General features: G+C 53.5%; 101 protein-coding genes and 1 tRNA gene (1 of these 102 running past the window's edge). 77 read left to right on the top strand and 25 right to left on the bottom strand.

The features are described from left to right. From HRQ63_RS20340 to HRQ63_RS20315, 6 genes are all read left to right on the top strand, one after another. A protein-coding gene (locus HRQ63_RS20340; protein ID WP_172247013.1) for an ABC transporter permease crosses the window boundary here: on the top strand, positions 1 to 360 show its final stretch. It extends 603 nt beyond the left edge of the window; only the last 360 of its 963 coding nucleotides appear in the window; its start codon lies beyond the left edge, outside the window; its stop codon occupies positions 358 to 360. Continuing rightward, entirely contained in the window at positions 353 to 1,183 is an 831-nt protein-coding gene (locus HRQ63_RS20335; RefSeq protein WP_172247012.1) for an ABC transporter permease, read from the top strand. The genes HRQ63_RS20340 and HRQ63_RS20335 overlap by 8 nt, the downstream gene beginning before the upstream one ends. A gap of 34 nt (positions 1,184 to 1,217) precedes the next feature. Beyond that, complete coding sequence (gene nikE / locus HRQ63_RS20330; RefSeq protein ID WP_216674017.1) at positions 1,218 to 2,816, top strand: nickel ABC transporter ATP-binding protein NikE; 1,599 nt, start codon at positions 1,218 to 1,220, stop codon at positions 2,814 to 2,816. Between the two features lie 18 nt (positions 2,817 to 2,834). Beyond that, a complete protein-coding gene (locus HRQ63_RS20325; protein ID WP_308809908.1) occupies positions 2,835 to 3,989 on the top strand; it encodes a PLP-dependent cysteine synthase family protein in 1,155 nt (384 codons plus the stop codon). Positions 3,990 to 4,010: 21 nt separating this feature from the next. Then, a complete protein-coding gene (gene cntE / locus HRQ63_RS20320; RefSeq protein ID WP_172247011.1) occupies positions 4,011 to 5,198 on the top strand; it encodes a staphylopine family metallophore export MFS transporter CntE in 1,188 nt (395 codons plus the stop codon). Positions 5,199 to 5,353: 155 nt separating this feature from the next. Further along, the gene (locus HRQ63_RS20315; RefSeq protein ID WP_172247010.1) at positions 5,354 to 7,663 is read left to right on the top strand and encodes a putative bifunctional diguanylate cyclase/phosphodiesterase; all 2,310 of its coding nucleotides are present in this window, start codon (positions 5,354 to 5,356) and stop codon (positions 7,661 to 7,663) included. A 91-nt stretch (positions 7,664 to 7,754) separates the two neighbouring features. Here HRQ63_RS20315 and HRQ63_RS20310 read toward each other — a convergent pair whose 3' ends face one another. Beyond that, positions 7,755 to 8,861, bottom strand: a complete 1,107-nt coding sequence (locus HRQ63_RS20310; RefSeq protein WP_172247009.1) for a glycerol dehydrogenase — start codon at positions 8,859 to 8,861, stop codon at positions 7,755 to 7,757. A 188-nt stretch (positions 8,862 to 9,049) separates the two neighbouring features. Here HRQ63_RS20310 and HRQ63_RS20305 point away from each other — a divergent pair, with 188 nt between their 5' ends. Further along, positions 9,050 to 10,219: a stalk domain-containing protein gene (locus HRQ63_RS20305; RefSeq protein ID WP_172247008.1), complete on the top strand. Its 1,170-nt coding sequence runs from the start codon at positions 9,050 to 9,052 to the stop codon at positions 10,217 to 10,219. Positions 10,220 to 10,380: 161 nt separating this feature from the next. Here the strand turns inward: HRQ63_RS20305 and HRQ63_RS20300 are convergent, their stop codons facing one another. From HRQ63_RS20300 to HRQ63_RS26050, 3 genes are read right to left on the bottom strand one after another with little or no spacing between them, the layout of a single operon-like run. Continuing rightward, positions 10,381 to 12,075, bottom strand: a complete 1,695-nt coding sequence (locus HRQ63_RS20300) for a DUF4179 domain-containing protein (RefSeq protein ID WP_172247007.1) — start codon at positions 12,073 to 12,075, stop codon at positions 10,381 to 10,383. Continuing rightward, positions 12,050 to 12,271: an RNA polymerase sigma factor gene (locus HRQ63_RS26055; RefSeq protein WP_308809907.1), complete on the bottom strand. Its 222-nt coding sequence runs from the start codon at positions 12,269 to 12,271 to the stop codon at positions 12,050 to 12,052. Before HRQ63_RS26055 ends, HRQ63_RS20300 begins: the two co-directional genes overlap by 26 nt. 9 nt (positions 12,272 to 12,280) lie before the next feature. Continuing rightward, entirely contained in the window at positions 12,281 to 12,592 is a 312-nt protein-coding gene (locus tag HRQ63_RS26050) for an RNA polymerase sigma factor (RefSeq protein WP_229714075.1), read from the bottom strand. Positions 12,593 to 12,778: 186 nt separating this feature from the next. Between HRQ63_RS26050 and HRQ63_RS20290 the strand changes: the two genes are divergently transcribed. Together HRQ63_RS20290 and HRQ63_RS20285 are read left to right on the top strand one after the other, a co-directional pair. Beyond that, complete coding sequence (locus tag HRQ63_RS20290) at positions 12,779 to 13,810, top strand: ROK family protein (RefSeq protein ID WP_216674015.1); 1,032 nt, start codon at positions 12,779 to 12,781, stop codon at positions 13,808 to 13,810. Positions 13,811 to 13,828: 18 nt separating this feature from the next. Beyond that, positions 13,829 to 14,422 (top strand): sugar O-acetyltransferase, encoded by a 594-nt coding sequence (locus tag HRQ63_RS20285; protein WP_172247006.1) that lies wholly within the window; start codon positions 13,829 to 13,831, stop codon positions 14,420 to 14,422. A gap of 133 nt (positions 14,423 to 14,555) precedes the next feature. Here HRQ63_RS20285 and HRQ63_RS20280 read toward each other — a convergent pair whose 3' ends face one another. Beyond that, a complete protein-coding gene (locus tag HRQ63_RS20280; protein ID WP_172247005.1) occupies positions 14,556 to 16,130 on the bottom strand; it encodes a glycoside hydrolase family 32 protein in 1,575 nt (524 codons plus the stop codon). Positions 16,131 to 16,174: 44 nt separating this feature from the next. Then, positions 16,175 to 16,495 carry a hypothetical protein gene (locus HRQ63_RS20275; RefSeq protein ID WP_172247004.1) on the bottom strand — a complete coding sequence of 107 codons (321 nt, stop codon included), beginning with the start codon at positions 16,493 to 16,495 and terminating at the stop codon, positions 16,175 to 16,177. Positions 16,496 to 16,794: 299 nt separating this feature from the next. On the opposite strand from HRQ63_RS20275, the gene HRQ63_RS25765 reads away from it, so the two are divergent. Both HRQ63_RS25765 and HRQ63_RS20265 read left to right on the top strand, forming a co-directional pair. Further along, positions 16,795 to 17,799 carry an excalibur calcium-binding domain-containing protein gene (locus HRQ63_RS25765; RefSeq protein ID WP_216674014.1) on the top strand — a complete coding sequence of 335 codons (1,005 nt, stop codon included), beginning with the start codon at positions 16,795 to 16,797 and terminating at the stop codon, positions 17,797 to 17,799. Positions 17,800 to 17,871: 72 nt separating this feature from the next. Then, positions 17,872 to 18,087: a hypothetical protein gene (locus tag HRQ63_RS20265; RefSeq protein WP_172247003.1), complete on the top strand. Its 216-nt coding sequence runs from the start codon at positions 17,872 to 17,874 to the stop codon at positions 18,085 to 18,087. 132 nt (positions 18,088 to 18,219) lie between these two features. Here the strand turns inward: HRQ63_RS20265 and HRQ63_RS20260 are convergent, their stop codons facing one another. The 3 genes from HRQ63_RS20260 to HRQ63_RS20250 form a co-directional block, all read right to left on the bottom strand. Continuing rightward, positions 18,220 to 18,642: a hypothetical protein gene (locus tag HRQ63_RS20260; RefSeq protein ID WP_216674013.1), complete on the bottom strand. Its 423-nt coding sequence runs from the start codon at positions 18,640 to 18,642 to the stop codon at positions 18,220 to 18,222. Between the two features lie 191 nt (positions 18,643 to 18,833). Continuing rightward, positions 18,834 to 18,905: transfer RNA gene (locus tag HRQ63_RS20255), tRNA-Val, on the bottom strand. Positions 18,906 to 18,997: 92 nt separating this feature from the next. After that, on the bottom strand, positions 18,998 to 19,813 hold the full coding sequence (locus tag HRQ63_RS20250; protein ID WP_172247002.1) for a helix-turn-helix domain-containing protein: 816 nt from the start codon (positions 19,811 to 19,813) through the stop codon (positions 18,998 to 19,000). A gap of 220 nt (positions 19,814 to 20,033) precedes the next feature. Between HRQ63_RS20250 and HRQ63_RS20245 the strand changes: the two genes are divergently transcribed. The 3 genes from HRQ63_RS20245 to HRQ63_RS20235 all read left to right on the top strand — a co-directional run bounded on the left by HRQ63_RS20245 (position 20,034) and on the right by HRQ63_RS20235 (position 23,302). Further along, positions 20,034 to 22,367 (top strand): beta-glucosidase family protein, encoded by a 2,334-nt coding sequence (locus tag HRQ63_RS20245; RefSeq protein ID WP_172247001.1) that lies wholly within the window; start codon positions 20,034 to 20,036, stop codon positions 22,365 to 22,367. Further along, positions 22,360 to 22,947 (top strand): hypothetical protein, encoded by a 588-nt coding sequence (locus HRQ63_RS20240; protein WP_172247000.1) that lies wholly within the window; start codon positions 22,360 to 22,362, stop codon positions 22,945 to 22,947. The genes HRQ63_RS20245 and HRQ63_RS20240 overlap by 8 nt, the downstream gene beginning before the upstream one ends. A gap of 88 nt (positions 22,948 to 23,035) precedes the next feature. Further along, positions 23,036 to 23,302 (top strand): hypothetical protein, encoded by a 267-nt coding sequence (locus HRQ63_RS20235; protein ID WP_037289708.1) that lies wholly within the window; start codon positions 23,036 to 23,038, stop codon positions 23,300 to 23,302. A 91-nt stretch (positions 23,303 to 23,393) separates the two neighbouring features. Here the strand turns inward: HRQ63_RS20235 and HRQ63_RS20230 are convergent, their stop codons facing one another. From HRQ63_RS20230 to hxlA, 4 genes are all read right to left on the bottom strand, one after another. After that, positions 23,394 to 24,089, bottom strand: coding sequence for a Na-translocating system protein MpsC family protein (locus HRQ63_RS20230; protein ID WP_172246999.1), 696 nt, complete (start codon positions 24,087 to 24,089; stop codon positions 23,394 to 23,396). Between the two features lie 45 nt (positions 24,090 to 24,134). Further along, positions 24,135 to 24,842 (bottom strand): Na-translocating system protein MpsC family protein, encoded by a 708-nt coding sequence (locus HRQ63_RS20225; protein ID WP_172246998.1) that lies wholly within the window; start codon positions 24,840 to 24,842, stop codon positions 24,135 to 24,137. Between the two features lie 220 nt (positions 24,843 to 25,062). After that, positions 25,063 to 25,644, bottom strand: coding sequence for a 6-phospho-3-hexuloisomerase (gene hxlB, locus HRQ63_RS20220; protein ID WP_172246997.1), 582 nt, complete (start codon positions 25,642 to 25,644; stop codon positions 25,063 to 25,065). Between the two features lie 4 nt (positions 25,645 to 25,648). Next, positions 25,649 to 26,299, bottom strand: a complete 651-nt coding sequence (hxlA, locus tag HRQ63_RS20215) for a 3-hexulose-6-phosphate synthase (RefSeq protein WP_172246996.1) — start codon at positions 26,297 to 26,299, stop codon at positions 25,649 to 25,651. 306 nt (positions 26,300 to 26,605) lie between these two features. On the opposite strand from hxlA, the gene HRQ63_RS20210 reads away from it, so the two are divergent. Together HRQ63_RS20210 and HRQ63_RS20205 are read left to right on the top strand one after the other, a co-directional pair. After that, positions 26,606 to 26,980, top strand: coding sequence for a winged helix-turn-helix transcriptional regulator (locus tag HRQ63_RS20210; protein WP_172246995.1), 375 nt, complete (start codon positions 26,606 to 26,608; stop codon positions 26,978 to 26,980). Positions 26,981 to 27,316: 336 nt separating this feature from the next. After that, positions 27,317 to 30,538, top strand: a complete 3,222-nt coding sequence (locus tag HRQ63_RS20205; protein ID WP_172246994.1) for a bifunctional cytochrome P450/NADPH--P450 reductase — start codon at positions 27,317 to 27,319, stop codon at positions 30,536 to 30,538. A 450-nt stretch (positions 30,539 to 30,988) separates the two neighbouring features. Here the strand turns inward: HRQ63_RS20205 and HRQ63_RS20200 are convergent, their stop codons facing one another. Continuing rightward, positions 30,989 to 31,717 carry an MBL fold metallo-hydrolase gene (locus HRQ63_RS20200; RefSeq protein ID WP_172246993.1) on the bottom strand — a complete coding sequence of 243 codons (729 nt, stop codon included), beginning with the start codon at positions 31,715 to 31,717 and terminating at the stop codon, positions 30,989 to 30,991. 238 nt (positions 31,718 to 31,955) lie between these two features. Between HRQ63_RS20200 and HRQ63_RS20195 the strand changes: the two genes are divergently transcribed. Beyond that, on the top strand, positions 31,956 to 32,504 hold the full coding sequence (locus tag HRQ63_RS20195) for a stalk domain-containing protein (RefSeq protein WP_172246992.1): 549 nt from the start codon (positions 31,956 to 31,958) through the stop codon (positions 32,502 to 32,504). 225 nt (positions 32,505 to 32,729) lie between these two features. Continuing rightward, entirely contained in the window at positions 32,730 to 33,056 is a 327-nt protein-coding gene (locus tag HRQ63_RS20190) for a DUF1292 domain-containing protein (RefSeq protein WP_172246991.1), read from the top strand. A 192-nt stretch (positions 33,057 to 33,248) separates the two neighbouring features. Here the strand turns inward: HRQ63_RS20190 and HRQ63_RS20185 are convergent, their stop codons facing one another. Beyond that, positions 33,249 to 34,727 carry an aminotransferase class I/II-fold pyridoxal phosphate-dependent enzyme gene (locus HRQ63_RS20185; protein ID WP_172246990.1) on the bottom strand — a complete coding sequence of 493 codons (1,479 nt, stop codon included), beginning with the start codon at positions 34,725 to 34,727 and terminating at the stop codon, positions 33,249 to 33,251. Between the two features lie 462 nt (positions 34,728 to 35,189). Between HRQ63_RS20185 and HRQ63_RS20180 the strand changes: the two genes are divergently transcribed. After that, positions 35,190 to 36,473, top strand: coding sequence for an MFS transporter (locus HRQ63_RS20180; protein ID WP_172246989.1), 1,284 nt, complete (start codon positions 35,190 to 35,192; stop codon positions 36,471 to 36,473). 198 nt (positions 36,474 to 36,671) lie between these two features. Next, the gene (locus tag HRQ63_RS20175; protein ID WP_172246988.1) at positions 36,672 to 37,466 is read left to right on the top strand and encodes an SDR family NAD(P)-dependent oxidoreductase; all 795 of its coding nucleotides are present in this window, start codon (positions 36,672 to 36,674) and stop codon (positions 37,464 to 37,466) included. A gap of 62 nt (positions 37,467 to 37,528) precedes the next feature. Here the strand turns inward: HRQ63_RS20175 and HRQ63_RS20170 are convergent, their stop codons facing one another. Next, positions 37,529 to 38,164 (bottom strand): YktB family protein, encoded by a 636-nt coding sequence (locus HRQ63_RS20170; RefSeq protein WP_172246987.1) that lies wholly within the window; start codon positions 38,162 to 38,164, stop codon positions 37,529 to 37,531. 338 nt (positions 38,165 to 38,502) lie between these two features. Here HRQ63_RS20170 and gndA point away from each other — a divergent pair, with 338 nt between their 5' ends. Continuing rightward, complete coding sequence (gene gndA / locus HRQ63_RS20165) at positions 38,503 to 39,921, top strand: NADP-dependent phosphogluconate dehydrogenase (RefSeq protein WP_037289678.1); 1,419 nt, start codon at positions 38,503 to 38,505, stop codon at positions 39,919 to 39,921. 795 nt (positions 39,922 to 40,716) lie between these two features. Here the strand turns inward: gndA and HRQ63_RS20160 are convergent. Continuing rightward, a complete protein-coding gene (locus tag HRQ63_RS20160; protein WP_037289677.1) occupies positions 40,717 to 41,025 on the bottom strand; it encodes a rhodanese-like domain-containing protein in 309 nt (102 codons plus the stop codon). A gap of 107 nt (positions 41,026 to 41,132) precedes the next feature. On the opposite strand from HRQ63_RS20160, the gene aroA reads away from it, so the two are divergent. The 4 genes from aroA (at position 41,133) to ptsP (ending at position 46,689) form a co-directional block, all read left to right on the top strand. Continuing rightward, the gene (aroA, locus tag HRQ63_RS20155) at positions 41,133 to 42,425 is read left to right on the top strand and encodes a 3-phosphoshikimate 1-carboxyvinyltransferase (RefSeq protein ID WP_172246986.1); all 1,293 of its coding nucleotides are present in this window, start codon (positions 41,133 to 41,135) and stop codon (positions 42,423 to 42,425) included. A 17-nt stretch (positions 42,426 to 42,442) separates the two neighbouring features. After that, positions 42,443 to 42,877, top strand: coding sequence for a CoA-binding protein (locus HRQ63_RS20150; RefSeq protein ID WP_172246985.1), 435 nt, complete (start codon positions 42,443 to 42,445; stop codon positions 42,875 to 42,877). Positions 42,878 to 43,030: 153 nt separating this feature from the next. Beyond that, positions 43,031 to 44,908, top strand: a complete 1,878-nt coding sequence (locus HRQ63_RS20145) for a glucose PTS transporter subunit IIA (RefSeq protein ID WP_172246984.1) — start codon at positions 43,031 to 43,033, stop codon at positions 44,906 to 44,908. A 53-nt stretch (positions 44,909 to 44,961) separates the two neighbouring features. Continuing rightward, positions 44,962 to 46,689, top strand: coding sequence for a phosphoenolpyruvate--protein phosphotransferase (gene ptsP / locus HRQ63_RS20140; RefSeq protein ID WP_172246983.1), 1,728 nt, complete (start codon positions 44,962 to 44,964; stop codon positions 46,687 to 46,689). 394 nt (positions 46,690 to 47,083) lie between these two features. Here ptsP and HRQ63_RS20135 read toward each other — a convergent pair whose 3' ends face one another. Next, positions 47,084 to 47,608 (bottom strand): type 1 glutamine amidotransferase domain-containing protein, encoded by a 525-nt coding sequence (locus HRQ63_RS20135; RefSeq protein ID WP_172246982.1) that lies wholly within the window; start codon positions 47,606 to 47,608, stop codon positions 47,084 to 47,086. 276 nt (positions 47,609 to 47,884) lie between these two features. Here HRQ63_RS20135 and HRQ63_RS20130 point away from each other — a divergent pair, with 276 nt between their 5' ends. The 4 genes from HRQ63_RS20130 to HRQ63_RS20115 all read left to right on the top strand — a co-directional run bounded on the left by HRQ63_RS20130 (position 47,885) and on the right by HRQ63_RS20115 (position 50,672). Beyond that, on the top strand, positions 47,885 to 48,337 hold the full coding sequence (locus HRQ63_RS20130; protein WP_172246981.1) for a hypothetical protein: 453 nt from the start codon (positions 47,885 to 47,887) through the stop codon (positions 48,335 to 48,337). Positions 48,338 to 48,437: 100 nt separating this feature from the next. Continuing rightward, positions 48,438 to 48,779 (top strand): bacillithiol system redox-active protein YtxJ, encoded by a 342-nt coding sequence (gene ytxJ / locus HRQ63_RS20125; RefSeq protein ID WP_172246980.1) that lies wholly within the window; start codon positions 48,438 to 48,440, stop codon positions 48,777 to 48,779. Positions 48,780 to 48,919: 140 nt separating this feature from the next. Then, on the top strand, positions 48,920 to 49,930 hold the full coding sequence (gene ccpA / locus HRQ63_RS20120; protein ID WP_172246979.1) for a catabolite control protein A: 1,011 nt from the start codon (positions 48,920 to 48,922) through the stop codon (positions 49,928 to 49,930). A gap of 19 nt (positions 49,931 to 49,949) precedes the next feature. Further along, positions 49,950 to 50,672, top strand: coding sequence for a 5'-methylthioadenosine/adenosylhomocysteine nucleosidase (locus HRQ63_RS20115; RefSeq protein WP_172246978.1), 723 nt, complete (start codon positions 49,950 to 49,952; stop codon positions 50,670 to 50,672). A gap of 159 nt (positions 50,673 to 50,831) precedes the next feature. On the opposite strand, the gene HRQ63_RS20110 is transcribed toward HRQ63_RS20115, so the two are convergent. Next, the gene (locus HRQ63_RS20110) at positions 50,832 to 54,020 is read right to left on the bottom strand and encodes a penicillin-binding protein 1A (protein ID WP_172246977.1); all 3,189 of its coding nucleotides are present in this window, start codon (positions 54,018 to 54,020) and stop codon (positions 50,832 to 50,834) included. Between the two features lie 220 nt (positions 54,021 to 54,240). Continuing rightward, positions 54,241 to 54,840, bottom strand: coding sequence for a 30S ribosomal protein S4 (gene rpsD, locus HRQ63_RS20105; RefSeq protein WP_172246976.1), 600 nt, complete (start codon positions 54,838 to 54,840; stop codon positions 54,241 to 54,243). Between the two features lie 583 nt (positions 54,841 to 55,423). On the opposite strand from rpsD, the gene HRQ63_RS20100 reads away from it, so the two are divergent. The 4 genes from HRQ63_RS20100 (at position 55,424) to HRQ63_RS20085 (ending at position 59,707) form a co-directional block, all read left to right on the top strand. After that, positions 55,424 to 57,409 carry a sensor domain-containing diguanylate cyclase gene (locus HRQ63_RS20100; RefSeq protein WP_172246975.1) on the top strand — a complete coding sequence of 662 codons (1,986 nt, stop codon included), beginning with the start codon at positions 55,424 to 55,426 and terminating at the stop codon, positions 57,407 to 57,409. Positions 57,410 to 57,653: 244 nt separating this feature from the next. Continuing rightward, complete coding sequence (locus HRQ63_RS20095) at positions 57,654 to 58,769, top strand: aminopeptidase (protein ID WP_037289649.1); 1,116 nt, start codon at positions 57,654 to 57,656, stop codon at positions 58,767 to 58,769. A gap of 121 nt (positions 58,770 to 58,890) precedes the next feature. Then, positions 58,891 to 59,136, top strand: a complete 246-nt coding sequence (locus tag HRQ63_RS20090) for an HPr family phosphocarrier protein (RefSeq protein WP_037289647.1) — start codon at positions 58,891 to 58,893, stop codon at positions 59,134 to 59,136. Between the two features lie 283 nt (positions 59,137 to 59,419). Continuing rightward, positions 59,420 to 59,707: an Fpa/YlaN family protein gene (locus tag HRQ63_RS20085; protein WP_037289645.1), complete on the top strand. Its 288-nt coding sequence runs from the start codon at positions 59,420 to 59,422 to the stop codon at positions 59,705 to 59,707. 102 nt (positions 59,708 to 59,809) lie between these two features. On the opposite strand, the gene cax is transcribed toward HRQ63_RS20085, so the two are convergent. After that, positions 59,810 to 60,970, bottom strand: coding sequence for a calcium/proton exchanger (cax, locus tag HRQ63_RS20080; protein WP_172246974.1), 1,161 nt, complete (start codon positions 60,968 to 60,970; stop codon positions 59,810 to 59,812). A 192-nt stretch (positions 60,971 to 61,162) separates the two neighbouring features. Between cax and HRQ63_RS20075 the strand changes: the two genes are divergently transcribed. Continuing rightward, entirely contained in the window at positions 61,163 to 61,549 is a 387-nt protein-coding gene (locus tag HRQ63_RS20075; RefSeq protein WP_037289642.1) for an Asp23/Gls24 family envelope stress response protein, read from the top strand. A gap of 144 nt (positions 61,550 to 61,693) precedes the next feature. Here HRQ63_RS20075 and ftsW read toward each other — a convergent pair whose 3' ends face one another. Then, positions 61,694 to 62,977 carry a putative lipid II flippase FtsW gene (ftsW, locus tag HRQ63_RS20070; protein WP_172246973.1) on the bottom strand — a complete coding sequence of 428 codons (1,284 nt, stop codon included), beginning with the start codon at positions 62,975 to 62,977 and terminating at the stop codon, positions 61,694 to 61,696. A gap of 236 nt (positions 62,978 to 63,213) precedes the next feature. On the opposite strand from ftsW, the gene HRQ63_RS20065 reads away from it, so the two are divergent. The 6 genes from HRQ63_RS20065 to HRQ63_RS20040 all read left to right on the top strand — a co-directional run bounded on the left by HRQ63_RS20065 (position 63,214) and on the right by HRQ63_RS20040 (position 68,050). Next, a complete protein-coding gene (locus HRQ63_RS20065; RefSeq protein ID WP_172246972.1) occupies positions 63,214 to 64,383 on the top strand; it encodes a M20 family metallopeptidase in 1,170 nt (389 codons plus the stop codon). A 158-nt stretch (positions 64,384 to 64,541) separates the two neighbouring features. Further along, positions 64,542 to 64,979: a YlbF/YmcA family competence regulator gene (locus HRQ63_RS20060; RefSeq protein WP_172246971.1), complete on the top strand. Its 438-nt coding sequence runs from the start codon at positions 64,542 to 64,544 to the stop codon at positions 64,977 to 64,979. Between the two features lie 40 nt (positions 64,980 to 65,019). Next, complete coding sequence (locus HRQ63_RS20055) at positions 65,020 to 65,304, top strand: YlbG family protein (RefSeq protein WP_172246970.1); 285 nt, start codon at positions 65,020 to 65,022, stop codon at positions 65,302 to 65,304. Between the two features lie 373 nt (positions 65,305 to 65,677). Further along, on the top strand, positions 65,678 to 66,115 hold the full coding sequence (locus HRQ63_RS20050; RefSeq protein ID WP_172246969.1) for a hypothetical protein: 438 nt from the start codon (positions 65,678 to 65,680) through the stop codon (positions 66,113 to 66,115). Positions 66,116 to 66,260: 145 nt separating this feature from the next. After that, positions 66,261 to 67,187, top strand: a complete 927-nt coding sequence (locus HRQ63_RS20045) for a selenium metabolism-associated LysR family transcriptional regulator (protein ID WP_172246968.1) — start codon at positions 66,261 to 66,263, stop codon at positions 67,185 to 67,187. Positions 67,188 to 67,189: 2 nt separating this feature from the next. After that, entirely contained in the window at positions 67,190 to 68,050 is an 861-nt protein-coding gene (locus HRQ63_RS20040; protein WP_172246967.1) for a PHP domain-containing protein, read from the top strand. Positions 68,051 to 68,342: 292 nt separating this feature from the next. Here the strand turns inward: HRQ63_RS20040 and HRQ63_RS20035 are convergent, their stop codons facing one another. After that, positions 68,343 to 70,100, bottom strand: a complete 1,758-nt coding sequence (locus HRQ63_RS20035) for an Rqc2 family fibronectin-binding protein (protein ID WP_172246966.1) — start codon at positions 70,098 to 70,100, stop codon at positions 68,343 to 68,345. A 277-nt stretch (positions 70,101 to 70,377) separates the two neighbouring features. Between HRQ63_RS20035 and dapF the strand changes: the two genes are divergently transcribed. Beyond that, positions 70,378 to 71,214, top strand: coding sequence for a diaminopimelate epimerase (gene dapF / locus HRQ63_RS20030; protein ID WP_172247267.1), 837 nt, complete (start codon positions 70,378 to 70,380; stop codon positions 71,212 to 71,214). A 469-nt stretch (positions 71,215 to 71,683) separates the two neighbouring features. Here dapF and HRQ63_RS20025 read toward each other — a convergent pair whose 3' ends face one another. Continuing rightward, positions 71,684 to 72,649: a ring-cleaving dioxygenase gene (locus HRQ63_RS20025; protein WP_172246965.1), complete on the bottom strand. Its 966-nt coding sequence runs from the start codon at positions 72,647 to 72,649 to the stop codon at positions 71,684 to 71,686. Positions 72,650 to 72,856: 207 nt separating this feature from the next. Between HRQ63_RS20025 and HRQ63_RS20020 the strand changes: the two genes are divergently transcribed. The 15 genes from HRQ63_RS20020 (at position 72,857) to HRQ63_RS19950 (ending at position 88,799) form a co-directional block, all read left to right on the top strand. After that, on the top strand, positions 72,857 to 73,744 hold the full coding sequence (locus tag HRQ63_RS20020; protein ID WP_172246964.1) for a YicC/YloC family endoribonuclease: 888 nt from the start codon (positions 72,857 to 72,859) through the stop codon (positions 73,742 to 73,744). Positions 73,745 to 73,805: 61 nt separating this feature from the next. Beyond that, positions 73,806 to 74,066 carry an extracellular matrix/biofilm regulator RemA gene (remA, locus tag HRQ63_RS20015; protein WP_005548256.1) on the top strand — a complete coding sequence of 87 codons (261 nt, stop codon included), beginning with the start codon at positions 73,806 to 73,808 and terminating at the stop codon, positions 74,064 to 74,066. Between the two features lie 11 nt (positions 74,067 to 74,077). Next, a complete protein-coding gene (gene gmk, locus HRQ63_RS20010) occupies positions 74,078 to 74,650 on the top strand; it encodes a guanylate kinase (protein WP_037289618.1) in 573 nt (190 codons plus the stop codon). A 100-nt stretch (positions 74,651 to 74,750) separates the two neighbouring features. Further along, positions 74,751 to 74,990 carry a DNA-directed RNA polymerase subunit omega gene (rpoZ, locus tag HRQ63_RS20005; RefSeq protein ID WP_172246963.1) on the top strand — a complete coding sequence of 80 codons (240 nt, stop codon included), beginning with the start codon at positions 74,751 to 74,753 and terminating at the stop codon, positions 74,988 to 74,990. A gap of 118 nt (positions 74,991 to 75,108) precedes the next feature. After that, positions 75,109 to 76,545: a bifunctional phosphopantothenoylcysteine decarboxylase/phosphopantothenate--cysteine ligase CoaBC gene (coaBC, locus tag HRQ63_RS20000; protein WP_172246962.1), complete on the top strand. Its 1,437-nt coding sequence runs from the start codon at positions 75,109 to 75,111 to the stop codon at positions 76,543 to 76,545. Beyond that, positions 76,542 to 79,115 (top strand): primosomal protein N', encoded by a 2,574-nt coding sequence (priA, locus tag HRQ63_RS19995; protein WP_172246961.1) that lies wholly within the window; start codon positions 76,542 to 76,544, stop codon positions 79,113 to 79,115. Before coaBC ends, priA begins: the two co-directional genes overlap by 4 nt. Positions 79,116 to 79,255: 140 nt before the next feature. Further along, positions 79,256 to 79,738 carry a peptide deformylase gene (gene def, locus HRQ63_RS19990; RefSeq protein ID WP_172246960.1) on the top strand — a complete coding sequence of 161 codons (483 nt, stop codon included), beginning with the start codon at positions 79,256 to 79,258 and terminating at the stop codon, positions 79,736 to 79,738. A 5-nt stretch (positions 79,739 to 79,743) separates the two neighbouring features. Continuing rightward, positions 79,744 to 80,685 (top strand): methionyl-tRNA formyltransferase, encoded by a 942-nt coding sequence (fmt, locus tag HRQ63_RS19985; protein WP_172246959.1) that lies wholly within the window; start codon positions 79,744 to 79,746, stop codon positions 80,683 to 80,685. 272 nt (positions 80,686 to 80,957) lie between these two features. After that, positions 80,958 to 82,580 (top strand): 16S rRNA (cytosine(967)-C(5))-methyltransferase RsmB, encoded by a 1,623-nt coding sequence (gene rsmB, locus HRQ63_RS19980; protein WP_172247266.1) that lies wholly within the window; start codon positions 80,958 to 80,960, stop codon positions 82,578 to 82,580. Positions 82,581 to 82,777: 197 nt separating this feature from the next. Continuing rightward, the gene (rlmN, locus tag HRQ63_RS19975) at positions 82,778 to 83,836 is read left to right on the top strand and encodes a dual-specificity RNA methyltransferase RlmN (protein ID WP_172246958.1); all 1,059 of its coding nucleotides are present in this window, start codon (positions 82,778 to 82,780) and stop codon (positions 83,834 to 83,836) included. A 6-nt stretch (positions 83,837 to 83,842) separates the two neighbouring features. Beyond that, positions 83,843 to 84,622, top strand: coding sequence for a Stp1/IreP family PP2C-type Ser/Thr phosphatase (locus HRQ63_RS19970; protein ID WP_172246957.1), 780 nt, complete (start codon positions 83,843 to 83,845; stop codon positions 84,620 to 84,622). Next, positions 84,619 to 86,889, top strand: a complete 2,271-nt coding sequence (gene pknB / locus HRQ63_RS19965; protein ID WP_172246956.1) for a Stk1 family PASTA domain-containing Ser/Thr kinase — start codon at positions 84,619 to 84,621, stop codon at positions 86,887 to 86,889. The genes HRQ63_RS19970 and pknB overlap by 4 nt, the downstream gene beginning before the upstream one ends. 82 nt (positions 86,890 to 86,971) lie before the next feature. Then, positions 86,972 to 87,880, top strand: coding sequence for a ribosome small subunit-dependent GTPase A (rsgA, locus tag HRQ63_RS19960; protein WP_172246955.1), 909 nt, complete (start codon positions 86,972 to 86,974; stop codon positions 87,878 to 87,880). Positions 87,881 to 87,882: 2 nt separating this feature from the next. Then, on the top strand, positions 87,883 to 88,548 hold the full coding sequence (gene rpe, locus HRQ63_RS19955) for a ribulose-phosphate 3-epimerase (RefSeq protein WP_172246954.1): 666 nt from the start codon (positions 87,883 to 87,885) through the stop codon (positions 88,546 to 88,548). Next, the gene (locus HRQ63_RS19950) at positions 88,545 to 88,799 is read left to right on the top strand and encodes a hypothetical protein (RefSeq protein WP_037289597.1); all 255 of its coding nucleotides are present in this window, start codon (positions 88,545 to 88,547) and stop codon (positions 88,797 to 88,799) included. Before rpe ends, HRQ63_RS19950 begins: the two co-directional genes overlap by 4 nt. A 201-nt stretch (positions 88,800 to 89,000) precedes the next feature. Here the strand turns inward: HRQ63_RS19950 and rpmB are convergent, their stop codons facing one another. Next, on the bottom strand, positions 89,001 to 89,189 hold the full coding sequence (rpmB, locus tag HRQ63_RS19945) for a 50S ribosomal protein L28 (protein ID WP_084778233.1): 189 nt from the start codon (positions 89,187 to 89,189) through the stop codon (positions 89,001 to 89,003). A 419-nt stretch (positions 89,190 to 89,608) separates the two neighbouring features. On the opposite strand from rpmB, the gene HRQ63_RS19940 reads away from it, so the two are divergent. From HRQ63_RS19940 to HRQ63_RS19840, 21 genes are all read left to right on the top strand, one after another. Next, the gene (locus HRQ63_RS19940; protein ID WP_172246953.1) at positions 89,609 to 91,387 is read left to right on the top strand and encodes a DAK2 domain-containing protein; all 1,779 of its coding nucleotides are present in this window, start codon (positions 89,609 to 89,611) and stop codon (positions 91,385 to 91,387) included. Between the two features lie 386 nt (positions 91,388 to 91,773). Next, positions 91,774 to 92,637, top strand: coding sequence for a DegV family protein (locus tag HRQ63_RS19935; RefSeq protein ID WP_172246952.1), 864 nt, complete (start codon positions 91,774 to 91,776; stop codon positions 92,635 to 92,637). A gap of 11 nt (positions 92,638 to 92,648) precedes the next feature. Continuing rightward, positions 92,649 to 94,700 (top strand): ATP-dependent DNA helicase RecG, encoded by a 2,052-nt coding sequence (gene recG / locus HRQ63_RS19930; RefSeq protein WP_172246951.1) that lies wholly within the window; start codon positions 92,649 to 92,651, stop codon positions 94,698 to 94,700. 97 nt (positions 94,701 to 94,797) lie between these two features. Beyond that, positions 94,798 to 96,471, top strand: a complete 1,674-nt coding sequence (locus tag HRQ63_RS19925) for a sensor histidine kinase (RefSeq protein ID WP_172246950.1) — start codon at positions 94,798 to 94,800, stop codon at positions 96,469 to 96,471. Between the two features lie 2 nt (positions 96,472 to 96,473). Continuing rightward, entirely contained in the window at positions 96,474 to 97,274 is an 801-nt protein-coding gene (locus HRQ63_RS19920; RefSeq protein WP_172247265.1) for a LytR/AlgR family response regulator transcription factor, read from the top strand. Positions 97,275 to 97,428: 154 nt separating this feature from the next. Further along, positions 97,429 to 98,766: an L-lactate MFS transporter gene (locus tag HRQ63_RS19915; protein ID WP_229714074.1), complete on the top strand. Its 1,338-nt coding sequence runs from the start codon at positions 97,429 to 97,431 to the stop codon at positions 98,764 to 98,766. 460 nt (positions 98,767 to 99,226) lie between these two features. After that, the gene (locus HRQ63_RS19910; RefSeq protein WP_172246949.1) at positions 99,227 to 99,874 is read left to right on the top strand and encodes an RNA polymerase sigma factor; all 648 of its coding nucleotides are present in this window, start codon (positions 99,227 to 99,229) and stop codon (positions 99,872 to 99,874) included. Next, the gene (locus HRQ63_RS19905; RefSeq protein WP_172246948.1) at positions 99,822 to 100,607 is read left to right on the top strand and encodes a hypothetical protein; all 786 of its coding nucleotides are present in this window, start codon (positions 99,822 to 99,824) and stop codon (positions 100,605 to 100,607) included. The genes HRQ63_RS19910 and HRQ63_RS19905 overlap by 53 nt, the downstream gene beginning before the upstream one ends. 30 nt (positions 100,608 to 100,637) lie before the next feature. Continuing rightward, positions 100,638 to 101,573, top strand: coding sequence for an ATP-binding cassette domain-containing protein (locus HRQ63_RS19900; protein WP_172246947.1), 936 nt, complete (start codon positions 100,638 to 100,640; stop codon positions 101,571 to 101,573). Next, positions 101,570 to 102,763 (top strand): hypothetical protein, encoded by a 1,194-nt coding sequence (locus HRQ63_RS19895; protein WP_172246946.1) that lies wholly within the window; start codon positions 101,570 to 101,572, stop codon positions 102,761 to 102,763. The genes HRQ63_RS19900 and HRQ63_RS19895 overlap by 4 nt, the downstream gene beginning before the upstream one ends. Next, a complete protein-coding gene (locus HRQ63_RS19890) occupies positions 102,757 to 103,578 on the top strand; it encodes a hypothetical protein (protein ID WP_172246945.1) in 822 nt (273 codons plus the stop codon). The genes HRQ63_RS19895 and HRQ63_RS19890 overlap by 7 nt, the downstream gene beginning before the upstream one ends. Continuing rightward, positions 103,575 to 104,393, top strand: a complete 819-nt coding sequence (locus HRQ63_RS19885; RefSeq protein ID WP_172246944.1) for a hypothetical protein — start codon at positions 103,575 to 103,577, stop codon at positions 104,391 to 104,393. The genes HRQ63_RS19890 and HRQ63_RS19885 overlap by 4 nt, the downstream gene beginning before the upstream one ends. Beyond that, a complete protein-coding gene (locus HRQ63_RS19880) occupies positions 104,390 to 105,049 on the top strand; it encodes an ATP-binding cassette domain-containing protein (RefSeq protein WP_172246943.1) in 660 nt (219 codons plus the stop codon). Before HRQ63_RS19885 ends, HRQ63_RS19880 begins: the two co-directional genes overlap by 4 nt. Positions 105,050 to 105,120: 71 nt before the next feature. Next, on the top strand, positions 105,121 to 105,885 hold the full coding sequence (locus tag HRQ63_RS19875; protein ID WP_229714110.1) for a DUF4253 domain-containing protein: 765 nt from the start codon (positions 105,121 to 105,123) through the stop codon (positions 105,883 to 105,885). A 1,147-nt stretch (positions 105,886 to 107,032) separates the two neighbouring features. Then, complete coding sequence (locus tag HRQ63_RS19870; RefSeq protein ID WP_229714109.1) at positions 107,033 to 108,208, top strand: slipin family protein; 1,176 nt, start codon at positions 107,033 to 107,035, stop codon at positions 108,206 to 108,208. 118 nt (positions 108,209 to 108,326) lie between these two features. Further along, positions 108,327 to 108,794, top strand: coding sequence for a hypothetical protein (locus tag HRQ63_RS19865; protein ID WP_172246940.1), 468 nt, complete (start codon positions 108,327 to 108,329; stop codon positions 108,792 to 108,794). Positions 108,795 to 108,921: 127 nt separating this feature from the next. Beyond that, on the top strand, positions 108,922 to 110,937 hold the full coding sequence (locus tag HRQ63_RS19860; RefSeq protein ID WP_172246939.1) for a serine hydrolase domain-containing protein: 2,016 nt from the start codon (positions 108,922 to 108,924) through the stop codon (positions 110,935 to 110,937). A gap of 391 nt (positions 110,938 to 111,328) precedes the next feature. Continuing rightward, the gene (locus tag HRQ63_RS19855; protein ID WP_172246938.1) at positions 111,329 to 111,706 is read left to right on the top strand and encodes a GntR family transcriptional regulator; all 378 of its coding nucleotides are present in this window, start codon (positions 111,329 to 111,331) and stop codon (positions 111,704 to 111,706) included. Further along, the gene (locus tag HRQ63_RS19850; protein ID WP_172246937.1) at positions 111,703 to 112,581 is read left to right on the top strand and encodes an ATP-binding cassette domain-containing protein; all 879 of its coding nucleotides are present in this window, start codon (positions 111,703 to 111,705) and stop codon (positions 112,579 to 112,581) included. The genes HRQ63_RS19855 and HRQ63_RS19850 overlap by 4 nt, the downstream gene beginning before the upstream one ends. Next, entirely contained in the window at positions 112,574 to 113,353 is a 780-nt protein-coding gene (locus tag HRQ63_RS19845) for a hypothetical protein (RefSeq protein WP_172246936.1), read from the top strand. The genes HRQ63_RS19850 and HRQ63_RS19845 overlap by 8 nt, the downstream gene beginning before the upstream one ends. A gap of 284 nt (positions 113,354 to 113,637) precedes the next feature. After that, a partial coding sequence (locus HRQ63_RS19840; RefSeq protein WP_172246935.1) for a methyl-accepting chemotaxis protein occupies positions 113,638 to 115,343 on the top strand: 1,706 nt, incomplete at its 3' end.

Genomic DNA, 115,343 nt, shown 5'->3' with positions numbered 1-115,343 from the left:
GCCAATCTGCTTGGCGAACTGGGGCAGGTATATATCCAGTCCGCTTTATCGCGAGGGCTGAGTTCGACCCGGGTGGTATGGCATGCGATGCGCAATGTGCTGCTGCCGACGATTACGCTGACGGGGCTTTCGTTCACGTCGTATATCAGCGGTGCCGTTGTCATTGAAAGTATCTTTGCCTGGCCCGGCTTGGGCGAGTACGCGTTGAACGGCATTTTACACAAAGACTACCCGGCTCTTCAAGGGTATGCGTTGGTCATGGTGTTGTCGGTCGTCGTTATCCATCTGATGGTCGAAGCGCTCTACGTCTGGCTTGATCCAAGGATGACACGCAGAAAAAAGGAGGCTGTCCATGAATAGTCGCCGAGCCTCTTGCGCGTTAGGATTCGGGGTCGCCCTGTTAGCCTTGTTGGCAGGATCGGTGTTCACCGCTTCGTGGTTGTCACCGGATGATCCATTGGCGATGAATGTCGGCGCCCGATTACAGCAGCCCGGCATGGAGCATTGGCTCGGCACGGACCGATTCGGGCGCGATATTTTGACGCGTACTTTGCATGGCGGTCAAACGACGCTGATTTCCTGCGGTCTTGCATTGTTGTCTGCCGTTCTGATCGGCATGCTGCTGGGTGCTTTAGCCGGGATGTTTCACGGTTCCGTGTTCGATATCGTGTTGATGCGAATCATCGATGTACTGCTGGCTTTTCCTTTTATGGTGTTTGCCATGGTGATTGCGGCTTTGTTCGGCACCAGTCTTTTTCATTTATTGTTTGCCGTCGTTGTCGTCTGGTGGGTGAGCTTTGCGCGGCTGACGCGCAGCCTTGTATTCCAAGCGAAAAACAGCACGGCAGTCGATGCCGCCCGCGTGCTCGGGACTTCGAACACCGTTATTTTGTTTCGGGAATTGCTGCCGCAGGCATTGGGGCCGGTTCTCGTATTGGCGACGTTCGAGCTGGGCAATCTGATTTTGGCGATTGCCGCCTTGTCCTTTTTGGGACTGGGTTCTCAGCCGCCTTCGCCGGAATGGGGCAGCATGCTGGCCGACGGGCGAGCCCATTTTATGACTGCGCCGCATGTTCTGCTCGGTCCGGCATTGTGGATCATCCTGACCGTGCTGGCATTTAACTGTATCGGCGAAGGGCTGCGCGATCGAATGGATCCCTACGAGAAGGCGCGAATCGGATAAAAATTTCGAGCCCGACCGGGAAGAGGAGAAAAGGATGAAGATTGTAGACGGCCAAAAGGAAAAGCTCCGAATCGAGCAACTGGAGGTGTCCTATCCGCAGGAAGGCGCGATGCAGACAGCTTTGAAATCAGTGACCTTCACGCTATACGAAGGAGAAATTTTGTCTTTGCTGGGCGAGAGCGGATCGGGTAAGTCGACCGTCGCCAAAACGCTGATCGGCCTGCTTCCTTCGTCCGCGACCGTTCGATCCGGAACATTGATCTTATCCGGACACTCGTCGATCGATCTTTCGCGGCCAAGTACAAGCTGGAGCGAGATTCGGGGGCGGGGAGTCGCCATGCTGTTTCAGGATGCGCGCCTTGCGCTTAACCCTATGATGAAGATTCGGGAGCATTTTCGGGAGACGCTGCACGCGCATCGGCTCGCTTCGAAAGAGCAGATTGCTTCGATCAGCGAACATTGGTTAACCCGTCTGGGCTTTACGGACCCGTCAACGATATTGAACGCTTATCCGCATGAGCTGAGCGGCGGGATGTGTCAACGGGTCTGTCTGGCGCTTACGCTGTGTTTGCGTCCGCAGGTCTTGATCGCCGATGAGCCGACCTCGGCTCTGGATACGGTCAATCAGCGTGAAGTGCTTCATCTGCTGCAAAGCCTGCAACGGGAGCTAGGCTTGACCGTGCTGCTCATTACGCATGATATCGCGCTTGCGGAGGCGCTTAGCCATCGCGTGATCGTATTGAACGAAGGCCGTATCGTGGAGAGCGGTCTGACTTCGCAAGTGCTGCGCGAACCTAGTCACGACTATACGCGGCAATTGCTTGCGTCCCGCGATCTGACATCGGATGCAAAAGCAATCTCGCCTCCCGATGCTTCAAGTCTGTTGACCATCCGAAATTTGTTCAAAACGTATGACGCTGAACAGCCAATCTTAAGCGGAGTGAACGTACAGCTTCATGTCGGGGAAATCATCGGTATTCTCGGTCAAAGCGGCTGCGGCAAATCAACGCTGGCACGATGCGTAGTCGGACTGGAACATGCGCAGAGCGGTACGATTCATTTTCGGAGACAAGACATCACTCATGCAAAAGGCTCGGCTCGGCGTCGATTGGCCCGACATATCCAGTTGGTGTTCCAAGATGCCAGAGCCAGCCTGAATCCCCGGTTCAGCGCGTTGGAGCTGGTGCAAACGCCTTTGCATGCTTTTCGGGTCGGGGATCGAAAAGAACGTCTTGAGCGTGCTCGATATTTGTTGGAGGAAGTAGGCATTACAGGCGCCGCCCAGCATCGCAGGCCGCCGCAGCTCAGTACCGGCCAATGCCAACGCGTGGCGATTGCCCGGGCATTGGCGTTGCAGCCGGAGGTGCTAATTTGCGATGAAGCCGTATCGGCTCTGGACATGAGCGTTCAGGCGCAGATTTTGGAACTGCTTCAACGGCTGCATCGGCAGTTCGGGTTTTCGATTTTGATGATTTCTCACGATGTTCGGGTGCTGCGCGCATTTTGCCATCGGATTGCGGTGATGCATGAAGGACGCTTTGTCGAGTTTCTGCAAGGAAATCGTTTATCGTCAGGCGAACATGCCCATACGCGCTTGCTCCTGCAGGGCGCGGACGAACCGGAAAGCGTATAACTTCATTCTAAGGAGGAGATTTCGATCAACGCTACCATTCTGCAAACCATCGGTCAGACCCCGCTGATTTCGCTCTCCAACATGAATCGATCCGACGAAGCACAAGTATTATTCAAATATGAACGGTACAATCCGGGAGGAAGCATCAAAGATCGCGCAGCGTTATATCTGGTCGAGACCGCCGAGCGAAAAGGCTGGCTGAAACCGGGCGGAACGTTGATCGAATCCTCCAGCGGCAATTTCGGCATTTCGTTGGCGATGATCGGAGCGGCCAAAGGCTATCGCGTCATCATTTTGGTAGATCCGAAAACGACCCCGGCCAATCTGGCGCTGATGAAAGGCTTCGGCGCGGAAGTCATCGTAGTCACCGAGCAGGACGACAGCGGGAGCTATCACAAGACCCGTATCGCGTTAGCCAATCGGTTGGCGAGCGAGATTCCGGATGCGTATCGGCCGGATCAATGCTTCAATCTTCTTAATCAGGAAGCGCATTACCGGGGGACGGCGCGCGAAATTTTCGAACAATGTTCGGGTAAGCTTGGCGCGTTCATCACCGCAGTGAGCACAGGCGGCCAGCTCGGCGGAATCTCGCGCTTTTTCAAAACCTATGCCCCGCAGGTACAGATCGTAGGCGTCGACGCGATCGGTTCCACGATCTTCGGCGGAGAAGCCGACGCTTACCGCACGCCGGGTGTAGGCTTAAGCTGGACGCCCGTGAATCTGACCTTATCGAATCTCGATTACGCGTATAAAGTGTCGGATGCCGCAGCTTTTGCTACGGCTCGGGCTTTTGCCCGTCATGAAGGAATCTTGATGGGACCGTCGAGCGGGGCTTGTGCGTTGGTTGCGTTAAAGCTAGCTCGGCAGATCGATCCCAAGCAGAAGGTTATATGCATGATCTCCGATGGCGGGGATCGTTATATCCATACCTTGTTCGACGACGAATGGATGCGCGGTCAAGGGTTCTCGACGACAGCCGGCATTGCGGATATTCGCAACCTGGCCTATGAGCTGGAACCGTGGAGCGAATCGCCAAGCGAATGCGCCAACGAGAAAATGTCGCTGATCGAAAGTCTGCACGTGCCTCAAACGACGCTGCTGGCCAATGCCGAACTTCATATCAAACAGATGCGGCAGGAGAAAAAGGCACCGGTCAACGCTTTTCTTGATTAGAGTTGCGGAGGTTATTCTACGTTGAAACAATCGCGAGTCACTTCTTGGACGTTTATTCGCTTATACGGTTTGGCTTTTTTATTTTTCAGCGCCAATTCGATTCTGGCCGTGGTGCTGCCGCTCCGAAGCGAGTCGATCGGAGCCAGCAATGCGACGATCGGTTGGATCATGGGCACGTATATGTTGACCTGCATGTTTTTTCGTCCTTTGGCGGGCCGGTTTATCCAGCGTTACGGAGCGGCCCGCATTTTGCGGATCATTTTACTGATTAACGGATTCGCTTTGCTGCTTTATCCGTGGACAGGGTTAGCCGGTTTTTTTGCCGCTCGTTTGCTGCAAGGCATCTCGACGGCCTTTTTCTCCATGTCGCTGCAACTCGCGATCATTGATTCGTTGTCCGACGAAGAGCGATCGCAAGGCATTTCTTTATATTCTTTATTTACCTATATGCCCGGCATTATCGGACCCGTCATTGCGCTGGCTTTATGGGATTGGGGCGGCATGGATGCTTTTGTTGCCGTATTGGTCGTCATTGCGGCAAGTACGGGGATATTCGGCTTTACGACTCCGGTGGAGGCGGGCGGTCAGGCGACGAACGAATCGGACAGACAGCCGGAACAAGGCGGGATTTGGCGCTCTTTTGCACAAGCCGTAACGGTTCGCCCTCTTGCGCTGTGCACTTGGCTGATGCTGGGGGCTTCGATGGTATTCGGGGCGGTTACCGTATTTATTCCGCTGTACGCATCGCAGGTCGCCTACGGCAACGCAGGCCTGTATATGATGGTTCAGGCCGCGGTCATCGTGGTTGCGAGGTTGGTTTTACGCAAACGCATTCCTTCGGACGGAATATGGCGGCCTCGTTTTGTGCAAGGGATGATTGCGCTCGCTCTTGTGTCTGCATTGCTGCTGGCTTTTGCTTCGACGGTCGGACCGCTTGCTTTTTATGCAGCCGCCTTATTCATGGGATTCGCACAGGCTTTTTTATATCCGGCGTTGACGACCTATCTAACCTTCAGCTTGCCGAAAGCATCGCGGAACGTGCTGCTCGGTTTATTTATCGCTTCGGCGGACTTGGGTATTTCGCTCGGCGGCTTAGTGATGGGGCCGTTGGCGGATCGACTTTCGTATTCGGGGATGTACGGAGTTTGCGCGGTGCTGTTGATTTTTTTATTCGGAGTGGAAAAAATCTATCGAAATCGAGTGATTTGACTCCCTTTGAAATTAAATTATGTAATTAAAAGTAAAAACGACTAAGCGACGATAAGCAAGAAGCCGATATAGAGAATAGTACCTGGTCAACGCTAAAATTAAGATTAAAAGTTGACAAGGTCATAGCTTTTACTCTTTTATCGGAGGCCGCAGAAATGAAACACAAACCCCTATTCTATGGAATCTCTGCGGGTTATCTCGTTCTTTTCTTTATGTTGTCTAGCTTGAATCAAGGGAATGAGACCGCGCTTACGTGGATCGGCCATTTGAATATTGTGCCGATTTTAATAGGTACGCTGCTTTTGGTGCGCGTGACGCTGCGTTCGAAATCGCAAAACCGCCTTTTCTGGATGTTCGCGGCATTAAGCAGTTTCTTTTATTTGCTGTCGCTGCTGCTTTTGTTCGTCGATACGGTCTCGGACCGGATCACTTTGGTTGCTCCAAGCCTTGCCGATTTCTTTTGGGTGTCGCAAGGGGGATTATTGTTCTTCGGCCTGCTTATCGTCGTGTATCAGCGGCTGAAAAGTCTTCGGCTGATGCAGTATTTGCTGGATGCTTCCATTTTCATGTCGACGACGGCGGTATTTAGTTGGAGCCTGATTATCGCGCCGATGCTCGCCACGTCCATGGATGAAAATTGGACTCAGGCATTCATCAATCTCAGCTATCCCATTATCGATCTCGGCAATCTGTTCCTGTTGAGTTTGCTGTTGTTCGCGAATCAAACCGTTAGCAATGTTCGGGCGGATACCGGCTTGATTGCAAGCGTTCTGCTGCTGACTTTGGGCGATTCGGTCTATCTGTACATGCAATTGAACGGCACGTATTTGCTCGGCAGTCCGATCGATCTGACCTGGACGGCTTCGGTCTTGTGCATGGTTCTCGCCGGATTGGATTCTTTGGAAGGCGGGCCGAAAGAACGCAAGAAAAGAATGTCTGCCGCTTTGACGAAGCGTCTGGGCTGGCTGCGCCGGCTTTTGCCATATGTCAGCCTGATTGCTTTGTTCGCGATCATTCTGCAAGAACTGTCGGAGTTCAACGTCATGGTCGTAGGCAGCGCGTTGGCTTTGCTGTTCATTATTGCCCGCTTGATCTTGACCTTTATCGAAAACGACTACTTGCTCGGGCGGCTGACGCATACCGTCGAAGTCAAAGAGCATGAAGCCAATCACGACTTGTTGACCGGCTTGCCGAACCGTCGCAAGTTCGATGCCGAGCTGCGCGGGGCTGTACGGCGTGCGCAAGAAGATCAACGTCAGCTTGCCCTGCTCTTTTTCGATTTGGATCGTTTCAAGCATGTTAATGACAGCCTGGGACATACGATCGGCGACCAACTGCTGCAAGTGGTTGCCGATCGGCTGCGCGAATACATTCCGGCTTCACGCCTGCTCGCGCGACAGGGAGGCGATGAATTTACCGTTCTGGTCGACCCGCTCGAAGGGGAAGTGGAAGCTTACCGAACCATTGCGGCGATCGAAGAAGTGTTCAAAAAGCCGATCATGCTGGACGGCATCGTGCTTTACGGCTGCGCCAGCATCGGAGCCGCATTGTATCCGCGGGACGGCTGCACGGCGGACGAATTGATGCGAAGCGCGGATATGGCCATGCACGAGGCGAAAAAGAACCGGCATCAGAAAAGCTTGTTCTTCGAACCGAGCATGGGGCAGCGCCTGGCGTATAAAGTCGAATTGGAACACGAGATGCGCGATGCGATCGAGCGCGGAGAGATATCCTTGCATTACCAACTGCAAAAAAATATCCAGACCGGGCATATCGTCGGCGTCGAAGCACTGATTCGCTGGAATCATCCGACATTGGGCCCGATCTCGCCTGTCGAATTTATTCCGGTTGCGGAGGAGACCGGCATGATCATTCCGATCGGCGAGTGGGTGATGAAGACGGCTTGCCGGCAGCAGGTGGAATGGACGCGTCAAGGCTATGGTTCGCTTCGGATGAGCGTGAACGTATCGCCTTATCAGTTCCAGGACGAGTTGTTCGTCGAAAAGATTCTGCATACGCTGCGCGAAACCGGAGTCGATCCGGAGAACATGACCATCGAAGTGACGGAGTCGCTGGCAATCCGGGACGTGGAAAAAGTATCTGCCCAGCTTCGCTTGCTTCGCGACACAGGGATCCGGCTGGCCATCGACGATTTCGGAACCGGCTATGCTTCATTGAAATATCTGCGTACCTTCGAACCTCATCTGCTGAAGATTGACCGTTTTTTCGTGGACGGAATCGATATCGAGACGGAGCGCGGCAATATGGTTCAGGCGATCATTGCCATCGGGCGCAGCCTGAATATGGAAGTGCTCGCCGAAGGCGTGGAAACGATCGAGCAGTTGGAGTTCCTGCGTGCGGCGGGCTGCGATGAAGTGCAAGGCTATTACTTGAGTCGACCGTTGCCGGCGGATGGGGTGGAGCAGCTGCTGCGCGGGCCGTTTCAGATGATCCGTACGGTGTAAGAATCCGAAAACCGAAGCATTTTTGATTTCAACATAAAAAGCCCCTCATTCCGAATGACTCGGAATGAGGGGCTTTTTGCATATGGAGCGTTTAGGCGCCGATCTTCGCCTTATATGCCAGCGAATACTGATCCGCCGCCAGTATCGCGTCCAGCACGTCGCCGGCCGTCACCGGGAACGGCAGATTGTGCGCGGTCTCGCCCTCTTTCGTCGCGGCCTCGGCCACGCGGTACAGGTCTTCGTTCGAGACGTCTTTCAGATGCAGATCCGCAAGCGTGACCGGCAGATCCAGCTTCAGATAGAAGTCGATATAGCGCTCGATCTCATGAATCGGACGGCGCTCCAAAGCGAGCTGAACGAGCGTGCCGAAGGTTACTTTTTGCCCGTGCGTCATATGGTGGATATCGCCTTCCAGCACCGTAAAGCCGTTATGGATCGCATGCGCTCCGGCTAGCCCGCCGCTTTCGAAGCCCAACCCGCTAAGCAGCGTATTGGCTTCAATGACCGCATCCAGCGCCGGAGTCACCACCTTTCGCTTGACCGACTCGTAAGCGAGCAGCCCGTAGTCGAACAGCGTCTCTTCGCATTTGCGCGCAATGGCTTCCGCCGCGAGGGTAGTCAGGCCGCCCGCCATGGTCGTCGCGCGCGCTTCGATCACCGCACGGCATTCGACCCAGGTCGCCAGCGCGTCGGCAATACCGGAAGTCAGGAATAACGGCGGTGCCCCGGCAATGACTTTGGTATCAACCAGAATCAAATCCGGATTTTTCTTGTAAAAAGAATACGCGTCGAACGCGCCGTCGTCGGTATATAATACGGACAGGGCGCTGGTCGGCGCATCGGTCGAAGCGGTGGTCGGAATAATGACGCATGCCGCGCCCAGCACGTCATTGACGGCTTTTGCGGTATCCAGCGTTTTGCCGCCGCCTACGCCGACGACCAGATCGATGTCATTTCCCAGCTCCGCGATTCGCTTGATCTCGCCGCGGGAGGCTTCGCCTTTGAATTCGGCTTTCGTGACGGAGATTCCTGACGCTTCGAGGCTTGCGGTAACGCGATCCCCCGCAATCGGCCAAACAATCGAATCCGCGATCACCAGTGCCGACTTGCCAAGCACCTTGGCGTATTCTCCGGCTTTGTCTACAACGTCTTTGCCCTGCACGTACTTGCCCGGGCTGATAAATACTTTTTCACTCATCGGTTTTGGGCTCCTTTCGATTTGGGCGTACAGCATGTGCATTACCCGAAAAATCCCCCGACTGACTCGATTTGAAGCGAAACGGAAAAAAGACCGCCGAATTCAGAAACTAAATCCGGATGCCGAACGTCTTAATCAAAGAAGATTTGCGCCGTATGGTGCGATGCCGATAGGAGGTATTACATATCATGATTAAAAATAGATGGGTCAAATGGGCGGCGGGACTGCTTGCGGGCAGCTTGTTGATCGCGCCGCTGCCGCACCAAGAAGCGCAAGCCGCCGCGTCCAAGCCGGCAGCGTTGTCCGTCAACGGAGCTTCGGTAGAGAGCGGCGAGCTTGAAGTCCGAGCGGGACATACGTATATGCCGATCAACAGGCTCTCTGAACTGCTTGGTTTTCTCGTCGAGTACGACCGTGATTCGAAGACGCTCACTCTGCTGCGCCCGGATACTGCCGTTCGCATGAAGCTTGGAAAAGAGGCTGCCGAGATTAACGGACAGCGGGTGAAAAGCACGGCGGCGTTTGCGGAAAAGGGTCAGGTTTTCGTTCCGCTGCGCACGCTGTCGGCAGCGCTCAAAACGAAAGCAGGCTGGGATTCCGCCACGGGAACCGCTACTTTTGAAGACCCTGCGCGTTATCGAATGGATACATCCGGCGGACGCACGGCTTGGGTATCCTTTCGCTCGGGCGAGGTCTATTCCCTGGAATCGGGCATCCCGAAAAAGCTTGCGCAAGCGGACGTCTCGGACTTGGAATGGGGAACCGTCGATCTGCGGAGCTTGGGCGGGAACGCTTATGTGCTGACGGTGGAACGGCAGTACGGAGCTTATATGCAGGCCGTGCAGAACCGTTTTCAGTTTCTCGTTAAAAATGGTGCCGTGAAGCAGCAGGCGCATTTCCGATATTCCGGCATGTATCTGCCTACGGAGCTGGGTCCCCAAAAACTTCCGGCGCAGCGGGCTTATCTGACGGACGGGCAGACAGTAAAGGTAGCCGGAGCGGGAGGCAGTCTGGCCGCGGAATACGATCTGGAAGACATGACCAAGCAAAAGGGGCCGTTTATCGTGGAGTCGGTAACGGCGGATTACTTGTTGGTTCGGGCTTTCGATACTCTTCAGCCGACGGTCGTCAATCTTCGAACAGGTGAAGCGGCAAGGCTCGATCAGAAGCTGTTGGATCAAGCGGAAGCGAGCGAATGGGCCGAAGTATCGAGCGACGTCGGCGATCTGCTGCTGCTTGATTCGAGACTTCGCTTCGACCGGCAGGAAGGCGAGCGGCTGATCTTTACTTATAAGCGAATTGCGCCGGGAGCCTCATTCGGAAAAGAAGCTGAAGCGATCTACAAGCTGTCGGAATAAAGGCAGTGAACAATCGACCGTAATCGTACGAAAACGCCAATCCTCCCAAAAGGGGAAGAATGGCGTTTTTTGAGTTGCTCGGCGTTCGTTCTTGTTCCAGAGCGGCGGGCAGGAACGTCGGATCAGATCAGGTGGCTGACGCTGCTCATGTACAGCGGGTCTTATTGTGCCGGGGAATACAGAGTCGCTTTTGCTTCCTGTTCCGGTCGATGCTCGCTATAACTGAAAATATGCATCTCCGCGGAATCGCCTTCGTAATTGTTGTAGATTTCCGTAAGCGAATTCCCGATGTCTCCCCATATTCGGAAGGAACGTTCGTCGGACAGGATACGTTTGCTGCCGATATACGTTTGGCCGATCCCGCCGAAATTCGGATCTTCGCTGGAAGTCTGAACGATCAGATTGCCTTCTTGTTTATAATACGTCCAGGTGACCGGATAGCCGCCGACGTTTGTGGTTAGAGACTGTTTTTGATCGCCGATATTCGCAAGTTGCACAGGGGCAGGAAGGTCGCCTTTATGGTTCAATAGTTCATGACGCGCACGCAATTCTATCGTAGAGTCGGCTGTAAGTTGCAAGTCGGCAGGGCGATCCATGAATAGAACGGTATCTTTAAGATTTTTTTCGCTTTTCAACCGAAATCCCAAATCGATTGCTTTTCCGTTCATCAATAACTGATAGTCCTTGAATGGCGCATACCCAAGCTGTCCAAGATCCATATCGATCCGAATTTGAGCCGGAGTGATCGTCAATTCCTTGAGTTGTACGGCCGTTTCTCCGGACCCGAATTGCATATCCAGCTTTTGCTTAGTACTGGCATGAGCCATTTTGGACTTGTCCAGAACCAGCGGAAAATCCCAGGTTTCGTCAATCTGTTCACTTTGTTTACTGTATAGCAGCTTGTACGTTACGCCTTTTTGAAGCAGATCCGTTGCGGAAAAGGTATCCTGATTGAAAAAGCCGACGCTGCCGTCGGGCGTTCCGTACATGCTTCCTTTTACAGGTTGGATGAGTTTTCCCGTGCGGTCATAAGCCGCAAGGCTACCGGAAGGTGCTTGTTCTTGGCCGGATTCCGGAATCAAAGTGGTGCGAATCAGCGTTTGTCCGTCAGGTTGGGCGAAGGCGCCAAGTTCAACTTGAGCAATGCCTGATTCATGCACATCCGTGCGATAGATGCCGGTATCCGAAGCATTGAAGGCAAGCGGAGTTTCGGCATTTGTCGTAAAAGCAATTCCGTCCACGCTGAAGCTCACGGCTTCGGAAGAAGCGCTGGGCGACCAATCCGTTTCGAAGTAGCCTGTAGCAAGGCGGGAATCGTCTCTCGACTCAGCGGATTGCGCGACGTAGGCATAAGCTTCAAATGCTTTGCCGTCCGCATCCGTAATCGTGATCGCAGAGAAGCCGGAGAAGTGATCGCTGCGTTCTTCACCATCCAGACTGTACAAGATCAAAGTCCGGCCTTCGTCGATGATTGCCGTATGCAACGTCAGCGTCACGCCGTCATGGGTGATCGAACGTTCAATCTCTTGCCCCAAGCCTTGTGCCAAAGCCGTCTGAATGCCCTCGCGGCCTTGAAGCAGATCACTCCAGTCGTACTGAATAGCGGCATACGCGGGAACGGCGATCAGCGCAGCGCCGAGCGTAGTGGCCAGCGCGACCTTGCGAACGCGAGCCCGAGACGCTGCACGGCCGCCTGCCGCAGAACGATCGCCTCGCTCCAATTCCACTTCCATCCGCATCCACATCGCATCGTAATCCGGCTCGCGAACCGCAACATGCGGTCCGACCTGTTGATGCAGGGTTGTCTCCAGTGTTTCTGACGATCGGGATTTATCCTTTGTGCGGTTGGTATTCATAATGTCCTCCTTTGACGGGTTCGGTTTGTTGTCCCGCGCGTTCAAGTTGGCTTCGAAGCAGCTTCAATCCCTTGTACTGTCTGGATTTTAAGGTTCCTTGCGGAATACTGAGCAGCTCGGCAATTTCGGTTGTGCTCAGATCATGCACGAAGCGCAGCGAAATCACGGTGCGTATCTTAATCGGCAAGCGCGAGATATACTCGGCCTATTCGTTGGCTCCTTCGCGCTCTTGGAACTGCTCTTCCGGCGTACGCTCGGGACTGCTAACGAGTCGATGCGAATGTTTTGTCAGCTTGGAACGCAGATTGCTGCGGCGTCTCAGCACATTCAGGCACTGATTGACGGAAATCTTCAACAGCCAAGCTTTTACGTTCGTCATGTTGGCCCGATCGCTCCGAAAAGCTGTCATGAATACTTCCTGGCAGATGTCTTCGGCGTCGGCGGATTGTCCGAGCATGTAATAGCACATTCGATAGACGTCGGAACGGTAAGTCTCGAATAGCTCTTTTTGGGTCACGGTCAGCCTAGCCTCCTTTCCGGTAGATTCGCCTATACAACAAACGAACGATTCGAACGGTTCATTTTTCCATTTTACTTTTTATTGCTCAAGTGGACAAAAGCAAAACATACCGCTATAGTCTATGTTATGATTTTACTTTCGATAAGTATTATTTAAAGTTATCGTCGATGAAAGGGTGAGAAGATGCCATCCGTGACGCACAGCTCGATCAAGGTGAAAAAAATGAACGAAGAGCTTGTCCGTCAAGCCCTTCGCCTTGCTTCGTACGGAACGAAGTCCTCCATTGCGCAAGCAACCGGACTCAGCGTGGCGACGTGCGGCACGCTGTTGAAAGAGATGCTGGATAGCGGAGAGGCGCTGGAGGACGAGCCTGAAGCATCGAGCGGGGGACGGCGGGCAAGACGTTTTGTCTACAATGCGGATTATTCGTATATCGCTTGCATCTATGCCGTATTCGAAAAGGGACGCCCGACGCTCGCATACGCCGTTGCCGATTCGTCCGGCAACATCATGGAACGCCGCTCGCGCGAAGTTTCGGTGCTTGATGAATCTGCGATCGATACGTTGGTCGGCGTGCTGCTCGGCAAGCATGCACAGATCAAGGCGGTCGGAATCGGGATTCCCGGACTGGTACATGAGGGCGTCATTAACATTTGCGACGCGGAAAAGCTGATCGGCGTGCCGCTGGAGCAGCGAATCAGCGAGAAGCATGGAGTACGGGTCATTGTGGAAAATGATATGAATCTGACCGTTTACGGTTTGTATCAGAAGCAGGACTGGGAAGAGCCGGGAACGCTGGCCGTGATGATCTTCGTGCCGGATTGTTTTCCGGGAGCGGGCTTGATGATCGACGGACATATCCATCGGGGAACCAGTCGTTTTGCCGGAGAAGTCTCCTTTTTGCCGTTCGGGATCTCGCGTGAGGAGCAGCTGCGAAGACTCAATTCGAAGAAGACTTTTATCCCTCTTGCCGCACACGCGGTAGCCAGTCTAACGGCCATCGTCAATCCCGCATTGATTGCCCTGACAGGCGAACAGGTGCAGGAGAACGATCTGTCGCTGATCCGCGAACGCTGCTTGGATGTTATTCCGCCCGAGCATATGCCGCAGTTGCTCTGGCTGGAATCGCCGGAAGAACCGTATTTAAACGGACTGATTGCGATGACGATGGAGAGTTTGTCTTATTCGCTGGAACTTGTGGAGAAACGTTATTAAAGAAAGGATGATCGAACGATGGAACGCGAACGTACGGAAAAAGAAAAAATGTTAGCCGGGGAATTGTATAAAGCTTGGGACGAGGAGCTGCGCGCGGAGAGCCTTCATGCCAAAAAGCTGATCCGGCAGTTCAACGCGACTACCGAGGAAGAACCGGAACGGCGAACGGCCCTGTTGAAAGAACTTTTCGGATCAACGGGGGAAAACGTCTATATCGAACCGAGCTTGCGCGTCGACTACGGCTACAATATCCATGTCGGAGAAAACTTTTTTGCCAATTTCGACTGTACCATTCTGGACGTATGCGAAGTACGGATCGGGGACAATTGCATGTTGGCGCCGGGCGTGAGCATCTACACGGCGACGCATCCCATCGATCCTTACGAACGAATTGCCGGACCCGAGCTCGGCAAGCCGATTACGATCGGGCATAATGTCTGGATCGGCGGTCGGGCGATCATTAACCCGGGCGTGACCATCGGAGATAATGCAGTGATTGCGTCCGGGGCGGTTGTAACGAAAAATGTACCGGATAATACGATTGTCGGCGGAAACCCCGCTCGCGTGATCCGGACCATCGAAGTCGGGGAGAAGCCGGTAGCCGGTATATAAAAATCCGGACTTTACGATTAAAAAACACGGCGTGCGAATTATCGCACGCCGTGTTCGTAACTTTTTATGAATGCCATGCCGGCCGGTCTTAACCTGGAATACTCGGCGAACCAGGCGATGCCCGTATTGAGGCTTATCGGTCCAGCGGCCAGCAGTGCAGCGCGGTCAATACCGATTCGCCGCCTTCCGCGAAGAAACGTATCCCCGTCGAGTCGACGCCGGGATAAATTCGCGCGGACATCGCCAATTCGCCGTCCTGCGCAAAGATTTCGACGGAAGAGCGATCGATGAATATCCGCAGCCGGAGCCGATCTTCCCGCAAAGCGAGAGGGGCTTTGCGGATTCCGCCGGAACCCGCGCCGGAGCGTTCGCGATCCAGGATCAGCTTCTGCTGCTCCCGATCATACGTCAAAAGCGTTTCTTCGCCCGATGTTTCCCCTACGCGCAAGGAAAGGCCGAAGGATGCGGCGGATCCGGCATCGAATTCGACTTCCAGCTCCAAGCAATCGCCGTTCACGCCCGCGAATTCTTGCCCGCCGCGAATAACGCTGCTTGCCGAAGGCATCGCGTATTCTTCGCTTTCGGCATAGGCATTTTCCGGAGAGGCATCGGCGATCCGGATCTGTTCGTAGCTCACGCCTTCGCCGCGCAGGTTGACGAGTTCCGGCACCGGTCGGCTGAGAATCCGTCCGTTTTCGAGCGTCAACACGCGGGGAATCGTCATCGCGCCCGCCCAGCCCCGAACCTGCTCAGGCATTTTATCTTCCCACATGGTCATCCAAGCGATCATGATCCGACGCCCCTGATCGTCTTCGGTCGTTTGCGGAGCATAGAAGTCGAAGCCGTAATCGAGCAGTTGCAGTTCTCCGTGCTCGAAACGACCCGTATCATAGTCCAGCTTGCCGAGCATATAACCGGATTGGTGCAGATTGTGGTAGAGGTCGCCGACAGGCTTCATTCCTTGCGGCGAGCAGACCAGCACATCGTGACCGTTCAAAGCGAACACATCCGGGCATTCCCACATGTAGCCCAGCGTCTCGGTCGGTTCTTGACCGCCGGCCATGATGTTCACGAAACTCCAGTCCGTCAGATTGCTTGACCGATAGAGCAGAACCTGCCCGCTGCGGCGATCCGTCGTCTGCGAACCGAGTACGCAGTAATACGCATTGCCGTGTTCCCATACCTTAGGATCGCGGAAATGGAAAGGATGCACGTCGCCCTCCGGCGCCGCGGCAATGACCGGGTTGTTCGCAAGCTTTTCAAAAAGGATCCCGTCTTCGCTGCAAGCCAACGCTTGAACCTGCTTCAAATCGTGATCCCGATTCTCGCCCGTCCAGACGTTGCCCGTGTACATCAGCCAAAGCTTGCCGTCTTTTTCGATCGCGCTGCCGGAAAAACAGCCGTCGCGCTCATAGTCTTCCGTCGGCGCGAGAGCGATCGGCAGATGTTCCCAATGCGCCAGATCGCGGCTTTTGACGTGTCCCCAATACATCGGTCCCCACTCCGGCGAGTAGGGATGATGCTGATAAAACAGATGGTATTCGCCGCGGTAAAAGCTGAAGCCGTTCGGATCGTTGATCCAATAAGCGGGAGCCGCCACGTGATAGCGCAGTCTCCAACGGTCCTGCGCGACGCGTTCCCGTGCCTCGGCGATCGAAGCTTCGGCGCGTTCCAACGCTTCGAAATGTTTTTCTTGCGGCGATGTCACCTGGGTTCATCCTCCTTTGGGTTCGGTGCATAAGTCTCCGGTATTTAAAAGTCGTTCCAGTTGCGCGCGCCGCGGCTCGATTCGCTCTGCTGACGCGACTGCATGTCTTCCAGCATCTCAATCGCTTTGAGCGTTCCGATCAGCGAGTCGAACAGATGGATCGAATACTCTTCTTTATCGAGCACGAGCGATTTGAACTTGTCCTTTTCCGCGATGAACGAAGCCGTTTCTTTGAGTCCTTTATGCCGGGCTTCCAAATAAACGGCGGCGCTGGACAGCCAGAGGGTAATATTCCGAAAATCCTCGGCCTGCTCGACCTTATGACGAAGCTCTTCTCCCTGACGGGTCAGTTGATTAAGCTGCATGAACATCCTCCTTTGATTGAAGTCTCGTTCAGTTTACCAGAAGGGAAGGCAGCAACTCAAAAAGGAGACAGCTTTTATAAGTTGTAATATCGAATTATAATTTTGGATTAAATTTCCGATACAATGATTGATATGATTCTTAATCCAAATAGCAAAAGGGAAAAGAGGCGGACTTGATCAAAAAGATTAGAAACGGAGCCATTTTGAGTTTTTTGCTTTTGTTTGTTTTGAGTGCGTGCGGAACGAATGAAGAATCCTTAAAATCCGATTCGCAGCAAACGGGAACTGAACAATCAACCTTGAAAAACGTCGAAACGGATCAAAAAAAGTCGGAAAGTTCAATAACGGAATCTTCGGATCAAGTTAAATCGACGCAGCCGACGGCAAGCACGGAGAAACCGAAAACGGAAAAAGAGGCAACTTTGCAAGATAGCCATCCCGTTGACGAGACGGCTTCGGAAAGTCAGACTACTTATTGGAGAATCGATGGAGGAGATGCGAATATTCGCGAAGAAGCCGATTATGACTCACCGTCTCTTTTCATCGGTAAAGAAGGGCAGGATCTCGAATACTTACACGTCAAATATGTAGATCCTCAAGATTCAAGAATCTGGTACAACGTAAAAAGCAGAGAGGGTAAGGTCGGCTGGATCAGCAGCGCTGTCGTGGCAGAATCGGATGGCAATTATTTCGCGAATGGACCGGAATCCGAAACTAAGGATAGCGATGACTCTACTTTTGCAGCCGCTTCCCAATACTTTGTATTACAAGAAGCCAACATACGTCATTCTCCTTCCATCGATTCGGAAGTCGTCGATACCGTTTTAAAAGGAACGCAGCTTGAAAGCCTGAATGCGCAGCATTACGATTCGGGAGACGGAAGAACCTGGTATCACGTACAAACGTCTTCCGGTTTTGAAGGATGGGTCAGCAGCAAAGTCGTGCGTACGGAAGGTTCTTTCGCTTCATCGGATGATTCGAACATAGAAACGACAGGAATTTATTACGAAAATTGTGCAGCCGCTGAAGCGGCCGGAGCTGCGCCTGTATATGAAGGAGATCCGGGTTACGCGAGTTGGCTGGATCGCGATAGCGACGGTATCGGCTGCGAGATCAGTGATTGGGATTCTTATGACGGCGGATACTCCGGTTCATCAGACACATCTGCTTCGAATGCGGGGAGCGTTGTATATTTCAAAAACTGTACAGCAGCCAGAGCCGCCGGAGCTGCGCCTGTGTACGCGGGAGATCCGGGCTACTCGCGCAAACTGGATCGGGACGGGGATGGAATCGGTTGTGAATAAAAACAGGAATTTTTGCGGCGATGTCGAAATTAAGATATCGGAAGACTAACCGAATGAATAGGAGGCGTGCAGATGGAAACGGAAGAAACGACGGTAATCGCGATTCATTTCACGGACGGAGAAGTGCTGGAGATCGGAATCGGCGAAGAAGAGTTCGAACGACTGCCGGAAGAGATCACCTCGAATGCGTGGATCGAGATCGACGGCAATACCATCAACACGGCGACGATCAAGTATTTCTGGTTTTATGATATTCGGGAAGAGGATAGCGGGGAAGACGAGGCATAGAAGTTCAATAGCCATTTAACGATCGAGTATGTAAACCGTTCCTTTTTAAAGGGGCGGTTTTTTGATAAAGTTGGCGCGGAAATAAAAAAGTGAGTCCGTATAGGATCTCATAGGAATTTTCTGCTTTGAATTTTACATGCCGTCAATTGCTTTTGCTTCATTCCAAAGTTGATAAGGGGAGATCGAACCCGCGAGATACTTATTCACCGAAACATAAGCAATGGCTTGACCGTTGTAAACAAGGATCGGCGGCGAAGTCGAATATTTGTTAAAAGCACTATCTATACTGTATTTGCTGCCGTAAGTACCGTAAGGATTCCAAATACTCGTACTGGAATACTTGCTGCCGTAACTTCCGTATTTGTTAAAAATCGAATCAGAATCATAACGGTTTGTCGAAAGAGTACCTAAAAACTCTGTTCCGTCATTTGAGTATATTTCAAATTCGTATGAGTACATGGTTGCACCGGCGGCATCTGCTTTCTGCTCCATAAACGGCAACATCAATATAATGCTTATGCAGAAAATTAAAACGCCTAAAATATTCTTTTTCAATAAATCACCCTCCGTTCTTTGTATGTCTCGATAGTACCAAAAAAAGGAAGTATAGATGGATGGATGCTTGCTTGCCTTTTGTTTATAAAAACTAAAAAGCGGCACCAATTTCGGCACCACTCGATGATTTTAAAGAGTTTTAAAAAAGCATAAAAAAAGAAAACCCTTATCGCATAAGGGTTTTTCAAGTATAGGACGGATGGGGATCGAACCCATGACCCCTACCCTGTCAAGATAGTGCTCTCCCGCTGAGCTACCGTCCTTCATATGGCTTGCACAAGAGTGGAACTCTTGTCGACAAGAAAGATCATACCATAGGTCCCAGACGTATAGCAAGCACTTATCCCTAAATTCTTCAATTTTTCTTCGCAAACCGTTTCCGATACGCCCCCGGGGTCACTCCGCTCCAAGCTTTGAACACCTGCGTAAAATGACTCTGATCATTAAATCTCAGCAGCACGCAAATCTCCGATAACGTATACTCGTTCAACTCCAACAGCCTTTTCGCTTCCTCCACTTTCTCACGCCGAATATAAGCAGACAGCGATAACCCCGTTTCCTTTTTGCACAGCCGAGACAGATACGAGGGGTTAAGCCCGGTCGCGGCGCCTAGGCGGGAGAGAGGCAGTTCCTCGTACAGATGGTTGAAAATGTACTGCCGACAAGCTTCGAACGTACCGCTGCCCGAAGACTCCCGTGCCTGCCGCACCCGCTGCGCAAATTCGCGTACCGCGACGGTCGACAACCGATCCACGTCTTCCGGCGAATGCTGCTCCTCCACGCGCTGGATCAACAGGTCGCTGAGCGTAAACGCAATCTCGGCATTCAATCCGCCTTCGATCGCCGCCCGCGTGTAGAGCGTAATGCCGCAGATCGTCAGATTTTTCTTATGGCGAAGCAAGCTGCTGCGGGACAAAATGCCGAAATCTTCGCGCTGCCCCCAGTCCGTCAAAAAAGCTTCCAACTCCTCGCCGCGGCCTTCGCGTATGTATTGCAGCATTTTGCGTTCGGTAGGGAGGTCGTGATGCAGATGTTGATTTTGCCGACTTCTCGCCAGATTGCGCAGAAGTTCCCGGTCGTCGGCGAATGCGGAAAAAGACGTCGGGATTTCATCCGTTTTCTCTTGATTTTTCGTCACAGTACCGTTGATCTCGCTTCGTCTTTTTTCCATGCCTGACAATCCCTCGCCTTCACCGATCTTCTTGCTCTTATTTTAAAGCTTAGCTGCCGAAACTACAAAAAAGGTCTTTTTCTTAATAGATTCCCGTGATGAAAACGCTCTACAATAATCGTGAACGATTAAAATGCCATCAAATGGTCTAATAAACAATTTAGTTAGTCATGCAAGCATCTTCGCCGCACTCAACCCCCATACCGAGAGGAGATCGAATATGAGTCAGCAAAACCAAGCAAAAGAAACGCCGAATATTCAAGAATTGATCGCTCAAATGACGTTGGAGGAAAAAGCGGGCCTTTGCTCCGGTCAGGATTTCTGGCATACCAAAGGGATTGAGCGTCTTGGCATTCCGTCCGTGATGGTGACCGACGGTCCGCACGGATTGCGCAAACAGGCGGAAGGCGCGGATCACCTGGGGCTGAACGACAGCGTGCCCGCGACCTGTTTCCCTTCGGCGGCCGGGATCGCATCGTCGTGGGACCGCGACCTGATCCGGCAAATGGGCACGGCGCTCGGCGAAGAATGTCAGGCGGAGAACGTGGCGGTGCTGCTCGGACCGGGCGCGAACATCAAGCGCTCGCCGCTGTGCGGACGCAACTTCGAGTATTTTTCCGAAGATCCGTACCTTTCCTCGGAGATCGCGGCCAGCCATATCCAGGGCGTGCAAAGCCAGGGCGTCGGCACGTCGCTGAAGCATTTTGCCGTCAATAATCAGGAGCATCGCCGCATGTCCGTGGACGCGATCGTCGACGAGCGCACGCTGCGCGAAATCTATCTGGCTAGCTTCGAAGGCGCAGTTAAAAAAGGCCAACCGTGGACCGTCATGAGTTCCTACAACCGCGTCAACGGCACCTATGCTTCGGAAAACGACTATCTGCTGAATCAAATCCTGAAAGAAGAATGGGGATTGGAAGGCTTCGTCGTATCCGACTGGGGCGCGGTGAACGAACGGGCGGAAGGACTTGCGGCCGGACTGGAGCTGGAAATGCCGTCGAGCGGCGGAATCGGGGACGGCAAGATCGTGGAAGCGGTCAAGAACGGCACATTATCCGAGGAGAAATTGAATGCGGCCGTCGAGCGAATCCTGCGCGTCGTATTCCGTTCCGTGGCCGAGAAAGTCGAAAATGCCGCGTACGACAAAGACGAACATCATGCTCTTGCCCGCCGCGTGGCACGGGAAAGCATGGTGCTGCTCAAAAACGACGATCGTGTCCTGCCGCTGAAGCGCTCGGGCAAAATCGCGGTCATCGGCGAATTGGCGAAACGTCCCCGTTACCAAGGCGGCGGCAGCTCGCATATCAAGCCGACCAAGCTGGAAGTCGCGTACGACGAGTTTGCTCAGGAAGCGGGCGAGGCCGAGGTCAGCTACGCGAGCGGCTACAGCCTCAAAGGCGACACCGTCGACGAAGCGAAAATCGCGGAAGCCGTGAAGCTGGCAGCGCATTCCGACGTAGCCGTACTGTACGCGGGACTGCCGGACGCCTACGAGTCGGAAGGATATGACCGCACGCATCTGCGTTTGCCGGACAACCAACTCAAGCTGATCGAAGAACTGTCGAAAGCGCAGCCGAATCTGGTCGTCGTGCTCAGCAACGGCTCGCCTGTTGAAATGCCGTGGCTCGGCGGAGTCAAAGGACTTCTCGAAGCTTATCTCGGCGGTCAGGCACTGGGCGGCGCGATCGCGGATATTTTGTTCGGCAACGTCAGTCCTTCCGGCAAATTAGCCGAGACGTTTCCTGTACGCATCGAAGACACGCCGGCGTACCTCAATTTCCCCGGCGTGGGCGACCGCGTGGAGTATCGCGAAGGCATTTACGTCGGCTACCGTTATTACGACAAAAAAGCGATACAGCCGCTGTTCCCGTTCGGTTTCGGTTTGTCTTATGCCACATTCGCCTACTCCGATCTGAAACTGAGCGCTTCGCAAACTTCGGCCGATGCGGGTGTTGAAGTCAGCGTGCAGGTGAAAAATACGGGCAGCGTTGCGGCTAAGGAGATCGTGCAGCTGTATGTCCGCGACGTGGAAAGCACCGTGGACCGTCCGCGTCAAGAATTGAAGGGGTTTGAAAAAGTAGAGTTCGAGCCGGGCGAAAGCAAGACGGTATCGTTGACGCTCGACCGCAGAGCCTTCGCCTACTACGACGTTCAAACAAGCGGTTGGCGCGTGGAGAGCGGCGTGTTCGAGCTGAGCGTAGGATCGTCTTCGCGCGACATCGCGCTGACGGCCGAAGTACAGATCGAAGGCGACGAGCCTGTACGGGAACCCGTGCATCGCAACTCGCTGATCGGCGACTTGATGCAGCCGGGACGCTTAACCCCGGAGAAGAAAGCGCTGCTGGACGAGTTCCTGCAAGGCGGACTGTTCACGCCGCCTGCCGAAGATGAAAAAGAAGCGCAAAGCGGCGATGAAGACGAAGACGGGCATGATCAGGCCGGCATGATGGAAGCGGTCGGACGTTATTTGCCTCTCCGGGCCGCGGTCGGCTTCGCGGCCAAACCGGACGGCGAGCAAAAGCTGAACGAGCTGCTGGACAAGCTCAATGGCTGAACGTCCGTTTTTTCAAGACGGCGTCAAGCCTGATTTTTCCGCGAAAGAGATGGAGAAGCTGCAAGTTGCTTTAGCGGCCAAAGGTCTGGAGCGCCCGGACGAAGCGGCTCTGCTCGAACTGGCGGAAGCCAAAAAGAAACCGCAGCGGAAGCTGGCTTATCTGGCTTTGGCTAAACTGGGTACGGAAGTTGCGGTACGCCGTTTGCTGGAAGAATTGGGCTTTGCGGATGAAGACGCCGTTTGCGAAGCGTTCCGACGCTTTCGGCCCGAACGGGCGGGCAAGCCGTTGGTCACGTTCGCGGAGCAAAAGTGGAAGCAGTACGAAAGCCTGTCGCTGACGATCGGCCCGGCGTTCGAAGGCGTGCTTACGGCCTGCGCTTGCATCGATCCGGCTATGCCGGAACCTCAAGCGTTGAAGCGCCTGCTGGACATCGTGCGGCAAGCGGCGGCAGTCGAGCCGGAGCCGATCGATCCGAACAATCCGCATGCGCGCATCGAAGCGAAGTTGGAACTGGAACGCGTTCATGCCTTGGCTGCCGGGATTCTTCGAGAATCGACGGAGCGTCGAACAAGACCTTAATCGTGTAATAGGAAGTGAGGGCTTTCGTTTGAAGCCGAAGCGCGAAGCGAACGGCCCCGCGATCCACACACGAAGGAGGAGAGGTCTTTTGGAACGCATGGGACAGTTCAACCGCCGCCGGGGCCTTCGGCGCGAAGTGCTGGGCAGGCTGTACGACAGTTGGTTCGAGCTTGCGGGCGAGCCGAGCATCTTGTCCGGAGACGAGATCAACGGAGAGACGGAGCGCAAGCTCGCTTACCGCTATCTCGCCGAACGAGGTTTACTGAGGATGAGTCCCGTAGGCGACGGCAATTTCGAAGTATCGATCACGGTGCAAGGGATCGACCGTATCGAAATGACCGGCGAGAACGAATGACGCAACAAAGCAACAAGCAGCAACTGAAAAAACCGGCCTGTTCACCAGGTCGGTTTTTGTTTGCTTTTTGACCAAAACCTATCTATTTACCTTAACGGCTCGTTTCGGAATCGAAAGAGTAGACGATCATGCTGCGGTCCAGATCGAACGCCCAGTCGAGATAGACGCCGGTAGGCTGACGTCCGACGATTTCGGCCAAATTCATTTTTTGCGCGAAATAGCGCTTTTCGACTTTTCGTTTGGCGATCCGCAGAGCGGATTCGTGACCGTCTTCCAGCAGCGCCGTTTCCAATTCGATCAGCAGGCCGCCGCGGATGACCACCAGAAAATCGCCGTCTACCCAAAACGAATGGACTTTTTCGGGGACCTTTTGTACCTTTTGCGTAATATCCACGACCTTCTGATGCACTTCTTCTTTGCCCGGATAAGGATCGTCCAACGCATAATGCTCGTTTTCCCGCAAAACGACGGAAATGATGCAGCTCAGATCCGAATCGTTCCAATCGTAATAAAAATGGGCGACGTCCAAATTCAATTCGCTGCTCAAATCTTCGTCGAGCTGGGACAGCATGTAACCGACGATAAGTTCCCGGGTAGAGTTCAAAGCGCCGTGCGACTTTTCGGCAATCATCGTTTCCATGATGCTGCCCAGAAAACCTTCGATGCGGATAATCAAGCATTTTTCGTTGGCGGAGACCCTGACGGCTTCGGGTCGTTTGCCGAAGTTCGTCTCGAATAACGAAAAAACGGTTTGTTGGATAGAGTGGGTGATTTTTTCAATCGTCATGGTCAAATAGGTCTCCTTTGAATAAAGTAGCGTTTTGATTCGATCTCAGTCGTAAAATAGCTTCGGCTGGGCTTTATCGAATACGTACACCAATATGCTGCGGTCATCCGGGAAAATCCAATCGATGTAAATGCCTTTTACGCTTCGATTCGCGATGCCGCCGAACGGCGGTTCTTCGCAAAACTTCTTTTTTTCCACCCGCCGTTTGGAGATGCGCAGCACTTCGCAATGTTCGTCTTCGATCAAAGCTTTTTCGACTTCGGTCAGCGTGCCGTCCCGAACGATCACGAGCATTGTGCGTTCCATCCAAAATGAATAGATTTTTTCCGGAAATCGTTGAAAATCGTACGTCAGCGTGGCGATGTTGCGATGAACTTTGTTTTGCTCCGGGTAAGGCTCGTTTTCGCGCAAACAGGCGGGCTCGCTGAACATCATGAAAATCAGGCAGGATAGATCGTCGTCATTCCAATCGTAGGCATGCGTTTCGACCGGAAGACCGCAATCGTTGAAAATATAACGGCAAAGTTCCGGCATCAAATAGCCGACCATCAGTTCCCGGGTCGATTGAAGGGCGCCTTGCGAAGCTTCATGAATCATCGATTCCACGATCGGCTGCAAAAAGCGTTCCGCGCAGATGATGACGCAGCTGTCGTTTACCGTTACCGATACGCGCGCCGGCGAAATGCCGAAATGCTCGGCGAACAAAGAAAGCGTCTTGTAACGAATCGTGTCCGAAACGGTGTAATTGGACATAAGGGGTCCGGCTCCTTTTCTCAGATTGTGCAGGAGCATTAGTAGAAATAGAAGGAAAGCAAGGAAACGTCTAATTTAAAAATAAACCTAAATAAGCCCTCGGAACCTTTTTATCGACAGGATATGAAAAAAAGAAAGTTAATTATAGAAGGAAAAAGCTTAAAAAAGCCGACTCTTCGTAAAGAAGAATCGGCTTTCGGTTGAAATTTCGTACTGAACGTTATTCCAAATTGGCATGCTTGCCGTACATTTTGTTGCCGTCGAGTCCCCTCCGCTGCATCAAGCGCAGCACGGAGGCGTCGAAAAACAGCAGCAGCGTTTGCTCGAACAACGAACCCATCGGCTGGATGGTTGCGTAGTCGTCATTTTCGCGGGACTTGGAGGCTCCCGGAAGCTGAACGACCAGCGTCGCCAGCTTGGCGAGCGTGGAGTCGGGCTTCAACGTGACCACCGCAACATCGGCGCCCAATTCACGTGCTTTTTCAGCCATGGGAACCAGCGTCCGGGTCTCGCCCGAACCCGAAGCGATGACGAGCAGATCGCCCGGTCCGATGCCCGGTGTCGTCGTTTCCCCTACCACATGGGCCGCGGAGCCGCCGTGCATCAACCGCATCGCCAAGGCTTTGCCCATCAAGCCGGAGCGTCCCGCGCCAGCCGTAAAGACGTTTGCCGCGCTATCCAGTGCTTCAACGAATGCTTCAGCCTGCGCTTGATCGATGCCGCGGACCGCCTCGGTCAGTTCGGCAGCCACTTGCGCGGCAAAATCCGTCGTGACCGCGAGTGCCGAAGATTGGCTGCTCATGTGCTTAGACCTGAGCCGCAGCGGAACCTTCTTGGATCAGGCGGCGCATTTCAGCGGCCGTAGCTGCTTTGTCGTCTTGGCCCGCGATACCGCCGCCTACGATTACGAGGTCCGGTTGAGCCGCGATAACGCCCGGCAGCGTGTCCAGCTTGATACCGCCGGCAACAGCCGTTTTCGCGTTTTTCACGACGGCTTTGATCGTTTGCAGGTCTTCGAACGGGCTTTGGCCTTCCGCTTGCAGATCGTAGCCGGTGTGCACGCAGATGTAGTCCACGCCCAGAGCGTCGACTTGAGCGGCGCGCTCGGCCAGGTTAGGCACGTTGATCATGTCGATCAGGATTTGCGTGCCGTGTTTTTTCGCTTCTTCCACGGCGCCGCGGATGGTCGAGTCGTTGGACGCGCCCAGAACCGTCACGATGCTTGCGCCGGCTTCCGTTGCTTTCATGACTTCGTAACCGCCCGCGTCCATGACTTTCAGGTCAGCCAGAACGTCGAGCTGCGGGAAAGCTTCTTTCAATGCTTTTACCGCGTGCAGGCCTTCGTTGATAACGATCGGCGTACCGATTTCCACGATATCGATATGGGCTTCTACCTCTTTAACGACTTCGATCGCTCCAGGGATGTCGACCAGATCCAATGCCAATTGCAATTTCATATACAAACACTCCTTATCGGTTAAGTTGGGTTTAAGGCACGTTCGAATTTATTTTCAGCGATCCGGGCGAGCCGGGAAGCGTGCCGTCTGGATTTATTGTAAGCCTCAACCTGCGGAAGCGGAAGAAGGCACTTTGAAGTGGGGAAGTTACGTGGAGGATACTATTGCGCGGGGCAAGGGATTGCGCGAAGCCGGTATCCGATCTGCCCTTACTTTCTTTGCCGGAGGGTACGGTTCTGATGTATACTATTGGGACCGACCAAGTCTAATACCGACATTAATTTCATATAACGGAGGGATTCAACGATGGCAAGCGAAGTCAAAGAACGGATCGACCTGCAAGCAATCAACTGCGAAAAAGAACTCACCCTGGCTGTCATCGGAGGCAAGTGGAAGCTGATTATCCTCTGGCATCTCGGACTCGAAGGAACGAAGCGCTTCAGCGAATTGAAAAAGCTGATTCCCAACATTACGCAAAAAATGCTGACCAACCAACTGCGCGAACTGGAAGAGGATCTGCTCGTGCACCGGGAAGTCTACCGCGAAGTCCCGCCCAAAGTCGAATACTCGCTGACCGCCTACGGCGAAAGCCTGACCCCCGTGCTGCGCATGATGTACGACTGGGGCAAAAAATACGGCGAAGAAGTCATCTGGAAAACGCCGGATCAGGAAGCGAACTGAGTGCTGCCGCTGCGAGAAATAGTTATAGAAACCTCTGTGTCTGCCCGAATAAATGGTTTTTAGTCTCGAAGCGCCCTCAGGGCGCTTTTTTATAAGCTTTATTTTAGAAGATGGCACTGAGCCTCTTGTCGTGTTGCAATTGCGCGATAGGGGGCTTTTTGCTTATTTTGGCTTTAGTTTGATTCATTGCACGAGGAAAAGGACAAGGTTAGAACACAGATGCAGAACCGAATATTGAAATCGGTCATTCAGTCAAAAAGGATTGTTTTACGCAGAATAGCAGGTGGCTCGTTGATTTTTATGTCGTCAAGGTTTGACGCGAAAGGGGATCGAAACATGGCAACGAACGAAACGATCATTCCTCAACCCAAAACATTCGGCCCGCTCGGCAATTTGCCGCTCGTCGATACGAAAGCTCCTGTCCAATCGCTCATGAAGCTGGCGGAAGAGCAGGGCCCTATTTTTAAAATGGATCTTCCCGGACGTTCGGGCAATCTCTACATTTCAGGCCGAGAGCTGGTAGGCGATGCCTGCGACGAATCCCGATTCGAGAAAAATGTCTGGGCTCCGCTGCAAAATGTTCGTTCCTTTGCCGGAGACGGACTGTTTACGAGCTGGACGGAAGAACCCAACTGGCGCAAAGCGCACAATATTTTGATGCCGAGCTTCAGTCAACGCGCCATGATCGGCTATCACGATATGATGGTCGATATCGCGATGCAGCTTGTGCAGAAGTGGGCGCGGCTGAATCCCGATGAATTCGTCGACGTGCCCGAAGACATGACTCGCCTGACATTAGATACGATCGGACTGTGCGGTTTCCATTATCGCTTCAACAGCTTTTACCGGGAGTCCAATCATCCGTTCGTTGAAGCCATGACGCGTTCGCTGGACGAGGCCATGAGCCAACTTCAGCGTCTGGGCGTGCAGAACAAGCTGATGATCGGCAAAAAGGCGCAAATGCGTCATGATATCGACTACATGTTCTCGCTCGTCGACAAGATCGTGAAGGAACGCCGCGAACACGGGAACCAGGGCGAGAACGATTTATTGAATAACATGCTGAGCGGCGAAGATTCCGATACGGGCGAAGCATTGTCCGACGAAAATATCCGCTATCAGATCATTACTTTCCTCATCGCGGGACACGAGACGACCAGCGGATTGCTGTCTTTTGCCCTATACTTCCTGCTGCACAATCCGGATAAGTTGAAAAAAGCGCAGGACGAAGTGGACCGGATCCTGAGCGATTCCGCTGCGCCGACTTACAAGCAGGTGCGCGAGATGAAGTACATCCGGATGATCTTGAGCGAATCGCTGCGACTTTGGCCGACCGCCCCAGCCTTTTCCCTGCGAGCCAAAGAAGATACGCTGCTTGCCGGACGTTACCCGATGAAACAGGGCGAGGCGGTCAATGTGCTGATCCCGGTGCTGCATCGGGACAAAGACGCGTGGGGCGACGACGTCGAAGCTTTCCGGCCCGAACGGTTCGAAGATCCTTCGAAAGTGCCTGACGATGCCTATAAGCCTTTCGGCAACGGCCAGAGGGCTTGCATCGGTCAGCAGTTTGCTTTGCACGAAGCAACGCTGGTCTTGGGCGTGCTGCTGCGGCATTTCGAGCTTGCGGACGGCGCGAATTACGAGCTGAAGGTCAAGGAGACGCTAACCCTTAAGCCGGACGGCTTCACGATGCAAGTACGTCCGCGTGCCAATGCGCCGATGGCGCCGGTCGGTTCAGTATTCGGTAGCGAAGGAACCGGTCCGGCCGGAGCAGCGGTTGCCGAGTCGGAATCCCGAGAACAGTCCGTCGAAGTCGATCGACATGAGACTCCGTTAACGATTTTGTACGGCTCCAATTTGGGAACGGCGGAGGGGATTGCGCATGAGCTGGCCGAAGAGGGCGAGCGCTTCGGGTTCCGGCCGACCGTATCGAAAATGGACAACGCGACGGATAACCTCCCTAAACAAGGTCTGCTGATCGTCGTCACCGCTTCCTACAACGGACGTCCGCCTTCCAACGCAGGGGATTTCGTCGCTTGGTTGGAAAAGGCGGAAGCCAACGAGGCAAAAGGTCTGCACTATGCCGTCTTTGGCTGCGGGGACCGTAACTGGGCAAGCACCTATCAGCGGATTCCTCGCCTGGTCGATGAAGCGCTGGAACGGCTCGGCGGGCAAAAAGTGCTGGAACGCGGCGAAGGCGATGCCAACGATGACTTCGAGCAAATGCTCGATGAGTGGAAAATTCGACTGTGGCCAGCCGCGCTAAAAGCATTGGGGATTGAAGCGAAGATACCTGAAGCGGCAGAAGTACAAGCAGGCGGTATCGCGGTTGAGTTCATCCGGGCTTCCCGAACTTCTTCGCCGCTCGCGGACACGTACGGCGCGGTGCCGATGACCCTCTTGCGCAGCTTCGAGCTGCAGCAGCCGGAAGGCGGACGCAGCACTTTGCATATCGAACTGCAAGTACCATCCGGCGCTTCATACAAGGAAGGCGATCATTTGGGCGTCCTGCCGCGCAATCCGCGTACGTTAGTGGATCGGGTCTTATCCCGCTTCAGTCTTCAGGGAGATGCGAAGGTACGGCTTCAAGGCAGCGGCCGAGCGGCGGCGCATCTGCCGTTGGATCAAGCCGTAGAGCTGCGCGAACTGCTGACGAGCAGCGTGGAACTTCAGGAACCTGCCACCCGGGCACAGCTCAAGGAACTTGCGGAAAAGACCGTTTGCCCTCCGCATCGCGTCGAAATCGAAGCCCTGATGAACGACGACGAGACCTATAAGCGCGAAGTCTTGTTCAAACGCCTGACCATGCTGGACATCCTGGAAAAATATCGGGCCTGCGAAATGGAATTCCGACGCTTCCTGACGCTGCTTCCGCCGCTGAAGCCGCGTTACTACTCCATTTCCAGCTCGCCCAAGCTCGACGCGAACAAACTAAGCCTAACTGTAGCCGTCGTCCGCGGTCCTGCGCGCAGCGGCAGCGGCGAATATGCAGGCATTGCTTCCAACTACCTGGCTTCGCTCCCTGAAGGCACCGAACTATTCGCCTTTATCCGCGATCCCGGCAGCGGCTTCGCTTTGCCGGAAGACCCCATGACTCCAATGATCATGGTCGGTCCCGGAACAGGCCTGGCCCCGTTCCGCGGTTTCCTGCAAGCCCGTCATGTCCAACATGAACAAGACATCGCCCTCGGCGAAGCCCAACTCTACTTCGGCTGCCGCAACCCGGACACCGACTATCTCTACCAAGACGAATTGGAAGCCTACGCCCAAGAAGGCCTCGTGCACTTGCACACCGCTTTCTCCCGCGTCGACGGCCAACCCAAAACCTATGTGCAGCACCGCATGGCCGAAAACACAGCCGAAGTCATCCGCTTACTGGACGCAGGCGGCATCTTCTACGTCTGCGGCGACGGCACGCGCATGGCTCCCGACGTCGAAGCTACCCTTCGCCGCGCCTACGCCGACGTTCACGGCGCAAGCGAAGAAGAGTCGCAGAAGTGGCTCGACGGTCTCCAGGAATCCGGCCGTTACGTGAAAGACGTATGGACAGGGATTTAAGTTCGAATATGCTTAATAAGAGGTAAGAGGTAAGAGGTAAGAGGTAAGAGGTAAGAGGTAAGAGGTAAGAGGTAAGAGGTAAGAGGTAAGAGGTTACATCTTGAGTCCCTAGTTCTTGCCCGTCCTCCCATAGGGAGCAGGGCCTACATCACTCATGTGTATCAAAATCAAAACAGAGCAAGCAAAGCAACGATAAAAGGATCGGCGCCAAATAGCGCCGATCCTTTTATCGCTTATTTTTATATCCCTAAACGTTTATCCGAGCGTCGTAGCAGGGCGGAGGGGAGTTCAGTGTAGGAGCTAAAGCATTTCGAAGAAAAGCGCTTCGGAAGCATATGCTATAGTTCGCCTTTGCAATCGGGAAATCCCCATTTAAACCCAATTTAAATTTCCCGATGGCAACACGCGACCGAAACGAACTCCCCCGCAGCCCCGCCCCCAGCCCCGCACTTAGATCGAATAAACCTCCCCCTGCTCAAGGAAGCCCATCTTCCCCGCCCGTCCTTCAAACCGATCCTTATTATCCGCATAATGCATCAGCTTCGTCATCTCCTGAATCTCTTCCGGCAGCGACAACAACTCGTCCAGCGTCGTATGCACCTGCCCCGGTCCTTCAAGCTGTACTTCATGGAAAATTCTCCGTATCCCGCGATCGCGCACCAAAGTTTCCAGCAACTCCCGATCGAACGTCATATCCGCGCTATAGAACACATCCCGGTTCAAAATGACCGAATAGCTCTTTTTCCCTGCGATATGCCGAGTCCGCAGCAGCTCCACGCATAAATTCGGCGCAAGTTCCTGAACCTCGCCTGCCCGAAGCTGCCTCACTTCAAACGCGTCTTCGAGCTTGTCCAACCCTTCCTGCGTCATCCCGCCGGATAACGTATGGTTCCACAGCGGTTCGACCAGCGTATCGGCCAGGTACAGCACCGGCTTGCGTCCATGCTTGAACTTCATCTGAAAACCGTACTCTTCCAGGCCGCCCACATGGTCCCCGTGCGTATGCGTGATCAGCACCGCGTCCAGCTCCTCCATGCCGATGCCCAGCTCGTACAGCGCCAGAGGCGCGGTAATGCCGCAGTCGATCAACAGCTTGAATCCGTCCTGTTCGATTAATGCGTTGTTGTTGAAGTATTTCTTGGCAAAAGCATTTCCCGTTCCGATCATTTGCAGCTTCATTGCGGATGCCCCCATTTCTGTAGTCGACGAGCATCGGGACTTGTCCGACGCATGCCGTTTCTTCCGCATTATTATGGACGATTTCCCTGCCGGAATCAACAAAAGGACCGCAACTTGACAGCGGCGGCGGAGTATACATGTATAAGAAAGGCTTTATGAAAAGGCCTGCAAGCGATGCAGAGGGGAAGTGCCTCGACTTGCGAAAATTCCAACGACATAGAGAGGATGACGCCGGAAAATGAGGTGGAAAAGAATTGCGGTCTGTACGCTGGCTTTGTCGCTGCTCAGCGGTTCCGTTGCATTTGCCGATTCGGCTTTTCAGAAAATACGGGTTCTGATCAACGGCAGCGCGGTAAGTACGGGCGGTTACTTGATCGACGGAACTACATACGTGCCCGTTCGCGAGTTCGACGGTTTGGCCGAGTATAACGACAATACGAGAACCGTGAATTTTACGAAACCCAACGTCGATATTTTTCTTTTCAAAGGAGATACGCCGTTCGGTAACGTCAGCGTAGGAAAGCTGAAATTTTATATCTTCTCGCAAATCGACAACCTGAATACCGATATCGAAGCCGTAAAAGTAGCCATTCGCAACCCGTCCGGGGAAGTGAAAGACATTCAGTCGCAGGAGTTGAGTTCGCGCAAAGACAACTTCTGGTTCAAAACGTATGACTTCACCTATGACTTCAGCCGTGCAGGAAAATATTACGTCGAGTTTTATATCAAAAAGAGCGGCGGTTCCTACTCGATGGTGGCTCAAAAAACGATCAACGCCGTCGACTAGTAGCTTGACCGCATTCAATTTAAGGTTTGCGTCCATCGGAAACACGCACGGTTCAAGCGGGTTTTCGGGGGGCGTAACCTTAACATTTAACTTGGTCAAGGCACTGCGCGAACAGGTTCCGGCAAATTGACCTCTTCGAAGTGAAGTGGTAGGATAATCTGTGTCTATTAAATTCAGGGCGTATAGGCTTGTGCGTATGCGCTGTAGAAACGGGGTTTTACCACAATGAGCGAACATGAACACAACCATAACCACAATCACGAGCACGGCGAGGATTGCGGTCATGACCATAGCCACGACGAAGAAATCGTAGTCGCATTCAGCGACGAAGAAGGCAACGAGAAAGAAATGGTTCTCGTACAGACTTTCGACGTCGGCGAAGACGTTTATGCATTGCTGCTTGAGCGCAACAATCCGGAAGCCGACGGCTTCATTCTGCGCCTCGAAGAAGAAGACGGCGAGACCGTTCTCGTCAACATCGAGGAAGAAGAAGAATGGGCGAAAGTCGAAGCGGCTTACAATGAGCTGGTTGCGGCACAAGGCGAAGAATAAGAAGGAGCGGCCCGCCCGAGCGAGGCCGCTTTTTTATTGCCGAACATGATTTCCATATGGATAAGAAATATTGAAACGGATGCTCTCGATCGAGGCAGCCGTTTTTGCTTTGTAGCTGAACGGGGGGAGCCGGACGAATATCGTAAGCAAAAAGGCCGCCTAAGCGGCCTTCCCGACACCGTGCATGACCTTTTAACGGATCGCGCCCGGTTCTACAATAACTTTGACGAATTGCACGCTGCGGTCTTCCGGGCCTTTGACAGGCAGGCCGACCTCGACATGATCCGTGATGTAGTCGATATTCTCCTGCGTGATCACTTCGCCAGGCAGAAGGATCGGAATGCCCGGCGGGTACACGTAGATGAACTCGGCGATGATGCGGTCCGCGGAATCCTTGAACGGAATCGACTCGGTCTCGCCGTAGAAAGCGTCGCGCGGAAGAAGAGCCAAGTGCGGAATATCCGGAATCTTGACGGCCAGTTCTTTGATCGCTTTGCCTTGACCCCGGAATTCCTGAGCCATCTCGCGCAGCGCGTTCAGCAGGACTTTGACCGTGCTTTCGTTATCCCCGGCCGTAATGAGGCACAGCACGTTGTACATGTCGCTCATTTCGACTTCGATGTTATGATTGTCGCGCAGCCAGTTCTCGGCTTCGTATCCCGTGATGCCGAGACGTCTCACTTGAACCGTGATCTTGGTCGGATCGTAGTCGTACGTCGCTTCGCTGCCGAGGATTTCTTCGCCGAAGCAGTACAAGCCTTCGATCTGGTTGATCGCGCTTCGCGCATAGTCGGCAAAGTCGAGCGCGCGCTCGGCCATCGCATATCCGTTCAGCGCGAGCTGACGGCGGGCCGTATCGAGCGAAGCGAGCAGAATATAAGAGGTGGACGTCGTGGTCAGCATGCTGATCACCGTCTGTACCCGTTTGGGATTGATGTAGCCGTTGCGCGTATTCACGTTCAGTACCGAGCTTTGCGTCATCGAGCCGCCCAATTTGTGCACGCTCGTCGCTGCCATGTCCGCTCCGGCCTGCATCGCCGATAACGGCAATTGGTCGTGGAAATGGATCAGGACGCCGTGAGCCTCGTCGACCAGCACGGGAACGCCGTAACTGTGCGACAACGCGACGATCTGCTGCAGATCCGCGCACACGCCGTAGTAGGTCGGGTTGATAACGAGCAGAGCTTTGGCATCGCCGTGCAGCTTCAGTGCTTTTTTCACCGAGCTTACCGTGATGCCGTGATCGATCCCGAGGTTGGTATCGCGTTCCGGCGCGATGAATACCGGTTTTGCTCCTGCATAAATGATGGCGCCGAGAATCGACTTGTGCACGTTGCGCGGGACGATGATTTTGTCGCCCGGACCGCACACAGACAGGATCATCGTAATGATCGCGCTGCTTGTGCCTTGAACGGAGAAGAAGGTATGCGTAGCGCCGAATGCGTCCGCGGCAAGCTGCTGCGCTTCTTCGATCACGCCCATAGGCTGATGCAAATCGTCAAGGGGAGCGATATTTATCAGGTCTATGGAAAGGGCGTTATCCCCAATAAATTCACGAAATTCCGGATCCATCCCCATTCCTTTCTTGTGACCTGGAATGTGAAACTGTACCGGATTTTGATCCGCATGGCGCTGAAGCGCAGTGAAAAGCGGAGTACGAGCATGATCCATTAGGGTTGTCACAACCTTTCGTGTGCGTAGAGTATGTTGAAGCACTAATAAAAAAATCAAACAAACTGAGTATAGCAAAACGGGGCCGGATTGCAAGAAGGCAATTTTGCGGACCCGGGTATGCGGGGGGAGAAGGAGAGATGAACGTCAGTATGAGGAACGCCCGAATTGCCCATATTGAAGCTTTTCCGGGTTCCTACGCAAACGGTGCTTCTCTATTGAGCCGACAGGAAACGGAATTTCGATTGTTGAGCTTCGTGAAGAGTTGGACATGTATGATCTGCCTATGTTGTCCGACGCGTCGGCCGGCTTGTTAGACTTCTGATCAGGGGAGCCGATATAATAACACAAGGAACTTGTTACGCATGGATCGATAAATAGAAAACCGCGTTCAAAAGAGCGCGGGATGTGGAGAGGCCTGCTGCGAGGACCACGCAAGCGGCCCGAAAGGGGCAAGAGGTTATGAACAAACGGATTGAAGGCGCAAAGTCGATGCCGAAACTTTTTTCCGTGTTTGCTTGTTTGTGGATTATCGTTTTTTTGGTCGAGTTCGTTAAAGGTGCATTGTTGGTAGCGGTACTGCCCGTCTATATGCACGATACGTTGCGTTTGTCGGCACTGACGATCAGTTTGGCTTTTTCTTTGCAGTACGTGGGAGAAAACCTGCTGCGCAGTCCGGCAGGATGGATGGCTGAACACGTGGGCCTGCGAGGTACCATTACAGGAGGATTGCTGCTGTCTTGGGCGGCGGTCGTGGTGATCGCGTTCTCCATGACCGGACCTTCGCTCATTACCGCTTGCGCGCTGCTGGGAATCGGAACGGCGCCGATCTGGCCCGTCGTTATGAGCATCATTAGCATGGACGCTCAACAGAACGGGGGAACCGGGTCCAAAATGGCCAGTATTCAGATCGCGACCTTGGCGGGAACCGGAGCGGGTCCGGTCGTGTCCAATCTGATTATCGGCGATACGTACCGGGTCGTGTTTTGGGTGCTGCTGGGCGTTATGGCCGTCGTGACCGCCGCGGCCATACTGCTGCCCCGCCAAATGGTGGCTCCGCTGACGCCGAAGCTGATCCGTCGCCCGCATGCCGGTTTTTCTTTTTCGAAAAAGGTTCATCGTCTCGTCAAGCGCCATACGGTCCGTTCGGCGTACTCCGTACGCAAAGTGTTTCGGGCGTTGACGGCACTGAAGTTGACTCCTTTGCTTTACCCGGCGATGTTTCTTCAATCGTTTGTGATCGGTATTTTAAGTCCGGTTATTTCCGTCTATATCCGCAACGAGCTGGGGATGACGCCGGGTCAATTCAACCTGCTGCTCATCGTAGGGGGCGGAGTGGCCGTCGTCGGGATGATCCCCGTGGGGAAACTCGTCGACAAATTCGGGACGCGTTGGTTTTTGCACCTCGGCTTCCTGCTTGCGGTGGTTGCGTTATGCGGACTGGCCTCGACGCATGTCATGCTGCTGGTTTGGAGCTTCGTGCTGACCGCAGGTTTAGGCTTCGCGATGATTCTTCCGGCATGGAATACGCTTTTGGCGGAACTGGTACCTGAAAAGGAACGGGGAGCGATCTGGGGGGTATTCCTTACGCTTCAAGGACTCGGCACGGTCATCGGACCTCTGGCCGGCGGCTGGACCTGGGACCATATCGGACCCCAAGCCCCGTTCTGGGCAAGTGCGATTTCCATGGCGTTCTTGCTGCTGATCCATGCTTCGATGTCCCGGGCAACCCGGCTTTCCCAGTAACTCGGCCGTGTACGAACGGGAGGCGCTGGGGGGAAAATTCCAGCACAGGCTTCCGAAGCCGCCATACAGGGCGGCTTTTTTTGTTTCCTTTATATTCCACGAACTCTTCAAGATTGAATATTGCCGAAACGGTTAAAAAAAGAAGGTGAGTTTTGTTCAGTAAAACACTTTAAATCGAATCAACAGGAGGAATATCGCATGCAGCTGGATTTGAACGGGAAAGTCGTGATCGTCACGGGAGCGAGTTCGGGAATCGGGCTGGCCACGGCGAAAATGTTCCTGGAAGAAGGAGCGAAAGTCGTCGGGGCGAGCCGGCATCCGGAAAAGATTCGCGAGCTCGGCGGCGAGGACGTCGTATTGGCGGTAGAAGCGGATTTGAGTACGGCGGAAGGACCGAAGAAGTTAATTCAAGCCGCCGTCGAGAAGTTCGGGCGCATCGATATTTTAATCAACAACGCCGGCATTTCGCATTCGAGGCTGGACGGGTTTCTCGGAACGACCGACGAGCAGTGGGAAGAGACGTACCAAAACAACCTGATGAGCATGGTGCGCACGTCGAGAGCGGCGATCCCGCATATGCTGGAGCAGGGAAAAGGCGTGATTATCAGCGTAGCTTCGGAAGACGCGCGCCAGCCGCAGCCGATGTCGGTCGATTATTCGGCGTTCAAGGCGGGACTGCTCAGCGTGGGCAAAGCGTTGGCGATGGAGTTCGGGGAAAAAGGCGTGCGCGTCAACACCGTGTCGCCGGGACCGACGCATACGAATATTTGGGACCAGCCGGGCGGAATGATCGACGCGATCTCCGAAAAATTCGACAAGCCGAAAGACGAGGTCATCGAATTCTTCGTGGACGAGGTGCGCGAACTGCCGGTCGGACGGATCGGACAGCCCGAAGACATCGCGTCGATGATCGTGTTCCTGTCTTCGGATCGGGCGGAGTACGCGTTCGGGGCGGAGTATCCGGTCAACGGAGGTTCGTTCAAAGGGATGTAAAATGATAAAAGACCGCTGCTTAACCGTATGTCGGATACGCGCGAGCAGCGGTCTTTTTCGAATCAAAAGGACATTTTATACAGAGGCAGCAGCGTCTCGAAGGTATCTTCGATCGTTTTTACGAGCGCTTCTCCGTCTCGGAGCAATGGATCGTCCTTTTGCAGGAAACGTCCGCAGATCACTTCGGATTTTTTTACCGTGCCGAGACGTTCCGCGATCGCTTGCAAGCCGTCTTTTCCCAGTTCCGAGTGCTTCGTGCCTCCCGGTTTGGTATGGTCGATCGACCAATAAAACTGCTCGCGCAGCTCGTCAGGGACAAGATTGAGCGCTTGACGTTGGTGTTTGATCAAGGATTTGGCGAGCACGGCTTTATTTGGACTTTCGTAAATGACGGCCATCACGATAAACAAATAATCCGCAAACATTCCGACCTGAAAATGCGGCAAAGCTTTATAACCCCGTTTGCTGGCTGCCCAGGCAACCCATGTATCCGCCGGCGGATGTACCGTCCGGCGAGCGTGTTTGGCGACATGCGGGAACATTTCCTCGCCGCAGGCGGCCGACAGAAAAGGAGTCAGCGTATTGCCCAGCTCGGTCAGCTTCGGACGAACATTCGCGATCAGAGCGTCCATGCGAGGCTCCAGTCCCTCTATTTCGAATACAGCAAAGTCTTTTTCGGCGAAACCTTGGAAATCCATGTTCATGCCCCTTTCAAAAAATACCCATTCCGCTTAAACAAGCGATTCATCGGCCATTATAGCACAGGCGAAAGGGGAACCAACAAGCGGAGAAAACATGAAGAGTTTATGAAGTTGAATTTTATTTTCGGAAAAGGTTCCGGGTGAACAAAATTGCTTTTTCGGCGTGCCTGCGCGCTTTGCGGCGTTAAAGCAACTCCTTCTTTTTAAAAATCCACGGATTAAGTATATCATTTTGAATGTATTCCCAATCCCGAGGACTTCACTTTACTAAACAAAACGGGTACAATGAAAATTATTGCAACTCTATTTCATACGCAAAGGATGGAGAACCTAAAATGTCGAAACAGCAAATTGGCGTAGTCGGCCTTGCCGTCATGGGCAAAAATTTGGCGCTCAATATCGAAAGCAAAGGGTTTACCGTCTCGGTATATAACCGCTCCCCGCAGAAGACTCATGATCTGGTCGAGGAAGCAAAAGGCAAAAACCTGATCGGCACGTTCTCGGTGGAAGAATTCGTTCAATCCCTCGAAGTACCGCGCAAAATCCTGATCATGGTTCAAGCGGGTCCGGCGACGGACGCGACGATCGAACAGCTGATTCCTTTCCTGGATCAAGGCGACATCATCATCGACGGCGGCAACGCCTACTTCCCTGATACCCAACGTCGTAGCGAAGAGCTGGAAGGCAAAGGCTTCCGCTTCATCGGCACGGGCGTATCGGGCGGCGAAGAAGGCGCGCTGAAAGGCCCTTCGATCATGCCGGGCGGACCTAAGAGCGCGTATGAGTTGGTTGAACCGATTCTGACGGCGATCTCGGCTCACGTAAACGGCGATCCTTGCTGCACGTACATCGGACCGGGCGGCGCGGGCCACTACGTCAAGATGGTGCACAACGGGATCGAATACGGCGACATGCAGTTGATCGGCGAAGCTTACCACCTGCTGAAAGACGTCGTAGGTGCCGACACGGACGAACTGCACCAAATCTTCGGCGATTGGAACAAGGGCGAACTCGACAGCTACCTGATCGAGATCACGACCGACATCTTCTCGCAAAAAGACGAAGAAACAGGCAAAGCCATGGTTGACGTGATCCTGGACTCCGCCGGCCAAAAAGGCACGGGCAAATGGACAAGCCAAAGCGCGCTCGACCTGGGCGTTCCGCTGTCCATGATTACGGAATCCGTATTCGCGCGCTTCCTGTCTGCAATGAAGGAAGAGCGCGTTGCGGCAAGCAAAGTGCTGAGCGGACCTAAAACGGAAGCTTTCTCCGGCGACCGCGCAGAATTCATCGAGAACGTGCGCAAAGCGCTGTTCGCAAGTAAAATCGTATCGTACGCGCAAGGCTTCGCCCAAATGCGCGCGGCTTCCGACGAATACGGCTGGGATCTGCAGTACGGCAACATCGCCATGATCTTCCGCGGCGGTTGCATCATCCGTTCGCAGTTCCTGCAAAACATCAAGGACGCGTACGACAAAGACGGCGCGCTTGCCAACCTGCTCCTCGACGACTACTTCAAGGACGTTGTCGAGAACTACCAGGATTCGTGGCGCAAAGTCATCGCGACGGCTGTAACGAACGGTATTCCGGTTCCGGGCTTCTCCAGCGCCCTGGCTTACTACGACAGCTACCGCACGGAACGCCTGCCGGCCAACCTGCTGCAAGCGCAGCGCGACTACTTCGGCGCCCATACGTTCAAACGTATCGACAAAGAAGGCGTGTTCCACCACGAATGGCTGCAGCTGGACAACTAAGACTTAAATTTTTAAACCAACTTCGAACCGTTCACGCTTAACTAGTATCTTGTCTTGAATAAATTGCAGGTTTACGTTCGTTTGAAACGCGCATGGTTCTAGTGCGTTTCAGGCGGGCGAAACCATTCATTAATCCGAGACAAGCTACTAGTACCTTGACCGCATCAAATCTAAGGTTTGCGTTCATCGGAAACCCGCACGCTTCAAGCGGGTTTTCGAGGGGCGTAACCTAACATCTTAAGCGGTCATGGTACCCGGTTCGAATTCGCAAAAACGGCGGGGGCCGTCTTCCGGGACTGCCCTCCGCCGTTTTTTTGTTGTTCGGGATTTTTAGCGGCGATCGAGTCGCGAATATAAACTTGTTTATCAGTGGTCTTAAACATAGATATTTTAACGCTTCACAGCGTCTAATTATTGAACTAAAAAGCGAAACCATGTATAGTAGTAGAAGCGATCAAGCTTTGCAGTCTTTTTTATTTGATATACAAAAGGAGCCCTACGGCTCCTCATGGTATTGCAGTAACGCTATTTAATTAAAAAAAAATCTCTTATTCTTGGACACGCGCCGAGCGGAGGGAGAAATTCAGCGAAATACAGGATTTCGAAGAAAACCTGCGGTAACATTTAGCGCTATGTTGGCCTTTGAGCTCGGAAAACTTCCATTTAAATTTCATTCCGGTTTTCCGAGTGAGACAGCGTCTTGTGAAGCATTTCGAAGAAATGCACTTCGGAAGCCTATGCTGGCAATTTATCCCGCAGCGTCCTCACGCGTCATCCTCGAATAAGCCGCCCGGATCAGGCTTCGTCTTCGCTCCAAGCGATCATGCCGCCTTCCAGATTAATCACCTTGTCGAATCCGGACTGCTCCAAATATTCGCAAGCCCGTTCGCTGCGATAGCCGCTGCGGCAAATAAATACCGTCTCGCGATCTTGATCGAGTTCGTCCAGTCGACCGGCCAACTGGCCGAGAGGGATATGGACGGCGCCGGGGATCATGCCCTGGGCGACTTCTTCGGGTTCGCGTACGTCGATCATCAGCGGTACATTGCCTTGTTCGATGCGCTCGCGCAGCTCCGAAGGTTGGATTTGTGCAATAGAATTCATGGCAATCCTGCCTTTCTTTCGGTTGGGATAAATCCATGATAGCGAAGAGGAAAAACTTGTGTCAAATTTAAATAGAAATCAGACCGACAAATTGGAGGAATATAGTCATGGACGTGATTGTCAGACGAACGGAAAAGCTTGAAGGAACGATCGAGGCGCTGTCCTCCAAAAACTACACGACCCGTTACCTGCTTGTCGCCGCGCTTGCGGACGGAACAAGCACGGTACGTTTCCCGGCACACAGCGAAGATAGCGACGCGATGCGCCGCTGCATTGCGGAGCTGGGCGCGGAACTTGAAGAAGACGACGAGAAAATCGTGATTAAAGGCTTCGGCCGCAATCCGAAACGCGTCGCGGAACTCAATGTAGGCAATGCAGGCGCGGTGCTGCGTTTCCTGCTCGCGGTTGCGGCATTGTCCGAAGACGTACATTTCGTCAATACGTATCCCGATTCTCTGGGCAAGCGTCCGCATGACGACCTGATCGAGGCGCTGCGTCAAATGGGAGCGACGATCGACGATAACGGCGGCCGTCTGCCGATCACGGTCAAAGGGCCCGTGCAAGGCGGCAAAATCACCGTATCCGGCGAAGTCAGTTCGCAGTATTTGAGCGCGCTGCTGTTCCTGACGCCGCTGCTCGAAGCCGATAGCGAGATTACCGTAACCGGCGACCTGAAATCGAAAGTCGTCGTCGGTCAAACGCTGGAAGTATTGGAGCAAGCGGGAATCCGGGTCGAAGCCAACGAAGACTATTCGCTGTTCCGCGTGCCCGGAGGCCAAGCCTACCGTGCGGGCGAATATTCCGTTCAAGGCGACTATCCGGGTTCCGCGGCGATCCTTTCGGCGGCCGCGGTAGTTCCGTCCGACGTCACCGTCCGCCGTTTGGCGGTCAACAGCAAGCAGGGCGAACGCGCCGTGGTTGATGTCCTGCAAATGATGGAAACTCCGTTGACGCACGAGAACGATATCGCGGTCGTAAAAGGAACCGGTCGGCTGAAAGCTTTGGAATTCGACGGCGACGCCGCGACCGATGCGGTGCTTGCGATGGTAGCGGCAGCCGTCTTTGCTGAAGGAACCTCGCGTTTTTACAATGTCGAGAACCTTCGTTACAAAGAATGCGACCGGATTACCGACTATCTGAACGAACTGCGCAAAGCGGGGGCCGACGTCGAGGAAAAGCAGGCCGAAATTATTGTGCACGGGCGTCCGCAGGGCGTGGCGGGAGGCGTTCGGATCGATTCGCATTACGACCACCGCGTCATTATGGCGCTGACGATCGTGGGACTTAGAGCGGACGAGCCGGTGACGATCACCGACGCGCATCACGTTGCCAAATCATACCCGGGCTTTTTCGATGACATGATCGCGCTTGGCGCAAATGTCGAATGGGTAAAAGAATAAGAAAAGGAGGAATATCTATGCCTTTTCAAAACCCAAGCCGGGACGAGATCGGTGCATTGCTTGAAAAAGCAGGCAATATCGCCGTGGTCGGACTTTCCGATAAAAGCGACCGGACGTCCTATATGGTTTCGCAAGCGATGCAGTCGCGCGGCTATCGGATCATTCCGGTAAACCCGACTGCCGCCGGACAACGGATTCTCGGCGAGACTTGTTACGCTTCATTAGCGGAGGTGCCTGAGCCGATCGATATCGTGGACGTATTCCGCCGCAGCGAATTTTGCGCGGACGTTGCGCGCGAAGCCGTAGCGGCAGGCGCCAAGACACTGTGGCTGCAATCCGGCGTCTTCAGCGACGAAGCTGCCGAGATTGCCGGAGAAGCAGGCTTGACCGTCATCATGGATCGCTGCATCAAGGTGGAAGACGCCGTGACCGGTGCGGGAAGCCGACGCTGATCCGCGGATTATAGTCGAATGAAGAACGAAGAAGCGGCCGCGCTCGATCAGTGCGGCCGCTTCTTTTTTTCTTTGCTTTGCAGCCTCGTAATTTCTTTGACAAACGATCTTTCAAAGCTTAACATTTGTAGGGAAGAGAGGAGAGGGACGTCTTTGAATTGGTTAGGTTCGCTTCAACAGCTCGGCCGGGCCGTGATGATCCCGACGATGGTCCTGCCCGCAGCGGCTATTCTGCTCAGTGCAGGCAGTCTCCCCTGGGGAGCGTGGGGGCTTCCGGCTGTTTCCGAAGCGTTGAACGTAGCAGGATCGGGCGTGCTGCTCTACCTGCCTTATATATTTGCCGTAGGCGTTGCGCTGGGGCTTGCCAATCAGGCGGGATATGCCGGCTTGGCAGCGCTTATGGGCATGGTCATTTACGAGAGGGTTATCGATCATTTCGCAAGCGGACAGATTCAGCCGACGACGCTGATCGGTATCCTGCTCGGCGCGATTGCCGGCGCATTGTACAACCGCTTCAAAGACTTCAAACTTCCGGAGACGATCCAATTCTTTGGCGGATCACGCTTTGTCCTGTTATTCATGGGGCTATTATCGGCGTTGTTCGCTTTTGCCATGCTGGCGGTCGGACCCGTTCTTCAGGCACTGATCGATTTCCTGAATTCGGAGGTTCGTTCCACCGGCGGATTCGGATTGTTCGTATACGGAATTTTATACCGGGGGTTATCCGCTTTCGGTTTGCACCATTTGCTCAACAATGTCGTATGGTTTCAATTCGGTTCCTACGAGACGGCTTCCGGCATGATCGTGCAGGGCGACTTGCCCCGTTTCTTCGCCGGTGACCCGACTGCGGGACTTTTCATGGCGGGCTTGTTCCCGATCATGATGTTTGCGCTGCCCGCAACGGCGATGGCCGTGATCCACGAGGCACGCGAAGACTTGAAGCCGAAGGTGCGCAAAACGTTTGTACGTGCCGCGCTCGTGTGCTTATTGACGGGCGTATCCGAACAGATCGAATTTGCGTTTTTATTCGCGTCGCCGTTTCTTTTCGCGCTGCACGCCGTATTGGCCGGATTTGCGATGTGGCTGACGTATGCGCTCGATATCCATCACGGTTTTTCGTATTCGGCCGGATTGATCGACTTCGTATTGAACTTCCATTTGTCGACAAACGGCTGGCTGCTGATTCCGATCGGGATCGTCTACGGACTGGGCTATTATATTTTGTTCCGTTGGGCGATTCGCAAGTTCCAGATTCCGACGCCCGGCCGCGAGGAAGGTTCGACGCTCGAAGACTGGGCCGGCAATATTCCGTATCGGGCGCCGCTGATCTTGCAGGCGCTGGGCGGACGCGAAAATATCGTTCAAGTGCAAGCTTGCATCACGCGGCTTCGTCTGACCGTCAAAAGCGATCGCAAAGTCGACGGGCACGCGCTCAAGTCGTTGGGTTCCGCGGGCTTGATCCGCTTGGGCGGCGGCAACGTGCAGGTCGTGTTCGGTACTTACTCCGAGTTGATCCGGGAAGAAATAAACAAGCTGATCGACCGCGAGTTGGATCATGTGCTGTTCGCGTCGCCGATGCAAGGTCGGATGATGCCGCTTGACGAAGTGCCGGATCAGATTTTCGCGAAAAAACTGGTTGGCGACGGGGTCGCGTTTATTCCGGAAAAAGACGAGTTGGTATCACCGGTTGCCGGTACCGTGCTGCATATTTATCCGACGCAGCATGCGCTGGGCATTCGTACAAACGAGGAGGTCGATGTGCTGCTGCATATCGGAATCGATACCTCGCATATCGAAGGCGCATTCGAAGCATTCGTCGAAGTGGGGGACATCGTCGAACCCGGACAGCTTTTGATCCGATTCGACCTGCCGCTGCTGCGGGAAAAAGCAAAATCGCTGGCAACGCCGATGTTGATTACGAATCCGGACCGCGTGCGGTCCTGGAGCTTCGCGCCGTTCAAAGCGGTCAAAAAAGGACAAGCGTCGGTCATGTCGGTCGTGCTCTACGACAAGGAGACGGGTTCCAAATGAATAGTCTTCAGTCCAAGCACGATCAAACACAGAGAAACGGGAGGGGGAGGACGATGATAATCGGTATCGGGGCCGCACCCGGCGTAGCGATAGGGAGAGCGTTCGTTCTGCCGACATGGGAGTGGGATATACCGGATCAGAAGATGGACGTTGTCGATCTGACACGCGAATTCGAACGTCTGACCGAAGGCATTCGCACATCCCGCTGCGAGATCGAAGACATGAAAAAAGAAGTCAAAGAAATGGTGGGACCGGAAGAATCGAGCATCTTCGATGCCCATCTTGCCATTTTGGAAGATCCGGTATTCATGAGCGAAATCAGGGGGATTATCGAACGACAGTACAAAGCGGCGGAAGTGGCGGTCAAAGAAGCGATCGACCACTTCGTCACCATGTTCGACCTGCTTGATGACGAATATATGAAAGAACGGGCCGCGGATATCAAAGATGTGGGCAACCGCCTGCTGAAGCATTTGCTGGGAGCGCCGGAGATCAAGCTTCCTTCCGATACGCAGCCTTATATCCTGGTGGCCAAAGAACTTTCTCCGTCCCAGCTTGTGCATCTCAATCCGAATCATGTGTTGGGCATCGTGACGCTGATCGGCGGCAAAACGTCGCATTCGGCAATCATGGCGCGCGCGATCGGAATTCCGCTTGTCGCAGGACTTGAAGGCAAGCGCCAGGAGCCTTTCCAAACAGGTGAATTATTAGTCATCGACGGAGACGAAGGTAATCTGTTCGTAGACCCCGATCAAGAAACCCAACGCGTTTACGAAGAAAAGCGTCTGAAGCTTCAGCGGAAAAAGGAACAGCTTCAGTTGTTGGCGGAAGTCGATGCGGTAACGCGCGACGGCGAGCAGTTGACGCTGGCGGCCAACATCAGCTCGTTTAAAGAATTGGAAACGTCGATGAAACACGGGGCCAAGGGTGTGGGCTTGTTCCGCACGGAGTTTCTGTACATGGACCGCTCCGAATTTCCTACCGAAGAAGAACAATTCGAGATCTATCGCCGTATTACAGAGCGCGCATCCGGTCATCCGGTCGTGATTCGCACACTGGATATCGGCGGAGATAAACAGTTGGATTACTTTGCTTTGCCGGAAGAAGACAACCCGTTTCTGGGTTACCGTGCGATTCGTATCTGCTTGGACCGCCCGGACATTTTCCTGACCCAACTCCGGGCGATCTTGAGAGCCAGCGCGTTCGGCGACGTCCGTGTGCTGTTCCCGATGATTTCTTCGGTCGACGAAGTTCGGCAAGCCAAAGAATTATTGCGCAAAGCGATGATCCAGCTCGACGAGCGAGGCGAGAACTATGATCGCGGTCTTTCGATCGGCATCATGATCGAAGTTCCCGCCGCTGCCGCAATCGCCGACCTTCTGGCGGAAGAGGTTGATTTCTTCAGCATCGGAACCAACGACCTGGTCCAATACGTCCTTGCGGTCGACCGAATGAACGAACAAATCGCCCATATGTATCACCCTTTCCATCCTGCCGTGCTTCGCATGCTGCGCATGACCGCCAATGCAGCCCGTGACCGCGGCATCGAAGTCAGCGTCTGCGGCGAAATGGCCGGCGACGAGCGCGCGATCCCGATCTGGTTGGAGTTGGGCATCCAAAAGCTCAGCATGTCTCCCCAATCCCTTTTGCGCGTCAAACACCGTGTCCTGAACACGACCGCTTCATCGGCCCGCGAAACCGGCCGCCAAAGTTTCCGCCTCGCCCGCTCCGGGGAAATCGAACGCTTGCTGTCCGATTTCGTAACTCCGGTAAGCCCTTGAGAGCGAGCGACAAACCAATTTATACCAATCTTTTAAGCCATCATTCTTTCTAAGCAATCTTTAACTTTAAAAAAGGGACGTCGAACATTCCGGTTCGCCGCCCCTTTTTTTATTTCACTTCTTTTCCCTACCCTAAAATACCTCAACACAAAAAGCGCCCTTTGAAAGGGCACCGGCATATCGCAGGTTCTTATTCGTATGAGAAGCTCTAGCGGAAGGAGAAATTCAGTGAAAAACGCCTTTGAACTCGGAAAATTCCTTATCCCAATCCAATCCTTTTTCCGAGTGAAACAGCGTTCTGAAAGAATTTTTCCCGCAGCGTCCCAGCTTCTCCCCACGAATAGGAACTCCGGCGATATCCCAAGCGCCTTTTTCAAAAAAACGCTTTTTCTTGTTATCTTTCCGCCAATGCGTCACAAAAAGCGACGCCGTAAGGAGGGAGATCCGGCGGTCTTCGAGCCGAGATAATATGTCCGTCCACCACAACCGCTTCATCTTTCCAAATCGCGCCGGCATTTTCCATATCGTCGCGAATGCCCGGCGTAGACGTGACCGTCACACCTTCGAGAATACGGGCCGACACAAGCACCCAACCCGCGTGGCAAATTTGTCCGATCGGTTTTTTAGCCTCGTGCATTTCGCGAACCCATTCAAGGACTTTCGGATAGCGGCGAAGCTTGTCCGGTGCCCATCCGCCAGGAACCAGAATCCCGTCGTAATCCGAACTGTTCAGTTCATCGAAAGCGTAATCCGTCTTTGCCGGAACGCCGTATTTGCCGATATACGTTTTGCCTTTTTCCGCTCCCGCCAGATGAACCTCGGCTCCTTCTTCGCGTACCCGGTAGATCGGATACCACAATTCCAAATCCTCGAACTCCTCATCCACCAAAGCAATAACTTTTTTTCCGTCAAGACGCATATACACCGTTCCTTTCTCTGAGCTGCAAGTAATGTAAAAAGATCGATCGTAACCTCTACTATTGTAGCAGTCCGTTAAGGCGTCCGCAAAACGAAGGAAAAAGATAAAGAATATTTTTTGAAAGCGCTTAATTTATTTGGAAAACAAGCAGGAATTTGCGTAAGCCGTAGCGAATCCATTTCAATAGATCTTCTTAACCATGTTTCTTTCATCGTTTTGTTGGCCTTTAGGATCCCGGAACGAGGTGCAAACTATCAATGTTGGAGGGATTGTTGGATGCTGGAACATTGCAATTGCGGACAAAGGTACGATCTGGATTTTCGGCTCGTCGATTACAAAAAGCATGTCAGCATCGACAACGTGCCGGTTTTGATTTGCCCGAAATGCGAACATGAAGAGATCCTTCCGTGGCTTAGAGGAGATATGTCTGCGCTGCTGCGAAGCCTGCCGCTCGATGCAGAACCTTATGGGTTGGATTTCACCGATTTTAACGAGCTGGCTCACATCGTGTACACGATCTTTACGTGCAGCGAAGTCGATACCAAGGATGCCCTCAAAGCGGAAATCATGGCCAGCTGCGCGTTGCGGATCAATGCGCTGCTTGATTTGTACCGCTGCGCAGGGGATGTAGGCGACTCTTCATGGATGAAAGAGATCGAGGCGCGTCTGGCTCAGCTCACGGAAAAAGTGTGCGTCAATGGACAGGAAGTTCGTTTTTCCCCGGCATAAAAGCTTCAAGGAGGATCACGCATTTTTGACTTCGTTTTGCCTGGTTGTTAAACTGAAATCTATTACCTTGATTATCGCAAAATAGGAAGGAGACTGGCTCATGAGCACTTTTACACAAATTACGACCAGCGAGGAGCTGGAGGCCGCCATCCGCGAATCGGAAGAAAGACCGGTTTTGCTGTTCAAACACAGCACGCGCTGCCCGATCAGCGCGGGAGCTTATGCGGAAGCGCAGCGCTATCTGGGAGGCTCGCCGAACGAGGATGCTTCCTATGTGCTGATTCATGTCGTCGAGGACCGTCCGGTATCCCTGGAAGCGGCGGATCGTCTCGGGGTGGAACATGCTTCTCCGCAAGCGATTTTGCTGAAAGAAGGTCGTGCGGTCTGGAACACTTCACATTCGCGGATCACTTCTGCGTCATTGCAAGAGGCGCTGTCCTAGGACAGTCGCCTTTTTTGGAAAAAAGTGAAGCGTTAACATTGCGCACTAAGCAAATTTATCGTATCATGGTACTAATGAAAGCTTGAAAGTAATTCATTGAAACCTGATTGAAAAATTTACTGGCAATGGAGAGAAAAGATGTGACGGTAACTATTTATGATGTGGCGCGTGAAGCTGGAGTCTCGATGGCCACCGTTTCGCGGGTCGTAAACAACAACCCTAACGTAAAGCCGCAAACTCGCAAGAAGGTATACGAGGCTATCGAACGTCTCGGCTACCGTCCGAATGCGGTTGCACGCGGCCTGGCAAGCAAGAAGACGACAACGGTCGGCGTAGTCATTCCTGATATTTCGAACTCGATTTTCGCTGAAATTGCACGCGGCATCGAAGATATCGCCAACATGTACCATTACAATATTATTTTGTGTAATGCCGACAAAAAGAAAGACAAAGAAATTCGCGTCATCAATACGCTGCTTGAGAAGCAAGTGGACGGTCTGCTGTTCATGGGCGGAACGATCACCGAAGATCATGTTCAAGCCTTCCAGACGGCATCCGTGCCGATCGTTCTTTGCGCGACCAAAGATGAAAACGGTACGATTCCGTCGGTCGATATTGATCACGAAGCGGCTGCGTTCGATGCAGTAAGCACGCTCGTGCGTCATGGACATCGTGAAATTGCGATGATCAGCGGTACGCTGCAAGATCCCGCAAACGGTTACTCCCGTTTCCAAGGATACAAACGCGCGTTGGAAACAGCAGGCATCGAGTATCAGGAAGATCTGGTTCGGATCGGCAATTATCGTTATGAGTCCGGCGTGGAAGCAATGAAGTATTTCCTCGGATTGAAGCATAAGCCGACGGCGATCTTCGCGGCGACGGATGAAATGGCAATCGGCGCGATTCACAGCATTCAGGACGAAGGCTGCAAAGTCCCGGACGACTTCTCGATCATCAGCGTCGATAACATTCATATGGCTTCGATGGTGCGCCCTCAGCTGACGACCGTCGCTCAGCCGATGTACGATATCGGTGCGGTAGCGATGCGTCTGTTGACCAAGCTCATGAAGAAGGAGAACGTGGAAAACTCGCAGGTGATCCTGCCGCATGAAACGATTCTCCGCCTGTCCGTTGCCCGCGTAAACGACTAGACGGTTCAGGATGAATAAAATGCAGAACCCGATCGCCCTTATGGGTGCCATGGATGAAGAAGTCAAGCTGCTGCTTGACGAAATGGAGGATGCCCGCAGCCGTATGGTTGCGGGCATTACCTATACGCGGGGCCTTTTAAAAGGCCTGGATGTCGTCGTTTGCCGGAGCGGAGTCGGGAAAGTGAATGCTGCCGCAACCGCGCAAATTCTAATCAGCGAGTTTCGTGCCCGACTGTTGATCTTTACGGGAGTAGCCGGTGCGCTGCATCCTGACCTGGAGATCGGCGATATCGTGATTTCTTCAGAAAGTATGCAGCATGATATGGACGCTTCTCCGCTGGGATTCGAGCCGGGAATGATTCCTTTTCAAGCTGAATCGATCTTTCCGGCAGATGCAAGACTGGTTGCACAAGCAGAGGCTGCATGTCGAGATGAGCAGGTGCGTTTCCGTACGGGCAGAATCTTGTCGGGGGATCGATTCGTGGCGGATCGAAAAGAGGTCGAACGACTTCGAGAAGAATTCCACGGGCTTTGCACAGAGATGGAGGGAGCCGCCGTTGCGCAGGTTTGCCGGATGAACGAGCTGCCGCATGTCATTATTCGTTCAATGTCCGACAAAGCCAACGGCGAAGCTCCGGACAGCTTCGAAGCTTTTACCCAAGCGGCTTCGACGACTTCCGTCGCAATCGTAGCCGCGATGTTGACCGCTTGGACCGAAAGTTCCGATCAAGAAAAAGGATAGAAGGATTCGATTGTCGCTCAGACAGAAAAAGGCTGTCCCGTCACCGAAATTCGGTGCTGGGACAGCCTTTTTTTATCAAACCAGTTTCTGTGCAAGCCGGACCCGAAGATCGCTGATCGTTTGCCGTAATCGGCGCAGCTGGTTGCCGGCTCTTACTGCTTACTGGCTGGCCGAGTGCAGCGTCTGCGACTGCGGCGATTCACCGGCTTCGTTGGAAGCCGATATTTTGAAGAAAGCTTCAAACGGGGCTTGAGCGGTATACGTGAACGAAGCCGAAGCAGAGTTTCCGACTGCCGTAAACGGACCATCCGCTGCCGCACTGTAATAGATCGTGTAGGAAGTGGCGCCTTCCGATGCTTTCCAGCTTAATTGAACACCGGAAGCCGAAGCGCTGCCTTGAAGCTGTTCCGGAGCTACCGGAGCCGTAACGGCCGCAGGAGGCGTTTCTTCTTCGACCGGAGTCTCTTCGGGCTGTTCGGTTTGGTCGCTGCTTCCGCCGCCGAGCTCGCCGATCGGTTGTTCTTCTTCAACCGGCGTTTCGCTTTCCGGCGATTCTTCGGTAGTATCGTTCGGAACAACGGTACCTTCAATTACCGGTTGCTCCGTTGGAACCTCCGTACTTTCATTCGTGGAGGGAGGCGGGCTGTATGCTGCTCCTACCTTTTGGCTCGGCGCCGATTCATTGCCGGCTACATCGACTGCAACCACGTAGTGGATCGCGGAACTTGGAGAGATTTGGAATTGCAAGAACTCTCCTGTTCGAACGGCTCCGGCATATTGGAAGGAACCGCCGCCGTCCCATGAACTGTACAAGCGGTAGCCGACGACGTCGTTCTCCCAATTGGCCGTGAACGCGATCGCCGTACCGGAATTGTTCATCCAGACATTGACCGGGGCGGAAGGGGCTGAACCGTCGTCGCTGCGCGGATCGACTTCCTTCGGCATATCCACGCCTGCATCGGCCGGAATGTAGTAGTCCAGCGGTTGAGCGTTACGCATTTTGGATAACGCGTTTTTAAGTTCGATAATGAGTTGGTTGATCGGTTTTTCGCGATTGACGGTTACTTTTTTCAGAACCATATCGTCCGGCGTTTCCGGATGAGGCACGTAGTTAACGCCGTTATACACAATATACTTGGCGTTAACGAGCCCGTCGTCGTAATCGGTCGGCACGTATTTTTCGTTGAAAATATCCGTGACCAGCTTGCCCGATTGAACGGTCAATTCCGTCGGCAGCTTGCCGCTGAAACCGGACACCGTTTTGCTGACGATACCTTCGGGTTCCGCGAATGTCGTCGTAGGGAACAGTTCGGGACGCGAGGACGTCAATTCGTTCATGATCGTCGCCCACAGGACACGCGCTCGCCCTTTATCGTCATTCATCGTATTGACGGGCTGGTTATAACCGGACCATACGCCCAGCGTGACGTCGGGCGTGAAGCCCATGAACCAGACGTCGCCGTAATCCTGAGTCGATCCGGTTTTGCCGGCGACCGCGATATTACCGTATTGATTGAACATTTGCGGAATGCTGCTGCCGCGGGCGTTGCCCGTTCCGTCGCTGATTACGCTCTCCAACATGTCGGTCATCAGGTAAGCCGTCTGCTCGGAGAACACGCGACTCGGATTCACTTGATGCTTGTAGACAATGTTGCCTTTCGAGTCCACGATTTTTTCGATCATGTAGGTCTCGTTGAACTCGCCGCCGTTGCCGATCGCCGCGTAAGCGCCGGTCAGCTCCTTGACGGTGACGCCCTGGCTCATGCCGCCGAGCACGCCCGTTTGGGCTTTATAGTCGGTATCGGTAATCGTCGTAATGCCGAGCTTTTTTGCGAATGCCCAAGCATTGTCGATGCCGACCTTCTCGTTGAATAATTTGAGAGCCGGAATGTTCAGGGACTGATTAAGCGCGTAACGCGCCGTCACGAGTCCTTGATAACGTCCGTTGGCGTTTTTCGGGATATGGTAAGTCGATCCCGTCTGCAAAATGATCGGCGCGTCGTCGACCACGCCGGCCGGCTGAATCAATCCGGTGTCCAGCGCCGGCAGGTAAGCGGCGATCGGTTTCATCGTCGACCCCGGTTGGCGCTTCATTTGGGTGGACAAGTTCATCTCCAGCGTGCTGAAGCTGCGGCCTTCGATCATCCCGATGACGGCTCCGGTTTTTTGATCGACAAGGCTTGCGGCAAGCTGCTGCGGAAGACCTTGCGGATCGGCTGCGCCGAAGTTGGACGGGTTTTCCGCCACGCCGCGCATCGTTTTGTAAATATCCCGGTCGATCGTCGTGTACACGCGGTAACCGCCGGTCAACAGCATTTGATTGGCGGCTTCGTAAGAGGAGGTGCCCTCTGCCGAAGCATCGTCGCCGCTAGGATTTTGCAGCGTCATGATAATCTTTGTCGCTTCGCGTTCGACTTCCGCCATCAAGTACGGATAAGTCGCATACGCTTTCGGAGTTTGACCTGCCAAAGAACTTTGCAGGTCGAATTCCAAGGCTTCATCATGTTCGCTCCGCGTGATCTTGCCGTCCTCCAGCATATTTTCCAATACGCGATGCTGGCGGCTGACCGCATTTTTGAAACCTTTTTCGTTAAAATTGCCTTGGCTGTCAAAAGCGGAATACGTAGTCGGGAGCTGAGGAAGTCCCGACAAGTAAGCGGATTGGGCCAGGTTGAGCTGCGAAGGATCGCTGAGACCGAAGATTCCTTTGGCTGCTGCCTTCACGCCGAATAGATTGTATCCTGCCGAGCCTTTGCCGAACGGCATCTTGTTCAGATAGGCCGTCATGATCTCTTCCTTGGACAGGAAGCGCTCCATGCGCAGAGACAGTAGAATTTCCTTGATCTTGCGATCATTCGTCTTATCCAGACTTAAGAATACCCGGCGCGCAAGCTGTTGAGTCAGCGTACTGCCGCCGGTCTGTACCGGTTCGTTGAGCAGCTTCTGCTTGACGGCGCGAAGCGTACCTTTTGTATCAATGCCGGGATGCTCGTAAAAGCTTTTGTCTTCGATCGAAACCAGCGCATCAATAACGCTTTCCGGAATCTGGTCGTAAACGACCGGCCTGCGATCTTCGTCAGTACGAAGTTGACCGATCGGGGAGCTGTCCCGAAAATAAGCGAAGCCCGTAATCGCGTTCTCGTCGATGGCCTGTTCGATGGATGCTCTGGTGCGCACCGGCTCATCTTTGAGTATGGAGGTTACATACCCCGTTGCCGCGCCTCCTCCGAAAAGAACCGCTGCAAAACCCAGAATGACGACCCATTTAAAGAGGGTCAGCGTTTTGCGGAAAAAAGATCTTTTCTTGACGGGAGGTTTCGTTTTGGGCTTTTTGTTCTCATCAGCCATTGGCGTATCTTCCTCCTTTTGGACAGGGCTTATTATAGCACAAAAACAAGAAAAACAGCATATGAAATGGGGAGGAGGGCCTAAGAAGGAGGGATTTATGCGGACCGGGAAAAAAACACCCGAAAAAGGGGACTTGCACATTGTTCGAGCTTAAGGTAAAGGACTGTATATAAAAAATACCCGCAAGCACGAAGCTTGCGAGTATAGAGCGGACTTGCGATTAACGGTTGTAGAATTCGACGATTTGCTTCTCATCGATTTCTTGCGACAGTTCCGCACGCTCAGGCAGACGAAGGTATTTAGCTTCCAGAGCCGCTTCGTTGTACTCGATGTAACCCGGTACATGGTTGCGGTTTTCCAGAGCTTCTTTGATCGAAGACAGGCCACGGCTTCTTTCACGAAGGCCGATTACGTCGCCAAGGCTTACAGCGTAAGAAGCGATGTCGACTTTTTTGCCGTTAACAGTCACGTGACCGTGAGCAACCAACTGACGCGCGCCTGCGCGGGAGTTAGCGAAGCCCATACGGTAAACGAGGTTGTCCAAACGGCTTTCCAGCAGGAACATGAAGTTCTCGCCGGCGATACCTTGCATTTTTTGTGCTTTTGCGAACAGTGTGCGGAATTGCTTCTCGCCCAGGCCGTACATGTGGCGCAGCTTTTGCTTTTCTTGAAGCTGCATGCCGTAGTTGCTTTGTTTTCTGCGTTGGTTGGCGCCGTGTTGACCCGGAGGGAAGTTGCGCTTGAGATCTTTGCCGTTACCGCTCAGGGAAATACCGAGGCGGCGGCTGAGTTTGAATTTAGGACCTGTATAACGTGCCATATTGGAAAAACTCCTTTGTCATGTGTAATGACCGGGGAAGCGTGTGCGCCGTATTTTGTTTCGCGTACGCAGGCCGGAGACGCTTCTCTACATATAGAAGAAACGAATCAGCGTACTCATATCGGGAGAGTTCAGCCGCTGTCCCGATAGCAACAAAACGCGTGAGGGTGACGCACCGTTACACCCGGATACGTAGGTATCCGGCGTTCATACATCGTTAAATTTTATAGGATAACGAGGGAGGAGTCAAGTCTAAAAGGAAAAGAAAAAAATGAATAAGCGGATTAATAACCGTCTTGAGCCGAAAGGCCCAATAAAGGGTAGAAATAGTGAAAAATAAGATGCAAAACTGGGGCGAAAAGAGTAATATAGGAAGGAGGTATTTTTACTAATAGTCCAGCCCGGCTTTTGCAGCTTCTTTTTTTGCAAAAAACCGGGCTTTACGCCAGGGCATGTTTTCAAATTGCGAAAGGAAGCAGATTTGAAAACATGCCCTGGTACGTTGACCTTTTCAAATGCACGAATCGATCGCGGTCGACTTACTAAGCTTAGCAGGTATTGTTTTCGGCAAAGGAGAGAAGTTATGTCCGAACGCACAGGGAAGAACCCGGTGGAAGAAATTCGGCGCGATGAAATCGGCGAAGCGTTGTTTCCTGTCATTTCCCGCGAAGATCCATCTTTCTGGATTCAGTCGGTAGACATCGGTACAGCCGATTTTCCTTATATAGAAGCTTTGCTTCGAGAGAGCTTTGCGGATTGGCAGGAGCAGAATGCGGGATTTTCGCAGGATCCGCAGGTGGAATGGTTTTTGTTTAGCCATGAAGGCGAGGCGGCGGCCGGCGATCCGAACTTGATTCTCCAGTTGAAAAAGGAACCCCGGCATGCCGGATGGATGTCCCTTGCGCGCAGGGAATCGGTTATCGTTCCGCCGGAACATCATGAAAGCGAGTACTTGAGAGGCCGTGCAACATTGGCAGTTCCGATCTTCACCCGAAGCGGCGGAGACGTATTCGCTGTGCTAGGTTGCTCGGTTCCGGAAGCTGAAGCAGCCGGAATGCCGCGCCTGGTCGAAATGGGCGGCGCCCATTTTCGTACCTGCTTTTACCAGAGGCTGGAGTATTCGTTCATCCACGATACGCTGTACACCAAGCAGGCCGGCGCGACGGCGCTGAGCGGCGATTCGGCGTTGTTTCGCATGGTTCGGCGGTTGTATGACAAGTTTAACGTCGACGGCGTATTGGAAGAGCTTCTTCGCATCGTGCTTGTTCTGCATCCTTCCGCGCGCTGCCAGCTTTTGATGACGCAGGATTACCAGAGCACGAATCCCCAGTTGAAGGCCTTTTTGTTGGATCAGCGAAAAAGGGACATCTGCACCACCGCATTCATGCAGGGAAGCGTCGAGGTCGAACGCATTCCTGCGCCCGGCCATCCGGAGAGAATCGAAGCCGCGCTTCCGCTTGCCGGACACCAGGGCGTATACGGGGTGTTCCACTTCACGCTCGACCTGCCGCCTGAGCGCCTGGACACGCATTTGCTCGGCATGATCGCAGATACGGCAGGCAAAGCATTCGAGAATGCCAAATTGTACGAACAATCCAATTTGCTGATTCGCGAACTGCTGCTGATCAATGAGCTGACCAAGCGCTTGAATCAGAATTTGCAGCTCAGCGACGTCTTTTCTTTCGCGATCCAGGAATTGGTGGGCATCTTCCGTGCCGAATACTGCTGCATCGTCAAAGACAATCCGGAGGAACAGCGTTTTGAAGTGATGGCGTGCAGCTTGCCCGAGCTTGAGGGCGCATCGTTCAGCCGCGACTACGGTTTCGGAGGACAGGTGCTGCGCACGCAGGAACCGCTGATTGTTTCGGATTACCTGGAATCGTCGGTACCCTCGCGGTTTATGGAATTGGGAGAAGCTCGTTCCATGATTGCCGCCCCGCTGATTTCCAATGGCAAAACGATGGGTGCCGTGCTGCTCGCTCAGCGGGAGCATCATTACTTCTCTTACGAAAACTTTAAACTGCTGCAAATGTTATCGACGCATATCGGTCTGGCGGTGGGCAATGCGACGCTGCATGCCGAGCTTCAACGCATGGCCAATCGCGATACGCTGACCGGTCTGCATGTACGCCGTCATCTGGACGAGCGGATTCACGCCCACCAGCTCGAAGGCTCCAAGGGTGCGCTGCTGGTTATCGATATCGATCGCTTCAAGCAGGTCAACGATACGTACGGGCATCAGATCGGGGATTCGATTCTCCAGCAGATCAGCAGCATCATGAAAAGCTCGATCCGCATGACTGACGTTTCGGCGCGTTGGGGCGGCGAGGAGTTGGCGATCTATTTTCCGGAAACGACGTTGGACGAAGCGCTGCTGGTAGCCGAGCGTATTCGCAGCCTCGTGGAGCAAGAGACGGAACCTTCGGTCACCGTTTCCTGCGGAGTCGCGGAATGGTCGCAGGATAATGGGACCATTAGCGTAGAGTCGTTGTTTTACCGGGCGGATATGGCCTTGTATCAAGCAAAGCATAGCGGCCGGAATCGAATTCATACGGCATTGGCCGAGTGATTCGGATTATGAACATGAAGTGGCGTATAAGCAGTCCAACGAAAAAGACGTTCTGATGCGGCCCAGCAGCCGAACGGAACGTCTTTTCTGTTTTCCGTGACGGAAGCCGGAATGAATCATGACTTCAAGCTGGGGAAGTGCTACAATGATAAAGCCGTCGGCGGCGCTTTTTGTTGACCGTCGTTCAATTTAAGAGGGATTCCGATCCGGAGACCGGAGCCCATTCGTGGAGGGAATAGACACAATGCGCGATCCTAGAGTACAGAAGTTAGCCAAAACGCTGGCGGGTTATTCCGTTAACGTACAACCGGGCGAGAATATTCTGGTTGAAATGATTGGACCTGAGCGCGATCTGCTTCAAGCTGTCGTGGAAGAAATCGCGGCGTTGGGTGGCAATCCGTTCGTTTTGTTGACCGATAAGATGGTGCAGCGTACGATGCTGATGAATGCGACGGAGGACATGATCCGTACTTGGGCGGAAACGGATCTGAACCGAATGAAGCAAATGCAAGGCTACATCGGTATTCGTTCGGGCGAAAATGTGAACGAGCTGGCCGATGTACCGGAAGAAAAGATGAAAATGTACAATTCGCTCTACAATCATCCGGTACATAGCGAGCAGCGCGTCAAGCATACCAAATGGGTCGTCATGCGTTATCCTAGCCCGAGCATGGCGCAGCTCGCGAATATGAGTACGCAAGCCTTTGAAGACTTCTACTTCGACGTCTGCAATCTGGATTATGCCAAAATGGACCGTGCGCAGGATTCCCTGCAAGCACTGATGAACCAAACATCGAAAGTGCGTATCGTGAGCCCGGGCACGGACTTATCGTTTTCCATCGAAAACATTCCGGCAATCAAGTGCTCCGGCACGGCTAACATTCCGGACGGCGAAGTCTACACGGCACCGGTTCGCGATTCCGTCAACGGCACGATCGCCTACAACGCGGCCAGCGTTTACAACGGCATTACCTTTGAGAATGTCACGTTCCGTTTTGAAAACGGAAAGATCGTGGAAGCGACGTCGAACGATACGGAAAAGCTGAATAAAATTCTCGATTCGGACGAAGGCGCCCGCCATATCGGCGAATTCGCGATCGGGTTCAATCCGTATATCCTGACTCCGATGAAAGACACCTTGTTCGACGAAAAAATCGCGGGCAGCCTGCATTTCACGCCCGGTCAAGCTTACGAGATCGCGGATAACGGCAACCGTTCTTCGATCCACTGGGACCTCGTGCTTATTCAACGTCCGGAGTACGGCGGCGGCGAGATTTATTTCGACGACCGACTGATTCGCAAAGACGGAATCTTCGTTGTTCCTGAACTGGAATGTTTGAATCCAGAAAACTTGAAATAATTTTTAAATCGCGCAAAAGGTTTCAGAAACGCGGAAAACGGTTGATAAGAAAGCGGATACAAGTTATCATGGAACATGTGAGCACCAGCTATCATTTTGAAACTTAGACGGAGGGATAACAATGGCTAAAAACAACGCTGCGGTTGTCGAAATCGCGCAAACCGCATCCCGCTTCTCTTCTTCGATCGTTCTTCAATCCGAAAACAAGTACATCGACGTCAAGAGCATCCTCGGATTGTTCACGACGCTGGTGAGCAGCCAACAGTATGAGCTGCACGTAATCGGTCCGGACGCCGAAGCGGCAAAAGCGGCTATGGTTGAAGTATTTGAAAAACACGACCTCAACGTCGTAATCGCGCCCGAATAAGCATGAACGAGTTCCAAGCCTGTACGTTGACCGTGTACAATCGGTGAGCGGATCGGGCGAACCTTTGCCGAAAAGCGAACGGTTTGGTCCGAACGTAATCTTCTGATTAAGAGTTGACCCGATACGAAGTCGACGTATTGAGCACCGCCCGCTGTTAAACGGGACGGTGCTTTTGCTCGTGCGCGTTTACATTTTGTTAGCTGGTTCTTGTATTACCCTTCAAATTCGTCTAATATTAGATTAGAAACGCCGGCCACACTTTCGGGCATAGGGGGGAGAAAATATGACTTCATCTGACGTGCAAGAGCAGTTTCAAATCAAGGCAGCCAATCTTCTTCAGGAAGATGCAGATAAAATCGAGAAATTGATAGAAGTACAGATGGAGAATCTGGCGACCCGCTACTGTCCTCTCTATGAGGAAGTGCTGGATACGCAAATGTACGGTTTTTCCAGACAGGTCGATTTTGCGATTCGTGCAGGCCTCGTCGGCGAGTCGGAAGGCAAGCAGATCGTGAGCAAGCTGGAACGCAATTTGGCGGTTCTCTACGAAGCCCTGAACAATAAGGAATAGCGAACAGATCGTTGCTTCTTTCGGACTTCGACATAACAAAAGCGCGCAGGGAGGATTGACTCCGTACGCGCTTTTTTTTGTATGCTTTTTTGCGGATTGGATTTAATGAACCATGAAGAACGAGACGCCGAGAATGATATACACGGCGATCAACAGCAGTCCTTCGTACCAATTGGTCTCGCCGTCCTGAATGATCGATTTGGCCACGAACACGGATACGGCGATCGCGACGATCTCGATGGTTGAAAATACGATATCCATCGTTCCGCTCAGGCCGCCCATGAAGAAGCTGACGAAGATCAGCACCGGTGCGACGAACAGCGAAATTTGCAAGCTGCTGCCTACTGCAATTTCGACGGAAGCCCCGATTTTATTTTTCATGGCCAGCATAATTGCGGCACTGTGCTCGGCAGCGTTGCCGACGATCGCCACGACGAACGCTCCGACGAACAGTTCGCTGAGCCCGAATTGGGTGGTAAACGTATCAAGCGTGCCGACCAACCATTCGCTGACGAAAGCAACCATGACGGTGGCGATCACGAGATAGAGGATGGAACGGCCTTTTGACCAAGTCGGGGCGTGTTCGTCCTCTGCAGCTGCGCCGGACGCGGCTGGAGTAGGCGTTTCGGCACTGCCGGATGTCGCGCCTGCGGCCCCGCTGATTGCGGCTGCGCCTGCGCGCGAAGTTTCGACCGGATCAGCCAGATAATCTTTGTGCGTAATCATCGAGAAAACGAGCCAAGCGATATAGGCCACGATCAGAATCCCGGCGACGATCAGGCTGAGCGTATCGATCTGCAAACCTTCGATGGAGTGCGTGTTCAGGAATACGGCAGGAACGAACAAAGCAATGACTGCGACGATCATCAGCGATCCGTTCATTCCGGCAAGAGGAACGTTGAATTTTTGTACCTTGAACTTCAATCCTCCGGCAAACAAGCTGAGGCCGAGCACCAGCAGCAGATTGCCGATAATCGATCCGGTCAAGCTGGCCTTCACCATGTCGAACAACCCTTCTTTGACCAACAAGACGGCGATGATCAGCTCTGCCGCATTGCCGAACGTTGCATTCAAAAATCCGCCCAGCCTCTGTCCGGCATAGTGGGCAACGCTTTCGGTAGCGCGGCCGAGAAAGCCGGCTACAAAGATGACCGAGATCGCCGAGAGTACAAACTCCAGCGTGGGATTCCAATGGAGCAGATGCCCCGCTGCGCTCAGTGCAAAAGTCAGAATGAGCAGGATGGGAGAAAGCATTTTTTTCATAAGGTCAGGCCTCCGTCGATAAAATCTTCCTTGGTATGTAAAAATCAATATAACAGGTCCATTCCAAATATACGTCATTTTAAGCCTTATGAAACGATTTACAGAAGAGAACGCAAAAAATATCAAAAACGGCATTTGCGCTGCGAGGGGGTTAGCCCTTAAACTAGAGGTATGAAGTAAGGAGGGATGGTCATGTCCGAACAATTGCAATTGGACAATGGAAATGTACAAATCGCTAACGATGTCGTAGCTAAAATTGCGGGAATGGCTGCACTGGAAACCCCGGGAATCGCCGCGATGTCCGGAGGCTTATCGGAAGGCTGGGCGAAGCGTCTGAGCGGTAAAAACGTGCAGAAGGGCGTGACCGTCGAAGTCGGCCAGTTGGAGACGGCAATTGACCTGCGCATCATCGTCTTGTATGAAACGCCGATTCATGAAGTCTGTCGCATGCTGCAGCAGAATGTTCGCGAAGCCGTAGAAAATATGACCGGACTGAAAGTGGTCGAAGTCAATGTCAAAGTCGAAGGCGTCGCCTTCAAGGACGATATCTCGATCGAGGAGCCTTCCCGTATCCGCTAAAACAGGCAGATCAAGCGGACCTTCAAAAGATTCGTCATGTGCAGCATAAAAGAAGGTTCTCCCGATGATTCGGGAGAACCTTTTTACGTGGATCGATAGGTTGAGGACAAGCGGTCATGCACATTGTCCTCAACCGTCGCTTTATTATCGGGAACGGTACAAAGCCGGACGGCGTTCCGGTACGGTTACCGTTTCTGTCGATTCTTGCTTGATCGAAGAGTTTGCTTTTTTCGAATCGCGCGAGATGCTGAGCAGGATGCCCATACTGAACAAGGTGATGAGCAGGGATGTGCCGCCGTGACTGATGAACGGAAGCGTAACGCCGGTGAGCGGAATGGTATTGGTCACGCCGCCGATGTTGATAAAGGCTTGAATACCGATCAGGCCGACGATGCCGACGCCGGTCAACGTGCCGAAGATATCCGGACAGCGAAGAGAAACCAGCAGCCCTCTCCATAAGAAGTACAGATATAGCAGCAGGAACGCTGCCGTTCCGATGAATCCGAATTCTTCGCCGATAATGGCAAAGATAAAGTCGTTATGCGGGTTGGACAGGTACGAGAGCTTCTGGATGCTTTGTCCGTAACCCGCGCCCGTCGCGCCGCCCTCGCCGACCGCGATCAGCGAATTGAGCAGGTTTTGGGTAGAGCCTTTAGGATCGGCGAACGGATTGAGATACGCTTGGATCCGGTCCACGCGATAGCTGGAATTCGCACTGGCCTCGTCAGGGCTTTTCGGAGTGAGCAGTTCTTTGGCGCCGAGAAAAAGTCCGAGCATGACAGCCACGATCAACATCGAGCCCAGAATATGCTTCATGCTCGCTCCGCCCGCATAGATCACCAGAAGACAAGCCAGAACGAGAATCATGCAGGAACCAAAGTCGGGTTGAAGCATGACCAGTCCGGCAATTACCGAGACGATGACGAATACGGGCATAAAGCCGGAGCGAAGATCGCGGAATCGTTCGCCTTTTTTCGAAATCAAAGCGGCCAGATACAAAATCGTGCTAATTTTCGCCAGTTCAGTTGGTTGAAGGGTGAACGAGCCGATTCTGATCCAACTGTGCGCGCCGTTGACGGCAGGCATGAACAGTACGGCCACAAGCAGGATAAAGGTCAGGAAAAACATCGGAATAAACAGTTTTTTGAACTTTTTATAAGGGATATTCATCGTAATTAGCATGACGAAGATGCCGAGCAGCGCATACAGAAATTGCGACTCCGTGAAGAAAAACGGATTATAGCTGAACTTTTTGCTGATCAGCGTAAAACTCGAACTGGCGCTAAATACCATCAACAAACCGAATCCTGTCAAAATCAGCGTCAGAATCAATAATTGAAAATCGGGCGGAGCTTTGGGCGGCCTGGCTTTCGTCTTGACGCCTGAGCGGCTTGTCTGACTGTTATTGTTGGTTCTTATTGTGCTCATGTAAGTTCAATCCTTCGGCGGCCGCTGCGAAAAGCGCCGTTTATGTGTAAGATGATGTGAATGCCCGTCTAAAACTTCATCTTTCATCATAATCGCTTTGAAACCGGGGTGCAAGACCTGTCATAACGGTGGGCGATGCTTTTGTTTTTTGCTACAATGACGAAAAGGCGCATTAAGCAAGCGGTTCGCATGGAAAGGCAAGCAGGCGTGAAGTTAAACTGAAGGGACCTGAAACAATGAATGAAACAGTGGAACGCGGATTTGCGGACATGGTAGAGTGGCGCAGGCATCTGCATCAATATCCCGAATTGTCCTATAAAGAGCGGGAGACGGCGGCATTTGTCGCGGAAAAATTGGAAAGCTTCGGCATCGAAGTTCGTACCGGTCTGGGCGGGCATGGATTGATCGGCACGGTGCAAGGATCGAGGCCAGGCCGGGTTATCGCGCTGCGGGCCGATATGGACGCACTTCCGATCAATGAAGAAAGCGGAGCCGAATATGCGTCGCGGCGAGAAGGGGTCATGCACGCATGCGGACATGACGGGCACACGGCCGCGCTGCTTGCAGTGGCGCGTTATTTTGCGGATCGTCGGGATTCTTTGCAAGGAGAAATCCGATTGTTGTTCCAGGCTTCGGAAGAAGTCTGCCCGGGGGGGGCCAAGCCGATGATCGAAAATGGAGCTCTTGAGGGCGTCGATGCGGTGTACGGCGTTCACTTGTGGACTCCGATTCCTGTCGGTACGGTGGCTTCCGCAACGGGGGCCATGATGGCTTCGACGGATGAGTTTTTCATTGACATAACGGGACGCGGCGGCCACGGAGGAATGCCGCACGAGACCGTCGACAGCATCGTAGCGGCATCGGCTCTGGTTGTGCAGCTTCAGACGGTGGTCAGCCGTTCCGTTGACCCGCTGCGTCCGGCCGTTTTAAGCATCGGAACCATCAGCGGAGGGACGGCGCAAAATGTAGTGGCGGAGAAAACGCGAATTACGGGAACGGTGCGGACTTTCGACGAAAACACGCGAGCATTGATTCGTCAGCGGATCGAAGCGATCAGCAATCATGTAGCGGAAGTTTACGGAGCAACGGCCCAGGTCGAGTATCTGGTCGGATACCCCGCACTGGTCAATCACGCAAAGGAAGCTGAACGGTTCTTCCGTGTTGCGCCTTCGGCCTTGCCGGGCTTTAAGATCGAAACGGCTACGCCGCTTATGCCTGCCGAAGACTTTGCTTATTATTTGCAAGAGCGTCCGGGGTGCTTCATGCTCGTGGGAGCGGGTAATTCCGAAAAGGGATTCGTTTATCCGCATCATCATCCCCGCTTTGATTTTGACGAACGGGCGATGACGGCGTCGGCTTCATTGCTCATTGCGATGGCTGAAGCTGCACTTGAGGACAAAACTTAGAATTAGAGTGAGTATTTCTGACCTCGTTGCGGTAGTTCTTCTGCCCTGCCCTCTTCTGTTAAAGGCTTACATCCTGCTCGGTGTTGTGCTATGATAATTGTACCTGCCCTTCCCGGGTGGGAACGGGTAGAGTTTCAGCACAGAAGCGGGATGACACAATGAGCGTATCGGAGATTGAAACAGTCGACATGGCCTGTGTGCTCATGAGCGCATATGAATTGGGCGATATGATCAACGGTTCTGTCGAAGTTGCGGATTATTTATATTGGCGCGAACGGATGCAGGAGCATCCGGAAGTGCGGCGTCTCATCGGTAAGTTGAACGCCAAGAAAGAACTGTTTGAAGAAACGCAGCGTTTCGGACATTTTCACCCGAATTTCCACGCCGCGAAAGAGGAAGTCGAGCTCGTCGAACGGGAGATGGAGGAGATCGAGGCCGTATCCCGTTTTAAAGAAGCGGAGAAGGCGCTTGACGACCTGCTCTTTGAAATGTCGGAGACGATCGCCTATTCGGTTTCTTCGAGTATCAAGGTACCGGGGAATGATCCGCTGCCGAAAAAGGGTTGCGGAAGCGGCGGTTCCTGCGGCTGCGGCTAAGATGCCGGCCGGTTATTTACAGAAAGAAGGTGCGAGCATCATGGTCCCGGAACGTATCGGTTATATCGTATGGGTCAATGACCTGAAAGCGGCACGTAATTTGGAGAAATACGGAACGCTTCATTACGTATCGCGTCGGATGCACTACGCCGTCGTTTATCTTAATGCCGATCGGGCGGAGGAAACGGCGAAACATATGCGCAGGCTCTCCTACGTACGCAAAATCGAAAGGTCGCATCGGACTGAGCTGAAGACGGATTACGGCAGCAAACTTCCGGAGGATGCTCCATCGGAGCTTCCGGATTCCGAAGCGCTGTCGGGCTGAATTTCGGATCGGCGGAAAAATGTAAAAGAAGCGGCCCAACTGGGCCGCTTCTTCTGCACCGTGGGAGAATGGCAATTGGCTTTTCTTGAACAGCTTGTATAAGTTAGAAGCATGATGTAATATATTGGGTATATATACATAGATATAAAGACCTATTGTGTTGACTCTGGCCTAAAAGGATTCACTATCGTCAACATAATCGTGCATGGAACGGGTCCGATTCGATGCTTGCAGGTTCGTTAATATTAAGCATCCGCGTGATCCATGCACCAAGGCGTGCGCGCAATGTATCGGTTGTTTAAACAAAGATCGATTCGCAGTTGTGCAATCGCCGCAAGAAAGACCAAGTCGAGTCTCTGGAGAGTGATAAACGGTGCGGGATAAGGCGACGGAACGATGGAGCACTTACGAACCTTTTTTCATCGCTCTCGGTGACAAAAAGGTGGCAGACATCGTCATTACGAATCATGCCAAAAGCCGCTATGGCGATCGGATCGAAAGCGGACAAAAAAGTACGGAAGAGATTACGGCCTGGCTGTGGGAATGCTTGCAGAACAAGCAAATGCTTCCGTATTATCGCAAAGAAGAAGACGTTTATCTGATCGATGACGATATTGTCGTCGTAGCGGAATTTGGCGAGCTGGCAGGCCCATATCCGGTGGAAGGCGGCCCTCTGCACAAAATGATCGTGGTGACGTTTCTTGGCAAAATGTCGGAAACCATTGAACTGCGGGATTTGAAATCGTATTACTCTTGGTTGCGGCATTCGCGAAGAATGACGCTGATGAAAAACGGACGCAAAAAAAAGTAGCGAGCGAGACGTGGAACACGGGCGTCGGTCATAAGGGGAATGCCCCGCAATCGAATAAGCAATGGCTTGTCTAACTTTGACAAGCCGGTAAGCCCAGGCATGAAAATTTCGATTTTCATGCTTTTTTTGTGAGGAGGATGAAGGAATGGCGCTTAACTTTCACCAGCTGCATATTTTTCATACGGTTGCGGAGAAAGGTAGTTTTTCCGCGGCAGCGGCAGCGATGCATATGACGCAGCCGGCGGTTACGATGCAGGTACAGGCTTTGGAAGAGCATTTCGGGACGAAGCTGCTCAATCGGTCGACGAAAAAGATCGAGCTGACCGAGTCGGGACGCATGCTGATTCCCTTTGCCAGACGTAGTATCGAGCTTATGCAGGAAACGGATACGGAAATGGCTCGTTTTACGCATAAGTTGGAAGGACGTCTGCGGTTTGGGGCAAGCAATACGATCGGCGAGTATGTTCTGCCTCCGCTGTTGGTTCCGTTCGGCCGGCAGCATCCCGATATCGCGATCTCGCTCAAAGTGATGAATACGACGCAAATTTTGGACGAGATCGCCCGTCATACTTTGAATTTCGGGCTTGTTGAAGCGCCTGTCGTGCATCCGGATATTATCAGCGAGTCGGTGATGCAGGATGAACTGCGCCTGATCGTTCCGGCCGGACATGCGCTTGCGGGTCGAACGTCGATTACGTTGAAAGAAGCATCGGCGCACCCTTTCGTATTGCGTGAAGAAGGTTCCGGTACGCGGCAGGTCATGGAAGAAGAATGGAAAGCCAAAGGAATGGACCCGCGCTCGCTGCAAACGGTTATGGAGCTTGGCAGTACGGGAGCGGTGAAATCGGCGGTCGAAGCGGGGCTTGGCATTACGATGCTTTCGCCTTCTTCGGTGAAGCATGAGCTTGCCTTGGGGCTGCTGCATGCGGTTCCTGTTGCCGATGCGTCGTTTAAAAGACAGTTCTATTCGATTCGGTTAAAGTCGACGCTGCTTCCGATTGCGGCGGTCGCCTTTTTGAATTTCCTGCGGGAGCGCCAGATTAGCGAATCGTCCGAGGAAGGAGAGGAATAGAGATGGGCGGAGATATCAAAGGATCATACGATCTTCATATGCACAGTACAGCTTCGGACGGAATGAATACACCGAAAGAGTTGGTGCGAATCGCAGCAGAACGCGGGTTGAGAGGAATCGCTTTGACCGATCATGATACGGTTGCAGGCTTACGCGAAGCTGCGGAGGAAGCGGCGCTTGTCGGCCTGGAGTTTGTGCCGGGAATTGAAATCAGCACGCGAGCAGGCGAAAAAGATATCCATATGCTCGGGTATTTCGTGAATCCGGCGGACGAGATTTTTTTGGAAAGACTGGCGGGCTTGCGCGGAACGCGCGACCAACGTAACGATCTAATCTTGGAACGTCTGCGGCAATTGGGCGTGGAGATTACGTTGGACGAGGTGAAAGAACGCGGCGGCCGACCGTTGAAACCGGGCGAGAGCGTCGGTAGGCCGCATATGGCGGATGTCTTGGTGCGTAAAGGATACGCGGTCGACTTACGGGATGCTTTTGACAAGTATCTTGCCGAAGGCGCAGCAGCTTATGTTTCTCCTCCGCGAATTACTCCGGCAGAAGCGGCGGATTGGATTCGTGCAGCAGGCGGTGTGCCCGTAGTAGCGCATCCGGGATTGTACGGAGATGACGGGTTGGTGCGGGAAGTGATCGGGACGGCGAAAGTGGCCGGGGTTGAAGTGCGGCATCCGGATCATGATGCAGCGGGTGAAGAACGGTATCGGGAGATGGCGCGAGAGTATCAGTTGATCACCACGGCGGGGTCGGATTATCACGGAGTGCGGCAGGGCGTTGTTTTTCATGGGGAGTTGGGGGAGTACGTGGCGGGGGAGGGAGTGGTTAACGCTCTTCTTCGCATGACCTCTCGCTAACGGTTCGGTCATTGCGAAATGTCGAACGCTTTGCACGTATTCGCGCTGATTTGCGCTTTCGTTCGACTGTAGCTCCGCTCGTTTTCCTACGGAAAGCCGAAGTCGCTTAGATCGTTAACCACTCCCTCTGGCACGTCCTCTTATTTTGCGGAGAGGGGATTGGGTTCGCTGCTGTTCGCAGCATCGCTGGGTTGGGTATGCAGAAAGGTCAGTCTCCGATTGGGAGACTGACCTTTTTGTGTTGAGTTTATTTTGTGAATAGATTGTCTTTTTTCGAAAACATCAAAAGTCATTAATTATTTTTCACCGTGTTCGGCAATGATTTGATCAGATCCTCATCAGGCGTAACGAAGAGTGTTTTTTGATGATCGTAGATCACGAAACCCGGTTTGGAGCCGCTTGGTTTGCGGACATGGCGGATTTGGGTTGTATCTACGGGAACGCTGCTGGAGTGCTTGGCTTGGCTGAAGTAGGCGGCGAGTTGGGCAGCTTCGTTCAACGTGTCTTCGCCGTATTCGCTGCTGCGGATCACGACGTGCGAGCCCGGGATGTCTTTGGTGTGCAGCCAGGTGTCGCTGGAATGGGCCAAGCGGTTGGTGATGAACTCGTTTTGCAGGTTGTTTTTGCCGACATAAATTTCGATGCCTTCCGACGAGGTGTACAGATGCAGCGTCGGTTTATCGTTCTTTTTCTTCTTTTTGGAACCGCGCGGCGCGCGGCTGCGGACGTAGCCTTGTTCGGCCAGCTCGGCGCGGATTTCATCGACGTCGCGCAGGGAAGCATCGTTCAGCTGCTGAAGCAGGCTGTCCATGTAGGCGATTTCTTCGTGCGTCTTTTTGATCTGCTCGTCGATGACGGCCAAGCTGTTTTTGTATTTGTTGTACTTTTTAAAATAGCGTTGGGCGTTGTCCGACGGGTTCAGCAGAGGATCGAGCCCGATCTTGATCGTGCGCTGTTCTTCGTCGTAGAAGTTGACCAGCTCGATCTCTTTCATCCCGCGTTGTAGCTCGTGCAGCGACGCGAAGAGCAATTCGCCTTGAATCCGGTATTGCTCGGCGTCCTGGGCTTCTTCGAGGTCTTTGTCCAGGTGATCGAGCTTTTTGACGTTTTTCCCGCGCTCGTTCTGGAGGAACTTCAGCAGGTCGCTGACCTTTTGTTTGACGGTATCCCGGTCGGCTTTATCGCCGTAATAATGCTCCATGCAAGTGCCGATCGAATCGAAGGTGCGCTTTTCGCCCTGGATCAGGGTTAACGGAACGGCGGAGAAAACAAGCTTGCCGCGTGCGTTGAGACCGCTGCTCGGCGCGAAACGCGCTTCACGGACATCGTTCATCAGCGCATCGAATGCCGCCCAGACGGATGCGCCGTCCGGTGCGGAATCGTTCCCGGTATCGTCGGCTCCGCCTGCGCGATGCAGCACTTCCTGAGCGATCAGCGGGCTGAGTCCGGTGAACGCGTCCACGATTCGGTTGACCGGAGGCTCGACGATGTTTTCGTTCCATTTTTGCTTGAATTGTTCTTCGGTCGCTTCTAAAGGATTAAGTTTGTTCTGCTGCGGAGGCTCTTGGTACTTGAACCCCGGCATCACGATCCGATAACTGCTGATCGCCGGCGTGACATGATGGATGCCGTCGAGGATCGTGTCCGTCGAAGCGTCGAGCAGGATAATATTGCTGTGACGGCCCATCAGTTCGACGACGAGCTTTTTAAGCGATACGTCTCCTACTTCGTCCCGCTGCCTGATCCAGAAATGCAAAATGCGTTCCATCCCGACCTGTTCGATCTTTTCGATCACGCCGCCTTCGCAGTGCTTGCGCATCAGCATGCAGAACATGGGCGCTTCGGGAGGGTTCATATAGGATTGCTCGGTAAACTGCACCCGCGGGTAGGTAAGGCTTGCGGAGAGCAGCAGTTTTCTATTGCCTTCGCGCGAACGAATCTGGAAAATGATATCGTTGCCGGAAGGTTGATGAATTTTGCTAATGCGAGCTCCTTGAAGGGAGGCAAGCTCGGTGACGATTGCTCGCGTAACGATTCCGTCCAGTGCCATCTATAACGACCTTCTTTCTCTAATGACCCAAATGAATACGACTCCAGCACGCGGAAAAACACAAAGTTTCACGCAGAAAATCAATAGTAATCGCGCGAGGGTTCGGGTATCTTAATTAATGTAGCTTTCGCGGAGAAGTCCATATACGGTCGGATTCCGCAAATGGACGCGGCATGATCTATATATTGAGCGAAACCGGGACGTTCGTCAACTTTTCGGATCTTGCGAATTGACCCGTATGCCTGTTTCGAAAACGATAAGGAGTGGAATCAACATGATGGAATTCACGAAAATGCACGGACTCGGTAACGACTTTGTGATCGTATACGGAGAAAAAGAGCTTCCCGCTAATGCGGCAGAACTTGCGGTGAAAGTCTGCGACCGTTTCTTCGGCGTCGGCGCGGACGGGCTTGTTTACATTTTGCCGTCCGAAAAAGCGAACTTCATGATGCGCATCATGAACTCCGACGGTTCGGAAGCCGAGCAATGCGGCAATGCGATTCGCTGCGTGGCCAAATATGTGTACGATCACAAATTGGCAGAGGGCGAAGAGCTCACGATCGAGACGATCGGAGCAGGCGTACAGCCTCTGACGATTCAAGCGGAAAACGGCGTTGCCCGAACAGTACGCGTCGATATGGGAGCTCCGATTCTCGAAGGCGCCAAAATCCCGGTTGACGTAGATGGCGAACAGGTGGTCGATCAGCCGATCGAAGCTCTGGGCGAATCGTTCCGGTTCACCGCAGTCTCCATGGGCAATCCGCACTGCGTGATCTATGTGGACGACGCCGTAAACTTCGACCTTGCGAAATGGGGACCCGTTCTTGAGAAGCATCCTCTCTTCCCGAAAAAAGTAAACGTCGAATTCGCGACCGTCAACAGCCGCGAACAGATCGACATGCGCGTATGGGAACGCGGCGCGGGCCCTACCCTGGCGTGCGGAACAGGCGCATGCGCAACGCTGGTCTCTTCCGTTCTCAACGGCCACAGCGACCGCGAAGCCACCGTATCCCTCAAAGGCGGCGACCTGTTCATCGAATGGAACGAATCCGACAACCACGTCTACATGACCGGCCCCGCAGCCTTCGTCTACACCGGCACTTTGACCGCTTAAATCAAGCTGTCGGGAAAGCTGCTTTGGCGGGGGGAAGCGAGACGACTGCGAGAGAAATTCGGTAAAGACGCTGTCTCACTTGGAAAACTGGATTGAAATTTTAGTTGTAGGTTTCCAAGTTCAAAGGCGTATTGACCTGAATTTCTCTCTCCGTCTTCTCGCTTCCAGCCACGTTATGCTTTTCCCGACACCTTAAAGCCGCCGCAAAGCTGCGGCTTTTTTTTATTTTTAACTAAATAAAAAAAAGCCGTTCTCATGGAAACGGCTCTGCGTCGAGAAAATTCTATTCAGTCAAAGCGTAGCGGAGGGGGAAATTCAGTGAAAGATGCCTTTGAGCTTATAAAGTCGGAGACTTTATAAGCGAGACAGCATCTTGAACGAATTTCCCCCGCAGCGCCCCAGCTTTACCCCCGAATAGGATTTTCCCGGCGCAGCAAAGCCGTCCCCTAATGAAAACAGCTTGCCGCCCTCACCATTTGAGGGGGCGGAGTTTGGATTCGATGTCGGCCCGGCGGTGCTCCAGGAATGAAGGCAGGCCCAATTTCTCGCCCAGCGATTCAATCGGTTCGTCGATATCGAATCCCGGCGTATCCGTCGATAATTCGAACAGTATGCCGTTCGGCTCGCGGAAATACAATGCTCTGAAATAATCGCGGTCTACGCGCCCCGAGTTTTGCAAACCGCTTGCCGCGATGCGATCGATCCATTTGGCGTACTCTTCCTCGTTCGGAATACGGAATGCCACGTGATGCGCGCCGCCGCGTCCCAAGCGGAACTTCGGCAGATCGGGGCGGGCTTCCAAATGAACTTCCGCGCCGGAGCCGCCTTCGCCCGTCGCGAATACTTCGATTTCGGCAAAATCGCCTGCCGGAGACGGATAAGTTCCTACTTTGCGGAAACCCATGAGCTGGGTCAATACAAGAGCGGTCGGCTTCGCATCGGCCACGGTCAACGTGACAGGGCCGAGACCGACGATGGCATGCTCCAGCGGAATGCCTTCGGCAGTCCATGGCTCGCCAGGCGCCACGCCGGCTTCGCCTTCGTCGGCCGCCAAAATCAACTGCGTGCCTTCGAAATCCTCGAAAGCCAGCGTGTTGCGTCCGGCGCGTTGGATGATCTCGCCGTGCTTGATTCCGAGCGAGTCCAGACGTTCTTGCCAAAAGCGCAATGAGGCTGTAGTCGGTACTCTTAGCGAAGTAGAAGAAATACTGGATACGCCCGGGTAGGAAGGCCCGATTCCCGGGTAATCAAAGTAAGTAACCTCGGTTCCGGGACTTGCGACCGCATCTCCGTAGAAAAGATGGTAGGAAGTCGTATTGTCCTGATTTACCGATTTTTTGACCAAACGCATGCCGAGAATCCGGGTGAAGAAGTCATAGTTTTGTTCGGCTTTTCCGGTCATGAGCGATACGTGGTGTTGTCCGAGTAATTGCATAACGATCATCTCCTTGTAACAATTGAAGGAATGGGTGTGAGGAATAGAATGACTATTCAGGTGAGGTAAATTAAGTGACTTTATTAATTTCAGTATATATCTTTGATTAAAGATAAGCAACCCCGGAACATGAATTCGCAAACACGCGCCAGCCCTCTTGTTTCGATGTGCATAATCCATTAAAATAGGGTAACGGATGTGATGACGATGTCTTTCAGTATGACCGGTTATGGTCAATTCGCCATGAATCGGGGCGGATACAAAATTCAATTTGAAGTCAAGTCCGTCAATCATCGCTACTGCGAAGTCGTGCTTCGGATGCCCCGGGAATGGAACAGTTTCGAGGAAGGTCTCCGGCGGCTTGTACAGCAGCATGTCAGGCGCGGACGGATTGACGTGTACATCACCAGAGAGAGCGAAGCATCGGGAAGTACGATGATGCTTAACCGCGCGGCAGCCGATTCTTATATTCGGGCGGCGCGCGAGTTGGAACGGATTTATGGTATGGATAGTCGTCTAAGCGCTGCCGAATTGCTCGCGCTTCCGGATGTTATGCTTCCTACGGAAGCTCCGGTTGCCGAGCAAGAGGAGCTGGACTGGGAAGCCGTGCTTCAGGAAGGTCTGGGGCAGGCTTTGGCCGAACTTGTTTCGATGCGAGGCTCCGAGGGCAATCATCTAACGGCGGATTGCCGTCTTAGATTGAGAAATCTGACCGCAGCGCATCAAGAGTTGGCTCGATTGGCTCCGACTGTCGTCGATGATTATCGGACGAAGCTGAGGCAGAGACTATCCGAATTGCAAGACGGGAGCTTCGTGGTGGACGAGTTCCGCTTAGGCATGGAAGTCGCGCTTTTTGCGGACCGTTGCAGCATTGATGAAGAATTGGCGAGACTGCGAAGTCACTTTGACCAATGCTCGGAGTTGCTGGGCAATAGCGAAGCAAAAGGTCGCAAGCTGGACTTTTTGATTCAGGAAATGAATAGAGAGGTCAATACGATTGGCTCGAAGGCGAATCATTTGGCGCTCGGAAGCCATGTCGTCGAGATGAAGGCTGAGCTTGAGAAGATGCGAGAACAGGCAGCCAATCTCGAATAACGGCCGGGTGCCTGGCCCGAATTACAGAAAGAGTAACAACTAATAGGGGGAAAACCTGGACATGGCAATCAAGCTTATCAATATCGGCTTCGGGAACATTGTATCGGCCAACCGAATCATTTCCATCGTAAGCCCGGAATCCGCGCCGATTAAGCGGATTATTCAGGAGGCACGAGATAGGCATATGCTGATCGATGCCACTTACGGGCGCAGAACGCGCGCCGTCATTATTACCGACAGCGATCACGTCATTTTGTCCGCGGTACAGCCGGAGACGGTGGCTCATCGACTGTCCACCAAAGACGACGATAACGACGAATAATGGGGAGAACTATGTCTAAAGGGTTATTGATTGTATTGTCCGGACCGTCAGGAGTCGGAAAGGGAACGGTATGCAGCGCGCTGCGCAAAAGATTGCCAGGGCTTGTCTATTCGGTATCCGCGACGACTCGTTCGCCTCGCGAAGGAGAGCAGCATGGCGTCAATTATTTTTTCAAAAGCCAGGAAGAATTTCGTGATATGATCGCGAATGATCAATTGCTGGAGTATGCGCAGTATGTCGAGAATTTCTACGGCACGCCGCGTGACTTCGTTGAGCAAACGATCGAAGCAGGTAACGATATCATTCTGGAAATTGAAGTGCAGGGTGCGCTCAAGGTGAAGGAGACCTTCCCTGACGGAGTGTTTATTTTCCTGACGCCGCCTTCGCTCAAAGAATTGAAGGATCGAATCGTGGGACGCGGCACGGAGACGGAATCGGTGATTCACAACCGCATGTCGGTAGCCGAGGAAGAGATTGCCTTGATGCGTCATTACGATTATGCTGTGGTTAACGATGAAGTCGATAAGGCTTGCATGCGGATCGAATCGATCATTGTTGCCGAGCACTGTCGTATTGCCAAGTAAGTACATTTTTCAACAAACAGATTGCCGGAGAACCGGGCTTTTCCCTTGTCCATGACGCGTACGCGACTGAAGCAGGGGACATACAGAGAGGACGATAAACATGTTGTATCCTTCCATCGACAAAATCATGACCAAAGTAGATAGTAAATATTCTTTGGTCGTAGCCGCCAGCAGACGCGCGAGACAGCTTCGCGAAGGTGCCGAATCGGAACTTCAACGCCCTAGAGCGCACAAACAGGTCGGCGTAGCGCTCGAAGAAATTTACGGCGACTACATTAAAGTAGAAGCTCGCGACGAGAATGAAGTGGTCGAAGAACAAAAAGGTAAACGGAACCTGTAAAAGCTTCTGTTACGAATAGCCTGACGGCACAGGCAAGGCAGATCATGCAAAATAAGCCGGAAGGCTCCATCTCTAACAACCTCACGGTTGTTATTTTTTTTCAGGAGGGGAATCGCACATGTTAAACGGGAAAAAGATTTTGCTCGGCGTAACCGGAGGAATTGCTGCCTATAAGGCCGCGACGCTTTGCAGTCAGTTGGTCAAAGCGGGAGCGCAGGTACAAGTCGTCATGACGGAGGCCGCGCAGCAGTTCATTCCGGCATTGACGCTTCAAGTGCTGACCCGTAATCCGGTGCATGCGAATACGTTCGAAGAGCACAATCCGAAAGTCGTCAATCATATTGATCTGGCCGATTGGGCCGATCTGGTGCTGATTGCTCCGGCAACGGCAAATATCATCGGCAAGCTGGCAAACGGTTTGGCTGACGATATGTTATCCACGACGCTGCTTGCCGTGACGGCTCCGCTGATGATCGCGCCTGCGATGAATGTTCATATGTACAGCCATCCTGCCGTCGTGCAAAATATGCGGACGCTGGTTGATCGCGGTGCCCTAATGATCGAACCGGGCGACGGAATGTTGGCTTGTGGTTATGTCGGCAAAGGGCGTCTGGAAGAACCGGAGACGATCGTGGAAGTCGTGCGTCGTTTCTTTGCGGAACGCGAGGTCGGCGGAAGTTCGCGGTCGGAAAGCCTCGCGCCGACCGAGCGCGCGATTGGATCGGATACCGATGTTCACGATCCGGGGCCCGAACCGTTCGTATCTGCGACAAGCGAGGTCGACAAAGCGAATCCGAGCGGCGAAACGTTGTTCGCTACGGCCGGAGGAGCGTCGGAACACGGACTTGCCGGCGGTCTGACTTCTGCGGGAACGGCCACATACGCTGTGCAAGGGCCGCTATCCGGCAAGAAAATCGTCGTGACTGCCGGCGGCACCATCGAACGGATCGACCCGGTCCGTTATATCACGAACGATTCGTCAGGCAAAATGGGCATCGCTTTGGCTCAAGCCGCGCAAGATTTGGGAGCCGACGTGAAATTGATCGCGGGCAAGGTGCAAGTTGCGCTGCCTCCGGGCATTCCGACGCTGCGGATCGAATCCGCGGAAGACATGTACGAAGCGTGCCTGAACGAGTGGGGGAAAACGGATATGCTGATCATGTCCGCCGCGATTGCCGATTATCGGCCGAAATCCAGCTCGCCGCGCAAGATCAAAAAAGTCGGCGATACGATGGCGCTTGAGCTGGTCAAGACCGTGGATGTGCTGCAAACGCTCGGCTCGCAAAAGGAACATCAATTCCTGATCGGTTTTGCTGCCGAGACGCATGACCTGGATACCTACGCGGCCGAGAAGCTGCAGCGCAAAAACTGCGATCTGCTGGTAGCCAACGACGTTACGCAGACAGGCGCCGGTTTCGGATCGGACACCAATATCGTGCGGCTGTTCGGGCCGGAAGGACGCATTGCCGATCTGCCGAAACAGTCCAAGTACGATACGGCTCGCGACATTCTGCTTGAAGCTTCGCGCCGTCTGGAAAAGGGAGCGGTGCGATGAATTTCGCGCGGGTCATCGTGGACGTACCGGTGCGGGCGGTAAGCCGGCCGTTCGACTACCGGATTCCGCCTGAAATGCAGGAGTGGATTGCTGTCGGCAGCCGGGTCGGCGTACCTTTCGGCGGCCGGACGGTGCAAGGGTTCGTGGTGGGTTTGACGGACGAAAGCGAGTATAAGCACGGGCGGATCAAAAACATTCGCGAACTATTGGATTTGGTTCCTCCTCTGCCGGAAGATTTGGTCGAACTCGGCGGCTGGATCGCGGACAAATATGCCTGTCACAAGACGATGGCATTGCAAGCGATGATTCCTTCGGCGTTGAAAGGAAAGGCTGAACGGTTTATTCATGCCGCTCAGCCGGATGCCGATGTCGAGGAGACTGAGGAAATCGGTAGACTGTTGGCGGATATCCCGGAAGATACCGATGAGTTGTCCTTGTTCGGCAGTCCGTCCAACGCGGATGTGCCTTCGGCGAACGAAATCCTCGAATACGTACGCGGCCGCGGTCAGGTCAAAGCCGAACAACTTCGTCAGAGCTTCCCCGGTCGCGAGAAAACGGTGCAAGCTTTGATTCGTGGCAGATTTCTGTTCGAAAGTCAGGAAATTCGCGATCGGATGGGGCGCAAAACGGTTAAAACCATAGCTTTGAACGTAGATGCGCAGCAGGCTCAGCAAGAACTGGAGCATTTCCCGGCGCGTGCGAAAAAGCAAAAAGAAGTGTTCGAGTTCCTGATGCAGCTCGGCGTGCCGATGGCGATGAAAGACGTGCTCAGCACGCTTGGCGTAACGGCAAGCACAGTGAAATCGCTCGAGGAGAAAGGCTTGGTTAAAATGGAGGACGTGGAAGTATTCCGCGATCCTTACGCAGGCCGCAACTTCAAGCCGAGCGAACCTCCCAAGCTGACCGGCGAGCAGCAGCAAGTATATGACGCTGTTGTGGCTCGCTTGAACGCGCGGCGCGAAGGCGTCTTCCTGCTGCACGGGATCACAGGTAGCGGTAAGACGGAAGTGTATCTTCAGTCTATTCAGCTGTGTATTGCCCAAGGTCGCCAGGCGATCGTGCTCGTGCCGGAAATTTCGCTGACGCCGCAGATGGTCGAACGGTTCAAAAGCCGCTTCGGCTCCAAAGTCGCGGTGATGCACAGCCGTTTGTCCGGCGGTGAACGTTACGACGAATGGCGCAAAATTCGCGAAGGTCGGGTTCAGGTCGCGATCGGTGCCCGTTCCGCGATTTTTGCTCCGTTCAAAGACATCGGGCTGATCGTCATGGACGAAGAACACGAGTCTTCGTACAAACAGGAAGAAAGCCCGAAATACCATGCGCGCAACGTAGCGGTCAAACGGGCCGAGCAGCATAACGCGGTCGTCATTCTCGGTTCCGCTACTCCGTCGCTGGAAACCTATCATGCGGCACGCTCGCAAAGCGATCCGCATTTCTCGCCTGTGCTGGCCGAGATTTCATTGCGTGCGCTCGGAAGCGAGCTTCCCGGCGTCCAGATCGTGGATATGCGCGAAGAATTGAAAGAAGGCAACCGCTCGATGTTCAGCCGCGATTTGCATAAAGCGATCGAACAGCGTTTGGAGCGAAAAGAGCAAACGGTGCTGCTGCTCAACCGCCGCGGTTACTCGACCTTCGTCATGTGCCGGACCTGCGGTTATGTCGCCGAATGTCCGAACTGCGACATCTCGCTGACGTTCCATCAACGTTCCAACAATCTGCGCTGCCATTACTGCGGCCATGCGGAACCCGTCCCGGAAACGTGCCCGGAATGCGGCAGCGAGCATATCCGTTATTTCGGCACGGGAACCCAGCGCGTCGAAGAAGAACTGGCGAAGCTCTTCCCCGGTATTCGCGTGGTACGGATGGACGTGGATACGACGAGCGAAAAAGGGTCGCACGAAAAGCTGCTTCAGCAGTTCCGAGACAAAAAAGCAGACGTGCTGCTCGGTACGCAGATGGTCGCCAAAGGCCTGGATTTTCCGGACGTGACGCTGGTCGGGGTCATTGCGGCCGATTCGGCGCTCAACCTGCCGGATTTCCGCGCGGGAGAAAAAACGTTCCAACTGCTGACGCAGGTCGCGGGACGCGCGGGACGACATCATCTGCCGGGCGAAGTGTTTATTCAGTCGTATAACCCGGACCATTATTCGATTCAGCACGCTTCGAAGCATGATTATCATTCGTTCGTGCGCGAAGAGTTGGGTCATCGGCGCAAATTGGGTTACCCGCCATACTGCCGCTTGATTCTGGTCACGTTCTCGCATGAGCAGCTTCCGGTCGTCGTGCGCATGGCTGAAAATTATGCGGCTATGGTGAAGGAAAAAGCGCGTGCGCGCGGTTGGCTGGCCCGTATGGATAAATTGGCGCCGAACGTGCTTGATTTATTGGGCCCGATCGCGTCGCCGATTCCCCGGATCAAGAATAGATACCGATTTCAATGTATGATAAAATGGCGTGGAGAAATGGACGCTGCCCTGCTGGCGCGGGAAATCGCGGATGAACTGGAAGACACGGCGAAAGAGCAGGATCTGCTCATCAGCATCGACGTCGACCCTCAGGTCATGATGTGACGCGGTCCTCCGCGTCTTTTTTATGGAAAGGGCAGGTACGAACCGCAAGCCGAACGTGCTCAACTCGTCGATTCAATAAGAGTGACGTTCAAAAAGCAGCATGATTTATTTGATTACTTTTTTAAGGAAGGTGTTTGGCAATGGGAATTCGCATGATCGTAAAAGAACCGGATGAAGTTTTGCATAAAAGAGCAAAAGAAGTCACGAAAATCACGCCTAACGTGCAAAAACTGATGGCCGACATGGCGGAGACTATGTACGACGCGGAAGGCGTAGGCCTTGCGGCTCCGCAGGTCGGTATTTTGAAACGCATTATCGTGATCGACGTCGGCGACGAGAACGGCTTGATCTCGATGATCAATCCGGAGATCGTCGAAAAAAGCGGCGAACAATTCGGCATCGAAGGATGTCTGAGCATTCCCGGGTTGAACGGGGACGTACGCCGTGCCATGACGGTAACGGTGAAAGGCTTGAACCGGGACGGCGAAGAGTTCACGGTGACCGGCAGTGAGCTGTTGGCGCGTGCCTTCCAACATGAGATCGACCATTTGGACGGAATCCTGTTTACCGACGTGGCCGAAAAAGTCTATGAACCTGCCCGGGAAAGCGCGGCGAAGGAGTGAGCGAAATGAAAAGAATCGTATTTATGGGAACCCCTCAATTTGCGGTATCGTGCCTGGAGGCACTGTTGGAATCGGAATGCAATATCGTAGCTGTAGTGACTCAACCCGACCGTCCTCAAGGACGCAAGAAAGTTTTGACGCCCTCTCCGGTAAAAGAAGCGGCATTGAAGCATCATCTGCCCGTGCTTCAACCGGAACGGATGCGCAATAAGGAAGCGGTCGAGGAATTGGCTTCGTTCCATCCCGACCTGATCGTCACGGCGGCGTATGGCCAAATTTTGCCGAAGTCTCTGCTCGAAGTGCCGGAGCTGGGCTGCGTCAATGTGCACGGATCGCTGCTGCCCGCTTATCGGGGAGGGGCGCCGATTCAGCGTTCGATCATTAACGGCGAGACCAAGACGGGGATTACGTTGATGTACATGGCCGAGGGGCTGGATACGGGCGATATGATCGCGGTCGAGGAAGTCGAGATCACGGACGAAGATACTTCGGGTACATTATTCGAAAAAATGGGCGCAGCCGGAGCCGCGCTGCTTAAACGCGAGCTTCCGCGTCTTTTGGAGGGTCGGGTTGACGCACAGCCGCAGGACGAGTCGTTGGCTACGTACGCGCCGAACCTGACCCGTCAGGACGAAATGATCGATTGGACGCGTTCGTCCCGGGAAATTTTCAATCAGGTGCGCGGTCTGTCGCCGTTTTCGGGCGGATATACGCTTTGGACCGATGAAGTATTCAAGATTTGGGAAGTCGAGCGCCCCGAAGAAAACGGACCGGAAGCGGGAGCCGCGCCGGGAACGGTGCTTGACGTAAACAATAAAGCGATCGTGGTGGCTTGCGGAGACGGCGCGGTACGGTTGACGAAAGTGCAGCCGGCCGGTAAAAAAGCGATGCCCGTATCCGAGTTTGCCCGGGGTACGGCCATGCAGGCAGGGACGGTGCTGGGATGAGCGAGAATAACGGAAACGGAAAAGGTTCGGGCATTCGCATGTTCGGCGGCGGATCGAAACCTGCGGGCGGATTCGATCCGAACAAGTCTTCGGAGCGCAAAAAAACGGATGATCGCAAAAAAGGCCCGGATCGCAAAAGCTCGTACAGCCGAAGCAACGCTTCCGGAGCGGCCAAGCGGATCGAAGCCAAGTCCGGCGCGGCTAAACCGAAAGCGGGCAGTCCGGCCAAGCCTGCGTTCAAACCCAAAGCTGATTCTGCCGCAAAACCGAACATGCAGACAAAGCCGAATTCGAATCCCGCTGCCAAGCCGAGCGCAACGGCATCGACGAAACCGGCAGGAAGCGCAGGTCGACAACGGCCATCCGGCAATAAGAATGTATCCGGCACCGCCACTGGCGCTTCATCGGACAATCGGGCCAAGCCGACAAGCGCATCCGAGCGCATTGCGGCCAAGTCTGCAAGCAGAAGCGAAAAGCCTTTATCCGGCGCGGGACGGCCGAAACCTTCTGTTCCTGCCGCAAAAGGCGCCGAGCAGCCGCGCAGACGCAAAGTTCAATTGACTGCTCGCGAAGTGGCATTGAACGTACTGACGAGCGTTGACGAAAATGCGTCGTACAGCAATCTGCTGTTGAACCGTTCGCTTCAGCAAGCCGAGTTGAGTCCGGCGGATGCCGGGCTTGTCACGGAGCTGGTATACGGTACGATTGCGCGTCAAGCCACGCTCGACTATTTCTTGAACCTTTTTATCAAAAGCGAAGTCAAGCGTCTGAATCCATGGGTGCGCAGCCTGGCCCGGATGTCGCTGTATCAAATCCGTTACCTGGATCGTATTCCGGCCCATGCGGCCGTTAACGAAGCGGTGGAAATTGCCAAGAAGCGCGGACATCAAGGTATCGCCTCCATGATCAACGGCGTATTGCGCAGCGTGCTGCGCGAAGGCGACAAACTCGCGATTCCGGATGATCTGCCGACGGCGGAACGAATTGCCCTGCAGCATTCGCATCCGCAATGGTTGGTTGAACGCTGGATTGCCCAATACGGCGAAGAGACTGCGGAAGAGGTGTGCGAAGCAAACAATCAGCCGCCGAAGGTCAGCATTCGCGTCAACGCTTTGAAAGCCGATCGCGACGAACTGCTGCGCGAACTGGAAAATGAAGGACGCACCGTGCGTGCATCCGAACTTTCGCAGTCCGGCATCATCGTGGAAAGCGGCGGCAACATGGCGAACGACCATTTGTACCGCGACGGTCGTTTCAGTATCCAGGACGAGAGTTCGATGCTGGTCGCCGAAGCGCTGGCGGCCGAATCGGGGATGAGCGTGCTCGACTGCTGCGCGGCTCCGGGCGGCAAAACGGCGCATATCGCGGAAAAGATGGGCAACAAAGGACGCATCGTCGCCAACGATTTGCACGAGCATAAGCAGGGATTGATCATAGAGCAGGCCGAGCGTCTGGGATTGTCGTGCATTCAGCCGAGCGTCGGAGACGCGATGGCGCTCAAAGATCAATTCGAGCCGGCTTCGTTCGACCGCGTGCTGCTCGACGCGCCGTGCTCCGGCTTCGGCGTCATTCGCCGCAAGCCGGATCTTCGTTGGGCGAAGACGCCGGACGATACCGCTTCGATCGCCCGTCTCCAACGTCAAATGCTCAATGCCGTAGCGGGTCTGGTCAAACCGGGCGGCATTCTGGTATACAGCACATGCACGATCGAGCGCGAGGAGAACCAGCGGGCGGTTGCCGAATTCCTGCGCGATCACGCGGAATTCGTTGCCGAACCTTTTGAAGTGCCTGCATTGGAATCTTTGCCGCAGGCGGGCGGAGCCGGCGTTCAAATCCTTCCGAATCAATTCGGATCGGACGGATTCTATATCGCAAGGCTGCGCCGAAGAGGTTAAAAGCTAAGGTTTTTGGCCGAATTGCCGATATCATGACGAGTGCTTTTATTCAAGCCGGAGGAACCGTCGCCGAAGCCTATACGCTTCGGCAGGGGTTCCTCTTTAGCATGAACGGCTTTTGTGCTAATATAGATAAGATGGAAACCGATAAAGTCAACACAGTCAATAAAATCAACGAACAGGGGATAATTAACAACATGAAACCTTTCATATACGACTATAATCTCGACGAGCTGCGCGAGTGGGTCAAAGCCAGCGGCGAAGCGGCGTTCCGCGCCGATCAGATTTTCGACTGGCTGTACGTCAAGCGCGTATCCAGCTTCGAGGAAATGACCAACCTGTCGAAAACGCTGCGTCAAAAGATGGACGATCATTTCGCGTTCGTGACGCTCAACGAAATCACAAAGTTCCAGTCCAAGGACGGCACGGTGAAGTTCTTGTTCGGCCTGCACGACGAGCACGCGATCGAGACGGTCATCATGAGCCACAATTACGGCAACAGCGTTTGCGTGACGACGCAGGTCGGCTGCCGCATCGGCTGCACGTTCTGCGCGTCTACGCTTGGCGGACTGAAGCGCAACCTGACGGCGGGCGAGATCGTGGCCCAGGTCGTCGAGGCTCAGAAGATGCTCGACGAAAAAGGAGAGCGCGTCAGCAGCATCGTGATCATGGGCTCCGGCGAACCGTTCGAGAACTATGAAGCGACCATGACGTTCCTTCGCATCATGATCCATGAAAAAGGACTGAATATCGGTCAGCGCCATATCACCGTTTCCACGAGCGGAATCGTTCCGAACATCTACAAATTCGCGGACGAAGACACGCAGATCAACCTGGCGATTTCGATCCATGCGCCGAACGACAAGCTTCGTTCCAAGCTGATGCCGGTCAACCGCCGCTTCCCGTTCGACGACGTGATGGCTTCGCTCGACTACTATTTCGAAAAAACGGGCCGTCGCCTGACGTTCGAATACGCCCTCATCGGCGGAGTGAACGACCAAGCCGAGCATGCACAGGAGCTGGCGGACGTGCTGAAGACCCGTATGGCGCACGTCAACCTGATCCCGGTCAACCATGTGCCGGAACGCAAATACGTCCGCACGTCGCGCAGCGACATTTTCAATTTCCAACGCATTCTGATCGAAAACGGCATCAACGCGACGATCCGGCGCGAGCAAGGCCATGATATTGCTGCGGCGTGCGGTCAGCTGCGCGCGAAGCATATGGAAAAAGGACAGGAAAAGGCTGCGAGGTGAGCTAGGGTGATTCATACCGTTCATGCAACGCATATCGGAAACGTACGGAACGTCAACGAAGATTTGTCCTGGGTGGGACGGATCAAGCCCGGCGGCTATACGCTGGGCATCGTGGCGGACGGAATGGGCGGCCATCTGGCCGGAGACACGGCAAGCCGTCTGACCGTGGAGACCATGGTCGCGGACCTGAGCGGTCTGGAGCCGGGACTTTCCCCGGAAGCTTGCGAAGCGGCGCTCGGCGATGCGATTCTGCATGCCAATGAAGTCGTCTATCGCCAAGGAGAATCGGATATTCGCTATCATAATATGGGGACGACCGTCGTGGCCGTGCTGCTTAGCGGCGACCAAGGAATCATTGCCCATATCGGGGATAGCCGAGCCTATAAAGTCACTTCTTCCGGCATCGAGCGTTTGACCGATGATCATACTTTAGTCAACGAGCTGCTCAAAAGCGGGCAGATTAGCGAAAAAGAAGCAGGCGCGCATCCAAGACGCAACGTGTTGACGCGAGCGCTCGGCACGGATGCGGAAGTCAAAGTCGATCTCAGAAGAATCGTGCTGCAGCCGGGCGAAGGCCTTGTTTTGTGCAGCGACGGACTGAGCAACTTTGTAGCGGAAGCCGAGATGCTGCGCACGGTACTGAAGCCGGGTGCGGCGCTCGACGATCGCGCGCATAAGCTGGTTCGCATGGCGCTGAATTCCGGAGGCGACGATAACATTACCGTGGCTCTGTTCGAAAACGGACGCGTCGGTCAGGATGCGGCGACGAAGGAGTGGGTACAATGATCGGTCAGGTGTTCAGCGGCCGCTACGAAATCATGGAGCGCGTAGGCGGCGGGGGAATGGCGCTGGTGTATAAGGCGCTCGATCTGCTGCTGAATCGTTTCGTTGCGGTCAAGGTGCTGCGCCAGCAGTTCATGCACGACGAAGAGTTTATCCGCCGTTTCCGGCGGGAAGCGCAGTCGGCCGCATCGCTGTCCCATCCCAACATCGTCAGCATTTACGATGTGGGCCAAGACGGCGAGGTTCAGTATATCGTGATGGAATATATCGAGGGACGCGATCTGGACGAGTTGATCAAGGAACGCGCGCCTCTGCCGGTCGAGGAAGCGGTGCGCATCGCTTCGCAGATTTGCGACGCGCTCGATCATGCCCACAACAATCAGATCATTCACCGGGATATCAAGCCCCATAATATTTTGATCGGACGCAATGGTCGGGTCAAAGTGACGGACTTCGGGATCGCCCGCGCGGTTACGTCGACGACGATCACGCAGACGGGTTCGGTCGTCGGTTCGGTTCACTATTTTTCTCCCGAGCACGCCAAGGGCGTAACCGCGGGCGAAAAGTCGGACCTGTACTCGCTCGGCATCGTGCTGTATCAGATGCTTACCAGCTCGCTTCCTTACGAGGGCGAAAGTCCGATAAGCGTAGCTTTGAAGCATTTGCAGGACGAATACGAAGAGCCGCGCAAGCTCAATCCGACCATTCCGCAAAGCGTGGAAAACATCATCGTCCGAGCGATGCGGAAAAATCCGTCCGAGCGTTATGCTTCGGCTGCCGAGATGCAAAGCGATCTCGATACCTGCCTGCTGCCTTCGCGCCGCGAGGAGCAAAAAGTGCAATTCAACGATGTGGACGATGCGGATCGTACGCTTGTCGTGCCTGCGATCCGTTCTTCGTCGTATGAGCCTCCCGTTTCGGAAATGCATCGCAGCGACAAAACGGACAAGAAGAAGCCGGCAGGGAAAAAGAATTGGAAAAAGCCCGCGATTATCATCGGCTCGACGCTGCTGTTTCTGGCTATCGTTTTGGTCGTCGTGTTGTATATCCGCGCGCAGTTCGTCGTGCCCGAAACGACCGTTCCGAACGTAATCGGAATGACGGAGGAAGAAGCCCGGAGCACGCTGGCCGCGCGCAATTTGGAAGTCGAAGGCGTGAAGTACGAGTACGACCCCTCCACGGAAGCCGGAATCGTATTCCGCCAGAGCAAGCTGGAAGGGTATACCGTTAAGGAAGGAGCTTCGCTGCTGTTAACGGTAGGTTCGGAAAAGCCGTTAACGGCCATGCCGAAGCTTACCGAGTCCGATTACGATGAAGCACGACGGGATTTGGTGGCGCTCGGCGTGACGGAAGACCGGATCGTGCGCGAAGAAACCTTCAACGATGCAGCCCCGGAGACGGTCATCAAGCAATCTCCGGAACAAGGCGAAGACTTTGACCCGGATCAAGCTACGGTGACGTTGACTGTCAGCATGGGCGTGGAAGAGAAGTCGGTACCGGATATCGTGGGCAAGACGCGTCAGCAAGCGCTCGATCTGATCAACGGTCAAGCATTGGCGCCGTCGTCGACGGAAGAGGCAAGTTTTACAGTCGAAAAGGGGAACGTCATGAGCCAAAGCCCGGAAGCCGGAACGGAATTGAAACCGGGCGAAGTCGTGAAATTCGTTGTCAGTTCCGGCATTCCGGCCGATGCGGCGAGCTTTATTTTGCAAGTTCCCGTAGAGCCTTCGCAGGAAGGCGTCGCAACCAAAATCCGTCTGGAATACAGCGATGCGCGAGGAGACCGAATCGAGTGGGGGACAGATACCATTTCGGCGCGTCGTATTTTCCCGGTATCTCTTGTGCTCGCGCCTAACCGGAACGGAGCGGTATCGGTATATCGCGACGGACAATTCGTCACTTCGTATACCGTCAATTATTCGGACGTTCAGAACGGTTCGTTCGTTCAACCGCAGTTCCCCGAGGAGCAGCAGCCGGAAGAAACGCCTCCGCCGGAGGAGCAGGCGCCTGCGGACCCTCCTGCCGATAACGGCGGCGATCAGGGAGCCGCGGAAGGCGACGCGGGTAACGGTGACGGAACGGAAGCCGGAGACGGTTCGCAGGTCGAAACGCCGCCTGCCGATGATCAGGAAGGCGACGGACAGACCGAAGGAGAAGAAGTCGATCCGTCGGCATTCGTTCCTCCCGGCAAGGCGGTTGCTGCCGGAGAGGCCGCGAATGCTTCGGGTTCGGGTCGCGGAAAAGGCAATGGAAACGCAAACGGCAGATAACGATGAATTAATAATCAAGCGGAGAGGCGAGGCCGGACGGAAGTCCGGCCCGCTTCCGCTTTAAGGCAAAGGAAGGTGAAGCATGCCAGAAGGTTTGATCGTGAAAGCATTAAGCGGTTACTATTACGTGAAGGACGACGAAGCATTGCCCGGAGAGGCTTCGGTTCAGTGTAGGGCCAGAGGCGTATTTCGAATCAAAGGGAAATCTCCGTTAGTCGGGGATCGCGTGACCTATGCACTGACCGAAAACGGGGAAGGAACGGTAACCGAGATCCATCCGCGTTCGACGGAACTGATTCGCCCGCAGGTTGCCAACGTCAATCTGGCCGTGCTGGTATTTTCGGTTAAGGAACCGGATCTGAGTCTCAACCTCCTTGACAAATTTTTGGTGCATATCGAACACGAGGGCCTGGACGCGCTGATTTGTCTGACCAAAATGGATTTGATCGATGAAGACGATACGGCTGCGCGAGAAGCTGTCGAAAACGCGAAGGCGTTGTATACGTCGATCGGCTACGAAGTGCTGGAGACCAGTTCTCCGCAAGGCGTGGGAGCGGATCAGCTGCGCGAGCGTCTCCAAGGCGAAATCAGCGTCTTTTCCGGTCAATCGGGCGTCGGCAAGTCTTCGCTGCTGAACGCGATGTTCCCGAAGCTCGACCTGCTCACCAGCGAAATCAGTTTGCGGTTGGGCCGAGGCCGACATACCACCAGACATGTCGAACTGGTAGAGCTCGGCAACGGAGGCTATATCGCGGATACGCCGGGATTCAGCCAACTTGATTTTCTGGAGCTGGGCGTCGAGGAACTGGGAAGCTGCTTCCGGGAATTCGCCGAGCTGTCGGAAGGCTGTAAATTCCGCGGCTGCACGCATCTGCACGAACCGGGCTGCAAGGTGCGCGAAGCGCTGGAAGCAGGCGAAGTCGCCGAAAGTCGTTACAAGCATTACGCTGCTTTTTACCAGGAGATGAAAGATAAAAAACGGAGGTACTGAATATGGTATTGATTGCTCCTTCGATATTGTCCGCGGATTTCTCGAAGCTTGGAGCCGACGTTGCGGAAGTGGAAAACGGCGGTGCGGATTGGCTGCATGTCGACGTCATGGACGGACGTTTCGTTCCGAACATTTCATTCGGCGCTCCGATCATGCGTTCGATCGCGCCGCATACCAAACTGCCGCTCGATGTTCATTTGATGATCGAAAATCCGGAAAATTACATACCGGAATTCGCCAAAGCAGGAGCTTCGGTCATTACGGTTCATGCTGAAGCTTGCGTTCACTTGCACCGGGTTGTGCACTTGATTAAGGAACAAGGCGTCAAAGCCGGCGTAGCGCTCAATCCGGGTACTCCGGTGTCGGCGATCCGCGAAGTGTTGGAAGATCTGGATCTGGTGTTGATCATGACCGTTAACCCCGGCTTCGGGGGCCAGGCATTCATCGAGCGTACGGTAGAGAAGATTCGGGAAACCCGGGAACTGGCGAATTCGCTCGGTTTGACCGGATTGCATATCGAAGTAGACGGAGGCATAGCGGCAGATACGGCGGCGAAGGTGGTTGCGGCAGGCGCGGACGTACTTGTCGCGGGCAGTGCCGTATACGGAGCCGCAGATCGTGCGGGGGCTATCCGAACGATTCGCGAGAGTGCGGAGCAAGGCATATGAACAATTTTAAATCCACGCTGATGCTTGCGTTGATTACTTCGGTCGTCGGACTGCTGATCGCGGTTTTCGCTTTTCTGCCGGTGCCTTTTAACGCATTGGTGGGTCTGCTTGCCGCGGGGTTGGTAGTCTGGTATTTCCGAAAGCTTGAAGAGCGTGGACCGAAGATTATGTTTATTGTTTTCGTGGTTGTGTACTTCCTGTTCTTCACGGTATTGATCGCGTCGATCCGTTACCGGATGGGCCTGATTTAAGGAAAAGGTTCGCGGATGGCGGAAAAGCGATATTCTGACGAATCCAACAAATAAGCCGCAGGGCTCTCGATCGGAGAGCCCTGCGGCTTATTTTTATACCGCGAATTGCGGTTCGAAGCATTCATGTGACAACATGGACACATGAAAGACATAAACTAAAAAACACCTTCCAAAGAAGGTGCTTTCTCGTCTATATCTGGATTAAACGCGAGTTACTTTACCCGATTTAAGAGCACGGGTGCTAACGTATACGCGTTTCGGTTTGCCGTTTACGAGGATGCGAACCTTTTGGACGTTAACTCCCCAAGTACGACGGTTGCGGTTGTTAGCGTGGGAAACGTTATTGCCGGTGCTTGGTTTCTTTCCCGATACAAAACATCTGCGAGCCATGAATGACACCTCCTTGCTTAGATCAAACAACACTTAAAACATCATAACACAACAAAAAAAGCTCCGTCAACGGTTCTAAAAACTTTATTTATTTCTACGTAAGCTTATAGTACAATATTAGGTGGGGCCTTTTGCAAAATCTGCTTGGAAACATTGCCCGGATTTTGCAAAAGGCTCATGATGTGTGGGAGTATAAACGTAGTTACCTGTATGGATCCGGCAAAGGGTGGGTAATATCGGTTATAAGGGCCTGTACATTACCGCGGGGGACGGAAACCTGGTTTCCGGTGCACGCATGATAAGCATGGGCAAGCGAGCATGAGCGAGTGCATGTACGGGTTTAGACATCGAATAGAAAGCGGACGTTTCCGAATTTCGGCGTTTGCGTATCCAGTAGGTTTGAGGAAGGGGAATTTTCATTGAGCAGGCGTTCGATTAACGGAACTGATTTTACAGGCATGGTATTGGCCGGTGCGGACAAACTTTCGCGTCAGGCGGAGCATGTGAATGCGTTGAACGTATTCCCGGTGCCGGACGGCGACACGGGCACGAACATGAATTTAACGATGACGGCGGGGGTGACCGAACTTCGCGAGCGCAGCTCGGCGTCGATCGGCCAGTCGGCAACCATTTTGTCCAAAGGACTGCTGATGGGGGCGCGAGGCAATTCCGGCGTTATTTTGTCGCAGTTGTTCCGGGGATTCGGCCGTTATGCGGCTTCGCATCAGGAACTGAATGCGATACAATTCGCGGCGGCGCTTCAAATCGGCGTGGAGACGGCTTACAAAGCTGTCGTAAAGCCGGTCGAAGGCACGATTCTTACCGTTGCCAAAGAAGCGGCCAAGCACGCGGCCACTTATGCGCGCCGCACGACGGATGTCGTGGAACTGATGCGCGAAGTGCTTGCTAAGGCTCAATACGCGCTTGACCGCACGCCCGAACAACTTCCCGTGTTGAAGCAGGTCGGCGTTGTGGACTCGGGCGGTCAAGGTCTCGTTTACATTTACGAAGGCTTCTTGGACTATCTGGAAAACGGGGCATCGGGGGAATCGGCCCGTCCTTCCGCCGCGAGCGTTTCGACGAAGGCCGAGCCGTCCGTTCCGGCAGCCGCTGCCGCAGCTCAGGCTTCGCATATCCAAGCGTCCGCCCAGGCTCAACTGGAAACCGAAAATATCGAATTCTTGTACGACATGGAGTTTTTCATCAACCGCGGATTAGGTGACGGCCCCCGGGATTTCTTCGACGAAGAAGCTTTCCGGAAAGCGCTGTCCGTCAACGGGGATTCCATCATCATTATCGCGGACGACGATATCGTTAAAGTCCACGTTCACTCCAAAACGCCAGGCGAAGTGATGACGCTTGCGTTGCGTTACGGAGAAATCACGCAGATTCATATCTTGAATATGCGCGAGCAGCACCGCGACCTGCTTCATGCGGGCATGGACGGAGCGGCTCCGCCGGAATTGTTCGCCGATATTCCGGCACCGACTCCGGCTCCGGAGGAACTTTCGGCTCTGCCTGCCGACGAAGTTGCACCGTACGGCTTTATCGCTGTTGCCAGCGGAGCGGGCATCGAAGAGATCTTCAAAAGCCTGGGCGTCGATATCGTATTGTCCGGGGGACAAACGATGAACCCGAGCACCGAAGACTTCGTGAACGCGATCGGACAGCTTTCGGCCCAGCATATTTTCCTGCTGCCGAACAACTCGAACATCGTGCTTGCCGCCCAGCAGGCCCGCGATCTGCTCGAAGGCGAACGCCAGATTACCGTCGTTCCGTGCAAGAGCATCCCGCAGGGCATCGCCGCAGCGCTGGCCTTCCAGGAAGAAGAATCCCCGGAAGCCAATGCCGAGCAGATGAACGAAGCCATCAAACACGTGAAAACGGGCCAGATCACGCACGCCGTGCGCGACACGACGTTCGACGATCTGGACATCACGGCCGGCCATTATATCGGCATCTTCAACTCCAAGATCGTCGCCACGGCCGAAGACCGCCTGACAACCAGCAAAAACCTGCTGGCGGCCATGGTCGAAAGCGGCGACGAAGTCATCACCCTGCTCACCGGCCAGGACGCTTCCGAATCCGAGACTGCCGAGTTGGCCGAATGGCTGACCGAACAGTACCCGGACGCCGAAGTCGAATTCCACACCGGCGGCCAACCGGTTTACGATTACATGTTCTCCGTGGAAGCTTGATCTAATAAAAAGGCGAACATGCCGTATGCCAGCCTGCTTTGCAGCACATATTTAGCTTCTATTGCTTCCCGCTGCACCCTAATCGGCCGTAAAAGGCCGGAATTCGTTTGAAAGTGGGTCGTATTGATAAAGCCGATTGGCGGAGGGTAATTCCAGTGCAGGAGCCACAGACCTTCGAAGCCTTCCCATCGAAGCTTTGTCTGTAGCGCTCGCCTTTGCAAAAGGGAAGCCACAGCTTTATTTCAATCAAGCTTCCCTTTTGCAGCACGCGACCGAAACGGAATTACCCGCAGCCTGCCAGGCATTTTTCAATCGGACAGGACTTTCAAAAAAGAATTCCGGCCAGCCTTAGGCCGCTGCCCCTAAATTAAAGGACGGTGACCCTCATGAACCCGATTATCGTAACCGACAGTACATCCGATATCCCCGAAGAACTGATCGAACGTCTCGGCATTGTCGTTGTACCGCTCAAAGTCATGTTCGGCGATACGGCGCTGCTTGACGGCGTCGATATCAAAGCATCGGAATTCTATCAACGCCTCGTGGCCGCGGACAAGCTGCCGACGACGTCGCAGCCTTCACCGATCGAATTCACCGAGGCTTATCAGCGCGTACTGGAGCAGCATCCGGGAGCGCCGATCGTTTCCATCCACATCTCGACGGGAATGAGCGGAACCTTCCAGTCGGCGACGCTTGGAAAGTCGATGCTGGAGAACGAGGATGCGGATATCACCCTGATCGATTCGCGATCCGCTTCGTACGGTTTCGGCCTGATGGTGGTTCGTGCGGCCGAGATGGCGCAGAGCGGGGCTTCGCCGCAGGATATTCAAGCCGAAGTGGAGCGTCTTCAATCGGCGCGGAGCTTGTACTTCCTCGTCGATACGTTGGAGTATTTGCAGAAAGGCGGCCGGATCGGCCGTGCGGCAGCCGTGCTGGGCACCCTGCTGAATATCAAGCCCATCCTGTCGATCGACAAGGAAGGCGTCATTTATGCGGTAGAGAAGGCCAGAGGACGCAAAAAAGCTTTGGCTCGGGTCGTGGAACTGTTTAAACAGGAACTCGGCAGCGCGGGCAAAGTCGACGTGGCGATCGGCCATACGGTCAAGCCGGAATCAGCCGACGAGATCCTTGAACTGCTGCGTCAGCATTTCGAGGTCGGCGATGTCGTCTATTCGCATATCGGTTCCGTCGTCGGTACGCATGTCGGGCCGGGCTGCAACGCGATCTATATCTGGCCTTCCGTTAAATAAGGGAGAGCGCAATGAATATACACCTGGACCAAATCCCGGTGAAAGAAGTCAACGGTGTGGGCGCTCGCAAGGTGGAGGAGCTTCACGCCGTTGGCATTTTTACCGTCAAAGACCTGATCGAATATTTTCCGTTCCGTTACGAAGATTACCGGCAGAAGTCGCTCGGCGACGTCAAAGACGGAGATAAAGCCACCGTACAGGCCAAGATCGTCGGTATGCCGATCGTGCAGCGTTTCGGCAAAAAAACGAAACTGAGCTGCAAAGTGCTGGCGGACTACTCGATGTTTACCGCCGTATGGTTCAATCGCAACTATCTGAAAGATCAGTTGGAACTGGACCGCGAGATTATTCTGACCGGCAAATGGGACGGACGCCGATTGCAGATGAACGTCACGCAGTCGGAGTTTCCGGATCGCGGGGTCATTCGCAGCGGTTCGCTCCAGCCCGTCTATTCCGTCGGCGGCGATCTGACGCAGAATTCGCTGCGCAAAGCCATCGGGAATGCGCTCGACCAATACGGCGATCAGCTTGAAGAAGTGCTGCCGGAAGAATTGGTGAAAAAATATGAGCTGATGCCGCGTCCGCAAGCGATTCGTCTGCTGCATCAGCCCGGCGATCTCGCCGAAGGCCAAGAAGCGCGCAAGCGGATGGTTTATGAAGAATTGTTCCTGTTCCAACTCAAGCTTCAGGCGTACCGTTCCCTCAATCGCGAGCGCCGCGACGGCGTGGTGCATACCACGCCCAACTCGGTGATCCGCGAGTTCGTGCGCAGCCTGCCGTTCGAGCTGACGGATGCGCAGAAGAACGTCGAATTGGAGATTTTAAAAGACATGCGTTCCGAAGCCAGCATGAATCGTTTGCTTCAAGGGGATGTCGGCTCCGGTAAAACGGCAGTCGCCGCGATCGCGCTTTTTACGTCCGTTCGTTCCGGGTTCCAGGGAGCATTGATGGTTCCGACCGAAATTTTGGCCGAGCAGCACACGCGTTCCTTGCAAAAGATGTTCGAGCCGTTCAATATCACCGTCGGCCTGCTAACAAGCAGTATCACCGGACGCAAGCGCAAAGATCTGCTGGCCGGTCTGCAAATGGGCATGATCGATATCCTGATCGGCACGCATGCGCTCATTCAAGAAGAAGTCAATTTCCGTTCACTGGGCCTTGTGGTGACGGACGAGCAGCACCGCTTCGGCGTCAATCAGCGGAGCGTTTTGCGTCGCAAAGGTTATAATCCCGACGTGCTGACGATGACCGCTACGCCGATTCCGCGGACGCTTGCGATCACGGCGTTCGGCGATATGGACGTCTCGACGATCGCGGAGCGTCCGAAAGGCCGCGTGCCGATCGAAACGTATTGGGTCAAACACGAGATGATGGAGCGGGTACTGGGCTTTATCCGCCGCGAGGTGGGCCAAGGACGGCAGGCTTACATGATCTGTCCGTTGATCGAGGAATCGGAAAATCTCGACGTGCAAAACGCGATCGACCTGCATCTGCAAATGAGCCAGTCGCTGCCGGAGTTCAAGGTGGGCCTGCTTCACGGACGCATGAACGCGGCGGAGAAGGAAGAAACGATGCGTCAATTTTACGCCGGAGATACGCAGCTGCTGGTGTCGACGACCGTGGTCGAAGTCGGGGTCGACGTGCCGAATGCGACATTGATGGTGATCATGGACGCGGACCGCTTCGGGTTATCCCAACTCCATCAGCTTCGCGGCCGTGTCGGACGGGGCGAACATGCGTCGTACTGCGTGTTGATCGCCGATCCGAAATCCGAAATGGGCCGGCAGCGCATGGGCGTTATGACCGATACGAACGACGGCTTCGAAGTGTCTCGGCGCGATCTGGAGCTGCGCGGACCGGGCGAATTTTTCGGCACGAAGCAAAGCGGCCTGCCGGAGTTCAAAGTTGCCGATATGGTCGCCGACTTTAAAGTGTTGGAGCAGGCGCGCGATGACGCGGCGAAGCTGGTCGAAGATTCGTTTTTCTGGACGTCGCCCGCTTACGAGAGCTTGCGCGCCAACTTGGAGAAGGAAGAGAAGTTCCGCGGCGAGCTGATCGACTAAGTTCTGGCTTATGCGCCATGAGAGTATCGTTTTGCAACCGTCGGCGGGCAAGCCGGCGGTTTTGCTTTTGGAAAAACCGAAAGGAGGAATTTCCGCTATGGACCCGACGCATCCGCTGGCTATTTTTTTGCAGTTGTTCGAACGGGGATCGCTGCTGCTGATGTGTTTGTTCGTGCTCACGCGCATCCCGCGCTTCAAAGCCGTTTTTCAAAAAGAAGAGTATCGCCCGCAGGATCTCGTCACCGTTACCGCGATCTTCGGGTTGTTTGCCATTTTCGGAACCTATATGGGCATCAGCGTGGAAGGCTCGCTCGTGAACGTCCGCATCGTGGCGATCATGTCGGGGGGACTGCTGTTCGGGCCTTGGGTCGGGATCGTCACGGGGATCGTTGCGGGCGTTCACCGTTACCTGATCGATATCGGAGGCGTGACCGCGCTGCCCTGCCTGATTACGAGCATCGTGGCGGGAGGCGTGTCCGGACTCATTCATCTGCGCGTCGCCAAGCGAAAACGCTGGTTATACGGGATCGCGGCCGGCATGCTGTGCGAAGTGCTGACGATGCTGTTGATTTTATGGATGGCCGAACCTTATGCGCTGGGATTGGACATCGTATCGAAAATCGCGGCTCCGATGATTTTGGCGCAGGTGATGATCGGATTGATCGTTATGCTGGTGCAGAGCGTCGAAGAGGAAAAAGAAAACGTGGCCGCCAAGCAGGCGAAGCTTGCGCTCGACATCGCGAACGAGACGCTGCCGTATTTTCGTAAAGTGGACAGTCTCTCTTTGCTGCGGATTTGCGAAATCATCGAGCAAAAAATCGGCGCGGACGCGGTAGCGATTACCGATACCAGTCATATTTTGGCGTATTCGGGCTTCGGACAGGAGCGCTACAATATCGGGCATGAGATCATGACCGAAGAAACGAAGCAGTCGATCCGAAGCGGCAGCATCACCATACGCAACAACGACGCCGACCACCGCAACGAGTGGATCAAATCGATGATCATTATCCCGCTGCAGGAAAAAGGAGTCGTGACCGGCGCGCTCAAAATCTACTACCGGCATGCGCATCAGATCACGTATTCGCTGCGCGAGCTGGCGGTGGGCTTGTCGCAGATCATTTCCACGCTGATGGAGGTGTCCCGGGTGGAGCAGATCAAAGCGATGGCGGACAAAGCCGAGATCAAAGCGCTCCAGACCAAAATCAGCCCGCACTTTCTGTTTAACGCGCTGAACGCCATTGCTTCGTCGATCCGGCTCGATCCCGACAAAGCGCGCGAGCTGATTATCAATTTGTCCGGGTACCTGCGTTATAATTTGGAATTGAACGACGAACTGATCGAAGTGCACCGCGAGCTTCAGCAGGTGAAAGATTACGTGGAGATCGAAAAAGCCCGCTTCGGCAACCGCCTTCAGGTAGAGTACGATATCGACGACGAGACGGACGTGAAGATTCCGAGCCTCATTATCCAGCCGCTGGTCGAGAACGCGATCGTGCACGGCATTTTAAAAGATAAAGGCAAAGGCACCGTCACGATCCGCGTCAAAAACGAAGGCGACCGAGTGCGTTTCGAAATCGCGGACACGGGCGTAGGCATCGACCGGTCCGTGATCGAACGGATTCAAAGCGGCAGCATGCCGTCCAATAAAATCGGGCTGTCGAACGTGCACGAACGACTCAAGCTGATTTATGGGCAAGGCGTGGATATTCGCAGGGCGGATAAAGGAACGGTGATCGGCTTTACAGTCGGAAAGGGGGATCGTGAATGAGCATGAAAGGAATCATCGTGGAAGACGAGTTTTTGGCGATGGAAGAACTGGATTACCTGATCGGCAAAAACAGTTCGGTACAGATCGTCGGCAAATTCGAAGACGGGATCGACGTGCTGAAGTTTTTGCAGGGGAACGATGTGGACGTCATTTTTCTCGATATCAATATTCCGTCGCTCGACGGGGTGCTGCTCGCCAAAAGCGTCAGCAAGTTCGCGAACAAGCCTTATATCGTGTTCACGACGGCGTACAAGGAGCATGCGGCGGAAGCGTTCGAGATCGAGGCGTTTGATTACATTTTGAAGCCCTATCACGAACCGCGCATCGCGGCGATGCTGAATAAGCTGGAAGCGGCGTTCGCGGCGAAAAAGCAGCGGGAGGAAGCCGAAGATTTCGCAATCCATGCACATGGCGGGGCTGCCGGCGGAACGTCTCAGGCGAGCGCGGAAGCGTCTGCCGTTCTTGCTCAGGCCAATCACCGAATCAACCTGTACAAAGACGACAAGATCATCGTAGTCGACGCGGACGATATTTATTACGCCTCGGCCCAGGAGAAAACAACGCTGGTTTACACGCGAAAAGAAGAGTATACGATGCATATGAGCATTTCCGATTTTCAGGCGAATCTGCCGCAGGACAAATTTTTCCGCTGCCATCGCTCGTATACGGTCAATTTGTCGAAGATCCGCGAGATCGTTCCGTGGTTCAACAACACGTATCTGCTGCGATTGCGAGACGTGAACGCGGAAGTTCCGGTGAGCCGCAGCAAAGCCAAAGAATTCCGGCAATTGATGCGTATTTAAGCGGTTTCAAAACGTTCAAGGCGGCTGCCGTGCATTTCATTCCGCATTTCCGGCAACTCATTCCCAAAACGCTCTCATCCGAACGCTCAAGCTTATAATGAAGCCATAAGAGATGTTCAAACGAAACGTAAAACGAATGAGAGAAGGAATAGAGATGACAGCCATTTCGAAAACCAACGACAACCCTTCGATGCAGGTCAACCGTCTATGGATCGTGATCGGTACCATCATCGTACAGATGGGACTCGGTACGATCTATACGTGGAGCCTGTTCAACCAACCGCTCGCGGACAAATTCGGTTGGGAACTGGGCGGCACGGCGATGACGTTCTCGATCACGAGCTTCGCCCTTGCGTTTGCCACGTTGTTTTCCGGCAAGCTTCAGGACAAATTCGGCATTCGCAAACTGATCGCCGCTTCGGGCATCGTGCTCGGCATCGGCCTGATGCTTTCTTCGCAGGTCACGTCGCTCGGACTGCTGTATCTGGTCGCGGGCGTGCTGGTCGGTTATGCCGACGGTACGGCGTACATGAGCTCGCTGTCCAATCTGATCAAATGGTTCCCGAAACATAAAGGTTTGATGTCCGGCGTATCGGTCGGCGCGTACGGCACGGGCAGCTTGATTTTCAAATACATCAACGGCTCCATGATCGAATCGCGGGGCGTATCGCAGGCTTTCCTGATCTGGGGCATTATCGTTCTGGCGATGGTCGTGTTCGGATCGTTCCTGATTCGCGAAGCAGCGGTTGCGGCGACTCCGGCTTCGGCTTCCGGCGTTCGCGTCAAAGACTTCACGGTCAAAGAAATGCTGAAAACCAAACAAGCTTACCTGCTGTTCGTCGTATTCTTCACGGCCTGCATGAGCGGACTGTACCTGATCGGCAGCGTCAAAGACATCGGCGTGCGCTTGGCGGGACTGGACGTGGCGACAGCCGCCAACGCCGTAGCGATGATCGCGATCTTCAATACCGCCGGACGCCTGATCCTCGGTCCCCTGTCCGATAAAGTCGGTCGCCTGAAAGTGGTATCCGGCGCGCTGCTCGTTACGTTCGCGGCGGTCATGGTACTCAGCTTCGCGACATTGACTTATCCGTTGTTCTTCGCCAGCGTCGCGGCTATCGCTTTCTGCTTCGGCGGCAATATCACCGTATTCCCGGCGATCGTCAGCGACTTCTTCGGCCTGAAAAATCAAGGTAAAAACTACGGCGTGATTTACCAAGGCTTCGGGCTCGGCGCGTTGTCCGCTTCGTTCATCGCGGCGCTGCTCGGCGGATTCAAACCGACGTTCCTCGTGATCGGCGTGCTGTGCGCGCTGTCGTTCCTGATCGCCATGTGGGTTAAAGCACCGACAGCCGCGCAGGTCGTCTCGGAATCCGATTCCGAAGCAACGGCGGCAGGCGAAGAAGAGCTCGGCAAAGATGCCCGCGGCAAAGATGCTCAAGGCAAAGACGGCAAAGGCATGCGGCTCAACCCGCAAACCAAAGGCATCTGATCGACGGACGCATCGGCTTGGAAAGAAAAAGCTGCCGGGGATTCGAGCGGTTTGCGGAACTTTCCGGTTTGGCGCCGGGAACGAACGGGTCCCCGATACAAAGACATATGATGTTGGCTAAAAGCCCCGGCGTATTTCCGCCGGGGCTTCAGTCTGTCTAGAAAATCATTTCGGCGCGGGAAGCGAGAAAACTCCGAGAGAAATTCGTTAGCATATGCTCCCGAAGTGGCTTTCTTCGAAAGCCTTCACCTACACTGAATTTCTCTCTCCGTTTTCTAGCTTCCAGTCACGTTAGATGTTCTCGACACATTCAGTCCCAGCGGATTTTCGTCGGGGCTTTTTTGTGTTTTTAAAAAAAGATTAAAAATTCCCGACTTTTTGCTTGCGCCTAACGCATATATGATTAGACGGATAATAAGGCTTGATGAAATCGGGGAGAGGAGGTCGGCGGAACACGTTTATGCAGACAACCTATAGCAATGAAGAAGGAAAAGAACCAACAAAGCTAACCGCACATGAGGCACGGTTAATACGGCGCGTTCAGCGAAAAGGCGACCGTGCGGCCGCCGACGAGTTGGTTTCGATCTACTACCGCGAGATTTACGCTTTTGTCTACCGTCAACTTCAGGATCGGGAGCATGCGTTGGATCTCACTCAGGATATATTCGTCAGCATGCTGCGCAGCATCGGTTCGTTCGAAGGGAAAACGGCGTCGCTGCGAACCTGGTTATATCGGATCGCCACTAATCGGGTGATCGATCATTTTCGTTCGAAAGCCCATCGGAATGCCAAGCTGACCGATCCGATCGAAGACTTTGAGTTTTCGGCGAACGAAGACTTCACGCTGGAACTCGAACGGCGCGATGAAGCGGGCCGGGTGCTGGAACTGCTGCGGACGTTCGAATGGCGCGCGCAGGAGATTGTCAGGCTGAAGCTGTTCGCGGAGCAGACTTTTGCCGAGATTTCGCAGATTATGAGCTTGCCGGATTCGACGGTCAAAACGCACTACTACGCGACTATTCGCAAAATCAAACAAAAATTCGAGGAGGAGCGGAATGAAGAACAATCGGGAAACACAGCTTCGAAGCGGCGAACGGCCGGCGTTTGACGATATCGATTATCCGGACGAACGCGACATTCGGCTGCACGTCGCTTCTATCGTGGATGAAGCGCTGCCGGTTCGTCCTTCCTTTTCAAGCCAGGTAGGCGCGATGTATCGTCAGCTCGGCTTCCGGCATCTGTTCCGGGATTTGACGGAGATCGTGTTCGTGCTGGCGTTGGGCTTGGGAGTCCTCGTATTTATGGCTTTGTTCGTACTGTCCAATGCCGATACGGAGGGCATCTACGCGTTTATCTTCATCGTGTCGCCTTTGCTGTACCTGGCAGTTTCCGTTATTTTCTTTGCGGATCTGCGCAGGCGCGATACGTATCAGGTGGAAATGTCCTGCCGCTACAACGTATACCAGCTCGCGTCGCTTCGCATGCTGACTTTCGCCGCTGTCTCGCTGGTGTTGAATATCGGTTTCGTATGCTGGATCGCGATAGCTTCGCAGCAGGTGGACATCCTGCGCGGCGTGCTGCTGTCGGTGTCGTCGTTGTTTTTGTTCGCCGCTGCTTTCCTGTACGGACAATTGCGCGGACGGACTGCTGCAAGCCGTTACGGGCTGGTCGGTCTGTGGCCGCTGCTCAATGTCGGGCTATGGATCGCGCAGCCGCACGGATATCTGGGTTTGCTGTCCAGTATTCCCGTTTATGCTTATGCGGCGTTGATTCTGCTGGGAGCCGCCGTTTACGTGGGTCAGGCCCGGCGCCTGTTGTATTTTAAACCGAAGTTGACTTAAGTCCGGAAAAAGAAAAGGAGTTGAGCGTTGATGCTGACTGTACATGCCGTAAGCAGACGATACGGAAATGATCTTGCGCTGGAAGGAATCGACTTGTCGTTCGAAAACGGGGTTTACGGCCTGCTTGCCCCGAACGGAGCGGGAAAAACGACGCTGCTGAAGATGTTGGCAGGCCTGCTTCCGCCGTCGGAAGGCGAAATTTCGTACGAAGGGAAATCGATAGCCGCCTTGGACGAAAAGTATCGGATGCAGCTGGGATATTTACCGCAGCGCTTCGGCTATTATCCCAGCGATACGCCGCTTAAATATATGCAGTACCTTGCCGCGATCAAAGGGATGGGCCGAAAAGAAGCTTTGGAGCGTTCCGAGCTTCTGCTTGAGGCGGTAGCGCTCGGCGAGGTCAAACGCAAAAAAATGAAGACGTTCTCCGGCGGCATGATCCAGCGAGTCGGGATCGCGCAAGCGCTGCTGAACGATCCGCGCGTGCTGATTCTCGACGAGCCGACAGGCGGCCTCGATCCGAAAGAACGCGCGAGGTTCCGCAGTCTGCTCACGAAGCTCGGCCGCGAGCGGATCGTCATTTTGTCCACGCATGTCGTTTCGGACGTAGAGTCGGTCGCGAACGAGATCGTGCTGCTGAAAAACGGACGCGTTTTTGCCAAAGACAAGCCGGAAGACATCTGCGCCATGCTGGCGGGAAAAGTGTACGAGACGAAGGTTCCGGATACGGAAGCGGAAGCTTTTCGAAAAAACTATCCGATTCTGGCCGAGCGCGGCGAAGCGGACGGCTGGCAGATGCGATTCGTCTCCGAGGGGGAAAAAACGCTGCCGCATTGGGAGCCGATGAAGCCGGGATTGGAAGACGTGTTTTTGTACGTGTATCGGGATCGTGAACGGCAGACGGCGGAACAGAGGCTTTTCCCGCGTGAGCCGGTCGGTGTCGGGGAAGGAGGCAGACTGCGATGAAGGCGATGGCTAACGGTTCTGGCGATGGTTACGGGAGGTCGAAACTTTCTTTGATCGGGCTGGAGTTTAAGAAGTTGTTTATGCCGAAAAGGGTAGGATTTGCGGTGTTGGTGCTGTTACTCGGCGGGTTATGGTTGTATCCGTTCAACGTATTGTATCCCGGTTCGGAGTTCAAAAACTGGCATACGGCAATTGCCGTGGACATGGAAGCGAAGTACGGAGATCAAATCGATGCAGCCGAGGCGGAACAATTCAAACAGTCGTTGGCGCCGAAGGTTGCGGAAGCGGATGCTTATATTCGTTCGACGCCCGCATTCGCCAGAGCCGATCTGGATAGCTACGAAAGATACGTTAAACGATCCGGCATGGCGAACGGCGGCACGATGCAGCTCTGGCGGATCATCCAAGCAGGGCCGGCCCGCGATTTGTTCGCGGAGCTGCAAGCGTCGTTCGAGTGGCTTCAATCGTATGATGACAACTATTTGAACACGCTAGGCATGAATGAAAAGGAGAAAGAACGAGTCGCGGAAATCAGAAGTCGCGACTGGGTATCGGTGCTCCCTACAGATTTTTTGAACAATTATAATTCGGTAAATTTGTTGAATCGGCTCGCGATAACAGCCATGCTGATCACTTCGCTGTTTGTCATGCATATTCATATCGGCGATCGCCGGGCAGGACTCGGCGAAATACAAGCATCCTCGAAAGCGGGGATTACAGGAGTATTTCGCATCAAAGTCGCCGCGGCGCTGTTGGCGGGAACCTTGGTCGCGGCAGTACTGTTGGTCGTCTTGCTGTTGGCCTATCGTTTCAGCGGGACATGGAGTTTAATGGGAGCGGATATCAGTAAAAAAGGAGGGGGTTTTTTCTGGTACGATATGAGCTTCTTGCAGTATATGGGGGCAACCTATGTTGCCGTATTTGCCCTTTGCTGGATCGCGGCGCTGTTAACCGTATTTTTTTCATCGATCGCGTCGAATTATGTCGTGTTAGCCGGAGCCGTTGCTTTGACGTTGATTTTGTTTTTTGAAGGCGACTACTTTTTGAATCCGATGTTGAACAATATTCTCAGTGTAGGCTTGGGTCGGGCTCCGTTCCAAACGTTTATCGAATTGGCCGTTTTGCTGGCGATTTCGAGCGGACTCCTTTATATCGCTTGGAAACGGGAAAAGGGGCGCATCCGATGGTAGGTCAAAAAGTTCCATACGCTTATAACGTATCCGTCGAAATTCGCCGAATGCTCACACCGGTTCGTTTGATCTTGTATGTGCTATTCTGCGCCTACCCGTTCGTCTATCTGGCGTTTGCGCACAGTGCTTATTCCCTTAGCGACTGGCTGGATCTTTTCACCTTTATGCTGGACGTGATCCCTATGGTCGGATTCGCGATTGCGGCGGTTGCCGTATACGATGTAGCTTTTTCCGAGACGTTGAATCACCGCTTTCTGATCTACGAGCGGATACGGATGCCTTTGGGCAAGCTGCTGAAGATCAAGCTGACGGCTAACGTCGTGCTGAGTTTTGCGGCTCTTGCGGTTCCGGTGTTGCTCTGCTTTATCGCGGCTTACATCGTCATTCCGCATTACGGCTGGATCGAGTTTTTCCCGAATACGTTCGGATCTATCGACGAGTCGGCGCGGAATCAGGAACAAGCTGCCCGCCATACGATGAACCAGCTGCTCGTTTACGGAGAATGGGTGTACGGAGTCGCGTGTGCCGGGTGGGTCGGATTGAATGCGGCGCTGTATGCGACATTCGGATTTTTACTGCTGCTGGTCATCCAACGTTCGTTTATTGCCCTATCCATTCCTTTTCTGCTCTATATGGTCGGTTCGTTCCTCATGCCCGACAGACGGTTTTATTTTTTCGATTCGGTCTTTCCGTTCAACGCCGTACAGCAGCCGATGTGGGTAATGTTCGTTCCGTTTAGCTTTATTCTTTTATGCTGCGCAGCTTTGACGCTGTATATCTACTTATTTAAAGAGAAAGTGAACCGGCTGCTATGAGGATCAAATATGAGATTTTACAGCTCAAATGGCTTGTGATTCTGGCTATTTTTCTGATTTGGTGTTGGCGGCAGCGGGCGAGTTTCGTTTATCAGGCAGCCGTGTATGAAGAAGATCGTACGTACAACGTTTGGGACATCGTCTTTGATCAGGTGATGAACCCTTTCGCCATGCTGTGGCTGCTGCTGCCGATCTGGTTGGTACTCTCGCTGCGGACGATTATCGAATTGGGCGAAACGACCGTGTTGATCCGGGTACGGAATGATCGGGCTTGGTTGGGGTTGGTTGTCAAAAAGCTATCCGTACCGCTAGTGATCCTGCTTATGTTATGGGGACTGGCGATCGGTTCGACCACGGCGGGGATGTCTTTCGAGGGCGGTTGGAGCGAGTTTACGACTTCCGAGCATTGGCTTAACTTTTTCACGCATTCTTTTGCCGCAGAGGGTTGGGCGCAGCCAACGGCGATAGCCGCGCAGTTTTTGCTATTGGCGTTGTTTTTACAGATGCTCACGGTATGGCTCGCAACAGCTTGGATCTATACGGAAAAAAGCTGGGCGGTCAGTTTGCTTGCGGCCGGGCTGATGATCGGATGTCTTATTGCTTACCATAAACAGTCCCATTTCCCGGAGTGGCAGTGGGCGTCGATTATCAATTGGATGCTGCTGCTCAATGCGAGGCATACGTTCGGTACGTTTTGGCCGGCATTCGTCGGTTCTCCGCTGTTGATGCTGGGATGCGTCGGACTGATCGATTTGAGGCGTAACCGGATCATTTTTGCAGGACTCTTCCGAATAAAAAGGAGGTTGTTAAGGTGAGTGTTATAGAGTTGAACAAGATCAGCAAGTCGTTTCGCGGCGTGCGGTTGTTCGAGGAGGCGTCTGCCGTTTTTGAAAAAGGAAAGATCCATGGGCTTGTCGGTCTAAACGGTTCGGGCAAATCCGTGCTGTTTCGCATGATTTGCGGATTTTTGCTCCCGGATCGCGGCAGTATCGAGATCGATCCGGCTTATCGGCGAGGAGCGGGAGGGTTTCCGGATTCTTTTGGCATCATGATCGACCGTCCGGGTTATCTGGCAGGCCAGACCGGATACGAAAATTTGCGTCGGCTTGCCGAAGTTCGTGGGCAGATCGGGAAAGAAGAGATTCGGCGATCGATGAAAGCTGTCGGGCTAGACCCGGATTTGCGTCAGAAGATGCGTCATTATTCGCTCGGCATGAAGCAGAAGATCGCATTGGCCCAGTCTTTTATGGAAGGGCAGCAAGTGTTGGTTCTGGATGAGCCTTTCAATGCTTTGGATGAACGCAGCGTAGGTCAAGTAAGAGAATTATTGATGGCGTTTCGGACGGAAGGACGAACGATTCTGTTGACCAGTCATCATCGGAGCGATATCGAGATGCTGTGCGACTACGTGTATCGAATCGAAAATCGGAAGTTGGAACGGCAGCCGGAATTGGTTTCAACATTGACTTGACCTATAGTAGAAGCAGAGGAAATTCAATCGATGTCTTTATAAAGTTAAGGAGGAAATGGCGAGTGAGCAAAATGGTGTTGGGCTTGTTGCAGGAGTACGAGGTAGCGGCCGTTCAAGCGGAACAAATCAAGTATCCCCTTCAGGCGTCCCAGGGTCTGCATCGAGTATTGGTTGTCACTGGCGATAACATTGAGGAAATGCTGGAGGAAGCGGCAGACGGTGCGGATTCGATTCGGAACTATGTTGAAAAACAATTAAGGCAAGCCGAGAGCCTGTCTACATCGGATGTATTAAAAAAGGTCGTTGCCGATTCCCTTGGGGATAGCGGATTGCCGATAATCAATAATAAGCATGATGATCTGCGCTCTGCATACAAAGCTTATGCGGCTTTATGGGCAGAGCAGCCTGAGTTAGTGGACGAGCAGCTTGTGAACGTCGAAGAGGAGGGTTCTGTTCTGCAAGAGCCTCTACCCGATGCGGCTTGGGTGGAGCGTAATGAAGAAGGCGGACTGCTGCTGTTGGATCTGCCGGAAGCGGATGCCTGGACGGCTCCCTTGATTATCCCGATGGGCGGTTATAACGAATGTCCGCAACCTGTGGAGCAAGCGGCATTGTTCCGGGATTGGCAAAAACGGTACGGGGCTGTTCCTACGGCGGTGACCGAGGATTCCTGGCTGCTGCGGGCTGCGCGGTTGCCGGAAAGCGACGAGGAGGCGTTGGAGCTGGCTCGCGAGCATTTTATGTTTTGTTCGTACGTGCTCGAAAGATTTGCTTCGATCGGAGCCTATGCGGCTTATTTGAAGCGAAGCTCTAACTGGAGCTTTTGGTGGGATTGAAGGGGAATATCCTGTTCGTTAAAGAAGCCAGGGCGCTGCGGGAGAAATTCGTTCAAGCCGCTGTCTCGCTCAGAAAGCCTTCGGCTTTCCGAGCTCAAAGGCGTCAACATAGCGCTTAATGTTACCGCAGGTTTTCTTCGAAATCCTGTAATTCACTGAATTTCTCCCTCCGCTGGAGGCTTCGTTACAGACAGGACATTCTTGATAGGAGTAAGGGGAAGGCTGCTAATTTGGCAGCCTAAACGTGTTGAGGAAGTCCAACGCAGCTGGAAGCGAGAAGACGGAGAGGGAAATTCAGTGAGATACGCCTTTGAACTTGGAAAACTACATCTTAAATTTTAATCCAGTTTTCCGAGTGAGACAGCGAATTGTGAAGCATTTCGAAGAAATGCACTTCGGAAGCGTATGCTGGTAATTTATCTCAGAGTCTTCTCGCTTCCCTCGCCGAAATGACTTTCTCGACGACTTAGGGCTGCCGATTTGGTAGCCTTTTTTGTTATGGAAAAAGCCAGTCGCCATAGTTATGCCCTGTTGGAGTTCTTAACGATCAGACATAATGAGTACAGATTCCACGAGGGATTCGCGAATGTGTTCCCCAGGCACGGACTTCGATAAGGTTCGGCGGTGCCGGGCGCGATGCGCCGGCGGTATACCGGAAGCCGCATTCGCAAAAAAAAGCGCAATATTTGCGGGGTTCGAATCCCCACTCGCTTTAGATGCGAGCTCTTGGTTGAGCATTCTCCACTTCAAATGGAGACACAAATGAAAATCTTTGAGGACGAGAAGTTCCGGCGGTGCTGCTTATACAGGGTCCGATATGCGAGTGTGCTTTGCAGCTGTGGCGGATGCGCCGGTAAAAGTCGGGCATAGAGGCAGAAAGAAAGTGGGTCGATGTCGGTTCGAAAGCGGAATCGATATTCGGCTGTACGAATCTTTGTCTTCCCTGCACGACCGGAATCGGCTTAAGCCAAGCTCCGCACGTGAGCATAGGCGAGTTTCCGTCTCAAAGATTCCAAGGAGGAAATGATTCATGACAAATTTTCAACATCAATCACACATAAATCAGCCGCACGGTCGAAAAATTCCGGGGCTTCCGGGCAAGGATATCCGTCCGGGCGATTACGCTAACGGCTTAGCGATTGACACAATGGTGCTGGGTGCCGGATTCCGTAAGGTTCAGGTCGGGGATAACGAGCGCGCTTTGCTTTTTGAACAAGGGCGTTATGTACGTACCTTGATGCCGGGATCTTATCGATTTTTTGCCTGGAACGAGGGACTTCGAACATTAGTATTCAAAAAAACGACCGAACCTTTTGATTATCGACCAACATGGGCTCACGCGACTGATGCGATGGATGTGCGCTTGTTCAGCCATGATGCTGATCTGATAGCTCAGTTGAACGTGACGGACGTCAGCGACGGCGAGTATGTGCTGCATCTGGAAAACGGCCGTTTTCGTGATGTGTTGATGTCCGGAACGTACGCCTATTGGAATAAGCCGATTACGCATACTTTTGTCCGTGTCGATGCGACAACGCCGGAGGTCGGTCCGGAAGTGAGCCGTGCGCTGCTGGAAAAGATCGGAGCGAATTATATTCAGACGGTCGACGTGTCCAGTCATGAGGTTGGACTGTTATACTTCGACAACCGTTTGCAGCGGCAGCTTTCGCCGGGACGCAGCTTTTTCTGGCGGGGTTCGGAAGCCGTTACGGTCAAAAAGTTCGATCTGCGCCGCCAACAGCTCGATATGACGGGACAGGAAATTTTGACCGAAGATAAAGTGTCGCTGCGTTTGAATTTCGTCTGCCAATACCGGATCACCGATCCGCTTCGCGCGGCGGAAATCAAAAATTTCGAGGAGCAGGTCTATGTTCAACTCCAACTGCTGCTGCGCGAGTATGTCGGAACGCTCAAGCTGGATGATTTGCTGAAAATGAAACAGGAGATCGGCGATTATGTGTTGGGTCGATTGAAACCCAGCGGCGCCGAATACGGGGTTGAATTCCTGGTAGCCGGATTGAAAGACGTCATTTTGCCGGGCGAGATTCGCGCGATTCTGAATACGGTGCTGTTGGCCGAGAAGAAGGCGCAAGCGAATATGATTACCCGGCGCGAAGAGACGGCCTCTACCCGAAGCCTGCTGAATACCGCCAAGCTGATGGATGAAAACGCGACGCTGTACCGGCTCAAGGAGCTTGAATTCGTCGAGAAAATCTGCGAAAAGATCGGGACCATTTCGCTCAGCGGCGGAGGGAATTTGCTGGAACAGATGAACGGGCTGCTCGGATTGCGGCAAGGAGAAGATCGAAAAGAAATCGGTTGAGGAGTACGAATCGGGCGGATCGGACGAATAAACTTGGGAAATTTGTCTTTCGGGCAAACGAATAGCGGCCGCTCCGCGTCTTTATCAAGAACCCTGCATACCGAGAGGAGACCATGAATTGAAAAAAACGATCCTTACCGCATTGGCGGCTGCCATCCTGTTGAGTTCCGGAAACGCGTACGCGGCTCAGACGGCGGATTCCGACAAGCGCTTATATCCGGTCGTCCCGAATCCGATCGCCGACGCTCCGAACATCGTCGTGATCAACGACCGCCCGGAGCTTGAAATTTTCGCTTCGCTGAAAAGAGGCGAATGGCCCGACGAGTTCGTGATTGTCGGCATGATGCAATCCTTGTCCGAAGCCAGGCTGAGTCCGAAATCGACGCCGATCTTCCTATCGTCCAAATGGCGTTTGAATCTATTTGATCAAATGATCGAAGGCGGCCAAAAACGAGGCATTTACAACAACGCGCAGCTGCTTGAAGAAATCGTGAGCCGATGGCAGGCCGACGATTATTCCCAGTTGGAACGGGATAATTGGTTGTTGGAAAAAATGCTGGACCTGCACCACGAATCTTTTGATTGATCGTCGAACCAAGCATCGCATGCCGAAACCGTCTTCTCGAAGACGGTTTTTTAGCATGCGAATGAGACCGTTATCAATTTAGCGACGTATAGATAGGGGTTAGACAAAACAAGGAGGGGGAAACAGGATGTTCCAATTGCGAAAAGTAAACACGAAGCTTGCGGCAGCGCTATTACTGACAGTATTATTGGTTCTTCCGCAGGTTGCCGGAGTCACGACCGCTGCCGAGGCGTCGCCTCGCGGTCCGCGCGATCCGTCAGAGATTGAACAGTTCGCCGATAACCTCATGACAAACCGTTTCAAGCAATCCGGAGCCGTACTTACGATCGTCGGCGACGGAAAAGTGCTGCTCAATAAAGGATACGGCTACGCCGACATCGAGACGCAAACGCCGGTTGATGCGGATCGAACGTTATTTGCCATGGCTTCGGTATCTAAAACGGTTACGGCAGCCGCGGTCATGCAGCAGGTCGAGCAAGGAAAAATCGATCTGGATGCCGATGTACAGACGTATATGGACGGATTGACGATTCCCAATGAAACGGACGTACCGGTCACGATGGCTGACCTGCTGACGCATACGAGCGGATTTGAACGCGGAGAAGGGGACACCAGCCTTTTGATGCCGCCCGAAGCCCGGAAGACGCTCGACGAATTCGTCGAACAATCCATGCCGCCCGTCGTACGCGAGCCGGGAACCGTGTATCGGTACGACAACTTTGCTTACACCCTTCAAGGTTACATACTGGGAAAAGTCTTGGATATGCCTTATGAAGAGGTGATTAAACAAAATATTTTCGAGCCGCTGGGCATGGAAAACAGCGGATTCGGTCGTGCGGAGCAAACGAAGGGACGTCTGGCGAGTGCTTACAACTCAGAGGGCCAGAAACTCGACGTTTATAAAAATGGTTTGGCTCCGGCCTATGCGCCGTCAGGCGGCTTGGTCACGACAGGTTCCGATATGGCGAAGTTCATGCTGGCGATGCTGGGCGAAGGCGATGCGGAGATTTTGCAACCCGAGACACGAACGGATATAGAAGCGATCCAGTTCGAAATGTCGCACCAGCAGCCTATTTCCGGTTACGGATTCGAGTTTTTCTCCCGCCAGTCGTATAACGGAGAAGTCGTAGCAGGCAAAGGCGGAGACATGGGAGGATTCCATTCCTATATGTGGCTGCTGCCCGAGCAAGGAGTCGGCGCGATGTTCGTGACCAATACCGATGCTTTTGCTTCCTACGACGGGATTTTCAAAAGCTTCATGGATCATTATTATCCCAAAACGGAAACGGCTTCGATCAGCGAAGATCTTCCGACTCTTTCTACCGAAGAACTTGCAAAATACGAAGGCTATTATCGTAATCTGCGCCAACCGTTCCGGTATGCGAAAGTAACGGCTGACGACGGAATTTTACAATTTCAATCAAGTGAAATGTTGAACTTCCAGCTGCAGCCGCAATCATCCGAAACTGATTTTTTCCGGGACACCTACGGTAACGGAGTCGGATTCCATAAAGACAAGAAAGGCCGGGTCGATTATTTTTACTCCGATTATTACAGAGATACTTGGTATGAAAGAATGCCGGATTTCGAAGCTTACAAAGATGTTGACGCCGATAGCCCGTATGCCGATTCAATTGAAACCATTCGATTCAGAGGCCTATCCACCGAAGAATCAGAACCGAACTTCGGCCCGGAAGAAGCCGTGACCCGGAGCGAATTTGTCGGACAATTAGCCAAAGTCGCGAACAGTCAGCTCCTCAACACACCTTCGCGCTTCGCCGATGTTCAAGATGATCCCAATGCCCAAGCCATCCAACTATTCACGGAACTTGGCGGAATTACCGGATACCCGGACGGAACCTTCCGTCCCGACCAGCCGATCACGCGCGAAGAAGCCGCATTGATGATCTTCCGCATCGCTTCGGCAAGCTACGGCACTTCCCTAACCGAAAGTACCGTAACTTTTTCGGATCCTCCTTCGTCTTGGGCTGCCGACGGCGTTAAATTCATGATCGATTCCCAACTCTCCGACCTCGAAGTGCAGCGCGATCCGGACGGAACCTACGACTACCACCCAACCGCCCCTTTGCTGCGCCAAGAAGCCGCGGTTACGTTGGTCAAACTGATTAACGTCACGCAGTAATCCATTTAAGAGGGATTCGCTTTCGAGAAATATACAAATCAATCGAAATATTGACTAACCTATATTCTGCACCAAGAAAAGAACCCGTTAAACTTGATCGTGTAGGTGTAGTTTGAAAAGCTCTAGCGGAGGGAGAAATTCAGTGAAAGACGCCTTTGAGAGCGGAAAGCCGGAGGCTTTCTGCGCGAGACAGCGTCTTGTGAAGCATTTCGAAGAAATGCACTTCAGAAGCATATGCTTGTAATTTTTCCCGCAGCGCCTAAGCTTTTCAAAAAACAAACAGGAACTTCAAAAACCGGTCTGCGAAATTTCGCAGGCCTTTTCTATTGACAAAAACCACATCTGCCATTATGGTTAGTTACATGACTAACAAACCAGAAAGGTGGTAAAAATGCCGATTCCATTCGACGAGAGCCGGCCTATTTTTCAGCAGATTGCGGAGCGAATCGAAGACGACATTCTAAACGGCACCTATGCGGAAGAAGATCAGATTATCTCGACAACTCAGTTTTCGCGCATATTCCAGATTAATCCCGCCACGATCGTGAAAGGATTCGGACTGCTGGTGAATGAGGATATCATCTATAAAAAACGGGGGCTTGGCATGTATGTGGCCGTCGGAGCGAAGGAGAAGATCATGGCCAAACGCCGCGAACGATTTTACAGTGATCTGGTCGTCAAGCTGTTGGAAGAAGCGGAGAAGCTGGGAATGACGACCGAAGACGTAATCGAGATGATCAAACGCGAAAAGGGGGAGCAGCGCAAATGAGTTCAGTTTTGCAAGTGAAGCATGCAAACAAATCATATGGACGTACGGATGCAGTGGATAGCCTGAGCTTGGAGCTTGAGGAACTTAAAATTTACGGATTACTGGGCCGAAACGGCGCAGGGAAAACGACGCTTTTGAACATGGTGACCGGAGGGGTTTTTCCGGACGGCGGAGAAATTGCCGTCCATGGAACCCTGCTCAAAAAAGGCGACGTGCCGGCGCAAATCTGTTATATCCGCGAGAAAAACTTTTACCCGGGCAATGCCAGGGTTCGCGATGTGTTGCAGATGGCCGCAGCTTTCCACCCGGATTGGGACGCGAAATTTGCTTCCAAGCTGCTCGGGACGTTCAAGCTGAATCCGCGTAAAAAAATGCGGCAGTTGTCGCGAGGCATGGAGTCGATGGTCGGCAACCTGATCGGACTTGCCAGCCGGTCGCCTTTGACCATTTTCGACGAGCCGGTGTTGGGACTGGATGTGCTGATGCGGGAACGTTTTTACCGGACGCTGCTTGAAGATTATGCGGAACACCCTCGTACCGTCCTGCTGTCTACGCACCTGATCGACGAAATCGCGACCGTCGTCGAAAAAGTTTTCATCATGGAGTCGGGGAGTATTTTGATGGAGGAAGAGGTCGAGCAAATTCGGGAGCGCGCGCATCTGGTTAGCGGACTCGGCGCCGCGTTGGATACTTTCGTGCAAGGTAAGCGCGTGATCCACGGCGAGCGTTACGGCAACGCGGGGATGGCGATCGTATATGGAAAATTGACGAAGGAAGATCATAAGGCGGCGGAGAGCCAAGGGCTGGCCGTCGAAGGCGTGCCGCTGCAAAAATTCTTTGCTTACCTGATCGAGGAGGGACAGACGGATGAATAAGATGAAGGTGCAGCTCCAGGTATCTTGGCTTCGCATGAAGCTGGCGATATGGATCTTGGTTGCGGCTATCGCGGTCTCGGTCATTGCCAACTTTACCATCAACATGGCGCTCGGAAACGATCCTCAGCAGGATGCGCAAGACGTCGCCGCAGCCGTGGGCGAGCTTCGGGAGCTTACCGGCAACAACGATCTGTCGATCGAAGTGCCTTCCGAGATGGAGAACGTCAATGTATCTTCGGCAAACATGCTGTTGGTACTGCTTCCTTTGCTGGCTATTATCCTGCCTTTAAAAACGTTCCGTCCCATGATGAACTTCGGGGATTCCCGTCGCAGATACTTTGCAGGACTGCTGGGAGTCTATGCCGTTTCCGCGGTACTGCTTGCTTTAGTGAACAGCTTGTGGTGGCCGTTCGAGCAAAACGTGATCCGCACGCATAGCCAGACGTACAATCTCATCGAAGTTTTCGGCTGGGAACAGTTTGGTTTTATCGGAGCCTTTGTGTATCAGACGGTCTTTTACTTCTTCGTTCTGGCGCTGTTCAATCTGTTATTTTCCGGATTAAAATCGCCGATCTCATGGGTCATCTGGACGGTTCTGATCGCGGCGATTCCGATCGGTACATCGATTGCGTCTTTGCGGGTACACGTGGCCGACTTTTTCCTGGCGTTACTGTTCAATGATTCGTTGGTGTCGGCGATCGGCCTTAATTTGGGATTGAGTCTCGTATTCGTCGCAGGTGCTTGGCTATTCACGCGTCGCAGAACGTTCTAAATTGTACAAGGATACACTATTCATTAAATGAATAAAATTGTGAAACAAAGATCAAATACCCCTATAGTCCTAAAAGAAACGTTTCTATTGCGCAAAAGCAAATGCTTTTGCGCTTTTTCTTTTTGCACCTCCTTTTTATGCTAAATTTTCTGCTGATTATGTCGATAAATATCGAAACCAACTATACGTTCACCCTTTCGAACGGCACCGATGCCTTGAAGACGTGTCGTAATAAGAAACATGCATTAGCTTAAGCAGATCGGCATAATCAAGGGGGCATTGGAATGAATTTGAAAATGAAATTGGCTATTTTGCTGGTAGTCGTGACTCTGTTGGGTACGGGCAGCATTAGCATCGCGGCACTTAGCACGATGAGAAATGAAGCAGAAGAATCAATCAGCGATAATTTGCGAAGCACGGCTGAAAATACAGCGGAGCAAATCGGAGGCTGGGTCGGAAAAAACGCAAAAGTCGTAGAAACGACTGCATTGGTTATCGAGTCTTCGGTCCCATTGGATCAAATCAAAGAAAGTCAGCTTCAAGCGTACACGGCGGAATCCAACAAAAACAATCTGTCCGACATCTACGTGGGCATGGAAGACGGACGCATGATCGACGGATCCGGCTGGGTTCCCGAAGCGGGATACGATGTCAAAGTGCGTCCATGGTACATGGAAGGCAAAGCAGCGAATGCGTTGAACTTCAGTAATCCGTACCTCGATATGATCAGCGGCGATTATGCCGTATCGATCGGTTACCCGCTGCATGAACCTGACGGAGCATTTGCAGGCGTAGTGGCAGGCGACATGAAACTCTCCACTCTCACGGACACTATTAATAATATCAAAATTGATGGCGGCTTCGCTTTCATGACGGATAAAACAGGCGTTGTCTTGGCTCATCCGGATGCGGATAATGTCAACAAACCTCTGAAAGAGATTGCGGATTACTCGGGAATCGCCGATCAAATTCTGCAAGGCGGAGAAGCAGGCAGCCTGAATTACGCGTACAAAGGCGAACCTCAACTGCTTCATTATCAAAAAGTCGAAGGCACGGGCTGGTATGTAGCCGCTTCGGTATCGAAAAGCTATGCGTTTGCCGAATATGTGCAAATGCGCAATCTGTTTGTCGGCGGTATTATCGGTCTTGCCGTTCTGTTGGGAGTTTTGGCCGTATTCGCCGCCGCCCGCCTGATCAAACCGCTGATCCTGCTGCAAAAAAGCGCGCAAAGCATGGCGGAAGGCGATCTGACGGTCAGCGTCGACGTGAAAGGCAAAGACGAAATCGGCAAGCTGGGTACCGCGTTCAACGAAATGTCGTCCAGTCTGCGCGAATTGATCCATGCGGCGGCAGGTTCCGCGGAAGGCGTGGAAAACTCGGCCAAGTATATGCACGGTCAAGCCGAAGGAGCAAAGCATATTTCGGATCAAATCGCAGTCGTCATCGAAGAATTGGCAAAAGGCGCAACCGATCAAGCTTCCTCGATTCAAACCGGCGTGGAGCAGTTGGGTGATATGAACGAATCGATCGAAGCGATCGCGAGCAGCGCGGGGCTTGCCGCATCCAGCGCGGACGACGTGACCGAAGCGATGAAAGGCGGCCTTGAAGCGGTAGCCTCGCAAGGGGATCTGACCGAAGCGAGCCGCAGTTCGGCGGGACGCGTGGAAGAAGCCAACCGCCGCCTCGGCGACCAGACGGTGAAGATCGGCGAAGCCGTCAGTTTGATTCATACGGTTGCCAAGCAAACGAATCTGTTGGCGCTGAACGCCGCCATCGAAGCGGCACGTGCAGGCGAGCATGGCAAAGGCTTCAGCGTGGTCGCGGACGAAGTGCGCAAACTGGCCGAACAAACCCGCGCTTCGGCAGCGGATATCGATACGCTGTTGGCGGGCGTGCAGGAAGCCGGCCGCCAAAGCATCGACGAAATTCAGGAATTCCAAGCGACGGTGGACAAGCAGATCGAAGCCGCAGCCTCCACGCGCGGAGCGTT

Source organism: Saccharibacillus endophyticus (genome assembly GCF_013185185.1).
In the GTDB taxonomy this organism is placed as follows: Bacteria; Bacillota; Bacilli; order Paenibacillales; family Paenibacillaceae; genus Saccharibacillus; species Saccharibacillus endophyticus.
This window is presented reverse-complemented; position numbering and strand designations above follow the sequence as displayed.

Coding starts and splice junctions, on each gene's coding strand:
- HRQ63_RS20335 (WP_172247012.1), top strand. CDS start 353: ATGAATAGTCGCCGAGCCTCTTGCGCGTTAGGATTCGGGGTCGCCCTG.
- nikE (WP_216674017.1), top strand. CDS start 1,218: ATGAAGATTGTAGACGGCCAAAAGGAAAAGCTCCGAATCGAGCAACTG.
- HRQ63_RS20315 (WP_172247010.1), top strand. CDS start 5,354: ATGAAACACAAACCCCTATTCTATGGAATCTCTGCGGGTTATCTCGTT.
- HRQ63_RS20310 (WP_172247009.1), bottom strand. CDS start 8,861: ATGAGTGAAAAAGTATTTATCAGCCCGGGCAAGTACGTGCAGGGCAAA.
- HRQ63_RS20305 (WP_172247008.1), top strand. CDS start 9,050: ATGATTAAAAATAGATGGGTCAAATGGGCGGCGGGACTGCTTGCGGGC.
- HRQ63_RS20300 (WP_172247007.1), bottom strand. CDS start 12,075: ATGAATACCAACCGCACAAAGGATAAATCCCGATCGTCAGAAACACTG.
- HRQ63_RS20290 (WP_216674015.1), top strand. CDS start 12,779: ATGCCATCCGTGACGCACAGCTCGATCAAGGTGAAAAAAATGAACGAA.
- HRQ63_RS20285 (WP_172247006.1), top strand. CDS start 13,829: ATGGAACGCGAACGTACGGAAAAAGAAAAAATGTTAGCCGGGGAATTG.
- HRQ63_RS20275 (WP_172247004.1), bottom strand. CDS start 16,495: ATGCAGCTTAATCAACTGACCCGTCAGGGAGAAGAGCTTCGTCATAAG.
- HRQ63_RS20265 (WP_172247003.1), top strand. CDS start 17,872: ATGGAAACGGAAGAAACGACGGTAATCGCGATTCATTTCACGGACGGA.
- HRQ63_RS20250 (WP_172247002.1), bottom strand. CDS start 19,813: ATGGAAAAAAGACGAAGCGAGATCAACGGTACTGTGACGAAAAATCAA.
- HRQ63_RS20245 (WP_172247001.1), top strand. CDS start 20,034: ATGAGTCAGCAAAACCAAGCAAAAGAAACGCCGAATATTCAAGAATTG.
- HRQ63_RS20240 (WP_172247000.1), top strand. CDS start 22,360: ATGGCTGAACGTCCGTTTTTTCAAGACGGCGTCAAGCCTGATTTTTCC.
- HRQ63_RS20230 (WP_172246999.1), bottom strand. CDS start 24,089: ATGACGATTGAAAAAATCACCCACTCTATCCAACAAACCGTTTTTTCG.
- HRQ63_RS20225 (WP_172246998.1), bottom strand. CDS start 24,842: ATGTCCAATTACACCGTTTCGGACACGATTCGTTACAAGACGCTTTCT.
- hxlB (WP_172246997.1), bottom strand. CDS start 25,644: ATGAGCAGCCAATCTTCGGCACTCGCGGTCACGACGGATTTTGCCGCG.
- hxlA (WP_172246996.1), bottom strand. CDS start 26,299: ATGAAATTGCAATTGGCATTGGATCTGGTCGACATCCCTGGAGCGATC.
- HRQ63_RS20210 (WP_172246995.1), top strand. CDS start 26,606: ATGGCAAGCGAAGTCAAAGAACGGATCGACCTGCAAGCAATCAACTGC.
- HRQ63_RS20205 (WP_172246994.1), top strand. CDS start 27,317: ATGGCAACGAACGAAACGATCATTCCTCAACCCAAAACATTCGGCCCG.
- HRQ63_RS20200 (WP_172246993.1), bottom strand. CDS start 31,717: ATGAAGCTGCAAATGATCGGAACGGGAAATGCTTTTGCCAAGAAATAC.
- HRQ63_RS20195 (WP_172246992.1), top strand. CDS start 31,956: ATGAGGTGGAAAAGAATTGCGGTCTGTACGCTGGCTTTGTCGCTGCTC.
- HRQ63_RS20190 (WP_172246991.1), top strand. CDS start 32,730: ATGAGCGAACATGAACACAACCATAACCACAATCACGAGCACGGCGAG.
- HRQ63_RS20185 (WP_172246990.1), bottom strand. CDS start 34,727: ATGGATCATGCTCGTACTCCGCTTTTCACTGCGCTTCAGCGCCATGCG.
- HRQ63_RS20180 (WP_172246989.1), top strand. CDS start 35,190: ATGAACAAACGGATTGAAGGCGCAAAGTCGATGCCGAAACTTTTTTCC.
- HRQ63_RS20175 (WP_172246988.1), top strand. CDS start 36,672: ATGCAGCTGGATTTGAACGGGAAAGTCGTGATCGTCACGGGAGCGAGT.
- HRQ63_RS20170 (WP_172246987.1), bottom strand. CDS start 38,164: ATGGATTTCCAAGGTTTCGCCGAAAAAGACTTTGCTGTATTCGAAATA.
- gndA (WP_037289678.1), top strand. CDS start 38,503: ATGTCGAAACAGCAAATTGGCGTAGTCGGCCTTGCCGTCATGGGCAAA.
- HRQ63_RS20160 (WP_037289677.1), bottom strand. CDS start 41,025: ATGAATTCTATTGCACAAATCCAACCTTCGGAGCTGCGCGAGCGCATC.
- aroA (WP_172246986.1), top strand. CDS start 41,133: ATGGACGTGATTGTCAGACGAACGGAAAAGCTTGAAGGAACGATCGAG.
- HRQ63_RS20150 (WP_172246985.1), top strand. CDS start 42,443: ATGCCTTTTCAAAACCCAAGCCGGGACGAGATCGGTGCATTGCTTGAA.
- ptsP (WP_172246983.1), top strand. CDS start 44,962: ATGATAATCGGTATCGGGGCCGCACCCGGCGTAGCGATAGGGAGAGCG.
- HRQ63_RS20135 (WP_172246982.1), bottom strand. CDS start 47,608: ATGCGTCTTGACGGAAAAAAAGTTATTGCTTTGGTGGATGAGGAGTTC.
- HRQ63_RS20130 (WP_172246981.1), top strand. CDS start 47,885: ATGCTGGAACATTGCAATTGCGGACAAAGGTACGATCTGGATTTTCGG.
- ytxJ (WP_172246980.1), top strand. CDS start 48,438: ATGAGCACTTTTACACAAATTACGACCAGCGAGGAGCTGGAGGCCGCC.
- HRQ63_RS20115 (WP_172246978.1), top strand. CDS start 49,950: ATGCAGAACCCGATCGCCCTTATGGGTGCCATGGATGAAGAAGTCAAG.
- HRQ63_RS20110 (WP_172246977.1), bottom strand. CDS start 54,020: ATGGCTGATGAGAACAAAAAGCCCAAAACGAAACCTCCCGTCAAGAAA.
- rpsD (WP_172246976.1), bottom strand. CDS start 54,840: ATGGCACGTTATACAGGTCCTAAATTCAAACTCAGCCGCCGCCTCGGT.
- HRQ63_RS20100 (WP_172246975.1), top strand. CDS start 55,424: ATGTCCGAACGCACAGGGAAGAACCCGGTGGAAGAAATTCGGCGCGAT.
- HRQ63_RS20095 (WP_037289649.1), top strand. CDS start 57,654: ATGCGCGATCCTAGAGTACAGAAGTTAGCCAAAACGCTGGCGGGTTAT.
- HRQ63_RS20090 (WP_037289647.1), top strand. CDS start 58,891: ATGGCTAAAAACAACGCTGCGGTTGTCGAAATCGCGCAAACCGCATCC.
- HRQ63_RS20085 (WP_037289645.1), top strand. CDS start 59,420: ATGACTTCATCTGACGTGCAAGAGCAGTTTCAAATCAAGGCAGCCAAT.
- cax (WP_172246974.1), bottom strand. CDS start 60,970: ATGAAAAAAATGCTTTCTCCCATCCTGCTCATTCTGACTTTTGCACTG.
- HRQ63_RS20075 (WP_037289642.1), top strand. CDS start 61,163: ATGTCCGAACAATTGCAATTGGACAATGGAAATGTACAAATCGCTAAC.
- ftsW (WP_172246973.1), bottom strand. CDS start 62,977: ATGAGCACAATAAGAACCAACAATAACAGTCAGACAAGCCGCTCAGGC.
- HRQ63_RS20065 (WP_172246972.1), top strand. CDS start 63,214: ATGAATGAAACAGTGGAACGCGGATTTGCGGACATGGTAGAGTGGCGC.
- HRQ63_RS20060 (WP_172246971.1), top strand. CDS start 64,542: ATGAGCGTATCGGAGATTGAAACAGTCGACATGGCCTGTGTGCTCATG.
- HRQ63_RS20055 (WP_172246970.1), top strand. CDS start 65,020: ATGGTCCCGGAACGTATCGGTTATATCGTATGGGTCAATGACCTGAAA.
- HRQ63_RS20045 (WP_172246968.1), top strand. CDS start 66,261: ATGGCGCTTAACTTTCACCAGCTGCATATTTTTCATACGGTTGCGGAG.
- HRQ63_RS20040 (WP_172246967.1), top strand. CDS start 67,190: ATGGGCGGAGATATCAAAGGATCATACGATCTTCATATGCACAGTACA.
- HRQ63_RS20035 (WP_172246966.1), bottom strand. CDS start 70,100: ATGGCACTGGACGGAATCGTTACGCGAGCAATCGTCACCGAGCTTGCC.
- dapF (WP_172247267.1), top strand. CDS start 70,378: ATGGAATTCACGAAAATGCACGGACTCGGTAACGACTTTGTGATCGTA.
- HRQ63_RS20025 (WP_172246965.1), bottom strand. CDS start 72,649: ATGCAATTACTCGGACAACACCACGTATCGCTCATGACCGGAAAAGCC.
- HRQ63_RS20020 (WP_172246964.1), top strand. CDS start 72,857: ATGTCTTTCAGTATGACCGGTTATGGTCAATTCGCCATGAATCGGGGC.
- remA (WP_005548256.1), top strand. CDS start 73,806: ATGGCAATCAAGCTTATCAATATCGGCTTCGGGAACATTGTATCGGCC.
- gmk (WP_037289618.1), top strand. CDS start 74,078: ATGTCTAAAGGGTTATTGATTGTATTGTCCGGACCGTCAGGAGTCGGA.
- rpoZ (WP_172246963.1), top strand. CDS start 74,751: ATGTTGTATCCTTCCATCGACAAAATCATGACCAAAGTAGATAGTAAA.
- coaBC (WP_172246962.1), top strand. CDS start 75,109: ATGTTAAACGGGAAAAAGATTTTGCTCGGCGTAACCGGAGGAATTGCT.
- priA (WP_172246961.1), top strand. CDS start 76,542: ATGAATTTCGCGCGGGTCATCGTGGACGTACCGGTGCGGGCGGTAAGC.
- def (WP_172246960.1), top strand. CDS start 79,256: ATGGGAATTCGCATGATCGTAAAAGAACCGGATGAAGTTTTGCATAAA.
- fmt (WP_172246959.1), top strand. CDS start 79,744: ATGAAAAGAATCGTATTTATGGGAACCCCTCAATTTGCGGTATCGTGC.
- rsmB (WP_172247266.1), top strand. CDS start 80,958: ATGCAGACAAAGCCGAATTCGAATCCCGCTGCCAAGCCGAGCGCAACG.
- rlmN (WP_172246958.1), top strand. CDS start 82,778: ATGAAACCTTTCATATACGACTATAATCTCGACGAGCTGCGCGAGTGG.
- pknB (WP_172246956.1), top strand. CDS start 84,619: ATGATCGGTCAGGTGTTCAGCGGCCGCTACGAAATCATGGAGCGCGTA.
- rsgA (WP_172246955.1), top strand. CDS start 86,972: ATGCCAGAAGGTTTGATCGTGAAAGCATTAAGCGGTTACTATTACGTG.
- rpe (WP_172246954.1), top strand. CDS start 87,883: ATGGTATTGATTGCTCCTTCGATATTGTCCGCGGATTTCTCGAAGCTT.
- HRQ63_RS19950 (WP_037289597.1), top strand. CDS start 88,545: ATGAACAATTTTAAATCCACGCTGATGCTTGCGTTGATTACTTCGGTC.
- rpmB (WP_084778233.1), bottom strand. CDS start 89,189: ATGGCTCGCAGATGTTTTGTATCGGGAAAGAAACCAAGCACCGGCAAT.
- HRQ63_RS19935 (WP_172246952.1), top strand. CDS start 91,774: ATGAACCCGATTATCGTAACCGACAGTACATCCGATATCCCCGAAGAA.
- recG (WP_172246951.1), top strand. CDS start 92,649: ATGAATATACACCTGGACCAAATCCCGGTGAAAGAAGTCAACGGTGTG.
- HRQ63_RS19925 (WP_172246950.1), top strand. CDS start 94,798: ATGGACCCGACGCATCCGCTGGCTATTTTTTTGCAGTTGTTCGAACGG.
- HRQ63_RS19920 (WP_172247265.1), top strand. CDS start 96,474: ATGAAAGGAATCATCGTGGAAGACGAGTTTTTGGCGATGGAAGAACTG.
- HRQ63_RS19915 (WP_229714074.1), top strand. CDS start 97,429: ATGACAGCCATTTCGAAAACCAACGACAACCCTTCGATGCAGGTCAAC.
- HRQ63_RS19910 (WP_172246949.1), top strand. CDS start 99,227: ATGCAGACAACCTATAGCAATGAAGAAGGAAAAGAACCAACAAAGCTA.
- HRQ63_RS19905 (WP_172246948.1), top strand. CDS start 99,822: ATGAAGAACAATCGGGAAACACAGCTTCGAAGCGGCGAACGGCCGGCG.
- HRQ63_RS19900 (WP_172246947.1), top strand. CDS start 100,638: ATGCTGACTGTACATGCCGTAAGCAGACGATACGGAAATGATCTTGCG.
- HRQ63_RS19895 (WP_172246946.1), top strand. CDS start 101,570: ATGAAGGCGATGGCTAACGGTTCTGGCGATGGTTACGGGAGGTCGAAA.
- HRQ63_RS19890 (WP_172246945.1), top strand. CDS start 102,757: ATGGTAGGTCAAAAAGTTCCATACGCTTATAACGTATCCGTCGAAATT.
- HRQ63_RS19885 (WP_172246944.1), top strand. CDS start 103,575: ATGAGGATCAAATATGAGATTTTACAGCTCAAATGGCTTGTGATTCTG.
- HRQ63_RS19875 (WP_229714110.1), top strand. CDS start 105,121: ATGGTGTTGGGCTTGTTGCAGGAGTACGAGGTAGCGGCCGTTCAAGCG.
- HRQ63_RS19870 (WP_229714109.1), top strand. CDS start 107,033: ATGGTGCTGGGTGCCGGATTCCGTAAGGTTCAGGTCGGGGATAACGAG.
- HRQ63_RS19860 (WP_172246939.1), top strand. CDS start 108,922: ATGTTCCAATTGCGAAAAGTAAACACGAAGCTTGCGGCAGCGCTATTA.
- HRQ63_RS19855 (WP_172246938.1), top strand. CDS start 111,329: ATGCCGATTCCATTCGACGAGAGCCGGCCTATTTTTCAGCAGATTGCG.
- HRQ63_RS19850 (WP_172246937.1), top strand. CDS start 111,703: ATGAGTTCAGTTTTGCAAGTGAAGCATGCAAACAAATCATATGGACGT.
- HRQ63_RS19845 (WP_172246936.1), top strand. CDS start 112,574: ATGAATAAGATGAAGGTGCAGCTCCAGGTATCTTGGCTTCGCATGAAG.